This window comes from Moritella viscosa (assembly GCF_900120065.1).
Lineage (GTDB): Bacteria > Pseudomonadota > Gammaproteobacteria > Enterobacterales > Moritellaceae > Moritella > Moritella viscosa.
On sequence record NZ_FPLG01000005.1, the window covers coordinates 1 to 115,343 of the forward strand.

Genomic DNA, 115,343 nt, shown 5'->3' on the forward strand with positions numbered 1-115,343 from the left:
AAATCTACAAATCTACAAATCGATCAATTTATCGCTGCTAATTTTTATTCTATGTCATTTAGACCAATTGTACTTATGGATTAAATGTTATAGTTACCGGTCACTTAGTGCAGGAATTTAACTAAGTATTCGTTCTGGAACCAATGATAACGTCGAGGATTGACATGAAAGCCGATAATAAACTCAGTAAAATTGTTAAAAAAGTAACTCTACTTCCAAAAGGTTGCCACGCGTCCGCGCTGTCGTTGGTCTTTGGAAAAGTGATTAAATTTGCTGGTACATCAAAAATACGTGTCGAAAAGTTAGACTTTTCTGGTTCTAAACTTAGTTTGAAGAACCGTAAGCGCGTGCAGAATCATATTGGTGGTGTTCATGCTGCAGCAATGGCTTTACTTGGTGAGTCTGCGACGGGTTTTTTAATTGGTATGCATGTATCTGACAACCGTATTCCATTATTAAAAAATATGAACATTGATTACGTTCGTCGTGCTGCGGGCGATCTTACTGCTGTGGCCACATTAAGCGATGAGCAAATAAATTATATTCGTGAAACAGAAAAAGGTGATATCTCGGTACCTGTTGTTATTACGGATAGTGAAGGTAATGAGCCGATCAATGCTGAATTTATTTGGGCTTGGGTTCCAAAAAGACGTTAACTTTTAGTTATTTTATGCCCAAGCTACTTCGAGATAAACTTTGATCAAATTCGATCTTAATTACCTCATCAGAAGTGGTTTTGGTATGTACCTGTCATCATTCTTCTTTAATTACCGTTTTCTATCTCTATTTTCCTATTATTTTGTATATAAAATGATTTATGGTTTAATTTAACTATATAATTTTAGGTATAATTATTGATTGGAAGCTCTATTCTCTGCTGTCGCTAATCATATTACTGAAAGAACTTGATTTTTATCCCTAACAAGAACATTGTGTAGCTCGGAAAAATAATCTTCAGTTAATCTAATCAAATTTACTTCCATTAGAGGTGTAGCATGTCGGTGTACAGTACCTTATGTTTTCTCGCAGCAATTGCCATTTTTATTGCATTTATTAATAGCAAAATTGGTAAAATGCAAACAACAATTGCGATAACTGCGGGATCAATAATACTGTCTTTAGGTATTGTGATTGCAGGCCAAAGCGGCTGGTTTCATTTAGAGGCAATCGCAACAGAGCAATTAAATAGTATCAACTTCGAAAGTTTCTTATTAAAAGGTATCCTAGGTTTCTTATTATTTGCTGGCGGTTTAGGCATTAAATTGGCAAACATGAAAGATCAGAAATGGGAAATTACGGTTTTAGCTCTCGTCGCTACCTTATTCTCAACTGGTTTTATTGGAGGGGTGTTATGGGGATTTTGTCAGTTAGTTGGGATTCCATTGGACTTCATTTACTGTCTACTCTTTGGGGCGCTAATTTCTCCTACGGATCCGATTGCTGTACTGGCGATTGTTAAGAACCTGGACGCACCGCAGCGTATTTCAACGCAAATCGAAGGTGAGTCATTATTTAATGATGGTTTTGGTTTAGTGATCTTTATGACGCTATTTACGGTGGCATTTGGCTCTGAAGCGCCAACCGTAAGCAGTGTGACTCAACTGTTCTTGCATGAAGCGATTGGTGGCATCATTTATGGGCTTGCGCTTGGTCTAGTATTCCATTATTTAATTAGTTCAACGAATGACCACTCAATGGAATTATTACTGACCATTGCTATCCCTACGGCGGGTTATGTATTTGCAGATGTGATCGATGTTTCAGGTCCATTAGCTATGGTTGTTGCTGGTATTATGATTGGTAACTGGACGCGTCAAAAAGGCTTTTCGCCAGAAAGTGAATACCATTTGGATCATTTTTGGGAGTTGGTTGATGAATTCTTAAACGGCATTCTATTCTTGTTGATTGGTATGGCCATGTTATTGTTTAGCTTCCACAAAGAAGATTGGATCTTGATGGTTTTTGCTATTCCATTAGTATTGTTAGCGCGTTATTTAAGTGTTAAATTTTCTTATTTATTTTTCAATCGATTCCGTAGTTACAACCCGTTATCCGTTAAGATCTTAACGTGGGGTGGTTTACGTGGTGGTTTGGCATTAGCGATGGCGTTGGCGATTCCTGCAGGTGTGTTTGTTATTCCAGAGAAAAGTATCGATGTGAGAGAAATTATTCTGGTCATGACCTACTCGGTTGTAGTGTTCTCAATTTTGGTGCAAGGCTCTAGTATCACTGGTTTGATCCATAAAGCCAAAACGTGGGAAGCAGAGCAGCTTGCTAAGAAAGAGGATAAATAATCGTTAACGATTATGTAAGCTGTAAATCGAGATGGTGAATAAAAACGTGTAGAGGATTGTCCTCCACACGTTTTTTCTATTTATTAACTAGCTATTCATCATGCATCGCGTGGCAGTGCTTTTTCAACCATGCGGATTAACTTATCCTTGGTTTTATCGATCTGTAATATCGGAATAATGTTGTTTGCTTTGGCTTGCTGTTGTTGCAGTGCCCAAGTGATATGTTCTTGCACCATCTCCGTTGTTTCTACAAACTTAGTTTCTAAAGCCTCGACAATTTCTGGGGAATAAGCTGCATTACCCAGTGCGACTGAAATATTACGTAACCAACGTTCATGACCAATACGACGAATCGGTGAGCCTTCCGTTTGTTTAAGGAAATAGGCTTCATTCCAGGCATACAGCGTCAATAGCTCTGGCGAGTGCAGGTTTGATCTTGGGTGAAAGTCTTGTTCACCGGTAATTGCGGCAAATCGATTCCACGGACAGATCAATTGGCAATCGTCACAACCGTAAATGCGATTACCAATCAAGGTTCTATACTGCTCTGGTATCGCCCCAAACAGTTCAATAGTGAGATAAGAAATGCAACGATTCGCATCAACAGTGTAAGGCTCGACAATCGCTTGTGTTGGACAAATTTGTAAACACGCAGTACATTTACCACATTGGTTTTCAATGGGCTTATCAATGGGTAATGGTAGGTTTATTAGTATTTCGCCAAGAAAAAACCACGAGCCTGCTTCCTTGTTTAAAATCAGCGAATGTTTACCTGTCCAGCCTAATCCGGCTTTTTCGGCCAAAGGTCGTTCGAGTAAAGGGCCGGTATCAACGAAGGGACGAGCATCGAGTGTTTCACAATGTTCGCTGATTTTTTGGCCTAAATGTTTAAGGCGTTTTCGGATGATTTTATGGTAATCACGACCCAACGCGTAGCGACTAATATAACCTTTATCTTTTTGTTTTAAGGTTGTAGCCATTAGTGCGTCGGGTGGTAGATAATCCATGCGCACGGAGATCACGCGAATGGTGCCTGGGTAGAGTTCTTCAGGGTGAGTTCGCATGGTACCGTAACGCGACATATAATCCATGTCGGCGTGATAGCCATTATCTAACCAGGTTTGGAAATGTGGCTCGTAGGTTGATAAATCAGTATCGGCAATACCGACTTGTTGGAAACCAAGTTCTGCGCCCCAGACTTTAATTTGCTGTGTAAGTTGTTGATAGTCTATCGGAGGCATGGTTTATTATCTGTCTATGAGTAAATTGAGGTAAAGTTTATCATATTGTGGTTTTCTTTGGGCTCGACAGTTTGTAGAATCTACATACCTGTAGAATTTTATAAGAAGCTGTCTTACGAAAGACAGATCTTGTTGTACAGATATGGGATAGTGTAGTAGCACTGCTCAATATAGCATTCTATTTTAATGTTTAAGGTACTCAAATTAGATGACAAATACAGTAAAAGTTTTATTAGCTGATGAATCAGAAACCGTTGCTTTTGGTGCTAGTCTTGCGCGTTTATGCGATAGCGCAACGACCATTTTTTTACATGGTGATTTAGGTGCTGGTAAAACGACATTAACCCGTGGTTTTGTGCAGGCATTGGGTCATCAAGGGAATGTTAAAAGTCCTACTTATACATTAGTTGAACCGTATGAATTAGCTGATTGGAATGTGTATCATTTTGATCTCTATCGTTTAGCTGATCCTGAAGAATTAGAATTCATGGGTATCCGTGATTATTTTGATGATAATTGCCTGTGTTTAATTGAGTGGCCGCAGCGCGGTGAAGGTTTCTTACCTGCTGAAGATTTACAAATTACGCTTACTTATGTCGGAGAGCAACGTGAAGTTGTGGTTGAAGCCCTGAGTGAGTTAGGCGCAACACTCGTTAATAAATTAGCTAACATAAATATAGGATAAGAATGTTTAAACGGATTTTACTATTAAGCATAATTTATTTGTGCTTTATGCCATTAAGTTATGCTGCTAATGCGGTGTATGCTATCCGGATTGTTGAGCATGCAGATAAAACAAGAATTGTTTTTGACCTAGCGAAAAAACCGTTATTCAACCTTTATGACCGTCACAAAAAGACACAGATCGTGGTAGATTTTGCTGGTACACAAAATAAGGTTAATGTGAGTAAACTAGCAAAGTTAAGCAGTAATATTATCCGTGTCGAGCAAACCAAGTCGGCTAAATCTAGTGATTTACGTATTATTTTTCATCTTGCTCAACCAATTCAGTATCGATTTTTTGAATTAGCGGGTAATAAAACCGCCAGAAATCGACTGGTTATTGATTTACCTGTAAAACCGACGAAGTCTGCAAAGGCTGTTATCAAGAAAAAAAATCCGGTTGCAGTCAAAAAAATAACGAAAAAACCAGTTGTTAGGCACCCGAAAAGAGATGTCGTGATCGCGATTGATGCTGGACATGGTGGTAAAGACCCTGGATCTATCGGTTTCAAAAAGTTTGTTGAAAAAGACATTACCTTAGCCATTGCGAAAAAAACAGTGGCAATTTTAAACCAGAAGAAAGGCATTAAAGCCGTTTTGATTCGCAAAGACGATCGTTATATTTCGTTAAACGAACGTTCTGCGATTGCACGTAAATATAAAGCTGAGTTATTAGTGTCTGTGCATGCTGACGGTTTTACTTCATCAAATCCATCGGGGGCATCAACGTTAATTTTATCGCAAGGTCGTGCGAATTATGAATTCAAGAAAAAGCTACGTGACGATAATGTCAACGGACTGTTAGGTGGCGTAGGTGATGCGATTAAAAACAGTAACGGTGCTGATGATTTACAATATACGTTCCTCGATCTTGGTCGGCAATATTCACAAGGTGCAGGTTATAACATTGCATCATTAATTCATCACGAGTTAGCGAAAGTAACTAATATGCATAAATCTAAGCCGTATGAGCAAAGCTTGGCTGTATTGAAGTCATTGGATATTCCGTCGTTATTAGTGGAAACTGGCTTTGTTACCAACTATCGAGAAGGTAAAAAATTAACGACAAGTAGCCACCAGTATAAAATTGCGAACGCTATTGCACAAGGTAGTTACTTGTATTTCCGTAATGCACCACCTAAAGATACTTATTTGGCGTATATGCGAAATGGTATTCACGTGGTTAAAAAAGGTGACTCACTTTCTGTTATTGCCAGCAGTTATGGCACTACAGAATGGCGTATTAAGCAATTAAATAACTTAACTAAAAGTACTATATTTATTGGTCAAAAATTAAAAATCCCAACGAGTTAGGTGTGTCATGACAATTCAAATATTACCACCTCGATTAGCTAACCAAATTGCTGCGGGTGAGGTGGTTGAACGCCCTTCATCGGTCGTAAAAGAGCTTATTGAGAACAGTATAGATGCAGGCGCGACGCGTATTGATATTGATATTGAGAAGGGTGGTGCCAAACTGATCCGACTTCGTGATAATGGGAGCGGGGTGGAGAAAGACCAACTTGGTCTGGCATTAAGCCGCCATGCTACGAGTAAGCTTGCTACGTTAGATGATCTAGAATCGATTGATAGTCTTGGCTTTCGTGGTGAAGCATTAGCAAGTATCAGTTCGGTTTCTCGACTTACATTTACCTCTCGAACCAAGGCGCAAACGGAAGCATGGCAAGCCTACGCAGAAGGCCGGGATATGCAGGTTCAGATTAAACCTGCGGCACATCCGATCGGTACCACGGTTGAAGTGATCGATTTATTTTTTAATACGCCTGCTCGTCGTAAATTTTTACGTACGGATAAAACAGAATTTAATCATATTGATGAGTTGGTGAAACGTATTGCGTTAAGTCGCTTTGATTTACAGATCACACTGAAGCATAACGGTAAAGTGATCCGCAGTTATCGTCCCGCGAGTAGCATCGAACAACAAGAACGTCGTGTTGCCAGTATTACTAGTACCAATTTTATGGCGAATTGCATGGCATTGAACTGCGAACACAGTGATATAAAACTGTGGGGCTGGGTGGGTTTACCACATGATAATGCGCCAATGGATGTGCAATACAGTTATGTTAATGGCCGTATGATGCGAGATAAGCTGATCAACCATGCATTACGTCAAGCTTATGAAGAAGCGACTGGTATTGCTGCGCCGCCAGCGTACGTATTGTTTATTGAAGTGTCTGTACGTGAAGTCGATGTGAATGTACATCCGGCTAAACATGAAGTACGTTTTCATCAAGCGCGTTTAGTGCATGATTTTATCTTTCAAGGTGTTTTTAAAGCTATTACTGAAGGTGTCAGCCCATCGATATCAACGACTGAGTTACCTGTTCAGGAAGCGATTAGTTATCCTGGACAAGCATCTATCAACAGCAGTAGCAATACCAGTGTTAACGAACAGAATACTGGTCATGGTGTAGCGCATGGGGGAATTGTTGATAGCGCGGTTACCCTTGCACATGATGATGTTATGCCGATGCAAAAACAGCATGGTTATGGCGTTACCGATACGCGTCAGGCGAGTACAAGTGCAACGTCGTCGAATTATGCTCAGCAGCGTCAATATATGCCAGATAAGCCTTCAGCAGGCGCTATTAAGCAGTACAATCACTTATTACAGCCCAGTAAGGCTGAAATAACGGAGCTGCAGCTAGCTGCACGAAATACCGCGACTACAAGTGTTAACCAAGGGCGTCAAGTTGGGTCGAATACTCAGCCGAACGAGCAACATATTACGCGAGTGAAGTTACTCAGCTTAGTTGTAGATAATTATTTATTATTGCAAGATGATGATGTTATTTTTCTCGCAGATGTACTGGCAATGTGGCAGGTTAATTGTAAAATGCAATTGCTGGCAGCATGGGAGCAAGGGGTTATATCACAACCTTTGTTATTGCCAATATCGATTAAGTTAGATAAAAACTTTGTCGAAACAGCAAAAAATCAGCAAAATTTGCTTAATCGTTTGGGTTTAGAGTTGAATTATAGTAATGCCGCCACCATTATCGTTAGAAAGGTGCCAGCACAATTACGCCAAGCAAATTTATCAGCTGTGTTACCAGAGTTATTGCAACAGATAGTCCATTTATCGGAAAAGGCTAGCGCCTCAGATGTTGCCCCCTTGTGTCATTGGCTTGCAATACAAGGTAGTCATGGATTGACCAAATTTACTTGGGAACAAGCGACTCAAATATATAGCCAATTTATCGAACAAGATAGCTGTGTACAACAGCAATATAGTTCTAAACTATTTGAGAAACTTGACTATATGTCTGTAATAGAGAGATTTAACTGTGACTCAACAGCAAACTAAACCATTACCAAAAGCTATCTTTTTAATGGGGCCAACGGCGTCAGGTAAAACTGATCTTGCTATTGAGTTAACAAAACAACTACCGTGTGAAATTATCAGTGTTGATTCAGCATTGATTTATAAAGACATGAATATCGGTAGTGCAAAACCAACGGCGGCAGAATTAGCACAAGCGCCACACCGTTTAATTGATATTATTGATCCTGCTATGAGTTATTCAGCCGCTGATTTTCGTGCTGATGCCTTAAAACATATGCAAGCGATCACAGAAGCAGGAAAAATACCGCTACTTGTTGGCGGCACTATGCTTTATTTTAAAGTATTACTTGAAGGTTTATCGCCGGTACCGACATCGGTGCCTGAAATTAGGCTGGCCATTGAAGCGGACGCAAAACTGCGTGGCTGGGAAGCATTACATCAAGAACTGTCTTTATATGATCCCGAGTCTGCAGCGCGTTTACATAAAAATGATGCACAGCGTGTTTGCCGGGCGGTTGAAGTTTATCGGCTAACGGGTAAATCATTAACTGAATTAACCCAACAAAAAGGTGAAGCATTACCTTATGACGTAGCACAATTTGCTATTGCGCCAACCGATAAAACCGTATTACATGAGCGTATCGAACGTCGTTTTAAGTTGATGATAGAAGCAGGTTTTGAAGCAGAAGTGCAAGCCTTGTATCAACGTGATGACCTGCACCTTGATTTACCCTCGATGCGCTGTGTCGGTTATCGCCAGATGTGGGAATACCTTGATGGTAAAATGGATCATGATGAGATGGTATTTCGTGGTGTGGTAGCAACAAGACAATTAGCAAAGCGTCAAATGACGTGGTTAAAAAGTTGGAACGATCTAACGTGGTTAGACTCCAAAGCAGATAACAATTTAGAAAAAGTTTTATTATCAGTTGGCTAGTGCCTATTTTTAAGTAGTATACTGATAATTATCGGTTATATTTTCATTATAATAAAAATCTAATTTTAAAAGGAAACTATTAATGGCTAAGGGACAATCATTGCAGGACCCGTTTTTGAATGCATTACGTCGCGAACGGATTCCTGTCGCAATTTATTTAGTTAACGGTATTAAGTTACAAGGACAAATCGAGTCATTTGACCAATTTGTTATCTTATTAAAAAATACCGTGAGCCAAATGGTATATAAACATGCTATTTCAACTGTTGTACCGGCACGTCCGTTACAACATGGCATCCAACCTGAAAGTGAAAGTGATAAATAATTCTTTGAAATTTAAATTAAAAAATCTTGTGGGTCATATACTCATAGGGAGTCGTGAAGTTGTTTGATCGCCATGAAGCAGGTGAACGTGCCATATTAGTGCACGTTAACTTTAATGATGAGGGCAACCGAGAAGATCTGCATGAATTAGAAATGCTGGTTTCCTCTGCTGGTGTGAATGCGTTATCTGTAGTAACAGGTTCGCGTTCAAGACCACACCCTAAATATTTTGTTGGTTCAGGTAAAGCAGAAGAAATTGCTGAAGCTGTAAAGCTTCATCAAGCAGATATTGTTATCTTTAATCATGCTTTAGCACCACGCCAAGAACGTAACTTAGAAGCGTTACTGGAATGTCGTGTTGTTGACCGTACAGGTTTGATTTTAGATATTTTTTCTCAACGAGCTCGTACTCATGAAGGTAAATTACAAGTCGAATTAGCGCAGCTGCGCCACATGTCGACCCGATTAATTCGAGGTTGGACGCATTTAGAACGCCAAAAAGGCGGTATCGGTATGCGTGGTCCAGGTGAAACTCAGCTTGAAACGGATCGTCGTTTATTACGCGTGCGTATGGACAGTATTTTACGTCGTTTAGATAAAGTGGTAACCAAACGTGATCAAGGTCGTCGCTCACGTAAGCGTCGTGAAATACCGACAATTTCGTTAGTAGGTTATACGAATGCAGGTAAATCGACCCTGTTTAATCGTCTCACTGATTCTAAAGTGTATGCTGCGGATCAATTGTTTGCGACGTTAGATCCAACATTACGCCGTATTGCGGTTGCCGATGTTGGTGAAGTGGTTTTAGCGGATACGGTTGGCTTTATTCGTCACTTGCCACATGATTTAGTTGCTGCTTTTAAAGCCACATTAACGGAAACGCGAGAAGCGGATCTACTTTTACATGTAATTGATTGTGCAGATGAAAACATGCGCGGTAATATTACAGAAGTGAATTCGGTATTAACAGAGATTGATGCGGGTGAAGTACCTGTTTTAATGGTATATAACAAAGTCGATAAGCTTGATGATGGTCGTTGTCGTATTGATTATGATGACGAAGGTAAGCCAGTTAGTGTATGGCTATCTGCAATGTCAGGCGAAGGTACAGCGTTTTTATATCAAGCATTGACGGAGTTACTGGCAAGTACCATGAAAGTGGTGAGGTTACAGTTACCCGCAATGCAAGGTAATGTCGTCAGCCATCTATATAATCTCGATTGTATTGAACATGAAGCGTTTTCTGAAAATGGTGACTGGCTACTCGACATTAGAATGACTATGATTGATTGGCAACGTTTGAAAAAACACAAATGTAATAACATTGAAGATTTTATCCTTCAGCACTAGGCTGATATCATTAATATTTTCCCGAAACTATCTGGTAATGGAGATGCAAATGGCTTGGAATGAGCCCGGAAATGGCGGTAATAAAGATCGCGACCCTTGGGGACAAAAAGGGAAAGAGCAGGGACCCCCTGATCTTGACGAAGTATTTAAAAAGCTAACCAGTAAGTTCGGTGGCGGTAAAGGCGGTAAGTTTTCAGGCGGTGCTAACTTTAATAAAGTTGGTGTCTCTCTGGTACTTGGTGTACTTGCCGTGATCTGGGTGGTCAGTGGTTTCTATACGATCAAAGAAGCTGAACGTGGCGTGGTATTACGTTTAGGTCAGTATTCACAAACGGTTGAACCGGGTTTATCTTGGTTACCGACGTTTGTTGATCGTGTGATTCCTGTTGACGTTAAGAGCATTCGCTCTATGCCTGCTGCTGGTTCAATGTTAACTAAAGATGAAAACGTTGTTGACGTAAAAATGGATATTCAATATCGTGTTATTAACTCGCGTGAATATCTATTTAGCGTGACAAATCCGGATGATAGCTTACATCAAGCAATTGACAGTGCATTACGTTTCGTTATCGGTCATACGACAATGGATGATGTGATCACAACGGGTCGTGAAGTTGTACGTCAAAGTACCCGTGAAAACATTGAATCTATCATTGGTGAGTATCACATGGGTATTGAACTTGTTGATGTCAACTTCTTGTCTGCACGCCCACCGGAAGCAGTTAAAGATGCATTCGATGATGCGATTTCTGCACAAGAAGATGAACAGCGTTATATCCGTGAAGCCGAAGCTTATGCACGTGCAATTGAACCAACAGCACGTGGTCAAGTGAAGCGTATTGAACAAGAAGCACAAGCCTACCAACAGCAAATTGTGTTAAAAGCACAAGGTGAAGTAGCACGTTTCGAAAGTCTATTGCCACAGTATCAGCTTGCACCGGAAGTAACGCGTCAACGTTTATATCTAGAAACAATGGAAGCGGTTTATTCAAATACAACGAAAGTTGTGGTTGATACTAAAGGTACTGGCAACATGTTATATCTACCATTAGATAAGATCATGAGCGCTAATGCGGACAGTAAACCGGCTCGTGCGGCAAACACAGTAGCAGCACCGCAACAACCAGCGAAATCAAATAACCGTTATCAGTATCCAGATACGAATAGTAGTAATGTTCGTCCTGATCGTTTTAACACAGGGAGAAACTAAGCTATGAATCAATTAAAAGCAGTTATTTTAGTACTTGTGCTATTACTTGGTTTTTCGTCTTTCTTTGTAGTAAACGAAGGTGAACGTGCGCTAGTAGTTCGTTTTGGTAAAGTACTTAAAACAGGTGATGAAGCGAAGGTTTACCTTCCGGGCCTGAACTTTAAAGTACCCTTTATCGATTCAATTCGCGTGTTAAGCTCTCGTTTACAAACGCTTGATGGTAACGCTGACCGTTTTGTTACTTCTGAGAAGAAAGATTTAATTATCGATTCTTACGTGAAATGGCGTATTGAAGACTTTGAGAAATTTTACCTAGCAACTAATGGCGGTAACTTCTTACAAGCAGAGTCTTTATTACAACGTAAAATTACCAATGGTCTACGTAATGAAATTGGTAACCGTACTATTAAAGATATCGTTTCTGGCCAACGTGGCGAAGTAATGGAAACGGCATTGAAACGTATGGCACGTTCATCTGAGCTAGGTATTCTGGTTGAAGATGTACGAATTAAGCAGATCAATCTACCAGAGGAAGTCAGTAACAGTATCTTCCAACGTATGAGTGCAGAGCGTCATGCTGTAGCGAAAGAACATCGTTCGCAAGGTTATGAACAAGCTGAGATCTTAAAAGCAGCAGTGGATGCGAAAGTAACCGTAATGCTTGCTGACGCAAACCGTCAAGCACGTGAACTACGTGGTAAAGGTGATGCAGATGCAGCGAAGATTTATGCTGATACGTACAATAAAGATGCCGAATTTTATGGTTTCTTGCGTAGCTTACAAGCTTATTCTAAGAGCTTTAGCAATAAGTCTGATGTATTAGTTATTTCTCCAGAGAGTGACTTCTTCAATTACATGAAGGGTTCTGCTGTAAAATAATCATTGCTTGTCAATGAATAACAAAAAGGCCGTTGCTATCTTGGATAGCAGCGGCCTTTTTTATGGTGTTAACTCATTATTAATTAAGAAAAATATGCTTCAATTTCTTCGAGTATCTGTAAGGTCCAATTGGCAATGCGCTCATCAGTTTGATCGTACTGGCTGTCTTCATCGAGGGCAAGACCGAAAAACTGGCTTTCATCTTCGGTTAGTGCTTTTGAAGCCACAAACTCATAACCTTGATTTGGCCACTGGCCGATAAAGTGGATGTCTTTACCTTGCAACTCGTCAAACAGCATGCCCATCGCGTCCAGATACCATTCACTGTAGTTAACTTGATCACCAAGACCAAATAACGCTACCGTTTTCCCTGCTAGGTTAATACCTGCAATATCAGACCACAGATCACCCCAGTCTTCCTGAAGCTCACCATAATCCCAAGTCGAAATACCAAATAGAACGATGTCATAGGTTTCTATATCAGTAAAACCCGAGTCTTTTATGTCATGTAAGTCGACAAGTTCTGCACCAATTTCAGTTTGGATCTTTTCCGCAGCTATGGTGGTATAAAAAGTAGTGGAGCCGTAATATAAACCGATTTTCATTATTTACATCCAAAGACAGTGTTGCTAATCATACTATTGTTATAAATACTATGTGTTAATCCTGCACTGAGCGATCACTTGCTCATCGTTACGCATAGTAACATGAGATAATTGTACTATAATTCATGTTTATTTATACAGTGTTGTTATACTGATAAAATAGTGATGGCAATTGTAATCGTACTTGTACTTTTAATCGTAATAGCAGCATAGGGCATTCGCTTGGAAAAGATTGAAATAATAGAACAGTTTTTAGATATTATGTGGCATGAGCGTGGATTGTCAGATAATACCCTGGCCTCTTACCGTAATGATTTAAGCCAATATCATCACTGGTTAGCGCAACATAAGCAGCAATTATTAACCGTTGATCGTCTTGAAATACAAGCATTTATGGCAAGTCGTTTTGATTTAGGTTACAAAGCCAGTAGTACCTCGCGACAGTTGAGTGCAATTCGTCGTTTTTATCAATATCTTTATCGCGAACAGATGCGAGATGATGATCCGACGGCATTACTCACCAGCCCAAAACTACCGCAGCGTTTACCGGATGATTTATCTGAAGCGGAAGTGGATGCATTATTGGCTGCACCAGAGTTAGACGATCCGATCCAATTACGTGATAAAGCCATGATGGAATTGTTATATGCCACAGGGTTACGCGTATCGGAATTAGTTGGCTTGAGCATGGAATCAGTGAGTTTACGCCAAGGGTTAGTGCGTGTAACAGGTAAGGGCGGTAAGGAACGCTTGGTACCTATGGGTGAAGAAGCTGTGTATTGGACTGAGCGCTTTATTGCCGAAGGTCGCGCAACGTTATTAAAAGGGTTAACGTCCGATGTGGTGTTTCCCTCAAAACGTGGCAACTTTATGACTCGGCAAACTTTCTGGCATCGTCTTAAGCATTACTCACAAGTCGCAGGTATTACTACGCATTTATCACCGCACACTTTACGCCATGCGTTTGCGACCCATTTATTGAACTATGGTGCTGATCTGCGTGTCGTGCAAATGTTACTTGGCCATAGCGATTTATCTACAACGCAAATTTATACGCATGTGGCAACAGCACGATTAGAGCAACTGCATAGTGAGCACCATCCTCGTGCTTAATAGTGTTGATGACGTGACATTAGCAAGGATTAAGGCTAGTGATAAATAATAAATTCTGTTAATTTATCTTGTATAGATAGCCATTAAGGATAAGAGCGGAGAACATATGTTAAAGAAAGTAATGATTACAGCCATTGCTGTAGGTTTAGTGGGGAGCTTTTTACTTGGGATCAATGGTAGTCCTGAGCAGACGTTAATGACCACTCCGGCGGTTCATACTGAACAACCTACCAATGTCGCATTATCAGCAGATCACCAAGATATTTCACGCTTATTAGCTGAGAAACTTAACTTTAAAGTATCAAGTGTAAGTGACAGTGTTATCCCTGGCTTGTTTGAAGTCGCTACCGATCAAGGTATCTTTTATGTGAATGCTGATGCGTCTAATCTTATCCAAGGTTCACTTTACCAAGTTAATGAAAACGGGGTTACGGATCTCACAGAACAAGCAATGAGTAAAGTACGCCAGCAAGCAATACAAGAATTCGCAGGTGATACGATTAATTACCCTGCCGAAAACGAAAAGTACAGCATAACGGTATTTACCGATATTAACTGTGGTTACTGTCGTAAGCTACATAACGAAGTCGCGCAACTGAACCAGCTTGGTATTAGTGTTAAATATTTAGCATTTCCACGAGGTGGTCTCAACTCTAAGACTTATCAAGATATGGCGTCAATTTGGTGTGCCGAAGACAGTGCGCAAGCGATGAACAACGCAAAACGTGGTGGCAAAGTCATTCCTGAAATGTGTACAAATACAGTTGCACAGCAATATGAGCTTGGTCGACGTTTAGGCGTGACGGGTACGCCTGCAATTGTTTTGGAAAACGGACAAATGCAACCGGGTTACGTGCCTGCTGAACAGCTTCTTAGTATGCTCAAAAACATGGATAAATCTTGAAAAAACAAATTAAACGTCGCGATAATGTAGATTGTGACGGTATATCAGCAGCGGTGCCTGCATTATTACGCCAAATTTATGCCAGTCGTGGTGTGAAGTCAGATCAAGAATTAGAGAAAGGCGCTAAAAACTTATTACGTCCGAATCAGCTTAAAGGTATGACTGCCGCGTGTGATTTATTAGTTAGCGCATTAGTACAAAATCAACGTATTATCATTGTTGGTGATTTTGATGCCGATGGCGCAACAAGTACGGCATTGTCGATGCTTGGTTTTAAAATGCTAGGCTATCGTAATGTTGATTTTTTAGTACCCAATCGCTTTGAATTTGGTTATGGCTTAAGTCCTGAAATTGTTGATCTTGCTGCAGCCAATGGTGCGCAATTGATCATGACTGTGGATAACGGTATTTCTAGCATTGCGGGTGTTGCTGCAGCGAAAACGTTAGACATTAAAGTGCTAGTGACCGACCACCATTTGCCGGGTAACGAAATACCGGATGCCGATGCAATTGTTAATCCCAATCAACACGGCTGTACATTCCCAAGCAAAAATCTTGCAGGCGTAGGTGTTGCCTTTTATGTCATGTTGGCATTACGAAGTGCACTGCGTGAACAAGATTGGTTTACTAAGCAAGGTTTAACAGAACCTAATTTAGCCTGTCTGCTGGACATTGTTGCGTTGGGTACGGTTGCCGACGTTGTCCCATTAGATGCTAATAATCGTATTTTAGTGCATCAAGGTTTACAGCGTATTCGCGTCGATAAATGTCGACCCGGCATTAAAGCTTTGATCGAAATTGCCAATCGTAATCAAGCTCAGCTTTGCGCAAGCGATCTTGGTTTTGCATTAGGACCAAGGTTAAATGCTGCTGGACGCTTAGATGACATGTCCGTTGGCGTAGCAACGCTGCTATGTGAAGACCTCAATAACGCGCGTCGTTTTGCTGGTGAACTTGATAGTCTGAATGAAGAACGTAAAGAAATTGAGAACTCGATGCAGCAAGAAGCGTTAGCTATCCTAAAAAGTGTCGATTTTGATGCAGGGCAAGTACCTTATGGTATTTGTTTATTTCAAGATGATTGGCATCAAGGTGTGGTTGGCTTAGTTGCATCTCGGATTAAAGAGCGTTTCCACCGCCCTGTTATCGCTTTTGCTGATGCAGGTGAAGGGGAAATAAAAGGGTCAGCACGTTCAATACCTGGCTTGCACTTACGTGATGTTTTAGAGTTACTTGATATCCGTAATCCGGGCATGATCTTGAAATTCGGCGGGCATGCGATGGCGGCTGGTTTGTCTTTACATCTTGATTGTTATGATGAGTTTTCGAGACAGTTTAACGCTTTAGTGCAGGAACTATTAACTGAAGAGCAGTTAACTGGTGTGGTATTAAGTGATGGTGAACTACCGAGCGAGCAACTGTCATTGCCAACAGCTGAACTAATCAAAGAAGCAGCACCCTGGGGGCAGATGTTCCCTGAGCCGATCTTTGATGGTACGTTTAAATTACGTGAGCAACGCCTTGTGGGTAAAAAACATTTAAAAATGATGTTGGAACCTGAAAGTGGTGGACCTCTGGTGGATGCGATTGCTTTTAATGTTGATTTAGAAGTATGGCCTGATGCTTCGGTACAGAAGATCGAGTTAGCCTATAAATTGGATGTTAATGAGTTCCGTGGTAAGCGCAGTTTGCAGTTTATGGTTGAGCATTTACAGCCATTACGCTAATCGTATTTATTTATAAAGCTAGTTTGATAGTTTTTGGCGATTGAAATGTCAGGTTTAATCGCCTTTAGCTATTTGTCATTTGCAGTTATAGTTATTTCTTCTTCTACAGCAATCCTGCTTTAAGATAAGGATATAGGCTATGACTATGCAACGCGTAATAAATGAAATGAAAATTAAAGCTCCGAGTATTCCATGCGGCACGTCACTGGTCGCCGTGGTTGATTTGTTTACTAAACATCAGATTAATGCCGTGCCTGTGGTGAATTCGAAAAATGAAGTGATTGGTTTTGTCTCTGAATCAGATTGCCTACAAGCACTTATTAGTGGAAGTTATCACTGCGATAAACCTGCTATTGTGAACGATGTGATGACCAAAATTGTCGTTAGCGTATCGCCACAAGACAGTATCATTGATATCGCAATTCGTATGACAAAAGATAACTTGAGTGTCTACCCTGTTGTTGAAAATCGCCAATTGGTTGGTATCATTCGTCGTGGAGATATTCTGCAAGTGTTGGCAGAAAATAATAATCAGTGTAGCCAAGTCAGCTAATTTCGTTGGTTGTCATTATTTCTAAGCCATGCTCCAGTAGCCTGGCTTTTTGCTATTTTATTCTTTTACTGCCGTCATATTTTCCCTCGTTTTTATTTATTCCTATTTATTTTCTTATATTATCGATTAATTTGCTGTTTTCTTAATCTTCCTCTGTATATCCGTGAGTGAATTCGGTAAAATTTGCTGTTGTATAAAATCCCATAGTTAGAGCTATATACTTAGCGGAATGCTGATAAACATATCGATATTTGCATTCATCATGCTAAGTACAACTAAAGTAGAGCTGAATCATGTTTGAAGTAAATCCAGTACTGAATAAATTAAAGGAGCTAGGCGAACGCGCCGAGCTGCTTCGGGGGTACCTTTGACTACGATGCAAGCAAAGAGCGTCTAGAAGAGGTATCTGCTGAATTAGAGTCATCGGAAGTATGGAGTGACCCTAAACGAGCGCAAGAATTAGGTAAAGAACGCGCGTCATTAGAATTGATTGTAAAGACGATTGATGATCTAGGCACGGGTTGTGATGACGTTGAAGGCTTAGTTGAACTGGCAGTTGAAGCTGAAGACGAAGAAACATTTGCTGAAGCACAACATGAAATTGTAGGTTTAGAAGCACAACTGGCTAAACTTGAGTTTCGTCGTATGTTTTCTGGCAAACATGATGCAAATGATTGTTATCTTGATATCCAATCTGGCTCGGGTGGTACTGAAGCCCAAGATTGGGCAAACATGCTATTACGTATGTTCTTACGATGGGGTGAGGCACACAAATTTAAAGTTGAGCTGATCGAAGTCTCAGCTGGCGATGTAGCTGGAATCAAAGGTGCCACTATCCGTTTAGGTGGTGAATATGCTTATGGTTGGTTACGTACTGAAACAGGTGTACACCGTTTAGTGCGTAAATCACCATTTGATTCAAGCGGCCGTCGTCATACTTCGTTTGCATCGATATTTGTATATCCAGAAATAGATGACAGCATCGAGATTGATTTGAATCCATCTGATTTACGTATTGACGTTTACCGCGCTTCTGGCGCAGGTGGTCAGCATGTAAATACAACAGAATCTGCGGTACGTATTACTCACTTACCCACTAATCTTGTTGTACAATGCCAAAACGATCGTTCTCAACATAAGAACAAAGATGCTGCGATGAAACAAATGCGTGCAAAATTGTTTGAGTACGAAATGCAAAAACAAAACGCGGAAAAGCAAATCGCAGAAGATGCTAAGTCAGATATCGGTTGGGGCAGTCAGATCCGTTCATACGTACTGGATGACTCACGCGTAAAAGATTTACGTACTGGTGTTGAAACACGCAATACACAAGCCGTTTTAGACGGTGATTTAGACAAATTTATTGAAGCCAGCCTGAAATCAGGCCTGTAAAAAATAGGGTTAAACAATGACTGAACAGTTACAAGATGAAAACAAACTGATTGCAGAACGTCGCGCGAAATTAGATCATATCCGCACGAACTGTAAAGCAAATGGCCACCCTAACGACTTTCGCGTAAAAGATAAGTCAGCAGATTTACAGGCAGAATTTGGCGAAAAGTCGAAAGAAGAATTAGTTGAAATGCAGCATGTGGTAAGCATTGCTGGTCGTATCATGGCGAAACGTGGTCCTTTCCTTGCTATCCAAGATACATCTGGTCGTATTCAAGCATATGCATCGAAAGACGTACAAAAAGCACAAAAAGCTGATCTTGGTGGTTTAGATATTGGTGATATCGTAGGTATTACTGGCGCACTAAACAAGTCTGGTAAAGGCGACCTTTACGTTGAAATGACAGAGTACGTGCTATTAACTAAAGCGCTACGTCCATTACCTGAAAAATTCCACGGTCTAACTGATCAAGAAATGCGTTACCGCCAGCGTTATGTTGATCTGATCGTAAACGCTGAATCACGTAATGCATTCATCGTACGTTCTAAGCTTGTATCAGCTATCCGTAACTTCATGGTATCAAAAGATTACATGGAAGTTGAAACGCCAATGATGCATGTGATCCCAGGTGGCGCAACAGCGCGTCCATTTATCACGCACCATAATGCACTTGATCAAGAAATGTATTTACGTGTAGCACCAGAGCTATACCTTAAGCGTTTAGTGGTTGGTGGTTTTGATCGTGTATTCGAAATCAACCGTAACTTCCGTAACGAAGGTCTATCTCCGCGTCATAATCCAGAGTTCACTATGATGGAATTCTACCAAGCTTACGCTGATTACAATGACCTTATGGATTTCACTGAAGAAATGCTAAGCACTGTTGCGGTTGAAGTTTTAGGCGCGACATCTATGCCTTACGGTGATGAGACTGTTGAGTTTGGTGGCAAATACGCACGTATTAGCATGCTAGATGCGATCAAACAGTACAACCCTGAGCACGAAGTTATCCAAGCATTGACTAATGAAGGTGTTCAAGATCGTGAGTTAATGGTTTCTATTGCGAAATCACTACACATGACCGTTGAAAAATTCTGGACTTGTGGTCAATTACTGGAAGAAATCTTTGGTGAAACAGCTGAACCACAACTGATCCAGCCTACATTTATCACTGGCTACCCAGCTGATATATCGCCACTAGCACGTCGTAGCGATGACAACCCATTCTTCACTGACCGTTTTGAGTTCTTCATCGGTGGCCGTGAAGTTGCAAATGGTTTCTCTGAGCTTAACGATGCGCAAGACCAAGACGAACGTTTCAAAGCACAAGTTAACGCAAAAGATGCGGGTGATGATGAAGCGATGTACTACGATGCAGATTACATTACTGCACTAGAGCACGGTTTACCACCAACAGCAGGTCAAGGTATTGGTATTGACCGTCTAGCTATGTTGTTTACTAATACACATACTATTCGTGACGTGATCTTATTCCCTGCAATGCGTCCACAAGCAAATAGCTAATTAGTTATTTTAAAAAGCCAGTCACGTTATGTGACTGGCTTTTTTATGTCTTGTACTGTGGTTTACAGCATCAAGTATGAGTTAGTCTGTTTCAACCAGCGAATACGGTAATGGTAAGAACGCTAAGTTTGATTCGTTATCGGTAATTTTAAATACACTATCTGTTTCAAGATTATTTGGCATAACACTCGAGATAAGCTGTACGCCATCGCTATAACGGTAGCTTAAGTTGACCTTGCCTGTACTACGCCAATTTTCACCCAGTTGTAATTCAATGTTATCACCACTGTTTACGTTCGCTTCCGTTGGGCCTGTTAAGATCGCCATTGCACGCTTGTTCGTGCCACGGTATTTAGCGCGTGCGACCGTTTCCTGTCCTGTGTAACACCCTTTAGTGAAACTAATGCCATCATAGGCTTGTAGATTGAATGCTTGTGGGATTTGTACGCTGCTCATTGCTGCTCCTACAATGGGGGCTGCTGCTAGAATATCCAGTGCATCCCAGAATGAACCATCATCAGTAGCGGCTTCTGCCAAGTGTTGGTTGATCTGTTGTAATGAAGCATCACTTTTTTGTAATAATACTAAGAAGCGTGGTGTATCACCAATAAGTCGCATGATAAAGCCATTCGGTAAATGGGTTACTGCCTCTTTGCCTAACGTAATCGTGAAGGTCTTGTTCAACCACTGCTCTGCTTGTTCGCCAGCGATACCGTAAAGATTACAGAATGCAGAGGCATCGGTCAGTTCTACTTTTGAGAATACCGCGTATTTCTTTAATTCAGGCAGGGTGATCGCTAATGCGTCTTTGCGCATGATGAAATAAAACGAATTGCCTTTTTTAGCTACTTGGAATGTTGACCACAGTTTTCCTTTTGGATCGCAATGACCACCCCAAGTTGTTTGTTGGTCTTCTAAGCCCACCAGATCACAAGTCAATTGTCCTTGTAAATAACTTAAACGCTGCTCACCTGTTGCCGTCATTAATCCCCAGTGCGATAGCTCGCTTACGATCACATTTGGTAATACGTCTGTTGATGCTAGGATCAGTTTATTAAATTGCGTCATTGTTTACTCTTCTCTGGCTGGTTTTCTCTATGGTAGAGTGAACGCAAGCATTTGTCTTTAGAAGATCTTGTTTATTTTTATGATAGAATTAGACCATGGACAATACGATAAGGGAAAAAAATGACTAAGTTAGATTCAAAGGCGCGTTTACGCTGGGCTTGTCGCCGTGGCATGCTGGAATTAGATGTATTATTTCGTCCGTTTGTGGATGAAGCTTATGATGATTTATCAGATGAAGATAAATTGATTTTCCAACGCTTGTTAGAAGGCGAAGATCCGCAGTTATTTGCTTGGGCAATGGGTCATGAAAAGTGTGAAGATCCAGAGTTAGCTTATATGATGAATAAAATTGTCTCAAGAGTTAAAGTGTAGCGTCACGTTACGCCCATCTAAATACTGGTTGTTGCTGTGTATTGTTATACATAGCTTGGTACTTGGTTTGCTATTAAATTGGCAGATCCTTATATCATTACAATTGCTTTATACCGTAGTCATTATTGTTTTGTGTGGTTATCAATGCAGGCAACACTGGCTACGCCGTCCCAGTTTTACCTATTTCACCAGTGGTTATATCCAGTTTGACGCTGGTGGTGAGTTATTTGTGTTCAGCAAAGATTCTCGAAGTGCCGATCTCTTTATTCAGTTAAGTTATATCAGCTTAAATAAGGGGCACGTTCAGTCATTATGTATAATGCGTGATGCTATCGACGATACTGATTATCGCCGTCTAGTTCGGACTATTAAAATATTAAAATAGTAATTAAATCTATTTATTAGCCAAAATAATCAATTATTTATCCTCTGTTAGTAATTGTGTTGCTTTGATACCATGTTCTTGAAGGAAGGCCAATAGCTTAACGAGATGTTGAATATCCGCTGTTTTTTCGGCTCCAATTACAATCGGCTTTTTATGATCCGATGTCGTTTCTTCAAGTAAATCCAATGTAAAATTTTTCCAATTAATATATTTTTTACCGTTAATGGCCCAAAAAGGTGATTCATTGAGGATATTAATGGTTAAAGATTCTTTATCTACCTCAGAAACGACTTGAGAGTCAGAACTAGGAAGTTCAACATCTAATGACTCCAAGCGAACTGAAGCCGTTAATAATAAAAATACCATTACAATAAAAATGATATCAAGTAGTGGTGTTAGATCTGGGATTAACTCTGTACTCGATGTGTTTTGAGATACTTTGATCATAGAGTATCCATTTTTATTTGTTGTTCATGCTCTATAATTAATTTTTTTTGTGGAACATGAATCATTGAAATACCTTCTAACCATAAGTTTACAAAATTAAGTGTATGCTCCAACTTTGCCACAAGGCGGTCTGCCCAGAGCCCTAGAAGTTGTGCACCTGCAATGGCAGGTAAAGCAACTATAAGTCCGGCTGCAGTCGTTCGCATTGCAAGTCCTAATCCATCAGCTAAGTCGTTAGGTGTAATGCTAGCAGTCGAAGCTGCGACGCCTCTGAACATATCTATTAAGCCTAAAACAGTTCCTAATAATCCAATAAGCGGACTAATCGCACCAATTAAAGTCAATAACCTAAGCCCTGAATGCAACTGGTGACGTTTTTCCTGTAACCACATATTTGCAGCATCTTCACGCAACATTTTTGAAAATGAGTGATGAGACAATAACATTGCCACGGCTTTATATAATAGGGGGCGGCGAGAGACTAAATTTTCAGCTAAAGATTCAATTGCAGAAGCATTTGTAGGTGAAATTAGAGAAAGTCGTTGTCTAATATCTCTTTTACCAACGCCTAAGCTAATCATTACTTGAATAAGTCTTTCTATGATAATGATAGTTGTAAGTAATGAGCAAATTACTAATGGCCACGTCATTAGGCCTAGCTGTTCTTGAAGATTATTTAGTTGTTCCATCATTGATCCAATTTAAAACGAACGGGGATTTTTATGCGATGGGCGATTGCTCTACCATTAATAATATAAGGAGAAAATCGCCATTTTTTAATAGCACGGAGTGCTGCTTTATCTAATGATAATTCACCTGATGATGAGATTAGAATTTGTTTGATTTGACTACCATTATCATCAAGCCAAACTTCATATATTGTTACCCCTTCAATACCACGCCGACTCGCCATTCTCGGATATCGAGGTTGAGTAGGGCGGGAAAGAAATGAAGGCTTATTAATCAAAATAGGTTTGTTACTGATTCCTTTCTTAGGGGCTTGTGGTTTAATTTCTGGTTCTTGTCCTGCAGGTTTAGCCACAGATTTTTTTGGTTTTTCTTCTACTAGAGTATCCTTAAGTAGTTCATTTGTTGCTTTTTCCTTTTTTTCATTCTCCATTTTTGATGTATCTTTTTTAGGTTGCTTTTTAATTTTTTTAGGTGCGTTATCTACTACTTTTTTATTTGTTTTTGGCGGTGTAACTTTTGGTTTCGTTTTTTCTACGGGTTTAGGAGGCTCTATTACAGCCTCAGTTGTAACTGTTTCCTCTGGTAGTGATTTTGATTGTGCAACTGAAGGCGTAAAAAAATTAATAGATACAGATGTCGTATTTGCTCCAGACGGTATTATTATCGCTTTATTTTCTGGTACGACAAATAGCAGCGCAGCATGGGAAGCCAAAGCCACTCCGCCTGCAATAATGTATCTCGGCATATTCATGTCGATTCCCTAGAAGTATGTTACAAAAATCATTGATATCATAGAGTAAAATTAACTATTAAAATTCATCTCTTTTTATAATCTAAAATATAACACCCCCCCTTTAATTGAAAAGGGTGTTATTATCATCTATTCATCATATTTAGAAGTTTATTTCTAAGCCTAATTTATAATTAATACCTGGAGCCGTAAATCTATTCAGCCCTTTTTCTGCAAGGTCAACCATATTCGTTGTACCAAATTTTGGAATGCTTCTTACTGAATCCCAAGTTTTATACTTTTTATCTAATATGTTAAATAGGCCGCCACTGATTTTTATATTATCTGTTATAGCGTAGTTCATCACTAAATCAACTAAGAAAACACTATCACTTGTATATTTCCATTCTTTTCCATCTCGAACGGTGTCTTTAGGATTTTTTTGAGTTATGTAATTAGTGTATAAGCCAAGTCTATATGTATCTGTGTTGTAAATAATATTATTAATAAACTCTAATGGATTAACGCCCATTAAATAATCACCATCACTTCCCTTTCCTTTACTATAACTTAACTTAGATTCATATTTAATATCATTATAAACATTTAACAACGTTGATAAGTTAAACTCAAAATTAATATCTAAACCATAAATGTAAGCTTTATTTACATTTGTATACTGCATGTAATTTTGAATCCAATACTTTTGAGTCCCTTTATGTGTACTACCTGGAATATAATATTTGTTTAGCATTTTTTTGTCTTTGGGCTTTAAGTCAATAAATCCGCGATAGTAAGTATAATAAGGATTTAAAGATAATTTCCAATCGTCCGCAGTATATTCAAAATTAAATTCGTTCGTCAAACCTGTTTCTTGTTTCAAGCTTTGATTAGGTTCGATTCTATTCGCCGACTCCTTACCTCCGTATGAAAAATATAACTCGGTTGCAGTAGGTGCTCTAAAACCACTGTTTATTTTATATTTTATATTTATTTCATCGGTTAATTGATTATCATAAATAGCAGATAAACTAAGACCAGAGAAACGTGTATCCTTCGGAACCGTTAACTCTTTTCCATAAAGATGATTAAATGTGTTCTTCCCGCTCAGGCTTACATCATTGTTAAATTGATCATATCTAGCTCCAAATGATATTAATTCAGAATCAGAAATAAGCATCTCATGAGTCGCAGCCATATAAAATGAATCAGTGGTAACGGGTTCAATAATGTTATTTTTACTGACGGATTTACCGCTCCAACTACTAATAAGAATGTCAATATTGTCATTTTGAAGCTTCTTGCGTTGGTAACCAAGCATGAAATTATTTTTCATCGGAAGTGAAAATAAATTATAACTTTTACTTGTTACTTTTTGTTCAATACCGAATGAATCTTGCTTTATACTTCGCTTATAATTTTTAGTTAATTTCTCACCTTTAAAATCATAAACGTAACTATCATCAGTCTGGTCTATTTTTTGATTATATATTTTTGTAGATAACTTATCGAAATAAACATTATTACTTAAATGTTCCCATTCGATAGAATAACGACGTCTATCAACTGAGCTATTAATTAAACGATGATCATTGCCATATATTGCCCAAGATTTTTCATTAATATCTTTATTTGATTTGAATTGTTCATAAGTCATAATTATATTATTATTTTTATTTGGTTTTAATTGTGACTTTACGAGTAAATTAAATGATTTATTGTCTACAGGATCTGGGCGAGATCTGGCTGGACCATAAATATCTACACCTCGATCTCTTGTTTCTAATTCATGTCCATTGACATCAGTATATAAAACCAACAAATCACCATATTCTTTTTTAAATGCAATTCCCGTGGTGTTTTTTGTTTCATTATTTTTACTTCCATATACGGTTTTATTATAAAATCCGTACTGGTTACTTGGTAATATTATATCTTCCGCATCTTTTGTTTTAAATGAAACTGAACCACCTAAACTGCCAGAACCGGTGAATAGTGAATCAGAACCTTTTTTTATTGCTACAGATTTCACAGAATCTAATTCAATGTCATTAATAGAACCATTAAAATAACCATACCCCTTATAAATTTCATTATCAAAAGATTCACCCTGATGAATACCATCAACTAGAATGGCGACCCTATCTTCACTCACTCCTCGAATATTGAAACCACTCGTTCCGGCCCTTCCCTTTTGTACAACAGAGACTCCTAATTCGCCTTTAACTAAGTCATTTATATCTCCAGCCATTTCATTGTCTATTTCTTTGTTACTAATTTCTATATTGGCTTTATTTAATATTGGCTCTTTTTTAGCTTTAACTAAAACTTCTTCAAAAGTAGTTATGTCAGACGAGTATGCATTAAAAGTTAATATTGTGAGTGGTAGTAATATCAGTTTGTTCATATTAATAAACCGTTTCATCCATCTTGATGTTAATGTAAGTATTAATGCGAATAATTATCATATGGGTAATTATTGTGCTAAATACCTCTGAGTGGGTGTGATTAAATAGTTCAATATTCTTTAAAATATATTTTTATTATTGTGATGAGCTAGATACTGACTGATTAGCTGGTTAATAGTGATGATTAATTTTTAAGTTCAGTTTTAATTCACAATTGGATCGTGGACAGGGATACGACGAAACCAACTAATCAAAACGATAAAAACCACAAATAAAAATAACTTTACAAATAGAATAGGTACAAGTGTTATAGATAAGGTAAAACTCAGCGAAATAAGCCAATATGCTCTTTTCTTTACGGTGCTAGATACAGCGCCATAATGATGCCAATTTGTTAAGATTGGACCAAAAGAGGGGTGACTATGTAACCAATGGTGAAAGCTTGGACTGCCGCGCATAAAGCAAGCACTTGCAAGTAGTACAAATGGGGTCGTTGGTAAAATAGGCAGTAAAATACCAATTAGACCAAGTATTAATGCTAAGCAACCACTCAAATTATAAAGTGCACGTTTAATAGTAATGATTTACTCCTTAATTTATCAAATCTAATATTTATTGAAAATAGAGTTAGATTATAAATATTTGTAAATGATAATGCAATTGATAATTACTTCCATTTGCTTTTTTAACGTGTTTATATGCTGTATACTTGTTATAAGTGTTCATCAACATGGTTGAAAGTTAGTTATTTTTAGTTATTTATGCTGTTATCAAAAAGCGAGAGGGGAATGTGGGAGCGAAGAGTGCAGCTGCTTGAGATATAAAAAGCAGCGAGGGCGCTGCTTTTTATATCTTGTTGTAATCCAATTTTCTGACGAAGTAATTGATTACTTATTTAATGTTATGGGTATAAATTATAACTTAGGCTGTAAAATTGTTGGTTTAGGTTCGTCGAATTGCTCTGGATAGTCGAGGGTGTAGTGTAAGCCACGACTTTCTTTGCGATCTAACGCACAACGAATGATCAAGTCTGCAACCGTCACTAGATTTCTTAGTTCCAACAAGTTGTTACTGACACGGAAGTTACTGTAGTACTCGTCAATTTCTTGTTGCAATAGGTTCACACGGCGCAGGGCGCGCTCTAGACGTTTTGTCGTTCTTACAATCCCCACGTAATCCCACATAAATAGACGTAGTTCGTGCCAGTTATGTTGAATAATGACTTCTTCATCTGAGTTCGTCACTTTACTCTCATCCCAGGCTGGAATACGGTAATCTTTACGGGTTTTATGCAGTTTTGATAAAATATCGTCTGCCGCTGCGTGGGCAAACACAATACATTCTAATAATGAGTTACTGGCTAAACGGTTAGCGCCGTGTAACCCCGTATAAGCGACCTCACCAATGGCGTATAAGCCACGCATATCGGTTTGACCTGTTAAGTCAGTCATTACACCACCACAGGTATAATGCGCCGCGGGTACTGCAGGGATTGGATCCGTGGTGATATCAATACCTAGCTTCAAGCAACGCTCATAAATAGTCGGGAAATGACCAATAACAAACTCAGCGGGTTTATGGCTGATATCTAAATACACACAATCACTGCCTAGGCGTTTCATTTCAAAGTCGATTGCACGGGCAACAATATCACGCGGTGCTAACTCTGCTCGTTCATCGAAACTTGGCATAAATCGGGTGCCATCGGCATGACGTAAATATGCACCTTCACCACGTAACGCTTCAGTTAATAAGAAATTTTTTGCATCTGGGTGAAATAAACAGGTAGGGTGGAATTGATTGAATTCCATATTGGCGACACGGCAACCTGCGCGCCATGCCATGGCAATACCGTCACCACTAGAGACATCAGGATTACTGGTATATTGGTAAACCTTACTTGCACCGCCCGTTGCTAAGATAACAAAGCGTGCTTTAATCACTTCTACTTTCTCGGCTTCTCGGTTCCACACATAAGCACCGACAATACGGTTGGTCGCTTGGTTAAGCTGTTTAGTCGAAATAAGATCAACCGCGTTAAAACGTTCCATTAAGGTAATGTTAGGATGTTGACTGACATTTTCGATTAACGTAGTTTGTACCGCTTTACCAGTGGCATCTGCGGCATGCAAGATACGGCGATGGCTATGACCACCTTCTTTGGTGAGATGATAATGTTGTTCGCCATTATCATCGGCTACTTGATCAAATGGTGCGCCTTTATCTATTAACCAGTTTAAGCTGGCGGCGGCGCTGCTTGCTGTAAAGCTAACGGTATCTTCATCACATAAACCAGCACCAGCCACAAGGGTATCAGACACATGACCTTCTACACTATCCGCTTCATCAAAAACGGCGGCGATACCACCTTGTGCGTAGAGAGTTGAGCCTTCGGTTAAGCTACTCTTACTTAATACTGTCACTTTAGCGTGATCAGCAAGTTTTAAAGCAAGTGAGAGTCCTGCGGCACCACTGCCGATAATCAGTACATCGCTTTGGTATTCCGCATTTGTTCTCATAGTTTCCGCTCGATTTGTAGTATGCTGTTATGACTAACTCTAAGTAGGGCATTATAAGCTTTAAATCTCGGGCAATAAAAAGGTATTTTGATTTATTTGTTCTTATTTTGATTTAATTAGCACAATGGCGAACTTTATTTGGTGTTAAAACGAACTTTATTTATATAACGCAGTCTGAAAAATACACATTAGTAATACTAGTGTCATCAGAATAATAAGAGGTTATGAGTTACTAATGAGTGCAAAAGAGACGGACTTGCAATTAGTTGAGCGAGTTCAAGGCGGTGACAAGGCCGCATTTAATCTATTGGTGACTAAATACCAACAGAAAGTTGCGAACCTGATTTCACGTTACGTTTCAGCCAGTGGTGATGTTGCAGATGTGACTCAGGAAGTGTTTATTAAAGCGTATCGTGCGTTGCCTAATTTTAGAGGTGATAGCGCGTTTTATACTTGGCTATATCGGATTGCCAGTAATACCGCTAAGAATTATTTAATTGCGCAAAGTCGACGACCGCCTGCGAATGATATTGATGCGGCAGATGCGGAATTTTACGAAGGTAATGATGGCATGCGCGAGTCATCAACACCAGAACGGGTTATTTTGGCGGAAGAGATGAAAGCGGTTATTTTTTCTGCTATTGACGCGTTACCTGATGAATTACGTACCGCGATAACATTACGTGAAATGGAAGGCATGAGTTATGACGATATTAGTATTGTTATGAGTTGCCCAGTGGGTACTGTTCGCTCACGTATTTTTCGAGCGCGTGAAGCGATTGAAGTAAAATTAAAACCCTTACTTCAACAGTAAGTTAAACACAGATTACGGACGAGTAAATTTAGGTAATTAATTATGATAGAAAAAGAACGTTTATCCTCCTTAGTAGACAATGAATATATTGATGCTGCACTACTTGATGAGTTAGGCAAGGATGAAGCATTGTCTTCAAGTTGGCAGCATTACCACATGATCGGTGATGTGATGCGCGGTGAAACACCTACAACGGTTAATTTAGATCTTACCCGTGCAATTACAGCGGCTATCGCCGAAGAACCTGAACTGAGAATGCCAAAAGAAAGTGCAAACGACAGCTCTTTCTATCAGAAAGTAATTCAGCCTTGGCTAAAAACGGGTGGTCAATTTGCTATTGCCGCATCGGTTGCGTTAATGGTAATTACGGGCGTGCAATATAGTAATACCGAAGCACCTGTAACAGGACTTGAGCCAGCACTGAATGTGATGCCGTTTGCCGGTGTTGCATCACCAGTAAGTTTTAGTGTTGAATCACCTGATTCACGTCAAGTACAGCCAGAATTTACGGATGAAGAAAAGGTAGAACAAGTGCGTCGTATTAATGCATTTGTACTTGATCATCAATTACAAAAACGCATCCAGCAATAATAGTGAGCCAGTAATGTTCAAGAAAAGTGTTGGTTTGTGGATAGTGTTGTTTTCATTTTTTACGCCACAGGCATGGAGTGAAGCAACGTCAAGCAGTAAACAACTCGATAATAGTGTTGCTAATAAGAGTGTTTCAGGACAACCAAAATTATCCGCTGATGCATTGCTAGATAACATGAAAACGGCGTTTAAGCAGTTAAATTATGATCTGTCTTATGTCGAAATTGAACGTGGTAGAATTACCCCAATGCGTTATAGTCATGGGGTAATTGATGGTGTGTCTGTTGGACATTTACTGTCATTAAATGGTAATCCACGTGAATATTTACGTCGCGGTAATATCACCAGTTTCTTTGAAGCTGAGCAGCCTGGTTATTCGTTATCATCAACCGCTATTCCAGGGTTATTATTTGATTTAATGGCAACTGAATTGACGCTTGATGATAGCTTATACCAAGCGATTTATGTGGGTGGGAAATCACGCGTGACAGGGCGTTTAAGTCAAATTGTACGTGTTGTGCCGAATGATAAATATCGTTTTGGTTATTTAATCTGGATAGACTTAACCACCAATTTACCGCTGCGTATTGACATGATTAAAGACAGTGGTGAAGTGGTGTTCCAAGTGATGGCTATTTCACTGTATCAATTCCCAGATGTGACGCCTTGGTTAGAGCAGCTTAATGCGGTAAAATTGCCACCGGTATTATCAGCAATGCAAACTCAAGCATTAATGCCTAAAGCAACGAAATCGGAGTGGAAAGCCACTTGGATACCTGATGGTTTCAAACAAATTATGAGTAACAAACACCAGATCGCAGGTATAGGTCAAACAATTGATTATATGCAGTTTTCTGATGGGTTGGTCGATATATCTATCTATGTTAATACCAATGTGAAAGCGGGTAGTTTAAGTCAAGGGTTAGGTGTATCGGGGCAAATTAGTTTACAATCTAAAATTACAGACGATATTGAGATTGTCGTGGTGGGTGAAGTGCCTAGCTTTACCGCTAAGAAAATTGCTGAATCAGTCGTCCGTAATATTGATAACTAATTTTTCTAGCGCGCGTAGCCGTACTTAACAATAAAAGATGACTTGTTAAGTCGGTTACGATTGTTTTATATAAGGCATTTACCGTATGATTATTGAAACAGCTATCGTTCAAAGTGTTACTGGTGATCAGGTTTCGGTACAGTGCGAAAGTCAATCTGCTTGTAACCATTGTCATGCGAGTGATAACTGCGGAACAGGGACAGTAGCCAAAGCATTCCCACATCGGATTCACCGTTTTATGGTCACTAAAACAGCAGATGTTGTTGCGGGTGACAAAATCGAAATTGGTTTACGTGAAAAAAATTTAGTCACCAGTGCAATGTTGGTTTACTTGTTACCATTAGCGGTAATTTTACTCTCACTTGGTCTTGGCCAGTATTTATCACAAGTTTCCCAATTTGAAGGTGAAGGCTTGGTTATTCTCGCGGCTTTTGTTGGTGGCTACATTGGTTTTAGTTGCACGCGAAAATTAAGCGCTATATTTGATCAACGCTTTGATTTTAAACCTAAAATGCTAGGTGTTGTGGTTCAATCGGAAGTGATAGGGCAATGGCGCGCTGATTAAAAGCAATGAAAGATAGCAGTCATCCCTTAAATCCGTTAAAATCCGCCTCATTAAGTGTCATATCTACTAAGTATTGGATATTATCTAACTCATGAAACACATTCGTAATTTTTCAATTATTGCCCATATCGATCACGGTAAATCTACTTTATCAGATCGTTTGATCTCATTTTGTGGTGGTTTATCTGACCGTGAAATGGCTGCACAGGTTCTTGACTCAATGGATATTGAGCGTGAGCGTGGCATTACAATTAAAGCACAAAGCGTAACGCTGGATTATAAAGCGAAGGATGGTGAAACTTACCAACTTAACTTTATTGATACTCCAGGGCACGTGGACTTCAGCTATGAGGTTTCTCGCTCATTAGCAGCCTGTGAGGGTGCTTTACTTGTTGTCGACGCTGGTCAAGGCGTAGAAGCACAAACTCTCGCAAACTGTTATACCGCGATGGAGATGGATCTGGAAGTTGTGCCAATCCTTAATAAAATCGATTTACCTGCCGCCGATCCTGATCGCGTAGCAGAAGAAATCGAAGATATCATCGGTATCGATGCAATGGAAGCGACGCGTTGCTCTGCAAAAACTGGTTTAGGTATCGAAGACGTACTTGAAACAATTGTCAGAGAAATTCCATGTCCATCAGAAGGTTCTGAAGACGCACCGCTACAAGCGTTGATCATCGATTCATGGTTTGATAACTACCAAGGTGTTGTATCTTTGGTACGTATTACTAACGGTGTATTACGTAAAGGTGACAAGATTACTGTTATGTCTACGGGTGAATCTCATCTTGTTGATAAAGCCGGTATCTTCACACCAAAACAAACAGATACAGATATATTACACTGTGGTGAAGTTGGTTTTGTTATCTGCGGTATTAAAGATATTTTAGGCGCACCAGTAGGTGATACGCTCACAAATACACGTAACCCTGCTGATGCACCCGTACCTGGTTTCAGTAAAGTTAAGCCTCAGGTTTATGCGGGCATGTTCCCAATTAGCTCTGACGACTATGAAGCGTTCCGTGATGCACTGGGTAAACTCAGTCTTAACGATGCGTCTTTATTCTATGAACCAGAAAGTTCTTCAGCACTTGGTTTTGGTTTCCGTTGTGGTTTCTTAGGTCTATTACACATGGAAATCATTCAAGAACGTTTAGAACGTGAATACGATCTTGAATTGATTACGACTGCACCAACGGTTGTTTACGAAGTAGAAACCAAAAAAGGTGAAGTTATTTACGTTGATAGCCCGGCTAAATTACCAGCAATCAATGATATTGAAGAAATCCGCGAACCAATTGCAGAATGTAACATCCTCGTACCACAAGAGTACCTAGGTAATGTAATTACGCTTTGTATTGCTAAGCGTGGTGTACAAACGAAGATGGATTATCACGGTAAGCAAGTTGCATTAACTTACGAGATCCCGATGGGTGAAGTAGTGATGGACTTCTTTGACCGTTTGAAATCAACAAGCCGTGGTTATGCGTCTCTAGATTATTCTTTCATTCACTTTAGTGTTGCTGACATGGTACGTGTTGATGTATTAATCAATACTGACCGTGTTGATGCATTAGCGATGATCACTCACCGTGACAATGCGATGAATCGTGGTCGTTTACTGGTTGAAAAGATGAAGGAACTTATTCCTCGTCAAATGTTTAACATTGCAATCCAGGCCGTTATTGGTTCACAAGTGATTGCTCGTAGTACCGTTAAACAAATGCGTAAAAACGTAATTGCAAAATGTTATGGTGGTGATATTAGCCGTAAGAAAAAACTGCTACAGAAGCAAAAAGACGGTAAGAAACGCATGAAGCAAGTAGGTAATGTTGAAGTACCTCAAGAAGCCTTCTTGGCTGTGTTACATATCGGAAAGGATTAGATAAATGGCAACCTATTTTTCACTGATATTGGTATTGGTTACTTTCGTTAGCGGTATTATTTGGGCGTTAGATAAACTGATTTGGGAGAAGGCTCGCGCTGAAAAAGTCGCATTTGCCCAAACTCAAGCGGAATTACCAGCAGAAGCTATTGCAAAATTAGGGCAAGAATCTTTTATTGTTGAAAATGCAAAATCGATCTTCCCTGTGATTGCAGCAGTGATGGTATTACGTTCATTTTTATACGAACCATTTCAAATTCCATCCGGATCTATGATGCCAACTTTATTAGTTGGTGATTTTATTCTGGTTGAAAAATTTAGTTATGGCGTTAAAGATCCGGTATTACGTTCTACACTTATCGAAACAGGTAAACCAGAACGTGGCGATGTCGCGGTATTTAAATACCCGCCACAGCCAACAATTGATTACATTAAACGTGTGGTCGGTTTGCCGGGTGATCGTATAGCCTATCGTGGAAAGCAGGTTTTCATTCAACAAGCATGCAGCGGAACAAACTGCGCAGGGTTTAAAAAACTCGATCTGAGTTTAGTCGAAATTGGCAAATTTAAAGATCAAATGGTTGAATTACAGCAATATACAGAACAGCTTGGGGATGTTAAACACAATATTTTAATTAATCCTAGCCGTCCTGATCTAGCGCGTGATTTTTATCAGCAAGATAATCCGCCAACCCGTCAATACGAATGGGTTGTACCGGACGGTCATTATTTCATGATGGGTGATAACCGAGATAATAGTGCTGATAGCCGTTTTTGGGGTTTTGTTCCGGAAGCAAATTTAGTCGGAAAGGCTGTGTTCATTTGGACGAGTTTCGAATTTGAACGCGACCCTGATTCTTTATTACCTGGTTGGATCCCAACGGGTATACGCTTTAGTCGTATTGGCAAGTTAAAATAATTATGACCATTATATTAGAAAGATTACAAACTGTATTAGGTTACCAGTATCAAGACGCTAGCCTACTGCAACAAGCTCTGACGCACCGTAGTGCTTATTTCAAGCATAACGAACGCCTTGAATTTTTAGGTGATTCAGTACTTGGTTTTATTATCTCGGATGCATTATTTTGCAAATTCCCTGAAGTACCAGAAGGTGATTTAAGCCGAATGCGTGCAACCTTAGTGAAAGGGCTAACGCTCGCTGAGATTGCTCGTGAATTTGAACTAAGTGAATGTTTAATCTTAGGTCCAGGTGAATTAAAAAGTGGTGGATTCCGTCGAGAATCTATCCTTGCAGATACAGTTGAAGCCTTAATCGGTGCTATGTATCTGGATAGCGATATCGAGAAAACACGTGAACGTGTACTGGCTTGGTATGCATCACGTCTAGCAACGATCAAACCTGGTATTGGTCAGAAAGATGCTAAAACACAACTACAAGAATGGCTGCAAGGACGTAAGCAAGCTCTTCCATTGTATCAAGTAGTGGAAGTTAAAGGTGAAGCTCATAATCAAGAGTTTACTATTCATTGCGTTATTGAAGGCCTAGAGCAACCTGTTGAAGGTAAAGGTACTAGTCGTCGTAAAGCAGAACAAGAAGCAGCTCAAAAAGCATTGGAGCAATTACAATGAGTGATATGACTTATAGCGGCTTTGTTGCTATCGTTGGTCGTCCTAACGTAGGTAAATCAACGTTACTAAACCGCATTTTGGGACAAAAGGTAAGTATTACCTCGCGTAAACCACAAACGACTCGTCACCGTATTCTAGGTATTGATACTGAAGAAAATCGTCAAACTGTGTATGTTGATACTCCAGGTCTTCACATTGATGAAAAACGTGCAATTAACCGTTTAATGAACCGCGCAGCTAGCAGCTCATTAAAAGATATTGATGTTGATGCTGTGATTTTTGTTGTTGATGGTACCCGTTGGACTGAAGACGATGACATGGTATTAAACAAGCTACGTGATATTAAATGTCCAATTTATTTGGCGATTAATAAAACCGATGCGATTAAAGATAAAGCTGAAGAGCTGATGCCACATTTGCAGGTATTGGCAGCGAAATTTAACTTTACGGAAATTATCCCTATCTCTGCAACGAAAGGGACTAACGTAGAAATGCTACGTGGCATTTGTTCGCAGCAGTTACAAGAAGGTGATTTTTACTTCCCTGAAGATTATGTAACGGATCGTTCTTCACGTTTCATGGCATCTGAAATCATTCGTGAAAAATTGATGCGTTTCACCGGCCAAGAATTACCTTACTCAACCACGGTTGAGATCGAGCAGTTTAAAGTCAGTGAAAACGGCACATTCCATATCAATGCGTTAATTTTAGTTGAGCGTGATACTCAAAAACGTATGGTTATTGGTAATAAAGGCTCGAAACTAAAAACCATTGGTACCGAAGCTAGACGTGATATGGAAACTTTGTTTGATAATAAAGTATTCCTAGAATGTTGGGTGAAAGTGAAATCTGGTTGGGCTGATGATGAACGTGCACTTCGTAGCTTAGGTTACGGAGATGAAGTGTAAATAGCTTTATTGCATGGACTTACAAAACGCTTTTGTACTGCACCGTCGACCTTTTAAGGAGTCGAGTTTACTCATCGACTTCTTTACCATTAATGATGGTAAAATTTCGTTAGTGGGACGAGCAGGCCGAGGGCGTAAGAACAGTCAAAGTGCAATTTTACAGCCGTTTACCTTACTTAATATCGCCTATGCCGGCAAAGGTGGGTTAAAATCCATGCGTCAGGTAGAGGCGGTATCTAATTCATTACCGCTCTCAGGTCGGCATCTCTATGCTAGCTTTTATCTCAATGAATTACTCTATCGTTTACTCGCCAGTGAACAAGCGAACCCCGAACTATTCTCCCATTACCAAAATGCATTATTAGCGTTAGCCAAACAACAACCTCTTGAACCCTTATTGCGTGAATTTGAACTTAATTTAATGCAATGTTTAGGTAACATTGGTGCGTTAAGCTATTGTGCTGATACCATGGATGCTGTGTACCCCGACCGTATGTATAAATACGTACCACATGTTGGGATTGTGCCATCTATTTATAAAGTTGCAGTGGATAGCTCATTTTTAGGTAAAGATTTACTCGCCTTTGAGCAAAGACTATTTAACCAAGATAATTTAGCGGCTGCAAAACGCTTTTGCCGACAAATGTTGTTACCCTATTTGGGCAATAAGCCGCTGAAAAGCAGAGAACTATTTATTAATAAGGGAATTAAACGTGAATAAGATCTTTTTAGGTGTCAACATTGACCATATCGCAACCCTACGCCAAGCTCGAGGCACTACTTACCCAGATCCTGTGCATGCAGCATCTGTCGCTGAATTAAATGGCGCAGACGGTATTACGGTGCATTTACGTGAAGACCGTCGTCACATTGTTGATCGCGATGTTCGCGTATTAAAAGAAACCATTCAGACCCGCATGAATCTAGAAATGGCAGTGACTGCTGAAATGCTGGATATTGCGTGTGAGATCAAACCTGAGTTTGTTTGTTTAGTTCCTGAAAAACGCGAAGAGCTGACAACAGAAGGTGGTTTGGATGTACTCGGCCAACAAGATAAGATAACCCAAGCGGTTAAACGTTTAAGTGAAGCAGGTATTCTTGTATCGTTATTTATCGATGCTGACAAAGAGCAAATTGATGCAGCGGTTGCCACTGGCGCGCCGTACATTGAAGTACACACTGGTGCTTATGCGGACGCAGAGTCAGAATCATCGCAACAAGCTGAGTTGAAGAAGATCGCCGCTGGTGTGAGTTATGCGCATAATGCTGGCTTGAAAGTAAACGCAGGCCATGGTTTACATTACCATAACGTACAACCTATCGCGGCTATTCCTGAAATTTATGAATTGAATATCGGCCATGCAATCATTGCACGTGCGGCATTTGATGGTTTAGGTAAAGCGGTTAAAGACATGCAAATCATCATGCAAGAAGCGCGTAATAACAGCTAAGTTATTACCTCGTATACGTATGTAAAAAAGGAGCCGTGGGCTCCTTTTTATTATGTGGTTGTTAATTGATTTAGATTAGCGGTTAATTGGGCTAATTGGGTTAATTGGGTTAATTGGGTAAATAGGGCTGTGCTTCCTTAATCACTGTTTCAATAGCTTCTTGTAACTCAAATATCTCGGGTTCAACATCTTCGATGTCTGCGCCCTTACGTAAACCGCGCTCAATCTGATCGGCTAAATTCTGAATAGGTAATACACCGCAACATGCTGCGCCACCGTGGAATTTATGAATGATTTTTTGAAATTCTGAACGTGACAAACTCCGTGCTAAGACTTGTTCAAGGTGCTCACTGATTTCAGGTAAGCTATTGATAAACATTTCCAGCATATCTACTGCAAGGTCTTCTTTACCCATTGAACGTTGTAAAGTCAGTGGCCAATCTAAAATATGGTTTTGGACAATATTGTGATCATGTGACGAATTGCTCCATTGTTGCAAGGTACGCTTTAGAATGGACTCATCAATTGGTTTTGTTAAATAATCATCCATGCCTTTACTCAGTAGACGGTCACGTTCACCACTCATTGCATGTGCGGTTACTGCAATAATTGGTGTTGATTGATTACGACTACCGGAACGAATTGCTCTACAGGCGCTGATACCATCCATAATTGGCATTTGAATATCCATAAAGACAATATCAAAATCCATTTTATTGGCTTTGGCAACGGCTTCGGCACCATTGCTGCACATTTCAATGTGAGTGACTGAATCTGCCAACATTGCACTAATGAGTTTTAGATTCGCTGGATTATCATCGACCGCTAAAATTGACAGGTCAATTTTAGGTTTTGGTTTTTCAATTTTCAGTTGTGGTATTGGCTGCTCAGCTGGTTTATCTAAATAGGCTAATGCATTTACAAGCTTACGGTGATTACACGGCTTTGTGAGACAATGTCTTGCGCCTGCGCTAATTATCTCTTCTTGTAAGCAAGGATCTGAAGAGTTAATTAATACCACTACTGCTGCATCAAGATCATGACTTTGACTCATCTTGTTATACATAGGCGTTAGATTGCTTTCATCGTTCTGGGCGATAATTACGCAGTGATATGGTTGCTTGATATAATTCTGCCACTCGGTTTCGTTAGCACAATGCAAGACATCCAGATCCCAACTATTCAGTAAGGATATTAACGAGCGTGCGGAGTAATTATCTACTTCATAGAGTAAGACTTGTTTACCTTTAAAATCGTTTACAGGTAAGGGCTCTGATAACGATGCCGAGGTAACATTGAACTTAAGTGAGAATTTAAAGTTAGAGCCTTGACCTAAATCCGAATCTAGCGATATTTCACCACCCATAAATTCAACTAAGCGCTGGGTAATAACCAGACCTAATCCGGTACCGCCATAGCGACGCGAGATACTAGTGTCTGCTTGGTTAAAGGCTTCAAAGAGTTGCGCTTGTTGTTGTTCTGAAATACCAATGCCGGTATCACGGATATTCGTTTGAATGGTGACGCTATTATGTGTGGATTCAAGTAATTCAATATGGATATCAATGTTACCGTTTTCGGTGAACTTGATGGCATTGCCCAGTAAGTTAGTGATCACTTGTTGGAATCGGAATGGGTCACCAATAATGTCATCAGGGACATTCTTATCAACATGTAGAGATAGCTCAAGGCCTTTATCATGCACTGTCGGTGCGAGTAATATGGCGGCTTCTTCAATTGTGTCCCGTAGGTTGAATGGGATCTGCTCTAGGGTTAACTTACCCGCCTCAAGCTTAGAAAAGTCGAGAATGTCATTGATGATGCTAAGTAAGTTCTTGGCTGACTTTTCAATGGTCTGCAAGTAATCTGTTTGATTCGGGCTTAGTGATGTTTTTAATAGCTGGCGAGAGAAGCCAATCACCCCATTTAGCGGCGTTCTTAATTCATGACTCATATTAGCCAAGAATTCAGACTTCACGCGTGCAGCTGCTTGCGCACGTTTTTTTGCCATATCCAGTTCAATATTTTGGATTTCAATTTGCTCTAAGGTTTCACGTAGATCTGAAGTCGCTTGGTCAATATTTTGCTGCATTTCTTCATGGTAGGCTGATAACGATTTGGCCATCGAGTTAATACCATTTTTTAGCAGGGCTAACTCACCCGTATGTTCGCCTATTACTCTGGCATCGAGCCGACCTTCTCTGATCCGATCGACAACAGTGACCATGTCGGTAATGGGCTGGGTTACGTTTTTCACTAGTCGCCAAGAGAAGATAAGCGCGGTAAAAAAGCCCAGTAATACAATAAATACCGACACGGTTGTATCGCGGTATTGCAGTAATATCGCTTTATCACGAATGAGCTGTATAGATAAATAACCGAGGATCTGTTCCGGGTTTTCTAAACTTAACGGGAAATTGGTATTGTCAATTTCAGCAATAATGGGAGAACGTAAAATGATGTAATCATCAAGTACTTCAACTTGGGTGGTTTCCGGCAGTTTACTTTTGTCGGGGTTCTTAAGAACGGAAAAGTTACGGTGATAATTGCTGGTTACAAACAGCTTATTATTGTTATCAAAAATGGCGATGCTTTTAATCGTCGGCGCAAACTTGCGGTGAGTTAAACCGAGCAGTTTTTTAAGCGATTCACGGCTGTTTTGTAACATGCCGTACTCACTCGCGATGGCCAGTGGCTCAATGATATTGATACCCTGTTCAATAAGCACGGTCTCTAGCTGCTGATAGCGGTTAAAGGTGAAATAGCTGGCTAATAATGTACCGATCAAAACTGTTGGTAAAATCGTCAGTGCCATTACTTTGGCACGAAGTCCGTATTTAGTCATAAAGTCATCTTATTGGTATCTGGTTTAATGCCATCTACAGAAGTTATTTAAAGTATAAAGCGGGAAAGCAGGTTAGAATAATACCCTAATGATGACATAGGCAATAGTTGTATATCAATATGGCGCAAATTTTTAAAGCAAAAAAAGTACAAAAAACTCCGAGTAAAGCGGTCGAGATCACTATTGAAAAGTTAGATCATCAAGGCTTAGGCTTGGGGCGTCTTGATGGCAAAGCGGTATTTGTTGCTGGTGGATTACCTGGTGAACGCGTATCAGTGAATATTATTGAACAAAAAAAACAATACGCAAAAGCGATCTTAAGAAAAGTAATAACGCCATCAGAGCAAAGAATAGAGCCTGCCTGTCTGCATTATGCAATGTGTGGCGGCTGTAGTTTACAAACACTAGATAGCCATGTTCAGGCTAATTATAAGCAAACTGCATTGTTTAGTTTATTACAGAACTTCAGTAAAAATGATGATATTGAATTTGCTGAGCCTATATTATCCAAGCCTTGGCAATATCGTCGTACCGCACGTTTAAGTGTGATGTTCGATCGTAAAGCCAAGCAATTGGTATTTGGCTTTCGTGAACGTAACAGTAAATCCCTAGTAGCAATTAATCAGTGTCCAGTATTAGTACCAGCCTTGTCAGCCTTGATTCAACCTTTACGCGAATTACTTGCTACGCTTAGTGTACGCCGTGATTTGGGCCATATTGAGTTATTTGCGGTAGATTCTGGCATTATTTGTTTGTTCCGTATCTTGAAACCTTTGAAGGATAAAGACCAAGCTTTACTGCAAGCCTTTGCTGGTGAACATCAGTTAAGTATTTACTTACAACCTGAGCCTGAATCGATACTTAAATTAACACCTGATACGCCAGCTGCTTGGTATCAACTCGCCGATGGTGAATTTGAATTAAGTTTTACACCGGGTAACTTTATTCAAGTTAACCCTGTGGTTAATAACCAAATGGTGGCGCAAGCACTCGATTGGCTCGATTTAAGTCCTGAAGACAGAGTATTAGATCTGTTTTGTGGTGGTGGCAACTTTAGTTTACCAGTTGCGCGTTTATGCCATTCAGTCGTGGGTGTGGAAGGTGTTGATGAAATGGTGCGTCAGGCACAAGTCAATGCAATCGCGAATAATGTCGATAATACGCAATTCTACCAAGCGGACTTATCGACTGACTTCTCTAAGCTATCTTGGGCAAAAAGTAGGTTCGATAAAGTATTATTAGATCCTGCTCGAGCGGGAGCTGCAGAAACAGTGCAATATTTACATAAACTAAAAGTGAATAAAATTGTCTATGTATCTTGCAATCCCGCAACATTAGCGCGAGACTCGAAGTTGTTGATGGAAAAGCATTATAAATTAACACGCCTTGGTATGATTGATATGTTCCCACAAACGGGGCATGTTGAGTCAATGGCGTTATTTGAACGCGTTTAGCGCGTGTATTTTTTGGTTTAATCTTGTTAGGAATTAAGACATGGTTGCGGTACGTGATTCTCATTTGACCAACCCGGAAGACTTTGATGCGAAAACCTGGACGTCTTCGTTAGCACTCACCTCGACAGAGCAAGATGAATTATTTGAGTTGTATTCTCAATTAGCATTAAAAGAAACTGCTGACCCCCTAATGGATGAAGCCGTTCCTGATTTCCCGTTACTTGCTTACGGGGTGGAAATGGTCGAAATATTGATGACCATGGATATGGACATGGATACCTTAAAGGTCGCTTTACTGTATCCGTTTTTTCATGCAAAGTTATATGATAACGAACAAATTGAAACCTTGTTTGGCAGTAAACTCTTACCCTTATTAATTGCCGTTGTAGAGATGGATGCGATCCGTACACTACAAGCAAAATCACAGAAACCATCAGAAAGCCAGGTGGATAATCTACGCCGTATGTTAATGGCGATTGTGGATGATGTACGCGCAATCGTGATCAAATTAGCTGAGCGTATTTGTCATCTTCGTCAGGTCAAAAATGAATCTGAAGAAGAACGCGTATTGGCTGCGAAAGAAATTTCAGATATTTACGCGCCTTTAGCCAACCGATTAGGTATTGGCCAACTAAAGTGGGAATTGGAAGATCTCTCATTTCGTTATTCTCACCCTGATACTTACAAGCAAATAGCTAAATTATTACTTGAGCGTCGTATTGATCGTGAAGAGTTTATCGACAGCTTTGTAGCGCAAGTTAAAACGGGCGTTGAAGCTGCTGGGGGGAAAGTTGAAGTTTACGGTCGTCCCAAGCATATCTACAGCATTTGGAAAAAAATGCAGAAGAAAAACTTGGATTTCACCGGTCTCTATGATGTGCGCGCAGTACGTGTGATAGCCGCTGAATTACAAGATTGTTATGCTGCTCTGGGTGTTATTCATAATTTATTCCGTCCTATTCCCAGTGAATTTGATGACTATGTGGCAAATCCAAAAGCCAATGGTTATCAATCGATTCATACTGTTGTCGCGGTTGGTGACGAGAATAAAGCGGTTGAGGTGCAGATCCGTACTAAACAAATGCACGATGATGCTGAGTTAGGTGTTGCTGCGCATTGGCGTTACAAAGAAGGTGCTGATACCACCAAAAAAGGCAGCTACGAAGAAAAAATTGCTTGGTTACGTAAGTTATTAGCGTGGCAAGATGACATGACTGAAAGCGGTAGCTTAGTAGATGAGTTACGTAGTCAGGTATTTGATGATCGCGTGTACGTGTTTACGCCAAAAGGTGATGTGGTTGATATGCCACAAGGGTCAACGCCGTTAGATTTTGCTTATTACGTGCATAGTATGGTGGGTCATCGCTGTATCGGTGCCAAGATCAGTGGTCGTATTGTCCCGTTCACGTATGAACTACAGACTGGCGACCAGATTGAAATTATCACTCAGAAAAATCCAAATCCAAGTCGTGATTGGTTATTACCGAATCTCGGTTATGTGAAATCTGCGCGCGCAAGAGCTAAGATTAATACATACTTTAAGCGTCTTGATCGCGATAAGAATGTCGCTGCTGGTAAAGACATGCTAGAAGGTGAATTGCATAAACTTAAGCTTCAGCTGTCTGATGCAAGCTGTGCTTTCGAGCGTTTTAACTCTAATACGCTAGAAGATTTATTGGCCCAGGTTGGTAGTGGTGATGCACGTCTTAATCAAGTGATTAACCATATTAAAGTACTGCTATTACAGCCAAGTGCGGAAGAAGAAGATAAGCTTGCGCTAGAGTTAGTTGACCAGCAAGTACAAAAATCACAAAACCAGCCGAAGAAAAAACGTAATAAAGATCATATTGTAGTGGAAGGTATGGGGAATTTGATGACCCATATTGCGAATTGTTGTCAGCCGATACCTGGTGATGACATTGTCGGTTATATTACGCAAGGACGTGGTATCTCGATCCACCGTAATGGTTGTTTACAGTATGCGGATTTAAGTAATCGCCAACCAGAACGTATTATTGATGCGGTTTGGGGCGACGATTTTAGTGGAGGTTATCGTGTCACACTGGTGGTACACGCGACGGATCGTAGAGGTTTATTACGTGACTTAACGACTATCTTTGCTAATGATCGTATCCATGTGGTTGGTATGAATACTCGGACGGATACTAAGTTACAAACAGCGACGTTAGAAATTAATATCGAGCTTTATAATATTGATACTCTGAGCCATTTGACCAACCGTATGAGTCAGGTTAAAGGTGTAATTTACGCTAAGCGTTTAAGATAACTGATTACGTAAAATATGTATCTGTAATTTAGTTATTTATAAAGCCGGCATTGTTATTTCAATACCGGCTTTTACCTTAGAAATAATAAATAGTGATTATTCCAACCGATCGCTGCTTCAAGTATCGCTCTACTCACAAAGTTATTTCCTTTTACTAAATAAAAATAGCACCAAAAACATACTTTAATCCACATATTAGAAATTCTGATCACTTCATTCCTTGATGTATATCTCATTCCCTTTATTTTTCTCGAATACTTTTTCTAATTAGACAGAGTGTTCTGTTTATTTGCGGTAGCGTATGAAAAACATGCTTTAAAGTTGTATAAAGTAATTGAATTTAGGGATGAATTTTGATGAAACTAAGGAAGTTTTCACTGCGCTTTACTGTCGGCACCATGTTTGTGCTTGCTACACTTATCACTGGATTTGTTGCGGTATCTTTGCAATATCATTTCAGCAAAAAAATGGCGATGGAACACACACTGCAAAGTTTATCTAAGGCATCTTTCGATTTATCCGCATATATACAAAATTTAGAACGTGATGCCTCTAATACAGCACGCTTATTGGTTGCGATGAACCAGATGTTTGATATCCAATCTAATGAGATAGAGCTTAGTAACATTCTTGCCGAAATAATGATTGAAAATTCATTATTTTACAGTATCTATGTTGGCTCAGAGAATGATGATTTTTATCAATTGATTAATCTCGACTCTTCACCGATTGTACGAGAAAAGCTTGCTGCAAACCGGGATGATCGCTGGGTTGTTATCAAGATAACGGGTGATAGACAGAATCGAGTACGTGGTACTTATTATTACGATAGTCATTTTGTATTACGAGACGTAAGTATTAGTGAGAGTAATTATTTTCCAACCGAAAGACCTTGGTATGTAGCTGCGAATACAGATTCGGTATTTAAAACCAAGCCCTACTTATTTCAACATTTAAAAATTACGGGTCAAACTTATTCACTTAAATTTAAAGACAAAAATAACCAAGATAAAAGTAGCATTCTAGGTATTGATATTGTGTTGTCTTCTATCGCAGAAAAGTTGTCGAATAATTCATTTGATTTAAGTGATATTAGCGAAATTGAGTCTTATCTATACATAAAATCTGGCGAAGTTATTTCTTCAAGCCGTCAAGCTGCTAAGCATATTACTATCCCAGAATCTGATATGTTGGCGTTAACATCGCAGCAGCGTAGCGTTATTAGCACAGCTGCGACAATAAAGATATCAAACCAAAATGACTGGGTACCGCTTGATTTTTCTTTAGCCGGAAAACCTCAAGGATATGCTATCGATTTATTGCTGTTGATTGAAGAAATGACGGGGATTGACTTTGAGTTTATTAATGGTTTTTCTTGGTCCGAATTAATCGACAAGTATAACAACGATTCTTTAGATGGATTACATTCATTACTGCAGAATCAAAACAATAGATATTCAGGTGTATATAGTGATCCTATTTATGAGTTTAATTTTGCTTTGGTGACGCGTACGAGTAGTGCGGATGTTCATAATTATGCCGAATTGGCAGGACTGAAAGTTGCGATTTTATCGGGTAGGCCTATGACAGCTAAATTACGCCGAGATTTCCCTCATATTGAGTTGATTGAATTTGTGGATCGAAATGCTGCATTTAAATCTGTTTCGGAGGGGGACACTGACGCATTATTAGATGTTAAACCGGTACTCATTTCTGGATTATCGCAATATTTCTATAAAAATCTTAAGTTGCATGATGATATTATTGATTTAGCAGAACAATTTTCTTCAGCGTTTTACATCTTGCTTAAATCTGAGCATGAGGACCTAATTCCCATTATTAATGCTGCTATAGCTAATATTAGTGCTAACCAGCGAGCGGTACTTGCGAGTAAGTGGCTTGGGAATAAAGTCATATACGACAATATTATGGTGCCTTATCAAGACTTAGTATCGTTAGCTGGATCGCAAGGTCACCATGATCAAATTATTGATCGTGTCATCGAAGGTGAGGAAAAATTAGTTTATATCAGTCCTGTTAAAGTTGGCGCCAGTTCGGAAGAGTTCTTCGCTGTAGTCATCCCGAAAAAAGTGATTTATCAGAAGGTGAATGAGCAGGTAAAAATAGCTATTTTTGTGACCGTTATTTTCATGTTATTGATGTTGCCTTTAGCTTGGTTGTTTGGTGCTCCGATTGTCAGACCAATTCGACAATTACGAATTGAAACGAGAAAAGTACAAGAGCGGCGCTATGATGAAGTGCAATTAGTGGATACGGCGATAAAAGAAGTCTGGGAATTATCTGAAGCAATGATGGATATGTCAAAAGACTTACAGCAATATGAAGCGGCACAAAAAGAATTCTTAGAAGCGTTTATTAAGCTTATTGCACAAGCCATTGATGATAAATCGAAATACACGGCTGGTCATTGTAACCGTGTACCAGAGCTTGGCATAATGTTAGCAGAGGTTACTGAGCAATGTGATTCTGCGTTATTTAAAGATTTTAAATTTGCCAACGCGGATGAGAAACGTGAATTTAGAATTGCGGCTTGGCTGCATGATTGTGGCAAGATCACTACACCTGAATATATTGTCGATAAGGGCACTAAATTAGAGGCAAATTACAACCGTATTCATGAAGTTAGAACGCGGTTTGAAGTGCTGTGGCGTGATGCTGAAATTACCGCGCTCAAACAAAAAATAGCATTACCAGAGCATAAGAGTTCGATTGATGCAGCGCTTAAAGAAAAGCATAAAAAACTGATTGATGATTTTGCGTTTATTGCGGCATCTAATGTTGGCGGTGAGTTTATGAGTGATGATAAAGTTGCCCGTGTGAAGGCTCTATCTGAACAGACATGGCTACGCCATTTTGATGATACTTTAGGGCTCTCTTCGGTTGAAGAATTGGTGAAAAAAGAAGCGTTAAACCCCCATTTTCCCGTTATTGAAAAATTGCTTTCAGATAAAGCTGAACATATTGTTGAGCGAGATCGTAAAGTAGAATTTGACCCTAAATTTGGTATTAAAATGGATGTTCCAGAGCATCAGTATAACTTAGGTGAAGTCTATAATTTAACGATTAGTCGCGGCACGTTAACTGCGGAAGACAGGTATAAGATCAACGAACATATGATCAGTACGATTAAGATGTTAGACAACCTCCCCTTTCCGCCTGAACTAAGTCGTGTCCCGCGTTATGCTTCAACCCACCATGAAACATTAAAAGGCACGGGTTATCCGCGTAAACTGACTGCCGATGATCTTTCTATTCCAGAACGTATCTTAGTGATCGCTGATATCTTTGAAGCCCTGACAGCGTCTGACCGTCCTTATAAGAAAGCTAAACCAGTCAGTGTTGCAGTTGATATCATGTATAAGATGGCCTTGGATCAGCATTTAGATATTGAGTTGTTTAGATTATTTTTACAAAGCGGTACGCATATTAAATATGCGCAAAAATATTTGAAGTCTGAACAAATTGATGAGATTGATTTAAGTAAATATCTGCAACCAGAACAGTTAGGTGAGGTTGATTTAAGTAAAAAATTGACTGCTTAATGGCTATCATAATGTACTGTGGATAATCATGAGATGATCCACAGTACTTTTAAACCCTTCCTCGTTCATTTGTCATGCCTCTCCAAACGTAATGAATATCATTATATACTCACTAACAAATCATTTAATCTCAGTTTATGGTTCTATTTAACGTAATGAGTCAAGATCTCGAGATTTCGCAGAAAAATTGAATTAATAGGATTTATCTTGAAAGAAAAGTACACGATCAATGATTTACAGCATATGGTTGAACAGTTACGTAATCCAGATACAGGCTGTCCTTGGAACCTGCAGCAAGACTTTGCGTCGATAGCTAAATTTACGTTAGAAGAAGCCTATGAAGTGGTTGATGCTATTGAAAATAATGATGTAAAAGGTCTCGAGGGTGAAGTTGGTGATTTGCTTTACCACGTACTCTACTATACCCAATTAGGGCATGAACAGGCGTTATTCAGCTTTGATAGCGTTATTCAACAGCTTGCAGAGAAATTAACTCAACGTCACCCATATGTTTTTGGTGAAATAAAACTACAACACGAATCTGAAGTTATTGCTGCATGGCAAAAACAAAAGTCGAAAGAGCGTGTTGAAAATCATGAAGAATCGGATCAACACAGTGCATTAGACAACATTCCTAATGCATTCCCAGCACTAGTTAGAGCGACTAAAATACAACAGCGTGCCGCTGATGTTAAATTTGATTTTGAATCCTATAAGCAAGCATTATCAAAGGTTTATGAGGAAATTGGTGAGGTTGTTGAGGAGGCGGATGCTAGGGTGGTTGATCAGGCTAAACTTGAAGAGGAGTTAGGGGATCTATTGTTCTCTGTTGTGAATGTAACACGCCATCTAAAACACGACCCAGAGCAAGCACTTCGCAAGGCAAATGAAAAGTTTGAAAAAAGATTTAGGCAGGTTGAAGTACTTGCATTACAGAACGGTAAGTCACTAAGTGATTGTTCTATAGGTGAAATGGAGTCGCTTTGGTTGAAAGTGAAATAAAATTACAACACATGATCTACCGCACAGTTATCAAAAAACGGTAATGCTATACTTGTCAACATTGTGGGATGAGGGGGATTTGTTTATAATGTCGTCCCTTCTGGTATATATTCAATAATACACATTTAATCCCTAACAACTTCAGGTTATGTATGACAACTAAGTACGTTTTTGTTACTGGTGGGGTAGTATCCTCATTAGGTAAAGGTATTGCGGCAGCATCATTAGCAGCTATTTTAGAAGCGCGTGGCTTAAAAGTCACAATGATGAAACTAGACCCTTACATTAACATTGATCCGGGCACAATGAGCCCGATTCAACATGGTGAAGTATTCGTAACGGACGATGGTGCTGAGACCGATCTAGATCTAGGTCACTATGAGCGCTTTATTCGTACTCACATGACTAAACGTAATAACTTTACAACGGGTAAAGTATATTCATCTGTGCTTGCTAAAGAGCGTCGTGGTGATTACTTAGGTGCAACCATTCAGGTTATTCCACATATTACTAATGAGATCAAAGAGCGTGTTATTGCTGGTAGTGAAGGCTTTGATGTTGCAGTAGTAGAAGTGGGCGGTACGGTAGGTGATATCGAATCACAACCTTTCCTAGAAGCATTACGCCAAATGGGCGTGCAACTGGGCCGTGATAACACCATGTTTATGCATTTAACATTAGTACCTTATTTAGGTGCTGCTGGTGAAGTTAAAACAAAACCAACACAACATTCAGTAAAAGAGTTACGTTCAATTGGTATTCAGCCTGACATTCTAATTTGTCGTTCTGATCGTAATGTACCAGCGAACGAACGCGCTAAAATTTCGTTATTCTGTAACGTAGAAGAAAAAGCCGTTATTTCACTGAAAGATGTGGACAGTATTTACAAAATTCCTGCGCTATTAAAATCACAAGGTTTAGACGAGCTAATTGTTAATCGTTTCGGTTTAACAGCACCAGAAGCCGATCTAGCTGAGTGGGAACAGGTAATTTTTGAAGAAGCTAACCCAACTGAAGAAATCGTTATTGGTATGGTTGGTAAATATATCGAACTGCCAGACGCATACAAATCAGTAAATGAAGCACTTAAGCACGGTGGTTTGAAAAATCGTCTAAGCGTGAAAATTAAATATATTGATTCACAAGATCTTGAAGCGAAAGGCACTGATATTCTTAAAACTGTTGACGGTATCTTGGTACCAGGTGGTTTCGGTGAACGTGGTGTTGAAGGTAAAATTCTTGCAGCCCAATTTGCGCGTGAGAACAAGGTTCCTTATTTCGGTATCTGTTTAGGTATGCAAGTAGCGTTAATCGAATTCGCACGTAATGTTGCAGGTCTAGAAGGCGCACATTCAACAGAGTTTAACCCTCAGACTAAGTTCCCTGTAGTTGGTTTAATTACAGAATGGATTGATGAATCAGGTAACGTTGAAGAACGTACTGGTGCATCAGACCTGGGTGGTACTATGCGTTTAGGTGCACAACTGTGTCACCTGAAAGCGGGTAGTAAAGTAAGAGAAATGTACGGTAGTGCGACGATTAAAGAACGTCATCGTCACCGTTATGAAGTTAACAACAACCTTCTGCCTAAAATCGAAAAAGCAGGCCTTAAAGTAACAGGCTTATCTGCTGATAAGAAATTAGTAGAGATTGTTGAGAATCCGAATCATCCTTGGTTTGTTGCTGCGCAATTCCACCCGGAATTCACGTCAACACCACGAGATGGTCACGCATTATTTGAAGGATTCATTAATGCTGCTGGTGAAAATAAAAAATCATCAACTAGCTAATCAGAGATTTTAATATTAGTGCCGCGGTAACGCGGCATACTTAAATTTTTAATAGTTAAGGAAGTAAAAATGTCTAAGATCGTTAAAATTATTGGTCGCGAAATCATTGATTCACGTGGTAATCCTACTGTTGAAGCTGAAGTTCACCTAGAAGGTGGTTTCATTGGTATGGCACCAGCTCCATCTGGTGCATCAACAGGTTCTCGTGAAGCACTTGAATTACGTGACGGCGACAAAACTCGCTTTTTAGGTAAAGGTGTTCTTAAAGCTGTTGCAGCAATCAATGGTCCAATTGCTGAAGCTCTAATTGGTAAAGATGCAACTGATCAAGCTGCAATCGACCAAGTGATGATCGATCTAGACGGTACTGAAAACAAAGCTAACTTCGGTGCTAATGCTATCCTTGCTGTTTCTCTAGCTAACGCTAAAGCGGCTGCATCTGCAAAAGGTTTACCACTTTACGCTCACATTGCTGAGTTAAACGGTACTCCTGGTCAATACTCTATGCCTCTACCTATGATGAACATCATCAACGGTGGCGAGCACGCTGATAACAACGTAGACATTCAAGAGTTCATGATCCAACCTGTTGGCGCTAAAACTCTTAAAGAAGCACTACGTATCGGTGCTGAAGTATTCCACAACCTAGCTAAAGTTCTTAAGTCTAAAGGCCTAAGCACTGCCGTTGGTGATGAAGGTGGTTTTGCTCCTGACTTAGAATCAAATGCTGCTGCACTAGCTGCAATTGAAGAAGCTGTTAAAGCTGCTGGTTATGAAATGGGTAAAGACGTTACACTAGCTATGGATTGTGCTGCTTCTGAGTTCTATAACAAAGAAGAAGGTATCTACGATCTTAAAGGCGAAGGTAAGAAATTTACTGCTGAAGAGTTCAACCACTATCTTGCTGGTCTTGTTGACCAATACCCAATCGTATCGATTGAAGATGGTCTAGATGAATCTGATTGGGCTGGTTTCAAACATCAGACTGAACTACTAGGTGACAAGATCCAATTAGTTGGTGATGATTTATTTGTGACTAACACTAAGATTTTGACACGTGGTATTGAAGAAGGTATCACTAACTCAATCTTAATCAAATTCAACCAAATTGGTTCACTAACTGAAACGTTAGCTGCAATCAAAATGGCGAAAGACGCAGGCTTTACAGCTGTAATCTCTCACCGTTCTGGTGAAACTGAAGATGCAACAATTGCTGACCTTGCTGTTGGTACATGTGCTGGCCAAATCAAAACTGGTTCTATGAGCCGTTCGGATCGTGTTGCTAAGTACAACCAATTAATTCGTATCGAAGAAGCGCTAGGTGATGCTGCACCTTTCCACGGTCTTAAAGAGGTTAAAGGTCAAGCTTAATTTGCTTAACTGTTAATTCTGAATAGATTAAAAAACCCGCTTTTTAGCGGGTTTTTTTTATGTATACGCTAACCAAACTCCGCATTATATGTGACAATAACTGATTAATTTACAGGATGATTGTCATGCGCCTTCTTTATTTTGTATTAATCTCCATACTCAGCTTGCTGATCTATCATTTTATTGCCGGTAATAACGGGGTGATGGATTACACACGTATCGAACGTGAAGTAATTGTCCAGCAAATGAATAATCAAGTTTTAATCGATCGTAATACTGCGTTAAAAAATGAAATATTAGATTTACGTAATGGGTATGATGCGATAGAAGAGCGAACCCGGAATGAACTTGGTATGATTAAAGAGGGTGAAACCTTTTACCGTATTATTAATGATGACAATTAGGTTACCGAGATGACAGAACAATTCATTGCGGTTGTCCCAGCCGCTGGCGTCGGCGCCAGAATGGGCGCGAGTATACCCAAACAATATTTAATGCTGCAAGGTAAAACAGTGATTGAACACACGTTAACTGTGTTATTAAGTCACCCTCGTATTGCGAAAGTTGTTGTGGCTCTCGGTCCGGAAGATGGCTGGTTTAGTGATATTGCTATCGCCAAAGATCCGGCTATTATCCGTGTTAATGGCGGTAAAGAGCGTGCTGATTCGGTACTCGCAGGATTACAGGCTTGTCAATCGTATAATTGGGTTCTGGTACATGATGCAGCACGGCCTTGTCTTACTCATACTGATGTAGACTGTCTGATTACAGGCGCACTTGCATCTGAATATGGTGCTATTTTAGGGTGTCAGGTTCGCGATACAATGAAACGTACTGATGCTAATGGTAATATTATTGCGACGGTCGAGCGTGATTTATTATGGCATGCGTTAACACCACAAATGTTTCCCGTTAAATTGTTAACCGATGCGTTAACAGCGGGATTAGCGGATAATGCGAATATTACCGATGAGGCTTCAGCCATTGAACGATTAGGTTTAATGCCTAAAATTGTCGTAGGTCGCGCGGATAATATTAAAATTACACGTCCAGAAGACATGCCGTTAGCAACACTGTATCTACAACAGTCTGTGAAAAATAAATAGGGAAAATATTTAATGTTTAGAATTGGTCATGGTTTTGATGTGCACAAATTTGGTAATGCTGGCCCTGTTATGATTAATGGTGTAGCAATCCCTTATAAGCAAGGTTTTCTGGCTCACTCAGATGGTGATGTGGCGTTACATGCGATTTGCGATGCGCTACTTGGTGCTTTAGCGCTTGGTGATATCGGCCATCATTTTCCAGATACGTCGGCGGAATTCGAAAATATTGATAGCCGTATTTTATTACGCGATGTGTTTAGCAAAGTAAAAGAGCTAGGTTATCGCATTGGTAATTTAGACGTCACTATTATTGCACAAGCACCTAAGATTGCCCCGCATATTCAAGCAATGCGTGCAGTATTAAGCACGGATCTTGAAACTGAATTGTCAGCGGTGAATGTGAAAGCTACGACGACTGAAAAACTAGGCTTCACTGGTCGTAAAGAAGGCGTGGCATGCGAAGCTGTCGTACTGTTAATGAAAAATACATAATAAGTGAACATAAATTAATGCAAACTAATCCTAATGCGGAGACATCAATGCTTCCTGAATTTGAATACTTATGTGGCAAACCTAACGTAACTGGTTTTATTAAGCAGGAAGCTGCCGATTTTGTGGTTATTGAAGACCTTGGTTTTGAATTAACCGGTGAAGGTGAACACATCTTTATTTCCATCCGTAAAATAGGTGAAAATACGCAATATGTTGCCCGTGCATTAGCCAAAGCTGCAGGTGTTTCAGGCAAGGATGTGAGTTATGCAGGGCTTAAAGATCGCCATGCTATTACTGAGCAATGGTTTGGTATTCACATGGCGGGGAAAGAAACCCCCGATTTTTCTGTTATTGAAACAGCGCAAATTAAAATATTAAAAATTGTTCGTCATAACAAAAAATTACGTACTGGTGCATTAAAAGGTAATCAATTCACATTAAAATTAACGGACCTAAGCAGTATTGATGGATTAGTCGAGCGTTTAGACAAAATTAAAACCATAGGCGTGCCAAACTATTTCGGTGAACAGCGATTTGGTCAAAACGGTAATAACATTGTGCGTGCACAAGCGATGTTTGCGGGTGAAAAAGTAAAAGATCGTAATAAGCGTAGTTTTTATATTTCAGCTGCACGGAGTTTGATATTTAATCACGTTGTTAGTGAACGTATTAAACAAGGTAAATGGCAAACTGCGATGCCAGGCGATTGCTTCATTTTACAGGGGTCTAATTCTTTTTTTGTGGAAGAAACCTTAACTGACGACATTATTGAACGAGTTGCCCAAGGCGCACTACAATTATCGGCTCCGTTAGTTGGTAAAGGTAACTGCAGTGCGACGAACGAAGCGCTAGCATTTGAAAGCAGCATCATCGCGCAATATCCAGAATTGCTTGAAGGCTTAATTGCAGCGGGTCTTCGCCAGGAACGTAAAGCGTTAATATTACGTCCTCAAAACTTTAGTTACCAGTTAACTGAAGATAGCTTAACAGTGAGTTTCTATCTGCCATCGGGCTGTTTTGCGACAAGTGTTGTGCGTGAATTGATTGAAGAAAAAGTCGTTATTCGTCATTTTGACCAAGCGCCAACATCAGGAACTGTATGATTGAATTGGGTAATACAGGAGTAGCAGGGCAGCGTATAAAAGCGCTGCTTGAAGAACAAGGAATTCGAGAACCGAGTGTGTTAGCTGCAATGCAAAATACACCTCGAAACTATTTTGTTGAAGAAGCGCTGGCGTTACAGGCATGGGGGAACCAGGCCTTACCAATTGGGGCTGGACAAACTATCTCTCAGCCTTATATCGTCGCCCGAATGACAGAACTGTTATTGCAAACTAAGCCAAACAAAGTATTGGAAATAGGTACGGGTTCTGGTTATCAAACGGCTATTTTAGCACAGGTATTTCCACATATTTATTCGGTGGAACGGATCCAAGCGTTGCAATGGCAAGCGAAGCGTCGGTTAAAGAATCTCGATCTGCATAATGTGATGATGAAATATGGTGATGGTTGGCAAGGTTGGCAGAGCAAAGGACCTTTCGATGCAATTATTGTGACAGCTGCCCCCGCTTCCGTTCCGCAAGCATTACTGACGCAATTAGTTGATGGCGGGCAACTAATTTTACCATTAGGTGTCGAATCTCAGGTATTACAAGTGATCACGCGTAATGGTGAAACTTATACCAGTCAAAATATTGAAAATGTAAGATTTGTGCCATTAATTATCGGCGATTTAGCGTGATTTTTTCCAAGCTTGTGGAGTACGGTACTTTTAACTGTTTGTTATTGGCCGTGGCGTTGCGGTTCTTGCTGTGTTACTGAGTATTTAAATGAGATTAGGGAGAATTAAGCGGTGACCATCAGTAACTGGCATTTACGTAATATACGCCGATACCATTTATGGCCTTGTATTGCTCTTGTCTTTTTTTTAGTTCAGTTAGCTGGTTGTTCTACTGCTAATCGTAGTCCCGCGCCTGTCACGAGTGTTCAGGGCTATAAAACAGAGTTAAAATCAACTATCAGTACATCCACGTACCGGGTTAAAAAAGGGGATACATTATATGCAATTGCGTGGCGTAGTAATCAAGATTTCAAGTATCTCGCAGCATTAAATAAGATCCCTAAATCGTTTCAAATTTACCCTGGACAACTACTTAAGCTGAAAGGAAAAATCCCGCCTTCATCTTATAGAAAGCCAAAACTAGTGACAGTGGTTAAAACAAGCAGGACTAAAACCAGTATTAAAGCACCCACTAGGCCATTAGCTAAACCGGTGCCGATAAAAACTGTTACGGCTAAAGTAACTCCTCCGGTAAAAGTTAAAGCACCAGTGAAAGCAAAACCAGTTGTTGCCAAAGTCTCGAAAGCAAAACCAGTTGTTGCCAAAGTCTCGAAATCAAAACCAAAACCAAAACCAAAACCAAAACAGGTTGTTCGTAATAATAAATTGTCATGGGCATGGCCTACGTCGGGTAAATTAATTAGCACTTATTCCAGCAGTAAGTCGGGACAACAAGGGATTAACATCGGTGGTTCATTAGGGCGTAACGTACTGGCTTCTGAATCCGGTCGAGTGGTTTATTCTGGTAATGGTCTGCGTGGTTATGGCAACCTTATTATCATTAAACACAACGATGATTATCTAAGTGCTTATGCCTATAATAAAAAGTTATTAGTTAAAGAACAGCAATGGGTTAAGGCTGGGCAGAAGATTGCAAGTATGGGGAACACGGGACCTAATTCGGGTGCTGAGCTGTACTTCGAAATTCGTTATCGTGGTAAACCCGTTAATCCGATGCGTTACTTGCCCAAACGTTAAGCCCGACCGAAAGTTGTTTATTAGGCTAATCTTAATAGGCTATTTACTTCAGTCAGGGGCCTATACCTAATGAGCAAGATAACTGATGCAGATAAGTTAGACGTTAAAGATCATGATGTATCTGAAAACGATAAAAAAGCAAAGCCAGGGATGGATATATTTAACGATGAACACCTTATCCCTAACGATGCGAAAAGCTTAGATGCAACACAGCTTTATCTTGGGGAAATCGGGTTTTCACCGTTATTGACCGCAGAAGAAGAAGTTTTTTATGCTCGTCGAGCGCTACGCGGTGATGCCAGCTCACGAAAGCGTATGATTGAGAGTAATCTGCGTTTAGTTGTTAAGATCGCTAGACGTTATAATAACCGTGGTTTAGCCTTGCTTGATTTAATTGAGGAAGGTAATCTCGGGTTGATCCGCGCGGTCGAAAAATTCGATCCAGAGCGGGGGTTTCGTTTTTCCACTTATGCAACATGGTGGATTAGACAAACAATTGAACGCGCCATCATGAACCAAACCCGCACCATTCGCTTACCGATCCATGTCGTTAAAGAACTTAATGTTTATCTTCGTGCTGCACGTGAACTCGCGCATGAGTTAGATCATGAGCCGACAGCTGAGGACATAGCAGACAAATTAGATAAACCAGTTGCAGACGTCAGTAAAATGCTGCGTTTAAATGAGCGTATCAGCTCTGTCGATACGCCCATAGGCGGCGATTCAGAAAAAGCGTTATTGGATATTATTTCGGATGATAAAGGCGATGGTCCTGAGCGCTGCACACAGAACGACGATATTAAATTTAGTATTGTGCGTTGGCTTGAAGAGCTAAACCCGAAGCAACGTGAAGTACTCGCAAGGCGTTTTGGCTTGTTAGGCTATGATGCCTCGACACTCGAGGATGTTGGTCGTGAAATTGGCTTAACCCGTGAACGCGTTCGTCAAATTCAGGTGGAAGCATTACGACGTTTACGGGAATTATTAGCACAGCAAGGACTCTCTGTTGAAGCCTTGTTTAGGTTATAAAGTACTGCTAAATAACCTTATTGAGTTGTTAATCATTAAGCTATTCCCTAGTCTTAGTTATTAACACTTTAATCAACCTTTAGTCTGATTTTATTAAAATCAGTCATACTATTTATTCCTTTCTAGTATCTTGTTAACCCTCTATAAACAAGGATTGTTTAAGGACGGTTATGCTATCTATTCATTATTTCATTAAATTATTTTTGACAGTTAGTTTTGTTTTATTTGTCACATCTTGCTCAATACAGCGATTATTTGTTAATAGTGATTTTCCTGCCATCGCGAGTGATGCTAAATTGATTGTATTGCCAACAGACATACACGGTTTATCGGGCTTAAGATCAGATAAAGAAATGATTTTTTATGAGTCGTTTAAAACTGCATTTGGTGAGCAAGCAATAGATACCCCCCAGCTTACTGCACGCTTAAAAGAGAAGGGGTATGCAGATATATCCTGGAAAATGAGTCATGCTATGCATCGTCTTGTAACCAAGAGTGAGGGTTTTAGTTATACAGATGCGTATCACTCAGCGCTTAATAATGGTGAGACGGGAAGTAAATTCAGAACACTCGATAATGAACTATATCATTTAAGCCAATGGTTACTGCAAGCCTATCAACTATCTGCTGTGCCAGAATATATTGCTGTCGCACATATCGATAGTATGGGTGTGTCACAAGCAAGGAATTTGATTAAATATCGGGTGATTGCGGGGATGTATTCTACCCAGCGACAGGCGTTAGAGCGGGTGGTGACTTACGTAGCTGAAAGCCCAAATAATCATACCGCTATTTTGCATGATTTAGATAATCTGGGCTTTTTGATTTATCGTGAACTATTTAATATTTGAATATAGCAATTAAAGTTGTTCTTTTAAACGGTATAACACATCCAGTGCTTCCCGTGGTGTCATATTATCGATATTTAACGCACTGAGATCGTCGATTACTGGGTGAGAAACGGGCGTCGCTACAACTTTTGGGCGTTCACCTGCTACAACAGGTTGGTGTGAGTTTAGTTCTAATTCATTTAGCTTAATTTTAGCCGCATGAATAACCGTTTTTGGGACGCCTGCTAATGCCGCAACTTGCAAGCCATAGCTGCGATCTGCTGCACCGTCCTGCACTGCGTGCATAAATACGATTGAGTCACCATGTTCAACGGCATCGAGATGCACATTGACTAAACTCGGGTGTTGTTCTGTTAACGTAGTTAGCTCAAAGTAGTGCGTTGCAAAGAGGGTATAAGCCTGGATCTTATTCGTTAGGTATTCGGCACATGCCCAAGCTAATGATAAGCCATCGTAGGTACTGGTACCACGACCAATTTCATCCATCAATACCAAACTATTCGCCGTTGCATTGTGCAAGATATTAGCTGTCTCGGTCATTTCAACCATAAACGTCGAGCGACCCGATGCGAGATCGTCTGATGCACCAATACGCGTAAAGATACGGTCTATTAATGACGTTGTTACTTGCTCTGCGGGCACGAAACTACCAATGTGAGCCATCAGGGTAATCAAGGCTGTTTGACGCATGTAGGTCGATTTACCACCCATATTAGGTCCGGTGATGATCAGCATACGGCGTTCAGGGTTGAGCTGCACAGGGTTAGCGATGAAAGGTTCCGTCATTACTTGCTCTACCACTGGGTGACGCCCATTCGTAATGTCGATACCTGGTTTGACACTAATTGTTGGTCGACAATAATGTAAAGTTTCTGCGCGTTCAGCAAAGTTACACAATACATCAAGTTCTGATAATGCCGCAGCGCTGTCTTGTAGTGCGGGAATATACGGTAACAATTTATCCAATAATTGCTCATAAAGTTGTTTCTCTAGTGCCAGCGACTTGCCTTGGCTACTGAGTACTTTATCTTCGTGTTCTTTCAGCTCTGGGATGATGTAACGTTCGGTATTTTTCAGCGTTTGACGTCTGATATATGTTGCTGGCACTTGATCTGACTGCAGGCGACTTACTTCGATGAAGTAACCGTGAACTCGGTTATAACCGACTTTTAAGGTCGGGATACCAGTTTGCTGTTTTTCTCGCTCTTCTAAAGCTTCTAGATAATCTGTGGCACCTTTGCTTAGCGTGCGCCATTCATCTAACTCTTGGTTATAACCGGGTGCTATTACACCACCGTCACGGATTAATACTGGTGGGTTGTCGATAACGGCGAAAGTTAGCAGCTGTTCTAGTTCACTGAACTCACCAGCTAACTGCTGTAATGAGTTTAAGTGTTCGGCATTGTGCTCTGCTAACAGTTTTTGTAACTCGGGTAACTGCTGGAAGGCATTACGTAAACGCACAAGATCACGCGGGCGTGCAGAGCGTAATGATAAACGCGCAATAATACGTTCAATATCACCAATTGTACGTAGTACCGGCTGGATATCGTTTAATGCACCCACATCAAGTAAGGATTGGATGCTTGATTGGCGTTGTTGTAATACTAAACTGTCACGAATCGGTTGATGTAACCAACGTTTTAATAAACGGCTACCCATTGGCGTTGAAGTATGATCAAGTACTGCTGCAAGTGTATTATCAAAACCACCAGATAGGTTTTGTGTCAGTTCTAGGTTACGGCGAGTTGCTGCATCCATGACGACCATTTGTTCGGTTTGTTCAAGTTTGATCGCGCGAATATGTGGTAGTGCGGTACGTTGGGTTTCTTTCACATATTGCATTAAACAGCCCGCTGCACATAATGCCACGGGTGAGTTTTCAACCCCAAAACCGATCAGATCTTTGGTGCCAAACTGTTGGCATAAAACGTTGCGACCGGTTTGTAAATCAAACTCCCATTCAGGACGGCGACGTAAGCCTTTAAGTTGGTTGATATGTTGCATTGATTCAAATGATTCGCAATACAACAGCTCTGCAGGGGCGGTACGTTGCAGTTCTGCCTGTAGCGTTTCTTCTGACGTAAATTGATTGATCAGGAAACGGCCACTGCCCATATCTAACGTCGCATAACCAAAAGTAATGCCATCATGGAATAATGCTGCTAATAAATTGTCATTTTTTTCGGTGAGTAAGGCTTCGTCACTGACAGTACCAGGTGTCACAATGCGTACTACTTTACGCTCAACAGGACCTTTGGATGTCGCTGGATCGCCAATTTGTTCACAGATCGCTACCGATTCACCACTACGTACTAGCTTTGCTAAATAACCTTCCAATGAATGGTAAGGGATACCAGCCATTGGGATAGGGTTACCATTTGACTTACCACGCTTGGTCAGAGATATACCTAATAATTGCGACGCTTTTTTGGCATCATCATAAAATAACTCATAAAAATCGCCCATACGATAAAAGAGTAAGATCTCTGGTTGCTCAGCTTTTAACTTAAAGAATTGCTGCATCATAGGGGTGTGATTGGTTAAGTCTTGAGGTGCAAGAAAGTTAGGTTGCATAGCGGCTCGGTTTAAAAATAATAGTTGCACCTATAATAACAATGCTAAAGCACGGTGGCGACTGTATTTTTTGTACGTAAGTATGAGCCACTAATAATAATTAAAAAAAATATTCGTTTATTACTTGATACTGTATGAACGAACAGTATACTTGTGCCTATAAATTAAATACTCGATTATGCCTCAGGGGAATAAAATGGACGCGAATAAAGAAAAAGCCTTAGCAGCAGCACTTGGACAAATTGAAAAACAATTTGGTAAAGGTTCTATCATGAAGCTAGGTGATAACCGTACCATGGACGTAGAAACTGTTTCTACAGGTTCACTTTCTCTTGATATTGCGTTGGGAGCTGGTGGCTTACCGATGGGGCGTATCGTAGAGATCTACGGTCCTGAATCAAGTGGTAAAACGACGCTAACATTAGAAGTTATCGCATCAGCACAACGTGAAGGTAAAATTTGTGCCTTTATTGATGCAGAGCATGCACTTGACCCTATTTATGCGGGTAAACTTGGCGTTGATATTAATGAACTATTAGTCTCTCAACCTGATACGGGTGAGCAAGCATTAGAAATATGTGACATGCTAGCACGCTCTGGCGCTGTTGACATTATCGTAGTCGATTCTGTTGCTGCACTAACTCCGAAAGCGGAAATTGAAGGTAACATGGGCGATAGCCACATGGGTCTGCAAGCACGTATGTTATCGCAAGCAATGCGTAAATTAACGGGTAATTTAAAAACGACTAACACCATGTGTATCTTCATTAACCAAATTCGTATGAAGATTGGTGTGATGTTTGGTTCACCAGAAACTACAACTGGTGGTAACGCTCTTAAATTCTACGCGTCAGTACGTTTAGATATCCGTCGTATTGGTTCGGTTAAAGATGGCGACGAGATCACAGGTAATGAAACGCGTGTTAAAGTTGTGAAAAATAAAATTGCAGCACCGTTTAGACAAGCTGAATTTCAAATTTTATACGGTAAAGGCTTTAACCGTAATGGTGAGTTAGTCGATCTAGGTGTTAAAGAAAAACTTATTGAAAAAGCCGGTGCTTGGTACTCATATAAAGGTGACAAAATTGGTCAAGGTAAAGCGAAAGCATCGCAGTATCTTGCTGACAATCAGAATATTGCCGCTGAAATTGACGGTATGATCCGTGCTAACCTGTTGGGTAATAAAGAGCTAGATGTGGCTGAAGTTGCTACTGAAGAAACGGAAACAGAATTTTAATTCTGAGGTTAATGACACAAATATGAATTGAAACAAAGGCAGGTATGGCTAACATACCTGCCTTTGTTATTTTATAGTTGTCGATGATTTTTTGATCATGACAATACCAGTTAGCGCCATCAGTACCAATAATCCTAAGCCGACGTACCCAAACCACTGATTAAACGTTTTATTCCCTGTCCAGCGTAGATAGTGAATATCATACATAGTGTTAAAAATACGACTGTCCAGACCTTGTTGGCGTAGGCTTAAGTGCGACCAATCAAATATGAGCTTTACGCCGGAATCAGTAAATGCGATACCATCTTTGTAGTTTAAAACTAAACCATAGCGTTGTGGATTATGCTTTACAGCATCTTGTAATAAACTAATTATACTTTGTGCACTTGGTTCTGGCAGTATTTGGTTATTGAGCGGGTTAATATGCTGCCACTTATTCTCTATTTGAACACGGTAATGACTACCTAAGATTGTTTGGTTTATTGCTACTGCTTGCCACTCTGGTTCAGGAGAAAGCTGTAAAATAGAGGACAGCGGATTGCGAGTTATTTGCAATTGTTCGTAGGCATCTTTATAACCAGGCTTAATTAAAAAAAACGCACCAGTGAAGGCCCATAGTGTTACCGGCAGAATTAATAAATAGCCAAGGTAGCGATGTAGCTGATAAGTATTCATTGTTGTCTATCTAAGAACGTGAATATGCTATTTTACGGTTTAATAATGTCAAAAGCACCTTATGGAAGGTGCTTTTGATATACATTAATGTAACGTGTCTAAATATTGGCGCTTAATATGACATTATTATTTATATGATAAATATAAAAAACTTAGAATTTAGCCGATACTTGTAAGATAAAACCGTCGATACCATAGACGGCTTCATCACCTGTTGAACGGGCTGAATTAAGTCCGCTATCGTTAAATTCACCGTTTTGATAAATACCATAAGCGCCATTTTTGCTAACGGTAGCGGCTAGGTCAATATGTACTAGATCCATCGGAGATATACCAAAACCTAAGGTGAATAGGTCCTCACGGACATCATTTAGATCATGGCGAATACCTGCGCGTAATTGTAAGAAATCAAATAGATTAGCTTCAATACCTGCGCGGGCATAACGTGATTCACTGTTGCTTTCAAACCCTATAGCATCATTTAAATCCATTTCTGCTGTCAGTGTTGCGTAATCATGGTGTAATGCAAAACCTGCCGTCACGAGTGGTGCTAACGTGAAAACCATTTTCTCATTTGTTTGGTTGATACCTTTGTATGCCGTTGTTTCTACTTTAAGATTTTTCTTAAGCATGTTACGGCCACTGACTGCAACGCGGAAGGTATCGTAAAAATCAAAGGCAATACCGGCATCGAGATTGAAATGGCTTTGTTTATCTAACCCGTCAAGAAAGCCATCTTCAAACTCACGTAGGCCGTCGTCATTAATTGAAATATCATAACTATACGTGTCGATACGTTGATATTTTGGTGATATACCAATCGATACTTTAGCGATTTTGGCATCCCAGTTCATTGATAGTGCCAAACCAAGATCAGAAACCGATACTCCTGCCAGATTAACTTTGCTATCAAGGTCATCTAAGGTTTGGTTATTTGCTGAATCAATATCATTTTTACTCACTTTTGCTGTCGCGACACTGGTCATATAAGCGTTGCCAAAAAAGGCCACTGATAATGCACTGCTGGGTAATACAATCGCGAAACTGGTACCGACATTAGCGCCCATGCGTTGACCATCAAAATTGCCAAGCGCATAGGCATAAGCTGCAGCCGTTATTGTATTTTTGTTATTGTCATAAGCGTCTTGCGCAGTTTTAACATTCTCTAAGGCACCTAAAAACGCATCCGATGTTTCGGTTTGAACACCAAAAGAGGTGGGGGCATAGCGGGTATTACCATTATCACTGTATGGAATTGCTGGCAGAATGAGACCAATATAATTATCTTTGCCTTGACCTAATAATGCAGGGTTTACAAAAGCTGCAGTAACAAAGTCCGAAGACGCGACACCAGCTCCCCCCATTGCATCATTACGGGCATCAAAATACAGCTGAGAAGCAAAAGTGGTTGGTGCGATAGCGCACGTTAGTGCTGAAATAATAAATATACGTTTCATATCAATCCCTGATTTTTATACGGTGCCATGTTTGTTAGATAAGCGTTTATTAGGTAAATAATTAATGCGAAAATATGTTGATTAATCCTTTAATCAACGAGCTATATCGCTTGATGTATGGTTAATGATATCGGTTGTTCGATAGATCAATATTAGCACTGGATGAGATGAACTTAAGTTTGATGTTAAGTACTAGATTACAAGAATGAATTTGTGATCCTGATCTTTTCAATGTAATTAACGACGATTTAGTTAGATTGGTTTTCTCAGCCTTGTATCTCACTAATATAGCGCGTATAAATAGCTGCACTTATACTGAGATAATCAGTAAAGCAATATAAAAAACTTATCGCGCGGTTTGCTAAAGCGGTAAATGAAGTAGCAAAGCATTAGGTTGTTTTCTCATGCTTTGCTCGGCTAATCGATAGCACCATTGTTTTCATGACTGGAAACGGTAGAAAGATGTAGGTCTTTAGCTAAATATCACCATCAAGTTTGGTTATATTTAGCTATTATAGAAAGAATAAAAACAATAAATAAGAGGCTATTTTTGTGCTTGAAGAAAACTATGAACAGCAATTAACAAAATTATTACCTTGGCAGAAAGTGAGTTTTATTGCGTCACTTGCTGAGCGCTGCTTTCCGAATTACAAATTATTTTCTGAAGCTTGTGAAACCGGTGATGCAAAGCAGTTCCGTTTATCATTAGATCTGTTTTGGGAGTCATTAACGGTTAAGAACAGCAAAATTAATTTTACTATTCAATTTGATCGCTTCGAACCGATTATTCCAAATGTAGACAAATTTGATGTTTATGGTGTTTACCCTGCACTGGATGCATGCGTGACTTTAAACAGTGCTTTTAATAGTTTAGTAGGCCCGGATCCGGATGTGAATGAAGCGATTAATGCGTCGCGAGTATCAATTGGAACTGTTGCAAGTTATTTAGAAGCGTTGGCTGGTGAAGAGCTTGAGGACGAGGTGATTTTCGCTGACGAGTTAATGCAAGAAGAGCTTGAATTTCAGCAAGCGGTGTTGGATTTACTTACGGTACAGAAATCACCAGAGAGCATGAAGACGTTACGTCAGTTTGCTAAAAATGATGGTATTTCTAATATTGGTATTACCTTAGATTAATTGTTTGAAATTTCATTTAATAGGCGTCATCACTGGTGAGACGGCAGTCTAGGGCTGGCTTAAAAGGTATTTTCCCATCTTTTTTATGGTGTTTTTTTGTACATAGAATGAGATTAGTGTGAGCGCTACCCCATTTGTTGATTATTCTCTCAGCAATTGACTTAATTAAGGTGATAAATCCTTTGCGGTCAACGGTTTTTTTGAATACAGTGTTTAACAGTTTAATGTTATTGAATAGTGGAAAGGACATTCTTATGAATAAAACTCAATTAATCGATGCAGTTGCAGCGAAAGCAGATTTAACTAAAGTACAAGCTAAAGCAGCACTAGAAGAGATCCTAAATGCGATCACTGATAGCCTTAAAGAAAAAGAAGCTGTACAGCTAATTGGTTTCGGTACTTTTAAAGTAAGCGAACGTTCAGCACGTATTGGCCGTAACCCACAAACGGGTGAAGAAATTCAAATTTCTGCAGCTACAATTCCTGCATTCGTTGCTGGTAAAGCACTGAAAGATGCGGTTAAAAACGCAAACAAATAAGCATTATCTTTTATTAATTTAAAACGTAATGAAAAAAGCACCTAACTTAGGTGCTTTTTTATTATCTGTGATTTATGTCATTATAAAATATAAGCAGACTAAAAGGTGATTTTAGGCTTCTTTTTATCAGCAGGTTGAACGCGCACACGTTGAATCACATTGTTTTCGATCTCTAGTACTTCCAATGGGTGACCTGCAATTTTTAAGCTGATATTCGATTCTGGGATTTCTTCCAAATACTCCAAAATCAAACCATTCAATGTTTTCGGACCATTGGTTGGAAAGTGCCAGTTCATCTCTTTATTAATATCACGCACGTTTGCCGTACCATCAATAATATAACTGCCGTCAGGTTGCGCCTCAATTTCTTCACTCGCTGAAGGTGCCATGGTCGTGGTAAAGTCACCTACAATTTCTTCTAAGATATCTTCGAGTGTCACCAAGCCTTGGATGTCACCGTATTCATCAACAATTAAGCCGATACGTTCTTTTTTACGTTGGAATTTTAATAACTGTACGTTAAGCGGTGTTGCTTCAGGAATGAAGTACAGCTCTTTTACAGCTCTGAGTAGCGTTGTTTTATCAAACTGTTCTTTCAGTAATAGACGTAATGCATCCCGGGTATGCACAAAACCGACTGCATCATCGATAGTGTCACGGTATAGCAATACCCTTGTATGTGAAATATTACGTAATTGGCGTAACAGGGTTTCCCAATCATCGTTAATATCAATGGCGATGATCTCGTTACGTGGCACCATTATGTCATCTACTGTTACTTTTTCTAGGTCAAGAATACTGATCAGCATATCTTGGTGACGTTGAGGGATCATTGCCCCCGCTTCATGCACAACGGTACGTAACTCTTCTGAGCTCAGGGCTCCATTGTCATTATGATTGACATTAACGCGCAATAGGCTCAACAGGCCATTAGAGATGATGTTTACCAGCCATACCAATGGATAAAATAAGGTTAGCATCGGGCGTAATAATAATGAGCTTGGAAATGCGACTTTTTCTGGGTGCAGTGCCGCTAATGTTTTAGGCGTCACTTCAGCAAAAATAAGGATAACGATCGTTAAGAGGCCTGTTGATACGGCTAAACCAAGCGCTTCATTTTCTGCAAATAAACGCATACCAATAATCGTTGCGATGGAAGAAGCTAAGATGTTAACTAGGTTGTTACCAATAAGAATAAGACCAATTAAGCGATCTGGTCTGTCGAGGAGTTTTTCTACACGTTTCGCACCCGTATGGTTACTTTTAACCAGGTGCTTAAGCCTGTAACGATTGAGGGACATCATGCCAGTTTCTGAGCTAGAGAAATAAGCTGATATAAGAATTAAAATAGTCAGGAGACCAAACAAGGTCCCCGTTGATATGTCGTCCAAGTGTTATCCTTTGATTACGCGAGTGTATAATAATTAATAGATGTCTGTTATCTGTGTCGCTAAGTATTAATGGAGGAGAACCTCTTTTACAAAGCGAGATCCGAAATAGGCCAGTGACAGCAGTACAGAACCAAATAATGTACCAAAAGCAATCTTATTACTACGCCAGCCTTGTTTAAAGTGACCCCAGAGTAAGACTGCATAAAAAAACCAAGCTAAAATAGATAGTATGGTTTTATGTGCTTGAGTGTGGGTAAATGCATCTTCAAAAAAGACAAAACTTGTCACTATTGCAATTGATAGCAGAATTAGGCCAATAGTTAATAACCTGATGAGTTGTTTTTCTATGGTCATTAACGATGGCAGTGCTGGGTGCATTGCGATTGGACGTTTGTGCTTGAGCTGATAATCTAAGTAAGCCATTTGCAGGGCGAGTAAGCTTGCAACAATGAAAGCGGCATATGCAAATAGGATCACGATAATATGGACAACAAGTGGCGTATTATTACTTAAGTTGGATATGTAAATCGTTGGTAACAAATAGCTTATAGCAATGACAATGGTCGAAAAACCATACACGATAGGTAATAAAGGTAATATTTTAAATTTATTGATCGACAGTGTCATGATAATCGAGATTAGCAAACTGATGAGTGCTGCTACATTGACAATGCTCAGGTTAATCCCTGCGGTCGTCACAATATCAAAGCCCATCCAGAATAGATGGCAAAGTGTCGCACCTGCGCCTAAGGTAAAAATAGTACGTATACTTACCTGCTGTTCTATAGTTAAGGCTTTAATGCAATGATAAATTGCAGCTATATAGAAAATAATAGCGCCAAGAGCAAACAGTTCCATAGGGCTCACTTTAATGTTGATTTATATGTAATTATGCAGTCCAGTATACGCTTGCTGTACCTATAGAGCTATATTCAAATGCATTATTTGGAAAGGAAAATATTATTTTTTTATAAAACAATACCTAGCCACACCTTGAGAGTGTGATTTTTGCCCTCAAATAGGGTTATAATCATTAGCAATAATTGAATTTAATCTAATTTAAAACGGATAACGTCATGTTTGAGAATTTAACCGATCGCTTATCGGCCACGCTGAAAAACGTCAGCGGCCGTGGTCGTTTGACTGAAGATAACGTCAAAGACACACTACGTGAAGTACGCATGGCGTTACTCGAAGCGGATGTTGCTTTACCTGTCGTACGCGCATTTATTAAAAATGTGAAAGAAAATGCCTTAGGGCAAGATGTATCTAAGAGTCTGAATCCAGGCCAAGCCTTCATTAAAATTGTTCAAGCAGAGCTTGAGTCGGCTATGGGTGACGCCAACGAAATATTAAATCTTGCTGCGCAACCGCCAGCAGTACTAATGATGGCAGGTTTACAAGGTGCGGGTAAAACCACGTCTGTAGCCAAATTATCACGCTTCTTAAAAGAACGTGAGAAAAAGTCAGTATTGGTTGTAAGTGCTGACGTTTATCGTCCAGCGGCAATCAAACAACTAGAAACATTAGCAGCAGAAGTTGATGTTGAATTCTTCCCAAGTAATATCGACCAAAAACCGGTTGATATTGCGAATGCAGCAATCGAATACGCACGTAAGTCATTTATTGATGTTGTGATTGTCGATACTGCGGGTCGTTTACATGTCGATTCTGACATGATGAAAGAGATCCAAGACTTACACGCTGCGATTAACCCCGTTGAAACACTGTTTGTTGTGGATGCGATGACAGGTCAAGATGCGGCAAACACAGCTGCGGCATTTAATGAGACTTTACCATTAACGGGTATTATCTTAACAAAAGCAGATGGTGATGCGCGTGGTGGTGCTGCATTATCTATTCGTCATATTACGGGTAAACCTATTAAGTTTATCGGTATGGGCGAAAAAATTGATGCATTAGAACCTTTCCATCCAGAACGTATTGCGTCTCGTATTTTGGGCATGGGTGATGTGCTATCACTTATCGAAGAAGTTGAGCGTAAAGTAGATAAAGACAAAGCGGAAAAACTGGCGAAAAAAGTTCAAAAAGGTAAAGGCTTTGACTTAGAAGATTTCCGTGATCAGCTTGTGCAAATGAAAAGCATGGGTGGCATGATGGGCATGATGGATAAGTTACCGGGTATGAACCAGGTTCCAGATGCTGTCAAAGACCAAATGGATGATAAGTTAACTAATCGTATGGAAGCTATTATTAACTCTATGACTCCCGCAGAGCGCAAACGTCCAGAGATTATTAAAGGTTCACGTAAGCGTCGTATCGCGGTGGGCTCTGGTACACAGATCCAAGATGTGAATAAGCTGCTTAAACAGTTTACGCAAATGCAAAAGATGATGAAAAAAATGTCGGGTAAAGGCGGCATGAAAAAAATGATGGGTAAAATGAAAGGTATGATGCCACCAGGAATGGGCGGCGGCATGGGCGGTATGGGCGGTGGTAAAGGACCGTTTGGTTAACAACACCGTGGTTTAATCCCTTCCTTATATATGTATTTTTATTCGAGGCCTTGCTCATTAATAGCAGGGCTTTTTTATTTCCGCAGATTCTTGCTAACCTGCTTTGATTGGTGTAATTGCAACATAATGATTGTTTATAGTATAAATAGCGCTAACTAAAGTGATCATGGCACACAATAAGGTTGCATTTAGTTAAAATAAGAGTAAAATTGCGCGACTTCGAATCGTCTCATTCGTGAGTACTATTTGAACTATGGGACCTTGTCAGTGCAAGGTCGGAATACACATTTAATTTATAAAGAGGACGATATGGTAACTATTCGTTTATCTCGTGGTGGTTCTAAGAAATCACCTTTCTACACAGTTGTTGTTACAGACAGCCGTAATGCTCGTGATGGTAAATTCATCGAGAAGCTAGGTTTCTTTAACCCAATGGCTGCTGGTCAAGAAGAACGTGTTCGTCTTGACAACGTGAAAATTGAAGCTTGGGTTGCTAAAGGCGCTACAGTTTCAAACACAGTTGCTAAGTTAATCAAAGACGCTGCTAAAGCTGCTTAATTATCTTAAGGTAAGGAGATCTTGTGAGTTCAACTGACAAACCTATGGTAGTTGGTCGTCTTGGTGCTGTTTACGGCATTAAAGGCTGGATGAAAATCAACTCCTTTACCGATATTCCTGAAGGAATCTTTAACTATTCACCTTGGCTCATTGAGCAAAAAGGCGAATGGGTTGAAGTGGCGATTGAAGATTGCAAACGCCATGGCAAAGGTTTAATTGCTAAGTTAGTCGGCATTGATGTTCGTGAAGAAGCGCAGTCCCTTACGGGTGCTGAAATCGCTATTCATGCGGATCAACTTCCAGATTTAGAAGATGAATATTACTGGCGTGACATTATTGGCTGCTCTGTTGAGACAGACAAGGGTTACACGTTAGGTAAAGTCACTGATATGATGGAAACCGGTTCTAACGACGTATTAGTAATTAAAGCGAATGCAACAGATGCCTTCGGAAAAAAAGAACGGTTAATCCCGTATCTTGAAGGGCAGGTAATTATCAATGTTGATATTACAGCTCAAAAAATTATTGTTAATTGGGATCCGAGTTTTTAAGACTCGTTGTCAGCGGAGGCTAGTATGTGGTTAGGGGTTATAAGCCTTTTTCCAGAGATGTTTGATGCCATCACTGAGCAAGGAGTTATCGGTCGAGCAATAAAACGCGATCTGCTTAAGTTCCAAACATGGAACCCTAGGGATTTTGCCCACGATAAACATAAGACGGTCGATGATCGCCCTTATGGTGGTGGCCCAGGCATGTTGATGATGGTTCAACCATTACGAGATGCTATCCATGCAGCAAAACAGGCAGCAGGTGGTGAGGCGAAAGTTATTTATCTTTCACCGCAAGGACGTAAATTGGATCAAGCTGGCGTACTGGACTTGGCAACAAATGAGAAGATGATTTTTATTTGTGGCCGTTATGAAGGTATTGATGAGCGTATCATCCAATCGGAAGTTGATGAAGAGTGGTCTATCGGTGACTTTGTGTTAACTGGTGGAGAACTTGCCGCAATGACGATTATTGATGCTGTCTCACGCATGATTCCTGGTGTTTTAGGCACTCAGGCATCCGCAGAGCAAGATTCGTTTGCAGATGGTCTTTTAGATTGTCCGCATTATACGCGTCCGGAAGTGTTAGATGGTATGGCTGTTCCTAAGGTTCTCCTTAGTGGCAATCATAGTAAAATTAGCCAATATAGACAGAAACAGTCTTTAGCTCGAACGTTAGAACGACGACCTGATTTATTAAGTAACCTAGCTCTGACTGATCTGCAAGAAAAACTTCTTGTTGAGATCGTTCGCGAAAGTCGCGAGTTAAAGTAGAGTTTTTCAGTTTATTCTAGGGTATAGAAAATGAGCAACATTATTGCACAGCTCGAACAAGAGCAAATGAAAACAGATCTACCAACTTTTGGCCCTGGTGCTACTGTTGTAGTACAAGTAAAAGTTGTTGAAGGTGATAAATCACGTCTACAGGCTTTTGAAGGCGTAGTTATCGCTAAACGTAACCGTGGTCTGCACTCTGCATTCACAGTTCGTAAAATCACTTCAAACGGTGAAGGTGTGGAACGTGTATTCCAAACACATTCTCCAGTGGTAGCAAGCATCACTGTTAAGCGTCACGGCGATGTTCGTCAAGCTAAGCTATACTACCTACGTGGTCTTACTGGTAAAGCTGCACGTATTAAAGAAAAATTGGGTAAGCGTAAAAGCAAATAATCCATTTTTCATGCAGTTTAAGGTCCGTCTTCTGACGGGCCTTTTTTTTGCCTGCGATTTATCATCATCACATTTTGATAGATTAGATATTAAAGTGTTTTTTGAGTAGCTGATGCGTAAAGGCCTTTTTAAGATAGAAGCCACGCGGTCGTACCTGAATGATCTCTCCCTCGCTGCCATACGCCTTTGTACGGACCTTATTATTTGCTGCCTTAGGGCGAAGCTGTAAATATTTACCGTGACGTGCAGTGATCTGTTCTACCTGTCCAAGTGCGATCATATCCATCAGCTCTTCCCAATCTTCTTGTAATTGCATATTTTCAAGTGCATCGGGCTGCCATAGTAGAGGTGAGCCTACGATACGTTCTGCGATCGGAATATCGCGTTCACCGAGTACTGGTATCCATAGCACTTGTTTTAGCTTATTAGCCACATTACAGGTTGACCAAGTAACGCCGTGATTACCGGTTAAAGGGGCTACGCAGACGAAGGTTGTTTCAAGTGGTTTACCTTGTGTGTTAATTGGAATAGTTTTCAATTCTACCCCTAATTCAGGGAAATCTTGAATTGGTTTACTGCCCGCGGTTGCCCCAAGGTGCAGTTCTAAGAGTTGTCCAATCCAGCCTTTTTCTTTACGCAGATCACGGGGCACACTGAGTTGGTGTAATGTGGCTATTTGTTGCAAGTTGAATCCGGCAATGGCTTGTGCGCGATCCATAAGCTCATTGATATCACGGGGTTCGTTAATTAGTGCAGGCATATCAAGTTATTCTTATATCTCAAGGTTTCTACTAGCAGAATAACACTTTTAAATCTAGCTGTTAACGGTCGTTTTTCATACAAAGTGAGATAAGGATCTTGTTTTTATGTTACGTAGATGTTTCAAGTGAACGGTTTGTTTTAAGTTGTTGTTTTAAAGGGTTTTTTATTATCGTTATGATGAGTGTGGATAATTTCACCCTTTTTTTATTATGTTAAATGGTAATAATGTAAACACCTCACAAGGTTATCCACAGAAAAGGTGGATAACTTGCTATTTTGCCCCCTGCATTTGTTAATAAATATCGAAAGTAGCGATTAATAAGACTACTTATCTCGGTTTTTATTACTTTTCCACACATGTAATGTGTATAACTATGCATATTGTGGATGAGGAGGGATATTATTGGCATACTGGTGTTTTATTAGTCAACTGAGCGTAAGGTAAATGCCAATACATTGGAATTAAAAGTAGAATTTTACTTTTCATCTCATGTTTCTTTTAAGCTATTTATCATACATGGTTCCATGTAAAGAAAGGGGAGTTGTTTTAACAAAGCCGCTTAGAAGTTCTAAATTAGAGTGAAATAGGCGGTATTTTGTCTTTGTAAATAGATCTTTGGTAAAACTGCAGGTGTAAATTTGCTGCTCATTGATTTATATGAAACAATCAAGTTAACTAAGTTCTACCCTTAAGGTGCTAATGTGATTGATAGCGATGGCTATCGTCTTAATGTAGGCATCCTAATTTGTAATCGTGAAGGTCAAGTTTTATGGGCTAAACGTTGTGGGCAACATTCTTGGCAATTTCCGCAAGGTGGTGTAGATAATGGAGAGTCTGCAGAGCAAGCAATGTATCGAGAACTATATGAAGAAGTTGGACTCAAAGCGAAACATGTTTCGATTCTAGCCACTTCTAAAACATGGTTGAAATATAAATTACCAAAGCGATTAGTCAGATGGGATAGCAAACCAGTCTGCATTGGGCAAAAGCAAAAATGGTTTTTACTGCGTCTGGAAGCGGATGACAGTCAAATCGACTTCAAATGCACAGGACACCCTGAATTTGATGATTGGCGTTGGGTCAGTTATTGGTATCCTGTACGTCAGGTTGTATCGTTTAAAAAAGACGTTTATCGTCGTGTTATGAAAGAGTTTGCACCTGTGGCATTACCTTTTTTACGCAAAGACATTAAACGTAAACGACGTTAATGTTAAATAATGCCTGCGTATTGAATTGTGATACGATTCAATGCAAAGGCATTACTTATTCACTGAACTTTTCTCCATTCCAGTACTCCTAATTTCTCTCTCTCATGCTTTGGTTTAATTTATCTTACTTTACCGATTCTGTTGCGGCTAATTCTATGTTGTGGCAAAAATTTGGTGTAAGGTGTCTTTTATAAATAATAACGAATGTATTAATATATAAATGCATGACTTACGTTATTTTGTAACTTCATTGCCTTAGCATAGGTGATCACTTTCTTTTACTCAGGAACTCAATAATGTCGCAGACATATCTACAATATCCAGAAATTGATCCTATTGCGATCAGTCTTGGCCCGATTAATGTTTACTGGTACGGGTTAATGTATTTACTTGGCTTTTTATTTGCTAATTGGATGGGTAATCGACAAGCAGCTAAACCAGGTAGTAGTTGGGATAAAGAAGAAGTGGGTGACTTATTATTTTACGGTTTCCTTGGGGTGATTCTTGGTGGTCGTATTGGTTACGTGCTGTTTTATAACTTTGGTTTATTCCTTGATGATCCAATGTATTTATTCCGTATTACGGATGGTGGCATGTCATTCCATGGCGGCCTGATTGGTGTATTGTTAGCGTTTGCTTATTTTGGTCGTAAGACCCAGCGTTCATTCTTTGTTATTGCCGATTTTATTGCCCCTATGGTACCGTTTGGCTTAGCGGCTGGACGTATTGGTAACTTTATCAATGGCGAGTTATGGGGACGAGTGACAGATGTGCCTTGGGCTATGATCTTCCCAACTGGTGGTGATTTACCGCGTCATCCGAGTCAGTTATATCAGTTCGCAATGGAAGGTGTATTACTGCTTATTATCTTGCAAGTGTTTGCACGTAAACCACGTCCAGTTGGTGCTATCTCTGGTCTGTTCTTATTCGGTTACGGTATTTTCCGCTTTGTTGCCGAGTACTTCCGTCAACCAGACTCACAACTAGGGTTGTATTTTGATTTGATTAGTATGGGACAGATTCTATCGACACCGATGATCTTCCTTGGTGCGCTTATTATGTTTATTGCTTACAAAAAGCCAACCTTGTTTACAGGTAAACAAAGCAAATAATTGGTTTACACAGATAAAGAATGAAAAAGGTGTTAACTAAATTTAGTTAACACCTTTTTATTTTAACTATCTATCAGTGTTTACACTGAAAATGGATATTTGATCACATCATGATGCTGATAATCAGTCACCTCGAAATCGTCCAACGTCACCCATGTCTCTAGATCTTCTAGTGTTTTAATTTTTGGATTAATGTGTAATTTTGGCAGTGGTAACGGCTCGCGTTTTAATTGTACGTCACGCATCAGTTCTAACTGATCTTCATAAATATGCGCGTTAACAATCTTATGGTATGCCTGACCGGCTTTATGACCAGTGATTTGTGCCACTAACGCTAATAATACATGTACTTGTACCATATTAAAGTTTAGGCCTAGGGGCACGTCACACGAACGTTGAGTACTGTTTAGGTATAACGTATCACCGAGCAGTGAGAAATGGTGGCTGTACATGCAAGGACGTAAACAACCCAGTTCAAATGCACCCGGATTAAAGAAGGTTAAAATCTCGCCGCGGTTATCAATGCCGTTTGATAGGTCATCGATGATTTGGCGTAGTAAGTCGACTGTACCGCCTTGTGGTTTTACCCAGTTACGTGCACACGCACCGTACACATAGCCCATGTCGTCTTCACCTTTACGGTGTGGGCTTGCCAACCAAACTGGATTTTCATTGGCATTTGCATCCCAGGTTTTGGTACCTAATGCACGAAAGTCTGCGGCATTATCATAACCACGGATGTAACCAATTATCTCGGCAATGGCTGATTTCCAAAAGCTTTTTCGCGTGGTGACTAATGGAAATACATTATTCGCCACGTCATAAGTGAGATCAGCATTGATTACAGTTAAACAGCGTTTTCCGGTACGTTCATTTTCAACCCACACACCCTGTTCCACGATTCGTGTACATAAATCAAGATACTGTTTCATCGACTACTACCCTATTCTTATTGTTATACATTAATTATTGTGCATTAATTTGCGTGGACGGGATCTTTACATAGATTAGCAGGGGTTACAAATCGGATTTATCAAAGACAAGCAATTATCGCTGACTTAATATCAGCGATAACGAAGATGTTGTAGATAAGCGGTATTAGCGGTGTTCGAGTTGCAGCGCTTGTGCATTAAAACGTTTTTTGTTTTTATCAGTGAATTGAGCGAGGTCTAATACGATCAAACCATCAATACAATGATTAAAACTGGGATCAATATTGAAATCAAAGATCTGTACACCACCAGGTTTACACAATTTGATATATTGCTTAAAGAGTGTCGGTACACTAAACCCCATGTGGTTGAGCTGGGCCTTTAGGATGGTCATACCTTCTTCGGCATCGACATCAGCAAATAAATCCGTTAAACGTGTATTTGCTTCTTCCGACAATCGGAATGGCATAGTGGCACTCGCGACATTGGTATTGTTACCGTAGAAATGTTGATAATAATAGACCAGAAGTTCTTTCGCGGGCTGTGAGTAACTGTTACTGATACTCACAGTACCAAACAAGTAGCGACAACCGCTGTGTTGAATGATGTATTCCATGATCCCTTGCCATAGGTATTCAAGGCTGCGGGTTCCCCAGTATTTGGGTTGAATAAAGCTACGGCCCAGCTCAATTCCGGTTGCCAAATAAGGTGTCATTGCTGCATGGTAATCAAATAATGTAGCACTATAGAGTTGCTGCTTTACGTTGATGCTCTCAATCTTATTTGTTTCTAATAAGCGATAGGCGCCGATTAACTCCAGTTCCTTATCATCCCACAATAGAATGTGGACATAAGAATTATCGTAGATATCCACATCACGACGCTCGCCAGTGCCTTCTCCCACTAATCGAAATGACTCTTCTCTTAATCTGCCAATTTCGCGCATTATGGTGGAGTTTGCTTGATGGCGGTAGCAGTATATTTGTTTCCCATCGCGGCTTTCACTGATCTGCTGGCAGGCGTGTATTTCACTGCGTAATAATGCTTTATTTTCTGGATGAGCAATGGCTGATTGCGTATTGAAAATTGAAGGTTTGTCTTTGGTTAAGCGGTATAAATGTTTACGAAACAATGCTGTTTTGGTATTAATGGGCAAATCTAGCGACTGGTAAGTTTGATAATTAATCTGCTCGCCAATACGGATTGAGACGCAGTTATGAGCATGTTTAAACATTTCACGAATCAACCACAAGGTCGAAATAGGTTTTGATAACATGGACAAGCTATAAAAAAATAATGAATTTTTAGCATTGATATAAATAGGGATGATAGGCGCTTGGACACTGCCCGCAATACGCAAAAAACCATTACGCCATTTACCGTCTTTCACACCCTGTGGGCTAATGCGTGAGACTTCGCCCGCCGGGAACATAATTATCACACCTTCATCCTTGAGATGCGTTTTTATCGCTTGTAAACGGTCGCTAGCGGTCCCCCCATTCATGTTATCAACTGGTAATAAATAATCTCTTACTGGCTTGATGATCATGAGCATATCATTGGCAACGACCTTGACGTCTGGACGGACTTTACTGACCATTTTGAGTAGTGCCATGCCATCTAGTGTGCCGATTGGGTGGTTGGCTATGATTACTGCTTTACCTGTCGCCGGAATTCGTTCTATTTCGTTAGGGCGAACTGAGTAGCTAAAGCTGAAGTGATCAAATACTTGCTCGATAAATTCGATACCTGTGAGGTGTGCATAGGTTTCACCAAATTGGCGTAATTCACGTTCATGAAAGAGCAGTCTAAGTGTTGCCAGCATAGGTTTGGCAATGAGACGGGTACTTTTTTTATGAAAAAAATCCGGATAACGTTGGTTTATTTCCGCTTCTATGTTGAGCATAATCTTCATCCTTTAGATTATTGTTTGTTGTTATCATAGAAGCTTGCTGTGACATTTTTAGTGGTTTTATATGGCAGTTGAGTGACTGCTCAGAATTGGATGTGTGATCCAGCGCAATATTTTATCGCAGATCCACTTACTGTCATCTAAGGGTAAGTCGTGACCTGCTGTGGGGTGATAGTAGATTGGACAATGCCATTGTGCGGCGATGGCACTACTACAATGAACATCAACTAACTGATCATGCTGGCTCGCGAGTAATAAAACATTGTCAATGGGAGGCTGTGGAGGGGGGCTAAAACGGCTGGCTGCATACAGTTGGCGCAAGGCGTTTTGGCGGCTGACGGGTTGCAGCTCTGCATAATTAGCCCAACGTTGAGACAATGTGTGATTATTGTGTTGGGTATGGCTGGTCATATTTAAAATAAGTTGTTCTTGCTGTAAAGGAGAACTGGATAGTATTCGGATCAGGGTGGTGAGTTTGCTGAATTTTAAACGCTGATAAATAGGACTGAATTGTTTAAAACTGGTATTAATAAAAACCATATGTTCAATTTCGTTAGGAAAGCGATTTGCCCATTCAGTGCAAATCATACCGCCCATCGAAATACCTAACAACCGGATAGGGTAGGATACATCCGGGTTTTGCTGCCTAAATTGTTGTCTAAGTTGCAGGGTGATGTCGGTGATGGATGCGGGTGTTACTCGCTGCCATTCAGTACCTGTGCCTGGTATGTCACAACATAACACTTGACTGTTAAGTTGCTGCGCTAATTTGATCGGAAAGTCTTCCCAGTGTAGCTGCTGTCGACATAGGCCTCGTACTAATAGCCAAGTTGGTGCGCTGCTATGTTGTCTTGATGAAGTCCTATTCTGTATACCAGAGTGATGTTGCATCGGCATGGCTACGTTCCTTGTTTAGTTGCGGTAACCAGTGTGTATAAGACCCAGTTACTTTGATCAAAAATTCCATTAGGACATGATGCTGTCGTAATACGCGTTTAATACGGTGAGGCTGGATTGGATGGAAAATACCACTAGATTTGAACACTTGCAGTGGGTTTTTTTTGATCCAGATCCAGGAGCCCATTTCTAGTGTTAGCGGGAGAAAAGTGGTATTGAGTTCCAGTGATTGGTCATATAAGTAATCCCATAAATCACCATGGGTCATATAATTACGCGCTTGTGGTTCGAATATATAGTCTTGGTGTGGATAGGTTTCGATAAGCATTTTACGCAGCTTAAATATTTCGGCTAGATGGGGAATAGGCTGTTTTGATTTAGCATAAGGAAACCATATCTGATTATCAAAACCAAAACCAGAATGACAATCTAGCGCAATACTAAAAGGGGCCGTTAATAATTGTTGGCGAATATGCTCTACCAATACCCGGGATTCAGGTTGCATTGCCTTGCCTTTTTTACCGCGATACCAAGGCAGTATATTACTAATGCGTTGCCCTCCCACGAGCCAGGGCACGTTACCAACAGCATCGACTGGCGCGTTACGCATTAAATCCACACCATTACCATTGGCGCGACTATTGTTTAGCATACCGATAGGGTTCATGAGTGGCAGAAATAGCAGTTTTACATGACTGAGTTCTTGATGCAGTGATTGATCCCATTTTAATCGCCTAATGAGGCTCTCAAACAACGCTAAGATAACTTGTGTGCCAATACGCTCTACACCATGGATACCACCAATAAAGGCAATGACAGGTACATTAGGTTCTTGTGAGCCCATACTGATTGAATACAAGGGGTAGCTGGATTTTTTATAAGACACATGCGTCAAAATTTGACTGTGTAAGTGTTTACCGCCTAATTCGATCAATGTCTCCAGTTGCATTAATTCGGGTAATGATTGCTGTAGTTGGAATTTTAAGGGCATTAATAATTACCTAAATAAGTTAAATATAAAGATTAATGTCTACCAATATAGCGAAATTAATAAATTTAAAGGTTAAATCTTTGTGAACTTTCTATACTAGATCTATGTGGTTGATTATTCATTGGATATAAATTCCCGATAATAAGCAAGGAGACTCATTTGTATAAATCCTTAACGCAATTTCTTCGTACTGAATCCTCAGGCGGTGTATTACTTATCATTGCGGCTATATTGGCGATGATTATTGCTAATTCTCCCTTTTCCGATGTGTATCTGGGATTTTTACATACCGAAATTCAAGTTCGCGTTGCTGATATTGATATAAATAAATCATTCAGTCATTGGATCAACGATGGTCTCATGGCGATATTCTTTTTACTTATTGGTTTAGAAGTAAAGCAAGAGCTTGTTGAAGGTTCGTTGGCGAGTCGTAAAAAATCCCTATTTCCAATTATCGCTGCGGCTGGTGGTATGCTAGCGCCTGCATTAGTCTATTTAAGTTTGAATGCCGCTAATCCAGACGCAATCAAGGGGTGGGCTATCCCTGCCGCGACTGATATCGCCTTTGCATTAGGGGTATTGTCGTTATTGGGTAAACGCGTCCCTGTTAATTTAAAAGTTTTCTTATTGGCGTTGGCTATCATGGATGATCTCGGCGTGATCATCATTATTGCCTTGTTTTATACTGCCGATATGTCGGTATTATCATTGAGCTTAGCGTGCGCGTGTATCAGTATATTGTGGCTAATGCACCGTTACAACATCATGAGTTTAACGCCTTACCTCATTGTTGGCGGGTTATTGTGGGTGGCAGTACTTAAATCGGGCGTACATGCAACTTTGGCTGGTGTAGTGATTGGTTTTGCCATTCCTATGTACCGTAAAGATAATAAAAATGATGTTGAAAACCCGCACTCACCAGCGAAAACGCTAGCTCGTTGGCTACATCCTTGGACTAAGTATTATATTTTACCCTTGTTTGCATTTGCGAATGCGGGGGTGTCGTTAACTAACATCCAATTATCGGATATGACTTCAGCTTTACCGATAGGTGTCGCGTTGGGGCTATTGATTGGCAAACCTTTGGGTATTTTCAGTATTAGTTGGTTAGCGGTGAAGCTGAAAATTGCGACATTACCCGATGGGATTAACTTTAAACAAATTTTTGCTGTGTCAGTGCTGTGCGGAATTGGCTTTACGATGTCGATGTTTATTACGTCATTAGCATTTACGGATTCGGTGATGGCGGATCTAGCACGTTTGGGGATATTAATGGGTTCTACATTGGCTGCAGTGCTGGGCTATTATTTACTCGCCTGTGCGACAACAATAAAAGATAAGGTAGAAGTTGAGGGGGAATTAGTGGATAAAGGTTGACTAAGTTGAAATAGTACTGAAACCATATTTTTTAGATATAAAAAAACCAGCCGAAGCTGGTTTTTCATTATCGTATTAAAGCAATAATTAAAGTGCTTTGATCTTAGCAGAAAGACGGCTCTTAATACGAGCAGCTTTGTTTGCGTGGATCAGACCTTTACAAGCCATACGATCAAGAATCGGTTGTGCAGCAACAAATGCAGCAGTCGCTTCTTCTTTATTACCAGCAGCGATAGCTACGATAATTTTCTTAGTTAGTGTACGCATCATTGAACGACGTGAAGTGTTGTGCTTACGGCGTTTTTCAGATTGGATTGCGCGTTTTTTAGCAGACTTGATATTAGCCAAGGTCCTACTCCTAAATGTCTAAAGACGTTAATTTTATAAAGGCGAGGAATATGCCTTGCCTAACGAAATTTGTCAATATTTTTTGTGTAAATAACAGGCAAAATATTGGCAACTAACTGCAATGACAGTTAAGATGTGGGACATATTTTAGCAGCAAATGCGCCCCACGAACAGGGTTTGATTGACATAAAAGGTATTTCTTGAGTAATAAATTAATAAAATCTGGCCTTATCGTCAGTTCAATGACCATGATCTCGCGTATTTTAGGTTTAGTTCGAGATGTTATTGTTGCAAATCTAATGGGCGCGGGGGCGGCAGCCGATGTTTTCTTCTTTGCCAATAAAATCCCTAATTTTTTACGTCGACTCTTCGCTGAAGGTGCATTTGCACAGGCTTTTGTACCTGTTCTTACTGAATATCAACAAACTGGTGATAAACAAAAAGTACGACAGTTGATCGCTTCAGTATCCGGTACCTTAGGGGTATTAGTGACCATTGTTACCTTGTTTGGGGTAATCGGTTCGCCATTAATCACGATTCTCTTTGGTGCGGGTTGGTTTGTGGATTGGCTCAACAATGGACCTGATGCACACAAGTTTGAACTTGCTTCATTTATGCTAAAAATTACTTTTCCTTATTTGTGGTTTATTACTTTTACGGCATTATCTGGTGCAATTTTGAACACTTTGGGTAAATTTGCTGTTGCGGCCTTTACGCCAGTGTTTTTAAATATTGCTATTATTGGTGCGGCGTTGTTCATTGCACCTAATTTAGCACAGCCAGAAATAGGACTCGCTATCGGGGTCTTTATCGGCGGTGCAATTCAGTTTTTATTCCAAATTCCGTTTTTAGCAAAACAGAATATGTTGGTGAAACCACGTTGGGGTTGGCGAGATCCTGGTGTGACAAAAATTAGAAAACTAATGATACCGGCAATGTTTGGTGTATCAGTGAGCCAGATTAACTTATTGTTTGATACGTTTATTGCCAGCTTCTTAATGACAGGGTCAATTAGTTGGTTGTATTACTCAGACCGTTTATTAGAATTTCCACTTGGTTTGTTCGGTATTGCGATCGCGACCGTTATTTTACCAGCCCTTTCTCGAACTCATTCAGCCCGCTCTGATAACCAATTTAAACAAACTATGGATTGGGGAGTAAGAGTAGTTCTATTACTGGGAACGCCAGCGATGATGGGTATGATAGTGCTTGCCAGCCCAATGCTTAAGGTATTGTTTATGCGTGGTGAATTTGGCGCTGATGATGTTTCTATGGCTTCGATGAGCTTGATGGCTTATGGCTCCGGTTTACTCAGCTTTATGCTAATTAAGGTATTGGCGCCAGGTTATTATGCGCGCCAAGATACTCGTACGCCAGTTAAGTTTGGCATCATCGCTATGATCAGTAATATGGGATTTAACATTATTTTAGCTATTCCGTTTGGTTATGTTGGTTTAGCACTAGCCACAGCGGGTTCTGCGACATTAAATGCTAGCTTGCTCTATTGGGGGTTACACAAGGAAGGTGTATACAAGATTAATAGGGATACTGGCATTGTCGTAGTTAAATTGTTCGCTTCTGCAGGTTTGATGGCAGCCTTAGTGCAATACGCCAAACCAGACATGCAGCAATGGTATGAATGGGGTTTATTAGACAGTAGTTTATGCCTGTTAGGCTTAATTGGACTCGCGGTAATAAGCTATTTTATGGCTTTATTGGTGTTTGGTTTACGTCTGCAACATTTTAAAATTACTGACTGAGTACAAATTGTTGCTGACCCTGTGCGTTGACTAAGTTATAATTTGTCGTTTTAGTGGAATAGTTGGCAAAGACATGGAGCTTATTCGAGGCATTCACAATTTGAAGCCACACCATCAAGGGTGTGTTTTAACTATCGGTAACTTTGATGGCGTTCATCTTGGGCACCAATCGGTATTACGACAGTTAATCGAAAAAGCGAACCAATTGAATTTGCCTGCAACGGTAATGACATTTGAGCCGCAGCCACTAGAGATGATTATTGGCGATAAAGCGCCTGCGCGATTAACACGCTTACGTGATAAGTATGCAGCGTTAAAAGATCAAAATATTGACCAGTTATTATGTGTTAATTTTAATCGCAAGTTTGCAGCACTATCAGCGGATGAATTTATTACCCAGTTGTTAGTGAATAAATTAGGCGTTAAATATTTAGTTGTTGGTGATGATTTCCGCTTTGGGCATAAGCGCACTGGTGACTTTGCAATGTTGCAAGCGGCGGGTGCAAAATATGGCTTTGATGTGGTGAGCATGGATACGTTTAGCGTTGCACAAGCACGTGTTAGTAGTACTATGATCCGCGAAGCGTTAACGCAAGATAAACTTGATTTAGCAGCCGAATTACTTGGCCGACCATTTAGTATTTTTGGTAAAGTGTCTCACGGTGCTAAATTAGGACGAACTATCGGTTTTCCAACCGCGAATATACCCTTGAAACGCTGCGTAGACCCAATTAATGGCGTGTATGTGGTTGAAGTGTTAGGCATCAGTGATGGTGTGATACTGGGCGTTGCAAACATTGGCAAGCGTCCTACAGTTGGTGGTGTACGTACCCAGCTGGAAGTGAATTTATTTAATTTTGATGGTGACCTTTACGGCAAACAGCTAGAGGTTGTCTTGAAGAAAAAATTACGCGGTGAACAGAAATTTGCATCTTTTGATGTACTTCGCCAGCAAATAGAACGAGATGTCATTGCAGCCAAAACCTATTTTGGCCTGTCAGTTTAATTTTTATGAATACCAATAACGGAAATTAGGATACATGAGCGAATATAAAAAAACGCTGAACCTGCCGAAAACGGGCTTTGCGATGCGCGCTAACTTAGCGAACCGCGAACCAAATATGTTGAAGCAGTGGAATACTGATGATTTATACGGAAAAATCCGTGCCGCTAAGAAAGGTAAAAAAACCTTTATTCTGCACGATGGTCCTCCTTATGCGAATGGTAGCATTCATATTGGTCACTCAGTTAACAAGATCCTGAAAGACGTTATTATTAAAGCCAAAGGCTTGTCTGGATTTGATGCACCTTACATCCCTGGTTGGGATTGCCACGGTCTACCTATCGAATTAATGGTAGAAAAGAAAGTGGGCAAACCAGGCCGTAAAGTAACAGCTGCACAGTTCCGTGAAGAATGTCGTAAATATGCGACAAAACAAGTTAACGGTCAACGTGAAGACTTTATCCGTCTTGGTGTATTGGGTGATTGGCAGAATCCGTACCTAACAATGGATTTCAGCACAGAAGCAAACATCATTCGTGCTTTAGGTAAAATTGTCGAAAATGGTCACTTACAAAAAGGTTCTAAGCCTGTTCATTGGTGTACAGACTGTGGTTCAGCACTTGCTGAAGCTGAAGTAGAATACGAAGATAAGAAATCACCTGCTATCTACGTGCGTTTCACTGCACAAGATCAAGCTGCTGTTAAAGCCGTATTTGGTAGTGATGTTGAAGGTTTAGTATCGACAGTTATCTGGACTACAACACCTTGGACATTACCTGCTAACCGTGCAGTTGCACTTGCTGAGCGCGTTGAATACTCGCTAGTTAACATGGTAACTGAATCTGGTTCACAGCAACTAATTTTAGCAACAGACTTAGTTGAATCTTGCATGGCTGCATTTGCACCTGAAAGCTTCACTACGTTAGGTACTTGTACTGGTGCTGCACTAGAGAATTTACGCTTTAACCACCCGTTTTATGATTTCGACGTACCAGCAATTTTAGCTGATCACGTAACGACTGAAGCGGGTACGGGTGTTGTTCACACTGCACCTGGTCACGGTCAAGAAGACTATGTGGCTGGTCTACGTTATAACCTTGAAGTCGCAAACCCAGTTGGTAACAACGGTGTTTACCTTGAAGATACACCTTTATTTGCTGGTCAACATGTATTTAAAGCAAATGATAATGTGATTGAAGTACTTACAGAAAAAGGTGCGTTACTAAACCACCAAGTAATAAAACACAGCTATCCACATTGCTGGCGCCACAAAACGCCAATTATTTTCCGTGCTACACCACAATGGTTTATCAGCATGGAACAAAATGGCCTGCGTAACGCTGCAATGAAAGAAATTAAAGATGTGCAATGGGTTCCTTCTTGGGGTCGAGAGCGTATCGAAAGTATGGTAACTAACCGTCCTGACTGGTGTATTTCTCGTCAGCGTACGTGGGGCGTGCCAATTTCTTTATTCGTACATAACGAAACACAAGAACCGCATCCTCGTTCAGCTGAACTAATGGAAGATGTTGCTAATTTAGTTGAGCAGAAAGGCATTCAAGCGTGGTGGGATCTTGATCCTGCAGACTTACTTGGTGATGACGCGGTAAATTACACTAAAGCACCGGATACATTAGACGTATGGTTCGATTCGGGCTCAACACACTTTTCTGTTGTTGACGCACGCAAAGAATACGCGGGCGCAGAAATCGATCTTTACCTTGAAGGTTCTGATCAACACCGTGGTTGGTTCCAATCATCATTGATGATCTCGACTGCTATTCACGGTAAAGCACCTTACAAAGACGTGTTAACCCACGGTTTCGTTGTAGATGCGAAAGGCCGTAAGATGTCTAAATCGATCGGTAACGTAATGGCTCCACAAGACGTAATGAACCGTCTTGGTGGTGATATCCTACGCTGGTGGGTTGCAAGTACTGATTACACAGGTGAAATGACAGTATCTGATGAGATCTTAGATCGCAGTGCTGATGCTTACCGTCGTATCCGTAATACTGCGCGTTTCTTATTGTCTAACTTAGAAGGTTTTAACCCAGAAACTGATATTGTAGCGACAGAAGATATGGTCGCTCTAGATCGTTGGGCTGTGGGTCGTGCACACGCACTACAAACTGAAATTCTAGCTGATTATGAAAGCTATCAAATGCAGAATGTGACGCAAAAGCTAATGACATTCTGTTCAATTGAAATGGGTAGCTTCTACTTAGATATCATCAAAGATCGTCAGTACACTGCAAAATCAGATGGTATTGCACGTCGTAGCTGTCAAACTGCGATGTTCCATATCTTAGAAGCTATGGTTCGTTGGACTGCGCCTATCTTAAGCTTTACAGCGTTTGAGATCTGGAATGCAATGCCTGGTGAACGTGCTGAGTATGTATTTACTGAAGAGTGGTACACTGGTCTAACACCACTTGCTGATGATGCTGAGCTAAACAATGCTTACTGGAGCAAGTTACAAGCTGTTCGTAGTGAAGTGAACAAAACTGTTGAACTAGCACGTAACAATGCGGTTGTTGGTGGTTCTTTACAAGCTGACGTTACTTTATATGCGAATGCTGAACTTGCAGCTGACCTTGACAAATTAGGTAACGAATTACGCTTCTTACTACTGACGTCAAACACGAAAGTGGTAGCAGTAATAGAAGCACCTGCAGACGTCGAAGCAAGTGCTATCGACGGTCTATGGGTGAGTGTTGCTAAGAGTGATGCTGAGAAATGTGAGCGTTGCTGGCACCATAACGAAACCGTAGGTCAGTCAGAAACGCACCCTACTATTTGTGTGCGTTGTGAAGATAATATCGATGGTGAAGGCGAACAACGTCAATTTGCTTAATCGTTAGTGTGTTCATCACATTTAGCGAGTAAAGGAAGGTAATAACCATTAAGTTGTTATTATCCTTCACATAGAATGCCTACTGTGAACTGGTTAGCTTAATCAGTATAAACACAGTAGGCATTTTTTTATGGATAAATGCTTAACCCGTGTCATGAAAATGATATGATTGCTAATAATCTATTCAAATATACTGGATTGATACCAATAACAATGCAGTCGTCGCATTATATTTATCGTCATCACATTGACGTATCAGAGGATAATAATGACCGTAGGCACAACAAAGAGAACTGGATTAATTTGGCTGTGGCTAGCCGTTGTCGTATTTTTTATTGATTTGGGTACCAAGACTTTTGTGGTGAACAACTTTCAATTAGGTGAATCGATAAATGTGTTGCCTGTGTTTAATTTTACCTATGCACGTAACTATGGTGCGGCATTTAGTATGCTTGCAGATGCAGACGGCTGGCAGCGTTGGTTTTTTGGCGTAATCGCGGTATCAGTTTCCGGCTTGTTGATTTATTGGTTAAAGAAACAAGCGGCTCAGCAGTATTGGAGCAATATTGCTTACGCACTTATTTTAGGTGGTGCGTTAGGTAATTTATATGATCGTATTATTCATGGCTATGTAATTGATTTTTTACATGTGTACTGGGATACAAGCCATTTCCCTATCTTCAATTTAGCAGATACTTGGATCTGTATTGGTGCCGCGATGTTAATCTTGGAAGCCATTATGGAAAGTAAAAATGACAAGGAATCATCAAATGACAGTTAACGTAGCAACAATTGGTAACGATAGCCAAGTACTAATGCATTTTACTATTACCTTAGCAGATGGCTCTGTTGCTGATAGTACTGAACTACAAGGTAAGCCTGCCAAGTTAGTGATTGGTGATGGTAGCTTAACGCCTAATTTTGAACGCTGTTTATTAGGTTTAACTGTCGGTGATAAAAACAAGTTTGAGCTGCAACCTGAAGATGCATTCGGACAGCCTAATCCAGATAATATTTATTATTTAGACCGCGCTAAATTTACCGAAGTAAAAGCGGAAGTCGGTTTGATTGTTGGCTTTACTCAGCCAGACGGTGCTGAATTACCAGGTATGATCCGTGATGTGATTGGTGACTCGGTAACTGTCGATTTTAATCATCCGTTAGCTGGACAAGTTGTAACGTTTAAAGTTGAAATTTTAGAAATCAATGTAGAATAAATAAGGTTTATGATGGAAATTTTACTCGCGAACCCTCGTGGCTTCTGTGCTGGTGTTGACCGTGCTATTAGTATTGTTGAACGTGCGCTTGAGCTGTTTGAAACCCCTGTTTATGTACGTCACGAAGTCGTGCATAACCGCTATGTGGTGGATGGCTTAAAAGAGAACGGTGCTATTTTTGTTGAAGAACTTGATGAAGTACCAGACGGTCGAGTGGTTATTTTTAGTGCGCATGGCGTATCTAAAGCGGTACAAGCCGAAGCTAAACGTCGTGACCTAAAAGTATTTGATGCAACTTGTCCGCTTGTGACAAAAGTACATATGGAAGTGACTCGTGCGAGTCGCCGTGGTATTGAATGTGTATTGATTGGTCATAAGGGTCACCCTGAAGTCGAAGGTACTATGGGTCAGTATGACAATGCTGATGGTGGTATGTATCTGGTTGAGTCGATTGCGGATGTTGCCGTTTTAGATGTTAAAGATGTGACAAACCTAACTTATAGCTCACAGACTACGTTATCGGTAGATGATTGCTCAGCTATTATTGACGCACTGCGTGAACGTTTCCCAGAAATTAGGGGACCACGTAAAGATGATATTTGTTACGCAACACAGAATCGTCAGGATGCGGTATCTAAACTAGCAGGCATGGTTGATATTATGTTTGTGGTTGGTTCTAAAAATTCATCAAACTCGAACCGTCTACGTGAAAAATCTGAAAACCTTGGTGTCCCGTCTTACCTTATTGATAATGCAGGTGATATTGACCCTGTATTATTGGAAGGTAAAGCTAAGATTGGTGTTACAGCAGGCGCGTCTGCACCTAAAGTGTTGATCGATCAGGTTGTTGAAAAGCTCCAAGAATACGGAGGTAAACTGGTGACTGAAGTCGAAGGGCGTCCAGAAAATACGATATTTGAAGTGCCAGCCGAATTACGTGTTAAGCAAGTAAATTAACTCGCGCTATTGATAGGCTCGTTTAGTCATCGACTCGACGAGCTTTATCCACTCATAAACTCTTTTTAACTAATATCTAATATCTCGCCTCTATACCCTATAATTTTATTTGAATACCTACTTGGTTTGCTACCGCATTGAATCATTGATTTAATTAATGCTGAGTCTCACAGAATAAAACGCGTCGTGTTTACATAAAATAAACATATGTGTAACATGGTGGTGTCTAAATTATTTAAGTGAGTTAGTTATGCAATCTAGAAAGGAATCTGGATTCAGTCTCATTGAAGTGATGATCACATCATTCATCCTTGCCGTTGGCCTGTTGGGCATCGTGGCATTGCAAGGGATTGCGAAGAAATCATTAGCAGATACAGACAAGCAAATTGAAGCTTCATATCTTGCGCGTACGGCGTTGCAAGAGTTACGGGCGAATACTGCTTGGATTAACCCCTCTTCAAGTTCATCAGAGACTCAAAATGAAATACTCACCAGCATTCTTACCAATGTGGCAAGCTCTGCTAAGCGTAGTAATATGGACTTATGTCGTAATATCGGAGCTACCGTTACGGTTGCTGTTAGCTGGCAAGTTCAAGGAGTAGACGCTGCAGAAGCGAGTAAAAACTGTGGGACCCCAGTAACGAATCGTCGACAAGTAATGCTAACTAGCTTCATCAAGGGGGCTATATGAGAGCGAAGCAAGCGGGCTTTAATTTAGTTGAACTGATGATTGCGCTGGTTATTGGTTTGGTGCTTATGGTGTCTATCACAACGATGTTTGTGGATACCAAAGTCTCGGCTAATCGATCTTCAACCGTTTCCAATTTACAGCAACAGGCACAATTGGCCTTGCAAGTATTAGTGGAAGACGTACGAGCTATCGGTAGTTTTGCTGAATTTTCTGGCGGTGGACTTGCTGATATCCAAGTGCCTAAGAATATTGCCGCTGGTGATTGTAGTGTGGTGCCAGTCGGTGGTCCCGCGGCTGATGATAATTTACATTTTCCAGATAAAGCCAATTGGATCGTGAGGACGCCGATTGATGGAGTCATTAATGTTACTGTCGCTAATTGTTTTGAGAATGAAAACGATGAGAATGATGATGGTTATGCTCTTGCAGCAAACAGTGACGTATTGTCGATAGCACGTATTCGGGGAGTGATTACCCCTAATCCTCAAGCTAATCGTTATTATGTTGCGATTTCACCTATGCAAGCGCAGTTATTTACAGGTACAGCCCCTAGTATAGCTAACGCCGAAATATATCCTTACTTACATCACACCTATTTTGTCCAAGCGCATGATACAAATAGCCCCCGATTAAGCCGTTTTAGTCTTATTAACGGTGTATTTATTAATGATTTGGTTGTTAGCAATATAGAACAAATCCGAATTGATTTTGGTGTCGACACTAACGGTGATGGCCGACCTGAAAGTTACCTTGCAAGCAGTAATATTACCGACTTGATGTGGCGTACTAATCAGCTTATATCTGCGCGTATTTATGTATTAGCACGTGCTAAGAATAGAGATTTAACATTAAACAATGATGCCACGTTTAACGACAGGTTTAGTCCGTTTAATCCGCCTGATGATGATAATTATCGTCGTTTTTTATTATCAACAACGGTCGTGATAAAAAATAACATGATGGCGGTGACACAATGAAAAACCAGCGAGGCGTTACCTTATTTATTGTGATTATTATATTGGTTGTCATTACTTCATTGGCTGCTGCCGTGATAACCCAAACACGATTAGGACAACATTCGATAGGTTTGACGCAAGACAAATTAGCGAATGAGCAAGCGTTATTAGGCAGCGTTAGTGAAGTGATGAGTAACCCTAATTTAATTAACGATATTATGGCGTGGGGGGAGGGTGCTAGTTCCGCTTTAAGTACGAGCGGTACTTCGCATGTGACTCTAGAGCAGCGCGGAGAAGGTCATTGTAAGCGAAGTGAAAATGCTTCGAGTGTCAATTTAATTAACTGTCGATTTGTGAAAATGGATTTTACACAAAACGATGGCCCGCGAGTTAAAGGTCTAGCAATGACCGCTGGCGTAGAACAGCAATTTTTGGCAGTGAAAAATAAATAGGAATAGGCAATGAAAAGGATTTTCAAACCAGTCAGTATCGTCTTGTTAGCCATATTAAGTCTCAGCGTTATTGCTGATGAAAGTGAGATTTATCAAGCTGAATTAAAAAATAGAGAACCACAAGTTCTTATTATTCTCGATATATCTTCACACATGAAAGATAAGGTTGATTATCCTTACCCTCGCCGTTATGACCCACATATTGCTTACCCCCCGGTATCAGACACCTTGGGTGAAAAGTTGACAGATAACTTATTTGGTGATGAATTTTATTATTATTCTCAAACCTCAGATGCTGTTGGTTTAGATCATAGCTCCCTTATTGCTATTGCAAAAGAGGGGCTAGAAAATCCAGAAACGCCTTTAAATCCTGCATATATTAATTTTGTAAAAACGATCCCTCGTCTTGGTTCTAATGATAAATTTGAATCGTTAGAGATGAATTGCTTTATGGCACTCAAAGATTTAGAAGGTGAGTTAGGGGCTTTTCAGGACTTCTATCAACGTTGGCAGAAAAAGGGGGTTGAATGGGGTTGGTGGGGATTATTCTATATCCCTCAAACAAAATATAGCTGGCAAAAAATTGGTGAGAAAACTAATTTTATTGAAGAGTTAAAAAATATATTTAGAGCATTTGGCCCTCTGGGCAGAGCGGCGGCTAATCTGGTCCCGAATTTTGTATATAACTATGTTGATTGCAAGACTGATATCGAAACAACAGGTAAAGACGGTAAAAAAAATCCAGGTTATGAACATAATCAAATAATGCCACGACCTGAAGGTGGCTACATAGGTAAAGATACTGATGGGAATGATAAATATTCAGGTGATGGTGTAAATGATAACTATGCAGAAGACTTAAATAGACAAGGCTACCCAGTTGCAGGCTCAGAATCTATTTTGGATTTAAGTAATCTTGATAATGGAACCTGGGATTCAATTTGGCATGCTGGTTATGGTAGCACGCCTCATTCGATCACGGAGTCTGAAAATAAAGCGTATGTCTACTCTGAAAATTTAGTTAAATGGGCAGAACTGGCTAAAAATGGCAGTGTGGTTGATGGTAATTTTAAGCTGTCCAACTTACAAATAGCAAAGAAAGTCATTCTTGATTTGATGTTGGATACAAGGGATATAAAAACAGGCCTGGAAGTTTTTAATTCAAATGAAGGTTATAAACTTTGGTCTAAAATCGCGAATAATCATGGTGGACGGATTTTATCTGGTATTAAAACCTATGACACTAATTCTGCTCGTGTGCTTAAAAATAAAGTCGGCGATATTATTACGACAAGGAGAAATCGGGCTGGTCTCTGCGAAAGTTTATACGAAGGGTATTTATATCTTTATGGTAAACAGATCAAATATGGAGATAAATTCTCTCTGTTGTCTAAACCTAATCGAGATCGAAGCGTTGAAGAGGATGACAATGACAGCAGTAACAACTCCGAGGATAATGATGATAATGATGACCGTAAATATATCAACCCATTAATGGAATGGAGTCAAACTTGTCAAACAGAGGCATATATCATTATTGTTTCGCCTGGTTACCATGATGTTACAGATAGTCCCTTTAACTTTTTAAAATGTAAAAGTATTATTAATGCACATGATCACGATGATGACGCAAATTCAGAAATTAAAAGCTTACCGAATGCCGACGTAAGCAAAGCTGTCGATATGGCTGATACTGATTGTAAGAAAAACTATATGCCAGTTTTGTCGCACTGGCTCGCGACGAATGATATGAACCCTAGTACGCCCGATGTAACCGAACGTATTATTACTTATACTGTGGGTATTGGTACTGTGGATGAGAATGATAATACTAGGATTCCGGCAGCGAATGAAAACTTACTCGATAAGACTGCTGAAAATGGAGGGGGGAAATACTATCGTGCATCCGATGCTAACGCACTAAGAACTCAGTTATTAAATGCTTTTAATGATATAAGAGCAAGACAAAATAGTACTGCAAGTAATGTAGGCACTTCTATAGATTCAAGTTACGCGACTCAAAATAGCGGTAATGTTTATTATTCTATGTTTGAAGCCAATGTCACAAGTCGTTGGATGGGTAATCTGAAGAAGTTTAAGATTACGGATGCTGGTATTTTAAGTGCTTGGAGCAAATCTGCAACATCTACAGCGGATCCAGTCTTCAAGGCTGCATTAGCCTCTACGGCTTCAGGTGCGAGTTCGACTACGTATTTTAAGGATTCTGTTTATAGTGGCTGGAGTACAAGCGATAAAACTAACTCGATTAAGGCGGGTGGTGTGGTTGAAGCTTATTCATTACGTTCACCGGTGTCGGGCGCCAGTGCTACATTTAACCCTCGTGAAATCTACTTTAACAATGATGATTTGGCCGAGCCTCTAGTCGATTTAAATGTAGCTAATTTAAAAACCGCTTATGGTTTTTCAGCTGGTCAGGATAGAGAGCTCGCAATTGAATTAGGTATTGAAGTTGATGCTAATGATTCGGATGAGGAAATTAGTCAGCATGTTGTTGAAAATATTAATTGGTTGTTAGGGATTGATGCGACAGGGCAAGAGTATCGAAAGGATATTTTTGGAGACCCGATGCATTCTTCTCCCCTGGTTATCCAGTTTGGGGATTCCACTCATCCGATGAACCCACAAATATTTATCGGTACTAATGCTGGGTTCTTCCATGCATTTGAAGACAAAGGACGAGCAGTAGAAGAGAAGTGGGCTTTTATTCCTAAGAATAAATTAAAGTACGCACTTTCATTACGCGGTAGTGGTGTATTGGCCGCAGGTGTTCAACGTGAATATGGAATTGATGGTTCTGCTGTTGATATTAAATATTCTGACTCGACACAAGTAAAGCATCTCGTTACATTTGGGATGCGTAGAGGTGGCAGTGCTTATTACACGATAGATCTTGGTGTTGGTACCGAAGCACCATCATTGAAATGGAGTGTGGATAGTACAACGAATAAATCCAATCAAAATTATACGGAATTAGGACAGACGTGGTCTAAACCGGTCGTGACAAAAGTATTTCAAAGCAGCAGTGAAAGTGATAACAGTAAACCGGTACTGATATTTTCTGGAGGTTATGATCCGAGAAAAGATACATGTGCGACTGATTGCTCTGGTCAAGATACAAAAGGACGGGCGATTTATGTGGTTGATGCGTTAACTGGGGATATCATTAAAGCTTTTGAAAATGGCACCAGTAGCCATAGCTTTGAAGATGGCATTGCTAGTCAAGTCGCTGTACTTGATAGTGATGGTGATGGTTATACTGATCGAATTTATGCCGGAGATACTGGTGGCAATATTTACAGGGTCGATATGCCCGCTGTATTGACTTTATCTGGTTCATCTGTTGATACAGGTAAATGGAAAGTCAGAAAGCTCGCGAGTTTAGGTGGTAATAGTGAAGGTAATGATCGTCGTTTCTTTAATGCACCTTCAATTGTGAGAGCAAAGGATGGTAGCAAATTATACGATGGTATATTAATTGGGAGTGGCGATATTACGCGACCGAATTCGGATACAGAGGTTAGAAATTATTTTTATAATATTAAAGATGACTCTCTTTATCCTACGGTTTGGGGAAATGGTACGGGCGATTCACCTTTGATTGCCAGCGATTTAGCCACAATATTATATTCACCAGTGCTTGATCCAAACAATGAAGATGTGACACCTGCATCTATACCAACTGATATTGAAAATAATATTAACGGGTGGCAATTTGAGCTGAATGAAGACGATGCCGCTGATGGCACGTATGGCGGTGAAAAATCACTCGGTAATGCTGTTGTTATCAATGGCGTGGTACATTTTAATACCTACACCCCTTTTACTAACGATTATATTGTTACAGCTCAGCAATGCGTCTTTAATCAATCAGGAAATAGTCACTATTATCAGGCTAATATGAATACGGGTAAAATCAAGTTTTATCGCCGTTTAGCCAATGTAGTAGCGAAAGATCTTTCTGTTCATGCTCGCATTTATAATGGTAAGTCCATATTGCGTATACTCGGTGCAGGTAAGGGCGATAGTACGACTGTAGATGGTGCACCAACGTTAACAGGGCTGATCGACACCGCTGTCACGCTAACTCCTAAATGGACCTACCGTTACTTCAATGAGGCGGTGCAGTAATGATAACTATAATGACAACGAAACAAACAGGTTTTACCCTGGTTGAATTGATGATCGTCATCGCTATTATCGGCATTTTAGCGGGTATTGGTTACCCTTCTTACAGTGCTTATATTATGAATAACAATCGTAATGATGCAAAAACGGCATTGTATAAAGCGCAGTTATTACAAGAGCAGTTTTATTTAGATAATAGACAGTATGCAACCTCATTAGCCAGTGGCGCGGCGAATACTTTATCGGACTCTGGCTGGAATGATGACAGTGACTATTACACCTTTGCACTTGGCGTGAGTAGTACTGTAAACAACTATACGATAATTGCGACTGTCGAAGCTGGCAGTACGCAGGCTAATGATACAAATTGCGCCTCTTTTACCATTGATAACCTTGGTTCAACGGCGTCGATGAATAGTGAAAATGAAGCAACAGCAGATTGCTGGTGATTTTTATAAAAAAGAAATTTAGCGATTTCATCGATTTAATTACTCGTCTGATTGGCAATTCGAGTTTGCTTCGGTATGCTAATAGTTATATTTAGGGGCTAACAGGGACTGAACATGAAAAAAATTGAAGCGATTATTAAACCGTTTAAACTTGATGATGTACGTGAAGCGCTTGCAGAAATTGGCATTACAGGTATGACTGTATCTGAAGTGAAAGGTTTTGGCCGTCAAAAAGGTCATACCGAGCTTTATCGTGGTGCTGAATACATGGTTGATTTTCTACCTAAAGTAAAACTCGATCTTATTGTGCAAGACGATGATGTTGATGCATGCATCGACTCTATCGTTGAAACTGCGCATACAGGTAAAATCGGTGACGGTAAGATTTTTGTTACCGCAGTAGAACGTGTGATCCGTATTCGTACTGGTGAAGAAAACGAAGAAGCAATTTGATAACTATCAGTGAGATGAGTCGCTGATAATTGAATGATTTTACAAAAACACTGAGCATTTATGTTCGGTGTTTTTTTTTAGCTCCTAAATCTAAGCTGATTCGAACGATTAACACACACAAAATCACGGCTCAAGGGCTTCTCTGAGTTAGCATTTTGACGCGGTTTGCGTATAATCACCTCATTAACAGATCCGTTTTCATTATTTAATTTAAACAATCGCTCATAATTAAAGCACCCAGGACGATTCCATGACAATGTCTACAGCTGAGATCCGCAACGCGTTTCTTGATTATTTTGCCAGTAAAGGGCACAACAAAGGTACAAGTAGCTCACTTGTACCTGCTAATGATCCAACTTTGTTATTTACAAATGCGGGCATGAACCAATTTAAAGACGTATTCCTAGGTGCAGAACAACGTTCATATACACGTGCCACAACGTCTCAACGCTGTGTACGTGCTGGTGGTAAACACAACGACTTAGATAACGTAGGTTATACTGCGCGTCACCATACATTCTTTGAAATGCTAGGTAATTTCAGCTTTGGTGATTACTTCAAAGAAGATGCGATCTTATTTGCATGGGAATTCTTAACCGTTGTTTTGAAACTACCAAAAGAAAAACTGTTGGTTACCGTTTATGAAAGTGATGATGAAGCATTTTCATTCTGGGCGAACAAAATAGGCGTGCCTGAAGATAAAATCATTCGTATCGGTGACAAATCACCAGAGAAGAAATTTGAATCAGATAATTTCTGGTCGATGGGTGACACCGGTCCCTGTGGACCATGTTCTGAAATCTTCTACGACCATGGCGAAGATATTTGGGGTGGCGTTCCGGGCTCACCAGAAGAAGACGGTGACCGTTTTATTGAGATCTGGAACCTGGTATTCATGCAGTTTAACCGTCAAGCTGACGGCACAATGGAAGAATTACCAAAGCCATCTGTTGATACAGGTATGGGGCTTGAACGTATTTCTGCAATTATGCAAAATGTACATTCAAACTACGAAATCGATATCTTCCAAAGCTTAATCAAGCATGTTGCTGAGCTTATTGGTACAACAGATTTAGAAAACAAATCATTACGTGTAATTGCCGATCACATTCGTGCATGTAGTTTCCTGATCTCTGACGGTGTGATGCCATCAAATGAAGGTCGTGGTTATGTACTACGTCGAATCATTCGTCGTGCCGTTCGTCACGGTAATAAACTTGGCGCTAAAGGTCCATTCTTCAACAAACTTGTTGCGAAAATGGTCGAACTCATGGGTGATATTTCTGAAGATTTAGTAAAACAACAAGCCATTGTTGAGAAAATCTTACTTATCGAAGAAGAGCAGTTTGGTAAAACTCTTGAACGTGGTCTGAACATTTTAGACAATGAACTGTCGCAATTAGACGGTAAAGTTGTTCCTGGTGATGTGGTATTCAAACTTTACGATACCTATGGTTTCCCATCTGATTTAACGGCTGATATTGCGCGTGAACGTGAGCTGACGATTGATGAAGATGGCTTTAAAGTAGCAATGGAAGAGCAGCGTAATCGTGCTCGTCAAGGTTCTAACTTCGGCACTGATTACAACGAAATGCTAAAAGTTGATGTTACAACTGAATTTTTGGGTTATCAAACGTTGACATCTGATGCGCAAATTGTTGCACTAATTAAAGATAATACTGAAGTTGAGCTCTTAAATGACGGCCAAGAAGGTGCGATTGTTTTAGACAAAACACCATTCTACGCAGAAGCGGGTGGCCAATCTGGTGACCAAGGTGTGATCAAAATTGGTGATACTGTATTTACGGTAACAGATACCAAGAAAGCGGGTAATGCAACGGTTCATTTCGGTTCAGTTTCAGGTGTTATCGAAGTAAATACCCAAGTTATTGCCGACGTTGATGTTAACCGTCGTAAAGCTATTGGCCTTAATCACTCAGTGACTCACTTAGCACACGCTGCATTGCGTAAAGTTGTTGGTGAAAATGTACAGCAGAAAGGTTCATTAGTATTACCTGAACGTTTACGTTTCGATTTTTCACACTTTGAAGGTGTAACTTCTGCGCAACTACTTGAAGTTGAACGTTTAGTTAACGCACAAATTCGTGCCAACCACGAAGTTGTAACGGAAGTTATGGACATTGATGCTGCGCGCGAAGCGGGTGCAATGGCATTATTTGGTGAGAAGTATGATGATGAAGTGCGCGTAGTGCGCATGGGTGACTTCTCTATTGAACTGTGTGGTGGTACGCATGTTAAACGTACTGGTGATATTGGTTTCTTCAAAATCTTATCTGAGAGCGGTATCGCTGCAGGTGTTCGTCGTGTCGAGGCGGTAACTGGTGATTCTGCATTAGCATATGTTCACGATCTTGTGGCTAAAATGCAAGAAACAGCAGGTTTAGTGAAAGCGGACCAAAATACAGTTGTGGCAAAAGTGAGTCAAGTACTCGACCGTAATCGTAGCCTAGAAAAAGAAGTTGAGAAGTTAAACGTACAAGTAGCAAGTGCTGCGAATGCTAACTTGATCGACCAGGTACAAGTGATTAACGGTGTTAAAGTACTTGTTGCTAATCTAAAAGGCGCAGATCCTAAGTCGCTGCGTAGCTCGATGGATGAACTGAAGAATAAATTGCAAAGCGGTATTATTGTTCTTGGTATTCCTGGCGAAGGTAAAGTTAACCTGATCACGGGTGTAACTAAAGATCTAATTGGTAAAGTGAAAGCGGGTGAGCTAGTAAGCTACCTAGCAGTTCAAGTTGGCGGTAAAGGCGGCGGTCGCCCAGACATGGCGCAAGCGGGTGGTTCAAACCCAGAAGCGTTACCTGCTGCACTTGAATCAGTGACACCTTGGTTAACTGAAAAACTATAAGTTAGTATTATTAGTTAGCAACATATCGTTGCTAACTAAGTTCAAATAAACAGTGTAATCACAACGAACAGGCAGTCCTGCTCGCTGTTTGAGCACAGGCGGTGATAAATTTAAAGGTTATTAAAGGAAGTTGTTGTGGCGTTGTATGTACAAAAATATGGGGGTACTTCAGTCGGTTCTATTGAACGAATTGAAGCTGTTGCCCAGCGAGTGAAAAAATCTCGTGAACAGGGAAATCAAATAGTTGTGGTCGTGTCGGCTATGTCTGGTGAAACTAATCGTTTACTGGGTATGGCGAAAGCGCTCGATGAGAACGCCGATCGCAGAGAAATGGATGTATTAGTTTCAACGGGTGAACAGGTTACGATTGCATTGTTAACCATCGCGCTGCAAAAAGCTGGTGTCGATGCGATATCAATGACAGGTGATCAGGTTCAAATGAAAACCGATAACAGCCATGGTAAGGCTCGCATCAAAACTGTTGAAACAGACAACTTACAACGTCATCTAGATGAAGGTAAAGTGGTCGTAGTTGCTGGTTTCCAAGGTCGTGATGAAGATAATAATATCACGACGCTGGGGCGCGGCGGTTCGGACACTACCGCAGTTGCAATTGCCGCTGTACTGAAAGCTGATGAATGTCAGATTTATACTGACGTTAATGGCGTCTATACCACCGACCCTCGGGTTGAGCCGCGCGCACGGAAATTAGATTGCATCACTTTCGAAGAGATGCTTGAAATGGCGAGCCTAGGTGCCAAAGTATTACAAATTCGCTCGGTCGAGTTTGCAGGGAAATACAATGTACCTTTACGTGTACTATCTTCATTTGAAGACGGTGAAGGGACATTGATTACTTACGAGGACGTAAAAAAAATGGAATCAGCAATCATATCTGGCATTGCGTTTAACCGCGATGAAGCAAGTTTAACAATATCAGGTATCCCTGATGAACCTTTAGTTGCAGCTAATATCTTAACGCCAATTGGTGATGCAGGTATTGATGTTGACGTTATCGTCCAAAATGCACATGGTAAAGATGGCCTTGTTGATTTTACCTTCACTGTTCACCGTGATGATTACCAAGCCGCAAAAGTCCTCTTGGAAAAGACTTGTGAAGAATTATCTGGAAAAGATGTGCAAGGTAACGATCGTATTGCTAAAATTTCAATAGTAGGTGTCGGTATGTGGAATCATCCAGGTGTCGCTAAAACAATGTTTGAAGTTTTAGGTCGTGAAGGAATCAACATGCAGTTGATTTCAACCTCTGAAATTAAGATTTCAGTAATCGTTGACGAAAAATATTTAGAACTCGGTGTTCGTGCATTGCACGCTGCATTCAACTTAGATGTTGCTTGAACTGAGTGAATTAACAGCAAATTAAGTCTTATTTATTCTTTTCTTGTTTTACATTGAAGCTTTTAATAGAATAATAAGCGGCTTAACAAAAATATAATGAATTAGTTGAGGAATAAATTAATGCTAATATTGACGCGCCGTGTTGGCGAAACACTTATGATCGGTGATGAAGTTACAGTTACTGTTTTAGGTGTTAAAGGTAATCAAGTTCGTATCGGTGTTAATGCGCCTAAAGAAGTATCTGTTCACCGTGAAGAGATCTACATGCGAATTCAAGCAGAAAAAGGCGAAAGCCCTGAAGGCAACTTCTAAATTAGAATAATAAAATTATTACAGACTGGGTTTAGCGATGCTAAGCCCTTTTTTTTATCTGTTTTTTGAATGTTTTGGGACTTTCATCCCGTTTTTGCTGCAATAGTAGTTTTGTTGTTTGAAACTTAAACAGTTACTTGAGTGCTGTTAATTAATATTTGACTTATTTTCCAGTACCCGTATTATGAGCGCCAACAACACGGAGAGGTGGCCGAGTGGCCGAAGGCGCTCCCCTGCTAAGGGAGTATGGGCTTTAAATCCCATCGAGGGTTCGAATCCCTCCCTCTCCGCCATTGTTGTCCTGCTCCTATCTCATATTGAAAAATATGTTATAGTGTTTTGGTCAACTTTTTGGACGTTGTAAGAAATAATTGTTATGCGGATGTAGCTCAGCTGGATAGAGTACCTGGCTACGAACCAGGCGGTCGGAGGTTCGAATCCTCCCATCCGCACCATTATTTCGATTAGAATTAATTCTAAGTAATTAGTAGAAGTTGAAAGCACTTAATCTAATTATGACAATTATAGGTTAGACCAAATATGTGCGGATGTAGCTCAGCTGGATAGAGTACCTGGCTACGAACCAGGCGGTCGGAGGTTCGAATCCTCCCATCCGCACCATTGGTTTTAACTCACGAATAAATACAACAGAATAGATTATGTGCGGATGTAGCTCAGCTGGATAGAGTACCTGGCTACGAACCAGGCGGTCGGAGGTTCGAATCCTCCCATCCGCACCATTTATTCAAATCAACTAGAGATTTCAAACTAGACGTTGTAGAACGTAAACCTAACAGAACAAATTATGTGCGGATGTAGCTCAGCTGGATAGAGTACCTGGCTACGAACCAGGCGGTCGGAGGTTCGAATCCTCCCATCCGCACCATTTGTTCAAACCACAATTTATTTTTTATGGTTTAATTCGTTAAACGGTAAAATAAAACAAGTTCTTAAAATAGAATATGTGCGGATGTAGCTCAGCTGGATAGAGTACCTGGCTACGAACCAGGCGGTCGGAGGTTCGAATCCTCCCATCCGCACCATCTATTTTAAATATAATTTTTTGTGCGGATGTAGCTCAGCTGGATAGAGTACCTGGCTACGAACCAGGCGGTCGGAGGTTCGAATCCTCCCATCCGCACCATTTATTATATTATTATGAATTGTTCCGATGTAAGTCTTTACATTGTCGATGTTTTTCATAATAATAGGGTTTGTGTGGAGAGGTGGCCGAGTGGCCGAAGGCGCTCCCCTGCTAAGGGAGTATGGGCTTTAAATCCCATCGAGGGTTCGAATCCCTCCCTCTCCGCCATTAAATAAAGAAACCGCTTAATTGCGGTTTTTTTATGCCTAAAATTTACTCACCCTCTCAATTCATACCTATTCTATTTTCTGAGACTCTAACCATTCTATCAGCAACTGATTGAATACTTCTGGTTGCTCTGTCATTACCCAGTGACGAGTATTAAGCGCGACGACTCTGTTACCTGGAATGGCCGCCATTTTTTGTTCCCAATTTTTAGAATGGAACATACCCGGTTTATTTTTTCCATAAACAAAAAGCAGTGGACAGGTGATGTCGATGGGTAAGTTTCCTAAAGGACGCCCTGTAAGTGTGTGACTCCATTTCCAGTAGTAGGAATAGGTCATCGCTGAGGTGATGGTCGTAGGATCTCCTGGTGCATTTAATGCCTTTGCCATCTTACGGGTCATCTTATCACCGATGGTGCCACCTATTTTCCAAGCTGCTGCGAGCCATATTTGATAGGCAAACATAAAGGCTTTAGCTTTGCTGGTGAGTACGTGCTCGGAAGAACCTGCATCGCCAATATCAATGCTAATAATTTTACTTACTTTGGACTTATTACGCATATAATATTGGTAACCGAAAAAGCTACCCCAGTCATGTATTAGTAAGGTAACAGGTTTTCCAGCCCCTACTTTATTAACAACGGCATCAATCGTCTCAATTATGTCTGCAAGATCATAATACTTACGTGGTTTATCGATAGCGTAACCAGGCAGTGTAAAACGCACACAGCGGTAAGAATCTTTTAATGTAGCAACCTGATCATCCCATATCCGGTAAGTATCCGGCCAACCATGGATCATCACAATAGTATCTTTTCCTGTACCTTCGATAAGCACGTCAATATCACCAATACTGAGTTTTTCTGTCATAGTCATTCCTTTAATAGCCGCAAAGTTATTCGTTGCAGTATTTTATCGGGTAAATAAAGTAGAGCTATTACTCTATTACCATTTTAACCTTTGATCTATGCTTCTTTATTTAGATTGCGAACTGGTTCCAATTTTATTATTTTTTTAAACGTTAAGATCATGCTTATTTGATGTAATAAGCATTTTTTAGCAGACTATCGACTTTGTGTATTAAATTGATTTGGTGATGAGGTTATCACTGTAAGCCGTTAAAGTTGGTTGCTATTGAGTTAAAAATATCATCAAACTAAGAAATGCGATGGTAGCCGTTGTACCACCAATAATATAGATAAAGCCTTTTTTACCTTGTTGTATGGTCCAGTTATTATATTGTAAGAATCCGAACCACAAGATGCTTAGTATTAAAGGTAATAGAAAAAATTTAAACATAAACTCCCCTACGTAGCGATTTATCACTGTTTATTGAATTATATAGTGGCTAAACTGTCCTACCACTTTTAATTATGCACTTAATATTTATAGAACGGTTAAATACTGCCAGTCGTATACCTATAAGTGCGTTAAGCATAACACTAGCATGCTTAGCTTTGATTATACGTCTAACTTCAATATATAGTGTGACTTAATTCTCTTAGTGATAACACTGTGGGTAAATGAAATTTAGAGGATTAGATGGGTCTTTGGTTATTATTTTTAAGTAGTTTTACATCTGCGACCATTTTACCTGGTAGTTCAGAAATATTATTAACCGCGATGTTAGTTGAAGGTTCGTGGTCACATTGGCAGCTTTTTATTATGGCGACCAGTGGCAATGTATTAGGGTCTATTCTTACCTTTTACATGGGGTATTTTATTTATGCGAAAAAGCCAATCGACTTTTCAGAAAATAAGCACTACCGCCGTGTACATGGCGTGATCCAACGATGGGGTTGGAGTAGTTTGCTATTTAGTTGGTTGCCTGTTTTCGGTGATGTTTTTTGTTTATTAGCAGGTTGGTTACGTTTAAATCCTGTTCTTTCTTTTATCGCTATTATGCTAGGTAAAGCAATTCGCTATGCAATTATTATCTGGTTTATGAGTTCTATTAGCTAATTATTTTATATTTAATTTTAAACTGACGAGGAATTTTTGATGCGTTTGAATTCTTTTTATGGTGCCGTTGTACTGAGTTCTTCAATGTTGTTACTTAGTGGGTGCTCATTACTGGATAAAGACCGTAATACCGCAGCACTGCCTAGTGGAATGACACTAGTTGAACAGCAAGAAAAAGTGCCTAGCAGCTTGCTAATACCCTATGAAAAATACCAGTTAAGCAATGGGCTGACTGTTATCTTGCACGAAGACGATTCCGATCCGTTAACGTATATTGATATGACTTACCATGTTGGTTCTGCACGTGAAGAGCTCGGTAAATCAGGGTTTGCGCATTTCTTCGAGCATATGATGTTCCAAGGCAGTAAAAATGTTGGTGATCAGCAGCATTTTAAAATTGTTAATGAAGCTGGCGGTTCAATGAACGGCAGCACAAATCAAGATAGAACGAATTATTATCAAACAGTACCTGCAAATCAATTAGAAAAAATACTGTGGTTAGAAGCCGACCGTATGGGTTTTTTATTAGATGCAGTTGATCAACGTAAATTCGAGATCCAACGTGCAACCGTTAAAAACGAGCGTTCACAACGTGTAGATAATCGCCCTTACGGTTTACTTGGTGAACGAGTTGGTGAAGCTTTATATCCACGAAATCATCCTTATGCTTGGCAGCCAATTGGTTATATTGAAGATTTGGATCGCGTTGATGTGAACGATTTAAAACAATTCTTCTTACGTTGGTATGGCCCGAACAATGCGACGCTGACGATTGCCGGTAAATTTGATAAAGCAGAGACCTTGGCTTGGGTAAATCAGTATTTTGCGACAATCCCGAAAGGCCCTGAAGTAAAAGATATGCAACCTGTGCCTGTTAGCCTTGATAAAGATCGTTATATTACCTTAGAAGATAACGTGCCACAGCCGATGTTGTATATCAGTTATCCAACAGTATATATGGGGCATAAAGATGAAGCGCCACTCGACCTGTTTGCTTATGCCTTAGGGGGAGGAAAAAACTCACTTTTGTATAAGAATTTAGTGGAAACAGGTTATGCAACAAATGTGGCTGCTTACCACAGCTGCAGTGAACTAAGTTGTACATTTGATATCTATACGCAGCCTAACCCAGCCAAAGGGATGGAGCTAGCCCCGTTATTAGCGAATATTAATGCGTCGATAAAAGAATTAGCAGATAAAGGCATCGCAGCTTCTGAAGTAACCCGATTACGTTCGATCATTGAAAGCTCCGCTATATTTGGTATGCAAAGTGTCGCAGGCAAAGCAAAAGAGCTTGCGTTAGGCGAAACCTTGATGAATGATCCTAATTACTTAACCAAGGGGTTATCCGTTTTCGACACGATCACAGCAGAAGAAGGGATTGCTAGTTATAAAAAATATCTCGAAAATAAGCCAAAAGTAATCATGAGTGTTGTGCCTAAGGGTAAGTTGGAATATATCGCTCATGCGTCGACTTTTACACCCGCACCACGTGATATTAGTAAGCAAAGCACGCAGCTAGATCGAACATTAGCAGTTAGAACGACGGAAGATACTTTTGATCGTTCAGTGATGCCACAAGCGGGCAGTAATCCACAGCAAATATTACCGATGTTATGGCGTCAATCGCTCGCGAATGATATTCAAGTACTTGGTACGGTATACGATGAAACTCCAACCGTTAGCATACAGATTAATTTAAAAGGTGGTCGACGTGTTGAAAACGCTGATAAGCAAGGGATTGCGAAACTAACGGCCGCTATGATGAATCAATCTACAACGCAACATTCATCGGCAGAGCTTAATGATCAATTACAATTACTAGGTAGTAGCATTAATTTTTCTGCTGGTCTTTATGGCACGAGTATCAGTGTTAACAGCTTATCGAAAAATGTACCTGCAACATTAGCAATATTAGAAGAGAAACTCTTTAAACCGGGTTTTGTTGACGCTGATTTCACGCGTGTTAAGGCTCAGTCAAGACAAGCTTCATTACAAAATCAGCAAAGAGTCGGTTGGTTAGGGCAATTAGCTACACAGCGTATTTTGTATGGTGAAGACCGTGTTACTGGCAACCCATCATCTGGTACATTAAAAAATCAAGCTGCATTAACGCGTGATGATGTACTTGCTTACTATCAGCAATATTATAACTTAGCAGAAGCTAAAATAGTGGTGGTTGGTGATGTTAGTGAAGCTGCTGTTACGACGTCGTTAGGCTTTTTACAGCAAGGCGCTCATTTACCTGCAGTGAGTTACCCAGCTCTAGCAAAAGCACCGTTATGGCAACCGAACACACTTTATATTGTTGATAAGCCAGATGCAGTACAGTCTGTAATTAAAGTAATATCACCCGCGGTAGCGTATGATGTGACAGGTGATTTCTTTAAAGCTAATCTAATGAACTTTAATTTAGGTGGTAACTTTAACAGTCGTTTGAATCAGAATTTACGCGAAGATAAAGGGTATACATACGGTGCGATGACCGGATTTTATGCTGACCGTGAATATGGTTTTTTCTCTTCATCTGCGGATGTTCGCGCTGAAGTAACTGGCGATGCAATCAAAGAAACGTTAAAAGAGTTAAAAGCTTATACAGACGGTGGTATCACTGATTCTGAACTGGCTTATATGAAGAGTGCGGTTTCACAGCAGGAAGCCTTGTCTTATGAAACACCTGCTCAGAAGTCTAATTTCTTAATGCAGTTATTATTATTGGATTTATCACCTGATTTTGTAGAGCAGCAAGCAAAGATCATTCAAATGATGAATAAGTCTGAAATTCAGGCATTAGCAAAGACTTACTTATCGAGCGATAAATTTTCTGTTATTGTGGTTGGTGATCGTCAGTTGATTGAAAAACAGGTTCAAGACTTTGGTTTAGATATTCAGATTTTTGATCTGTTAGATAAATAATAGACTTGAAATTAACCTTAAAGATTGCTCTATTGATCGCGCAATTTTTAAGGTGATACTTTTATATAGTTCATTGGTGGATTTAATTTGAACGTTACATTTAAATCTCTGATCTCGAAATTATCAGAGCCAAGTAATATACAGTCGCTAAACGGCATCACGCGCGGCATTGAACGAGAGTGTTTACGCGTAAATGAAGTAGGAGGCTTATCACAGAACAGCCATCCTGCAGCATTTGGCTCAGCATTAAGTCATCAGCACATTACCACAGACTATTCTGAAAGCTTATTGGAATTCATTACACCTGTTAGCGACAGTGCCGCCAAGGCGCAACAGCAATTGAGTGATATTCATCGCAATGTAGTTAAAAACCTTGATGGTGAGCTATTTTGGCCTTCGAGTATGCCATGCCAAGTTTGTGATGAAGAAAATATTCCATTAGCTAAATATGGTACATCTAATACAGGTAAAATGAAGCATACCTACCGCATCGGTTTAAAACACCGTTATGGCAGTAGTATGCAAATTATTTCAGGTCTGCATTATAATGTGTCATTACCCGTTATTTTTTGGAAAACGCTTTATGATCTTAAGGGGGAAACTGGCGAACTCCAAGATTTTATTTCCCATAGCTATATGGGACTTATCCGTAATTTTTATCGTTATGGTTGGTTAGTACCTTATCTATTTGGTGCATCTCCTGCGTTAAACCGTTCATTCTTACCGGCGGAGAAGCAAGCACCGTTCTCAACATTGGGTGAAGATACGTTATATATGCCATATGCCACATCGTTACGCATGAGTGATTTGGGTTATACCAATAATGCGCAAGATGATTTGGTTATTTGCCATAATACGCTAGAGAATTATACCGACAGCTTGAAAAAAGCGATTAAAACAAAAGCACCTGAATTTGCCAATATCGGTATTAAGGTTGATGGTGAGTATCGCCAGCTTAATGACAATGTTTTGCAGATTGAAAATGAACTGTATGCGCCGATTCGACCTAAGCGTGTCGCTAAGCCAAATGAAAAACCTTCAGAAGCATTAGCTGCTCGTGGTATTGAGTATATTGAGATCCGTTCTTTGGATGTGAACCCATTTGTAGCTACGGGTATTACAACTGCGCAGATGTCAGTGTTAGATAGCTTGTTAGTTTGGATGGCTCTGCAGCCTTCTGCACCAATGACGGCTGACGAAATGGCTGTCTGTCGTGATAACAGTACGAAAGTGGTGATGGAAGGACGTAAACCTGGTTTAACATTACAACTTGATGGTCAGGAACAAGTACTTGCTGATGTTGCTGAGCATATTCTTACTGAAGTACAGCTGGTAGCAGGGCTATTGGATGGCGCAGAACTCGCTACTAAGACTGATGCGAGTCATTTTTCTCAAGCGGTTGCTGAACAACAGGTATTGATTAAGCGTCCCGATTCGTTATTGTCTGGGCAAGTGCTTGCGGCAATGAAGGTACAAGGTCTAGAGCATAATGATTTTATTTTAAACTTAGCAAAGAAGTATAAAGCAGAATTATTAGCGGCAGATTATGTGCATTGGGATGATACTTATTTTAATAAAATGCAGCAGCAATCAGTCGTGCAACAACAGCAGATAGAAGCGGAAGATACGCTTGATTTTGATGCGTTCTTAAGTGAATACTTTGCATCAACTAAAAATGGGTAAAAAAAAGAGCCTAAAATTAGGCTCTAAAAAATGAAAAAACAACTCTTGCAATGAATCAGACTACAGGATTTAGTTATGGTTCATAAATAATTGTAGTAGTTGGAAAATAAAAAAAAGGAGCCTTAATAAGGCTCCTAAAAATGAAAAAACAACTCTTGCACTTAATCTGACTACAGCATTAAGCAATGGTTCATAAAATTATTATTTGTTTACTAAATTATTTCAACGGAGTGTTAATAATGCCATTACTGGATAGTTTTACGGTCGACCATACCATCATGAATGCACCTGCAGTACGTATTGCCAAAACAATGGCAACACCAAGCAAAGATACTATTACTGTCTTTGACCTGCGTTTCTGTGCTCCCAATAAAGATATTTTAAGTGAAAAAGGTATTCATACTTTAGAACATCTTTACGCTGGTTTTATGCGTGACCATCTCAATTCAGCAACGGTAGAAATTATTGATCTTTCGCCAATGGGCTGTCGTACTGGTTTTTACATGAGCCTAATTGGCGCTCCAACTGAACAACAAGTTGCAGATGCTTGGTTAGCAGCAATGCAAGATGTACTTATGGTTGAAGATCAGAATGCGATCCCTGAATTAAACGAGTATCAATGTGGTACTTACCTGATGCATTCGTTAGAAGAAGCAAAACAAATTGCACAGGCTATTATTACCGCGGGTATTGGTGTGAACCAGAATGATGATTTGCTGTTAGCAGACGAAATCCTGAATAAATTGTAATGATTAAAGGCGACGATTAAGTTGCCTTTTTTATTACTATTACGGTCAATCTATTCTAGGATGAAACATACAGTTTCCTTTCCACAGGCAGTCATTAATGACTAGGAGGAGTGATGAAAAAAAGGCAGTTGTTTAATAAAAAAGGTTATTTGGTTGCGTTGTTTAGCTTAGCTTTAACCGCGTGTTCAACCGTGAAGGTGAGTACTGATTATGATCAAAGTGCAGATTTTACCGCATTAAAAGGGTTTAATTGGTTACCTGAATCGGCAAAAGCTGAAAAAGAAAATGCTTATCTGAATAATCGGATTATGGATGTGCGCATCACTAAAGCGATTGACAAGCAGCTTGTTGTACAAGGTTTTTCATTTTCGACAGCGCCTGATTTTTATGTGAATTACAGCATTACCTCAGAAAAGAAAACCAATATTCGTACTTATAATAATTATTCCGGCTATGGCCCAAGTTGGGGTTGGGGTATCGGTTATGGACACCGAGGTATGTCACTGAGTGCGCACACAGAAACCCGTGTTGATGAATACCAGCAAGGTAGTCTCGTTATCGATGTGATTGATCCAACAAGCTTAGAGTTAATTTGGCGAGGTATAGGGAGTAAACGTCTACCTGAATCGACAGATGCGGCTGAAATGGATAAGTTAGTTGCAGAGGTGGTGAAAAATATATTAAGTAAATACCCACCTAAAGCAGGAAAGTAATCTAGCTAAGCGGTCATCGCAATACGTTACTTGGTATTGTAGACATAAATAGGCTTGAACAAATAAAAATGAGCAACCAGTGGCTGCTCATTTTTATATAGAATGACTACGATACTATCATCAGTGCAACATTGGATGCAGCAATACCTGCACCAAGCCATTTACTCACGATTAAATGCGAAACTCGTTCACCAACAAACATAATTGCAAGAGCTGAGATTAACATGCCTACACCGAAGCCAGATAAGCTTCCAGTGGCTTCAATACCATGAGCAAATCCGTGGAAAAATACTAAACCAATTGATATCATCAATAGGAGTGTTGTAAAAGATTCGTGACGGTTAAAGCTATTCCAAATCCCCAGAGCCACGACAAAGGTTGAGGCGGCAATTATTAGCTCAATACCGGTTACTGCAACAGTAACGCTACCTACGATTAAGCCAATGACCAAACTGATAAGTGCAGCCATAAATAAGCTGAATTTAATTTTTATTGGTGAACTTTTATTTGTGGCTGGATTGTTAGCCACTAAAGAACTGGTAACTCGGCTAATCAATATACCAAGAGAAAACATCATGATTAAATGATCAAACCCTGTTAGTGGGTGTAATATGCCGTCAACAATTGAGCTGTGCGGCATGTGTCCTGAATGGGCGAAGGCCATAGGAGCGGCAAATAAAGTTGAGAGCGTTAGTAAACGTAAAAATTTCATAGATGATGTCCTTATTATTGTTTAGTTGAATATGTAATTTTAATGCTGATACTCATTTTCGGGCTTGAGTGTTAACAATATTTTGTTACAACCCATGATTTCTTAACGCATATACAGCCGCTGTAATGCTGATATGTGTCCCATTTTTGATTACGGCATAGGGAACCCCGGTTAATCCTACCGAATGAGCATCTGAAATATCTTTATCAATAATTTTGTCAATATATGTACCGTTTTTATTAAGTTGTTCTTTCGTAAGAATAATATCCAATTCTGAAGCCAGATTTATGAGTACTTGGGTATCTCCAATATCAAGGCCTTGGATAAAATAGGCTGAAAAAACTTTGTCATACAGATCTGATGTATTTTTACCTTGATCTTCGGATATCTTGATTGCTCGATGGGCTGCTCGTGTGTTTGGTGTGATTGAAATATTATCAAAATTAATATTTATACCTTCATTGCTTGCTATATCAACTACGATCGAGTCGCGTCGGCGTGATTCTTCGATTGAACCAAATTTGTTTTTTCTGTACGTTGCACGTGGAATACCTGCTATTGGTAAGGATGGGTTTAATTGGAAAGCGCGGTATTGCAGATGTGCGGAAACCGTTGTATTCAATCGGATAGCTTCAGCGATGCGATGATGCGCAATATAAGAGTATGGGCAGGTAAAATCTAAGTAAACATCAATAGTATTCATGCATAAGTCCTTACGACCATTTATTATTTTTAATGATGATGAGTTTTGGCGTAGTGTTGCGCTAGTAAGTCAGTGCTAAAATCACCTTTGGGGTCACGCCAGACACTGTGAATATGGTTAGCGTTACGTTGGGTGTTGTCAAATTCGATAACGAGACCCTCCCCCTGAATTCGGTAATAATTTGGCTCTCCACGATTAGTCTCACCCGCCCAAGCAAAGTGTAATCCATCAAATTTATCACCTGTGACCTTTCTTAATTCCAGCTCTGCAATTTCATCAGGTAAGCGTCCAACATAAAGATTGATGAGTTCAGTAAGAATGTCTCTTTGATGTTTATTCATATCGGCAGCCGCTAATCCTTTGGGCTTTTCAGAAAAACTGACTGCTTTACGATGTTGGTGAGTGAGACCGATCTGTCGTTCGAGTAAATCTTGAACTCGCTCAAAATGATCTCGCTGTGGCCCGTGAAATTGTTGTCGCCAAACATCGGCCAGCCGTCTTGGTTCGATAGGATGATGTCCCACATCAATTGAGCTTCTATTTCCTCCTACTATATCTATCGGTGGGATGGAAGATATCACTACATGGGATTGCTGCTGATCAGTAAAACTAGTTAGGAGGTCAAATGCTGTATCTTGTAATGACCCCAAAGGTCGCAACATATGTGCTCCTAACAATGGTACTGTTGCCGGATCTGCGCCTAAGAAACTAGGTGTTCCTGATGACAATTGTCCATTAACAATAGTATTGTTAATGGAAATATGGTGGCCACCAAAACGCCAACCCCAATTCATACCATTTGGATCACCAAAAATACGGAGGTAATAACGATTAGGATCTCTAAAGCGTCCATGCTTATCGCTAAGACCATGTCCTTCAATTCGATCTAGAATATTTTCAAGTCCAATAATAGCTGTAACTGTGGCATAGCCAGCTTCTGAAAGTCCGGTTGCCAAGAGCTTGAAAGCTAGCGCTTGCTGGCGAACATTCATTTCACCAAGTGTTAAGCCACCATGATTACTGGGTGTATAGAACCACAGTGTGCGTTCAGTATCCGAAGGAAAACTCCATGCTGCAGTGGATAATTGATTCGGGCGAAGAGAAGATATAAATAAATCTGCTGCGCTACTCATTCTTAACGCTATCCTAGCTCTTACTGTTTCTTCACTTGGTACCATAGTTTTACCTTCCATTGTTATAATTTCATATCGACTATATGGATATTTTATTGGATCCGTTTTTAGCTATTTTTATATCTAGCCTCCAATTTCTTATAGACAGGGTTATTATATTCCTTCATCTAGTTTTGATAATTGAGCTAAATGTAAAATTATTATTCGGATAATATGAACAATAGAAGGTAAGAAAGTAAGTAGGTAAGTAAATAGGTAAGTAAATAGGTAAGTAAATAGGTAAGTAAATAGGTAAGTAATAAGTCGGTAGGTTTTTAGATATAGCTTGTAATTCAAGCAGCTTAAAAAAGTGGTAAAAATCGATTCATAGCAGGGGGACTGCTATGAATCGGTTTATAATTAATCATTCAGGTAGCGTAAGCAGAGTCTGCCTGATAATATTTATTTTTGTTTTTCACGCGCGATCGCACGGTAGCCAATATCGGTTCGGTAGAAAGCACCTTCCCACTTGATTTGTGCCGCTAGCTTATATGCATTTTCTTGTGCTTCAGTCACTGTGTTACCCAGTGCCGTTGCACAAAGTACACGACCACCGTTAGTCACAATGCTGTCACCTTGCAGTGCTGTGCCAGCATGGAACACTTTGCTTTCAGTTGAGTCCGTTTTTGGTAGGCCCGTAATGATGTCGCCTTTTGCGTAATCAGCAGGGTAACCGCCAGCTGCAATTACTACACCAACAGCTGCACGTTCGTCATAATCCGCTGTCACTGTGTCTAGTTTTCCTGCAACAGCAGCAAGACAAAGTTCGACTAGATCTGATTTTAAACGCATCATGATAGGTTGCGTTTCTGGATCACCAAAACGACAGTTATATTCTAATACTTTCGCGGTGCCATCTGGTGCAATCATTAGGCCTGCATAGAGGAAACCAGTGTAAGTATTACCTTCCGCTTTCATGCCATCAACCGTCGGGCGAATTACTTCATTCATTGCAAAGTCATGCACAGCTTGTGTTACCACTGGTGCAGGTGAGTAAGCTCCCATACCACCTGTGTTTGGACCTTTATCACCATTGTCACGTGCTTTATGATCTTGGCTTGTTGCTAGCGCCAGAATATTCTCGCCATCAACCATGACAATAAAGCTTGCTTCTTCACCGACTAAAAATTCTTCGATAACAACACGTGCACCGGCATCGCCAAACTTGTTACCTTCAAGCATATCGTCAATTGCGGCAAATGCTTGTACTTCAGTTTCAGCGATAATTACGCCTTTACCTGCCGCTAGGCCATCAGCTTTAATTACAATTGGGCAACCCATTTCACTTACATACGCTTTTGCAGGCGCGATCTCTGTGAAGTTTTGGTATGCCGCTGTTGGAATTTTGTGACGTGCAAAGAAGTCTTTTGAAAATGCTTTTGAGCCTTCTAGCTGTGCAGCCCCTTGTGTTGGACCAAAGATAGCCAAACCTTCAGCTTGGAAGGCATCAACAACACCAAGTACTAATGGTACTTCAGGGCCAACAATCGTTAGCTCAATTTTGTTTTCTTGTGCGAATGCAACCAATGCTGGAATATCTTCCACTTGGATAGGTACATTCTTACATTTGTTTTCTAGCGAAGAACCAATATTACCAGGTGCGATAAATACAGTTTCAACATTTTTAGACTGAGCCGCTTTCCAACCTAGGGCGTGTTCACGACCACCGCCACCAATAATTAATACGTTCATAATGATGTTATTCCTTTTACTTTATGCGCTAATCTTGGGGGTACTCTGCGATACTTAGCAAGATTTATAATTGAATGAGAGCAGTACAGTCAGAGTTGTGTGTGTCATTACTCTGACTGTATTTTTAACTAATGTGCTTTTCCTACAGGCTTAGTGACGGAAGTGACGCATACCTGTGAAGATCATTGTCATACCGTGTTCGTTAGCCGCATCGATAATCTCATTATCGCGGATTGAACCACCTGGTTGGATTACACATGTAATACCCGCAGCCGCTGCAGCATCAATGCCGTCACGGAATGGGAAGAATGCATCTGATGCCATTACTGAACCTTCAACCACAAGACCTTCGTCAGCGGCTTTAATACCAGCAACTTTCGCACTGTAAACGCGGCTCATTTGACCTGCACCTACACCAACTGTTACGCCATCTTTTGCGTAAACAATTGCATTTGATTTAACAAATTTAGCTACTTTCCAGCAGAATAGTAGGTCAGTCAGTTCTTGTTCTGTTGGTTGACGTTCAGATACAACCGTTAAGTCGTCTAGTCTAACCATGCCACGGTCGCGATCTTGTACTAAAATTCCGCCGTTAACACGTTTAATATCGAACTCACCGTTTTTAGTTGTCCATTCACCACATTCAAGTAAACGTACGTTTTTCTTACTTGCAACAATAACGCTTGCTTCAGCACTGACTGATGGAGCAATGATTACTTCCGTAAATTGACGGTCAACGATTGCTTGTGCAGTGACTGCGTC

Annotated in this window: 101 protein-coding genes and 8 tRNA genes (1 of these 109 running past the window's edge); 81 read left to right on the plus strand and 28 right to left on the minus strand. The window is 40.1% G+C overall.

From position 1 onward, the window contains the following. Positions 1–164: 164 nt before the first annotated feature. Both BT797_RS00540 and BT797_RS00545 read left to right on the plus strand, forming a co-directional pair. Entirely contained in the window at positions 165–656 is a 492-nt protein-coding gene (locus BT797_RS00540) for a DUF4442 domain-containing protein (RefSeq protein ID WP_075470852.1), read from the plus strand. Positions 657–995: 339 nt separating this feature from the next. Beyond that, positions 996–2,294 carry a cation:proton antiporter gene (locus tag BT797_RS00545; protein WP_045108856.1) on the plus strand — a complete coding sequence of 433 codons (1,299 nt, stop codon included), beginning with the start codon at positions 996–998 and terminating at the stop codon, positions 2,292–2,294. Between the two features lie 98 nt (positions 2,295–2,392). Here BT797_RS00545 and queG read toward each other — a convergent pair whose 3' ends face one another. Next, entirely contained in the window at positions 2,393–3,535 is a 1,143-nt protein-coding gene (gene queG, locus BT797_RS00550; protein WP_045108857.1) for a tRNA epoxyqueuosine(34) reductase QueG, read from the minus strand. 208 nt (positions 3,536–3,743) lie between these two features. On the opposite strand from queG, the gene tsaE reads away from it, so the two are divergent. The 8 genes from tsaE (at position 3,744) to hflC (ending at position 12,268) form a co-directional block, all read left to right on the plus strand. Beyond that, a complete protein-coding gene (gene tsaE, locus BT797_RS00555) occupies positions 3,744–4,220 on the plus strand; it encodes a tRNA (adenosine(37)-N6)-threonylcarbamoyltransferase complex ATPase subunit type 1 TsaE (RefSeq protein ID WP_045108858.1) in 477 nt (158 codons plus the stop codon). Between the two features lie 2 nt (positions 4,221–4,222). Next, the gene (locus tag BT797_RS00560; RefSeq protein WP_045108859.1) at positions 4,223–5,572 is read left to right on the plus strand and encodes an N-acetylmuramoyl-L-alanine amidase; all 1,350 of its coding nucleotides are present in this window, start codon (positions 4,223–4,225) and stop codon (positions 5,570–5,572) included. Between the two features lie 7 nt (positions 5,573–5,579). Then, positions 5,580–7,589, plus strand: coding sequence for a DNA mismatch repair endonuclease MutL (mutL, locus tag BT797_RS00565; protein ID WP_075470854.1), 2,010 nt, complete (start codon positions 5,580–5,582; stop codon positions 7,587–7,589). Next, complete coding sequence (gene miaA / locus BT797_RS00570; RefSeq protein WP_045108861.1) at positions 7,570–8,505, plus strand: tRNA (adenosine(37)-N6)-dimethylallyltransferase MiaA; 936 nt, start codon at positions 7,570–7,572, stop codon at positions 8,503–8,505. Before mutL ends, miaA begins: the two co-directional genes overlap by 20 nt. Positions 8,506–8,587: 82 nt before the next feature. Further along, positions 8,588–8,830, plus strand: coding sequence for an RNA chaperone Hfq (gene hfq, locus BT797_RS00575; protein WP_045108862.1), 243 nt, complete (start codon positions 8,588–8,590; stop codon positions 8,828–8,830). Between the two features lie 59 nt (positions 8,831–8,889). Then, positions 8,890–10,179 carry a ribosome rescue GTPase HflX gene (gene hflX, locus BT797_RS00580; RefSeq protein ID WP_075470856.1) on the plus strand — a complete coding sequence of 430 codons (1,290 nt, stop codon included), beginning with the start codon at positions 8,890–8,892 and terminating at the stop codon, positions 10,177–10,179. A 49-nt stretch (positions 10,180–10,228) separates the two neighbouring features. Further along, complete coding sequence (gene hflK, locus BT797_RS00585; RefSeq protein ID WP_075470858.1) at positions 10,229–11,389, plus strand: FtsH protease activity modulator HflK; 1,161 nt, start codon at positions 10,229–10,231, stop codon at positions 11,387–11,389. Positions 11,390–11,392: 3 nt separating this feature from the next. Continuing rightward, positions 11,393–12,268: a protease modulator HflC gene (gene hflC / locus BT797_RS00590; protein WP_045108865.1), complete on the plus strand. Its 876-nt coding sequence runs from the start codon at positions 11,393–11,395 to the stop codon at positions 12,266–12,268. A gap of 83 nt (positions 12,269–12,351) precedes the next feature. Here hflC and fldB read toward each other — a convergent pair whose 3' ends face one another. Continuing rightward, complete coding sequence (fldB, locus tag BT797_RS00595) at positions 12,352–12,873, minus strand: flavodoxin FldB (RefSeq protein WP_045108866.1); 522 nt, start codon at positions 12,871–12,873, stop codon at positions 12,352–12,354. Between the two features lie 222 nt (positions 12,874–13,095). On the opposite strand from fldB, the gene xerD reads away from it, so the two are divergent. From xerD to lysS, 6 genes are all read left to right on the plus strand, one after another. Beyond that, positions 13,096–13,986, plus strand: a complete 891-nt coding sequence (gene xerD / locus BT797_RS00600) for a site-specific tyrosine recombinase XerD (protein WP_075470860.1) — start codon at positions 13,096–13,098, stop codon at positions 13,984–13,986. A 106-nt stretch (positions 13,987–14,092) separates the two neighbouring features. Beyond that, positions 14,093–14,890, plus strand: coding sequence for a bifunctional protein-disulfide isomerase/oxidoreductase DsbC (dsbC, locus tag BT797_RS00605; protein ID WP_045108868.1), 798 nt, complete (start codon positions 14,093–14,095; stop codon positions 14,888–14,890). Then, on the plus strand, positions 14,887–16,617 hold the full coding sequence (gene recJ / locus BT797_RS00610; protein WP_075470862.1) for a single-stranded-DNA-specific exonuclease RecJ: 1,731 nt from the start codon (positions 14,887–14,889) through the stop codon (positions 16,615–16,617). Before dsbC ends, recJ begins: the two co-directional genes overlap by 4 nt. Before the next feature lie 139 nt (positions 16,618–16,756). Continuing rightward, entirely contained in the window at positions 16,757–17,170 is a 414-nt protein-coding gene (locus BT797_RS00615; RefSeq protein WP_045108870.1) for a CBS domain-containing protein, read from the plus strand. A gap of 293 nt (positions 17,171–17,463) precedes the next feature. Then, a protein-coding gene (gene prfB / locus BT797_RS00620; RefSeq protein WP_170860698.1) for a peptide chain release factor 2 occupies positions 17,464–18,562 on the plus strand; the annotation gives its coding sequence in 2 pieces (ribosomal slippage) (positions 17,464–17,538 and positions 17,540–18,562; 1,098 coding nt in all). A gap of 16 nt (positions 18,563–18,578) precedes the next feature. Then, complete coding sequence (gene lysS, locus BT797_RS00625) at positions 18,579–20,087, plus strand: lysine--tRNA ligase (protein ID WP_045108872.1); 1,509 nt, start codon at positions 18,579–18,581, stop codon at positions 20,085–20,087. Positions 20,088–20,168: 81 nt separating this feature from the next. Here lysS and ygfZ read toward each other — a convergent pair whose 3' ends face one another. After that, positions 20,169–21,155, minus strand: a complete 987-nt coding sequence (gene ygfZ, locus BT797_RS00630) for a tRNA-modifying protein YgfZ (protein WP_045108873.1) — start codon at positions 21,153–21,155, stop codon at positions 20,169–20,171. Positions 21,156–21,275: 120 nt separating this feature from the next. Between ygfZ and BT797_RS00635 the strand changes: the two genes are divergently transcribed. Both BT797_RS00635 and BT797_RS00640 read left to right on the plus strand, forming a co-directional pair. After that, positions 21,276–21,527 (plus strand): FAD assembly factor SdhE, encoded by a 252-nt coding sequence (locus BT797_RS00635; RefSeq protein WP_045108874.1) that lies wholly within the window; start codon positions 21,276–21,278, stop codon positions 21,525–21,527. Beyond that, positions 21,505–21,912 carry a protein YgfX gene (locus BT797_RS00640; RefSeq protein WP_244534086.1) on the plus strand — a complete coding sequence of 136 codons (408 nt, stop codon included), beginning with the start codon at positions 21,505–21,507 and terminating at the stop codon, positions 21,910–21,912. The genes BT797_RS00635 and BT797_RS00640 overlap by 23 nt, the downstream gene beginning before the upstream one ends. A gap of 33 nt (positions 21,913–21,945) precedes the next feature. Here BT797_RS00640 and BT797_RS00645 read toward each other — a convergent pair whose 3' ends face one another. From BT797_RS00645 to nadB, 6 genes are all read right to left on the minus strand, one after another. Continuing rightward, entirely contained in the window at positions 21,946–22,359 is a 414-nt protein-coding gene (locus BT797_RS00645; protein WP_045108875.1) for an ExbD/TolR family protein, read from the minus strand. Then, positions 22,356–23,051 (minus strand): MotA/TolQ/ExbB proton channel family protein, encoded by a 696-nt coding sequence (locus tag BT797_RS00650; protein ID WP_211705388.1) that lies wholly within the window; start codon positions 23,049–23,051, stop codon positions 22,356–22,358. Before BT797_RS00650 ends, BT797_RS00645 begins: the two co-directional genes overlap by 4 nt. Further along, positions 23,048–23,800 carry an energy transducer TonB gene (locus tag BT797_RS00655; RefSeq protein WP_045108877.1) on the minus strand — a complete coding sequence of 251 codons (753 nt, stop codon included), beginning with the start codon at positions 23,798–23,800 and terminating at the stop codon, positions 23,048–23,050. Before BT797_RS00655 ends, BT797_RS00650 begins: the two co-directional genes overlap by 4 nt. 142 nt (positions 23,801–23,942) lie before the next feature. After that, complete coding sequence (locus BT797_RS00660) at positions 23,943–26,186, minus strand: TonB-dependent hemoglobin/transferrin/lactoferrin family receptor (protein ID WP_045108878.1); 2,244 nt, start codon at positions 26,184–26,186, stop codon at positions 23,943–23,945. Positions 26,187–26,390: 204 nt separating this feature from the next. After that, a complete protein-coding gene (locus BT797_RS00665; protein ID WP_339390317.1) occupies positions 26,391–26,771 on the minus strand; it encodes a YbaN family protein in 381 nt (126 codons plus the stop codon). A gap of 330 nt (positions 26,772–27,101) precedes the next feature. Beyond that, complete coding sequence (gene nadB, locus BT797_RS00670) at positions 27,102–28,706, minus strand: L-aspartate oxidase (RefSeq protein ID WP_045108880.1); 1,605 nt, start codon at positions 28,704–28,706, stop codon at positions 27,102–27,104. Between the two features lie 235 nt (positions 28,707–28,941). On the opposite strand from nadB, the gene rpoE reads away from it, so the two are divergent. The 10 genes from rpoE (at position 28,942) to pdxJ (ending at position 37,570) form a co-directional block, all read left to right on the plus strand. Then, complete coding sequence (gene rpoE, locus BT797_RS00675; RefSeq protein WP_045108881.1) at positions 28,942–29,520, plus strand: RNA polymerase sigma factor RpoE; 579 nt, start codon at positions 28,942–28,944, stop codon at positions 29,518–29,520. A 42-nt stretch (positions 29,521–29,562) separates the two neighbouring features. After that, positions 29,563–30,111: a sigma-E factor negative regulatory protein gene (locus BT797_RS00680; protein WP_045108882.1), complete on the plus strand. Its 549-nt coding sequence runs from the start codon at positions 29,563–29,565 to the stop codon at positions 30,109–30,111. A gap of 13 nt (positions 30,112–30,124) precedes the next feature. Beyond that, complete coding sequence (locus tag BT797_RS00685; protein WP_045108883.1) at positions 30,125–31,165, plus strand: MucB/RseB C-terminal domain-containing protein; 1,041 nt, start codon at positions 30,125–30,127, stop codon at positions 31,163–31,165. Positions 31,166–31,250: 85 nt separating this feature from the next. After that, positions 31,251–31,730, plus strand: coding sequence for a SoxR reducing system RseC family protein (locus BT797_RS00690; protein ID WP_045108884.1), 480 nt, complete (start codon positions 31,251–31,253; stop codon positions 31,728–31,730). Between the two features lie 91 nt (positions 31,731–31,821). Next, positions 31,822–33,618 (plus strand): translation elongation factor 4, encoded by a 1,797-nt coding sequence (lepA, locus tag BT797_RS00695; protein WP_045108885.1) that lies wholly within the window; start codon positions 31,822–31,824, stop codon positions 33,616–33,618. A gap of 4 nt (positions 33,619–33,622) precedes the next feature. Then, positions 33,623–34,537, plus strand: a complete 915-nt coding sequence (lepB, locus tag BT797_RS00700) for a signal peptidase I (protein ID WP_045108886.1) — start codon at positions 33,623–33,625, stop codon at positions 34,535–34,537. Positions 34,538–34,539: 2 nt separating this feature from the next. Next, a complete protein-coding gene (gene rnc, locus BT797_RS00705; RefSeq protein WP_045108887.1) occupies positions 34,540–35,211 on the plus strand; it encodes a ribonuclease III in 672 nt (223 codons plus the stop codon). Further along, on the plus strand, positions 35,208–36,119 hold the full coding sequence (gene era, locus BT797_RS00710; protein ID WP_045108888.1) for a GTPase Era: 912 nt from the start codon (positions 35,208–35,210) through the stop codon (positions 36,117–36,119). The genes rnc and era overlap by 4 nt, the downstream gene beginning before the upstream one ends. A 13-nt stretch (positions 36,120–36,132) precedes the next feature. After that, positions 36,133–36,840, plus strand: a complete 708-nt coding sequence (recO, locus tag BT797_RS00715; RefSeq protein ID WP_045108889.1) for a DNA repair protein RecO — start codon at positions 36,133–36,135, stop codon at positions 36,838–36,840. After that, a complete protein-coding gene (pdxJ, locus tag BT797_RS00720; RefSeq protein WP_045108890.1) occupies positions 36,833–37,570 on the plus strand; it encodes a pyridoxine 5'-phosphate synthase in 738 nt (245 codons plus the stop codon). Before recO ends, pdxJ begins: the two co-directional genes overlap by 8 nt. 109 nt (positions 37,571–37,679) lie before the next feature. Here the strand turns inward: pdxJ and barA are convergent, their stop codons facing one another. Then, entirely contained in the window at positions 37,680–40,415 is a 2,736-nt protein-coding gene (gene barA / locus BT797_RS00725) for a two-component sensor histidine kinase BarA (protein ID WP_075470864.1), read from the minus strand. Positions 40,416–40,534: 119 nt separating this feature from the next. Between barA and rlmD the strand changes: the two genes are divergently transcribed. The 14 genes from rlmD (at position 40,535) to BT797_RS00795 (ending at position 58,178) form a co-directional block, all read left to right on the plus strand. After that, positions 40,535–41,869 carry a 23S rRNA (uracil(1939)-C(5))-methyltransferase RlmD gene (gene rlmD / locus BT797_RS00730; protein ID WP_045108892.1) on the plus strand — a complete coding sequence of 445 codons (1,335 nt, stop codon included), beginning with the start codon at positions 40,535–40,537 and terminating at the stop codon, positions 41,867–41,869. 40 nt (positions 41,870–41,909) lie between these two features. Next, a complete protein-coding gene (gene relA / locus BT797_RS00735) occupies positions 41,910–44,156 on the plus strand; it encodes a GTP diphosphokinase (RefSeq protein WP_075470866.1) in 2,247 nt (748 codons plus the stop codon). Between the two features lie 356 nt (positions 44,157–44,512). Further along, complete coding sequence (locus BT797_RS00740) at positions 44,513–47,719, plus strand: HD domain-containing phosphohydrolase (protein ID WP_075470868.1); 3,207 nt, start codon at positions 44,513–44,515, stop codon at positions 47,717–47,719. 207 nt (positions 47,720–47,926) lie between these two features. Then, on the plus strand, positions 47,927–48,721 hold the full coding sequence (gene mazG / locus BT797_RS00745) for a nucleoside triphosphate pyrophosphohydrolase (protein ID WP_075470869.1): 795 nt from the start codon (positions 47,927–47,929) through the stop codon (positions 48,719–48,721). A 152-nt stretch (positions 48,722–48,873) separates the two neighbouring features. Next, positions 48,874–50,511: a CTP synthase gene (locus tag BT797_RS00750; RefSeq protein WP_045108896.1), complete on the plus strand. Its 1,638-nt coding sequence runs from the start codon at positions 48,874–48,876 to the stop codon at positions 50,509–50,511. A gap of 69 nt (positions 50,512–50,580) precedes the next feature. Continuing rightward, positions 50,581–51,882 (plus strand): phosphopyruvate hydratase, encoded by a 1,302-nt coding sequence (gene eno / locus BT797_RS00755; protein WP_045108897.1) that lies wholly within the window; start codon positions 50,581–50,583, stop codon positions 51,880–51,882. A 125-nt stretch (positions 51,883–52,007) separates the two neighbouring features. Continuing rightward, positions 52,008–52,286 carry a cell division protein FtsB gene (ftsB, locus tag BT797_RS00760; protein ID WP_045108898.1) on the plus strand — a complete coding sequence of 93 codons (279 nt, stop codon included), beginning with the start codon at positions 52,008–52,010 and terminating at the stop codon, positions 52,284–52,286. A 9-nt stretch (positions 52,287–52,295) separates the two neighbouring features. Beyond that, on the plus strand, positions 52,296–52,988 hold the full coding sequence (gene ispD / locus BT797_RS00765; protein WP_045108899.1) for a 2-C-methyl-D-erythritol 4-phosphate cytidylyltransferase: 693 nt from the start codon (positions 52,296–52,298) through the stop codon (positions 52,986–52,988). 12 nt (positions 52,989–53,000) lie between these two features. Continuing rightward, the gene (gene ispF, locus BT797_RS00770) at positions 53,001–53,480 is read left to right on the plus strand and encodes a 2-C-methyl-D-erythritol 2,4-cyclodiphosphate synthase (RefSeq protein ID WP_045108900.1); all 480 of its coding nucleotides are present in this window, start codon (positions 53,001–53,003) and stop codon (positions 53,478–53,480) included. 47 nt (positions 53,481–53,527) lie between these two features. Further along, positions 53,528–54,583 (plus strand): tRNA pseudouridine(13) synthase TruD, encoded by a 1,056-nt coding sequence (gene truD, locus BT797_RS00775; protein WP_045112371.1) that lies wholly within the window; start codon positions 53,528–53,530, stop codon positions 54,581–54,583. Next, a complete protein-coding gene (locus tag BT797_RS00780) occupies positions 54,580–55,221 on the plus strand; it encodes a protein-L-isoaspartate(D-aspartate) O-methyltransferase (RefSeq protein WP_075470871.1) in 642 nt (213 codons plus the stop codon). The genes truD and BT797_RS00780 overlap by 4 nt, the downstream gene beginning before the upstream one ends. Positions 55,222–55,332: 111 nt before the next feature. Then, positions 55,333–56,298: a peptidoglycan DD-metalloendopeptidase family protein gene (locus tag BT797_RS00785; protein ID WP_244534087.1), complete on the plus strand. Its 966-nt coding sequence runs from the start codon at positions 55,333–55,335 to the stop codon at positions 56,296–56,298. A gap of 69 nt (positions 56,299–56,367) precedes the next feature. Then, complete coding sequence (rpoS, locus tag BT797_RS00790; protein WP_045108902.1) at positions 56,368–57,327, plus strand: RNA polymerase sigma factor RpoS; 960 nt, start codon at positions 56,368–56,370, stop codon at positions 57,325–57,327. Positions 57,328–57,497: 170 nt separating this feature from the next. Continuing rightward, a complete protein-coding gene (locus BT797_RS00795) occupies positions 57,498–58,178 on the plus strand; it encodes a hypothetical protein (protein ID WP_045108903.1) in 681 nt (226 codons plus the stop codon). Between the two features lie 9 nt (positions 58,179–58,187). On the opposite strand, the gene mutS is transcribed toward BT797_RS00795, so the two are convergent. Continuing rightward, positions 58,188–60,755 carry a DNA mismatch repair protein MutS gene (mutS, locus tag BT797_RS00800; protein ID WP_045108904.1) on the minus strand — a complete coding sequence of 856 codons (2,568 nt, stop codon included), beginning with the start codon at positions 60,753–60,755 and terminating at the stop codon, positions 58,188–58,190. Positions 60,756–60,933: 178 nt separating this feature from the next. On the opposite strand from mutS, the gene recA reads away from it, so the two are divergent. Continuing rightward, positions 60,934–61,992: a recombinase RecA gene (gene recA / locus BT797_RS00805; protein ID WP_211705390.1), complete on the plus strand. Its 1,059-nt coding sequence runs from the start codon at positions 60,934–60,936 to the stop codon at positions 61,990–61,992. Between the two features lie 66 nt (positions 61,993–62,058). Here the strand turns inward: recA and BT797_RS00810 are convergent, their stop codons facing one another. Together BT797_RS00810 and traF are read right to left on the minus strand one after the other, a co-directional pair. Next, positions 62,059–62,667 (minus strand): PepSY domain-containing protein, encoded by a 609-nt coding sequence (locus BT797_RS00810; protein WP_075470873.1) that lies wholly within the window; start codon positions 62,665–62,667, stop codon positions 62,059–62,061. A 152-nt stretch (positions 62,668–62,819) separates the two neighbouring features. Next, positions 62,820–64,124: a conjugal transfer protein TraF gene (gene traF, locus BT797_RS00815; protein WP_045108907.1), complete on the minus strand. Its 1,305-nt coding sequence runs from the start codon at positions 64,122–64,124 to the stop codon at positions 62,820–62,822. 552 nt (positions 64,125–64,676) lie between these two features. Here traF and BT797_RS00820 point away from each other — a divergent pair. Further along, complete coding sequence (locus BT797_RS00820) at positions 64,677–65,261, plus strand: YjaG family protein (RefSeq protein ID WP_045108908.1); 585 nt, start codon at positions 64,677–64,679, stop codon at positions 65,259–65,261. Between the two features lie 254 nt (positions 65,262–65,515). After that, positions 65,516–65,800 (plus strand): HU family DNA-binding protein, encoded by a 285-nt coding sequence (locus BT797_RS00825; RefSeq protein WP_045108909.1) that lies wholly within the window; start codon positions 65,516–65,518, stop codon positions 65,798–65,800. A 98-nt stretch (positions 65,801–65,898) separates the two neighbouring features. Here BT797_RS00825 and BT797_RS00830 read toward each other — a convergent pair whose 3' ends face one another. Both BT797_RS00830 and BT797_RS00835 read right to left on the minus strand, forming a co-directional pair. Continuing rightward, positions 65,899–67,191, minus strand: coding sequence for an HlyC/CorC family transporter (locus tag BT797_RS00830; protein WP_045108910.1), 1,293 nt, complete (start codon positions 67,189–67,191; stop codon positions 65,899–65,901). Positions 67,192–67,257: 66 nt separating this feature from the next. Further along, positions 67,258–68,049: a cytochrome C assembly family protein gene (locus tag BT797_RS00835; RefSeq protein ID WP_045108911.1), complete on the minus strand. Its 792-nt coding sequence runs from the start codon at positions 68,047–68,049 to the stop codon at positions 67,258–67,260. A 218-nt stretch (positions 68,050–68,267) separates the two neighbouring features. On the opposite strand from BT797_RS00835, the gene ffh reads away from it, so the two are divergent. From ffh to rplS, 5 genes are all read left to right on the plus strand, one after another. Further along, a complete protein-coding gene (gene ffh / locus BT797_RS00840) occupies positions 68,268–69,668 on the plus strand; it encodes a signal recognition particle protein (RefSeq protein WP_045108912.1) in 1,401 nt (466 codons plus the stop codon). A 309-nt stretch (positions 69,669–69,977) separates the two neighbouring features. Next, positions 69,978–70,226 carry a 30S ribosomal protein S16 gene (rpsP, locus tag BT797_RS00845; RefSeq protein WP_006033748.1) on the plus strand — a complete coding sequence of 83 codons (249 nt, stop codon included), beginning with the start codon at positions 69,978–69,980 and terminating at the stop codon, positions 70,224–70,226. Positions 70,227–70,249: 23 nt separating this feature from the next. Further along, complete coding sequence (rimM, locus tag BT797_RS00850; RefSeq protein WP_045108913.1) at positions 70,250–70,777, plus strand: ribosome maturation factor RimM; 528 nt, start codon at positions 70,250–70,252, stop codon at positions 70,775–70,777. A gap of 24 nt (positions 70,778–70,801) precedes the next feature. Next, positions 70,802–71,548 (plus strand): tRNA (guanosine(37)-N1)-methyltransferase TrmD, encoded by a 747-nt coding sequence (trmD, locus tag BT797_RS00855; RefSeq protein ID WP_045108914.1) that lies wholly within the window; start codon positions 70,802–70,804, stop codon positions 71,546–71,548. A 30-nt stretch (positions 71,549–71,578) separates the two neighbouring features. Then, a complete protein-coding gene (gene rplS, locus BT797_RS00860) occupies positions 71,579–71,944 on the plus strand; it encodes a 50S ribosomal protein L19 (protein WP_045108915.1) in 366 nt (121 codons plus the stop codon). Between the two features lie 82 nt (positions 71,945–72,026). Here rplS and mutH read toward each other — a convergent pair whose 3' ends face one another. Next, positions 72,027–72,704 (minus strand): DNA mismatch repair endonuclease MutH, encoded by a 678-nt coding sequence (mutH, locus tag BT797_RS00865; protein ID WP_045108916.1) that lies wholly within the window; start codon positions 72,702–72,704, stop codon positions 72,027–72,029. A gap of 704 nt (positions 72,705–73,408) precedes the next feature. Here mutH and rppH point away from each other — a divergent pair. Next, complete coding sequence (gene rppH / locus BT797_RS00870; RefSeq protein ID WP_045108918.1) at positions 73,409–73,915, plus strand: RNA pyrophosphohydrolase; 507 nt, start codon at positions 73,409–73,411, stop codon at positions 73,913–73,915. 296 nt (positions 73,916–74,211) lie between these two features. After that, the gene (gene lgt / locus BT797_RS00875) at positions 74,212–75,027 is read left to right on the plus strand and encodes a prolipoprotein diacylglyceryl transferase (protein WP_045108919.1); all 816 of its coding nucleotides are present in this window, start codon (positions 74,212–74,214) and stop codon (positions 75,025–75,027) included. 80 nt (positions 75,028–75,107) lie between these two features. On the opposite strand, the gene BT797_RS00880 is transcribed toward lgt, so the two are convergent. The 4 genes from BT797_RS00880 to BT797_RS00895 all read right to left on the minus strand — a co-directional run bounded on the left by BT797_RS00880 (position 75,108) and on the right by BT797_RS00895 (position 79,759). After that, the gene (locus tag BT797_RS00880; RefSeq protein ID WP_045108920.1) at positions 75,108–75,959 is read right to left on the minus strand and encodes a thymidylate synthase; all 852 of its coding nucleotides are present in this window, start codon (positions 75,957–75,959) and stop codon (positions 75,108–75,110) included. Between the two features lie 166 nt (positions 75,960–76,125). Next, positions 76,126–77,865, minus strand: coding sequence for a bifunctional ornithine lipid synthase OlsF (gene olsF / locus BT797_RS00885; RefSeq protein WP_075470875.1), 1,740 nt, complete (start codon positions 77,863–77,865; stop codon positions 76,126–76,128). A 66-nt stretch (positions 77,866–77,931) separates the two neighbouring features. Next, the gene (locus BT797_RS00890; RefSeq protein WP_075470877.1) at positions 77,932–78,768 is read right to left on the minus strand and encodes an alpha/beta fold hydrolase; all 837 of its coding nucleotides are present in this window, start codon (positions 78,766–78,768) and stop codon (positions 77,932–77,934) included. Then, a complete protein-coding gene (locus tag BT797_RS00895) occupies positions 78,734–79,759 on the minus strand; it encodes a M14 family zinc carboxypeptidase (protein WP_075470884.1) in 1,026 nt (341 codons plus the stop codon). Before BT797_RS00895 ends, BT797_RS00890 begins: the two co-directional genes overlap by 35 nt. A 159-nt stretch (positions 79,760–79,918) precedes the next feature. Here BT797_RS00895 and nhaA point away from each other — a divergent pair, with 159 nt between their 5' ends. Then, positions 79,919–81,136 carry a Na+/H+ antiporter NhaA gene (gene nhaA, locus BT797_RS00900; protein WP_075470886.1) on the plus strand — a complete coding sequence of 406 codons (1,218 nt, stop codon included), beginning with the start codon at positions 79,919–79,921 and terminating at the stop codon, positions 81,134–81,136. Positions 81,137–81,223: 87 nt separating this feature from the next. Here the strand turns inward: nhaA and rpsT are convergent, their stop codons facing one another. Beyond that, positions 81,224–81,484, minus strand: coding sequence for a 30S ribosomal protein S20 (rpsT, locus tag BT797_RS00905; protein WP_019442312.1), 261 nt, complete (start codon positions 81,482–81,484; stop codon positions 81,224–81,226). Positions 81,485–81,684: 200 nt separating this feature from the next. On the opposite strand from rpsT, the gene murJ reads away from it, so the two are divergent. From murJ to BT797_RS01020, 23 genes are all read left to right on the plus strand, one after another. Then, positions 81,685–83,244 (plus strand): murein biosynthesis integral membrane protein MurJ, encoded by a 1,560-nt coding sequence (murJ, locus tag BT797_RS00910; RefSeq protein WP_045108924.1) that lies wholly within the window; start codon positions 81,685–81,687, stop codon positions 83,242–83,244. A 73-nt stretch (positions 83,245–83,317) separates the two neighbouring features. Beyond that, on the plus strand, positions 83,318–84,250 hold the full coding sequence (gene ribF, locus BT797_RS00915; RefSeq protein ID WP_045108925.1) for a bifunctional riboflavin kinase/FAD synthetase: 933 nt from the start codon (positions 83,318–83,320) through the stop codon (positions 84,248–84,250). Between the two features lie 34 nt (positions 84,251–84,284). Beyond that, on the plus strand, positions 84,285–87,104 hold the full coding sequence (gene ileS / locus BT797_RS00920; RefSeq protein ID WP_075470888.1) for an isoleucine--tRNA ligase: 2,820 nt from the start codon (positions 84,285–84,287) through the stop codon (positions 87,102–87,104). A 268-nt stretch (positions 87,105–87,372) separates the two neighbouring features. Then, positions 87,373–87,885: a signal peptidase II gene (gene lspA, locus BT797_RS00925; RefSeq protein WP_045108927.1), complete on the plus strand. Its 513-nt coding sequence runs from the start codon at positions 87,373–87,375 to the stop codon at positions 87,883–87,885. Next, positions 87,875–88,321 (plus strand): FKBP-type peptidyl-prolyl cis-trans isomerase, encoded by a 447-nt coding sequence (gene fkpB, locus BT797_RS00930; protein ID WP_045108928.1) that lies wholly within the window; start codon positions 87,875–87,877, stop codon positions 88,319–88,321. The genes lspA and fkpB overlap by 11 nt, the downstream gene beginning before the upstream one ends. A 12-nt stretch (positions 88,322–88,333) precedes the next feature. Further along, a complete protein-coding gene (gene ispH, locus BT797_RS00935) occupies positions 88,334–89,278 on the plus strand; it encodes a 4-hydroxy-3-methylbut-2-enyl diphosphate reductase (protein WP_075470890.1) in 945 nt (314 codons plus the stop codon). Positions 89,279–89,528: 250 nt separating this feature from the next. Continuing rightward, a complete protein-coding gene (locus BT797_RS00940; protein ID WP_075470892.1) occupies positions 89,529–89,969 on the plus strand; it encodes a type IV pilus modification PilV family protein in 441 nt (146 codons plus the stop codon). After that, complete coding sequence (locus tag BT797_RS00945) at positions 89,966–90,946, plus strand: PilW family protein (RefSeq protein WP_045108931.1); 981 nt, start codon at positions 89,966–89,968, stop codon at positions 90,944–90,946. The genes BT797_RS00940 and BT797_RS00945 overlap by 4 nt, the downstream gene beginning before the upstream one ends. Continuing rightward, positions 90,943–91,377: a hypothetical protein gene (locus BT797_RS00950; protein WP_045108932.1), complete on the plus strand. Its 435-nt coding sequence runs from the start codon at positions 90,943–90,945 to the stop codon at positions 91,375–91,377. Before BT797_RS00945 ends, BT797_RS00950 begins: the two co-directional genes overlap by 4 nt. A 9-nt stretch (positions 91,378–91,386) precedes the next feature. After that, positions 91,387–95,526, plus strand: coding sequence for a pilus assembly protein (locus BT797_RS00955; protein WP_075470894.1), 4,140 nt, complete (start codon positions 91,387–91,389; stop codon positions 95,524–95,526). An 11-nt stretch (positions 95,527–95,537) separates the two neighbouring features. Continuing rightward, on the plus strand, positions 95,538–95,972 hold the full coding sequence (locus tag BT797_RS00960) for a type IV pilin protein (RefSeq protein ID WP_045112373.1): 435 nt from the start codon (positions 95,538–95,540) through the stop codon (positions 95,970–95,972). Positions 95,973–96,086: 114 nt separating this feature from the next. Beyond that, positions 96,087–96,425: a nitrogen regulatory protein P-II gene (gene glnB / locus BT797_RS00965; protein ID WP_006033375.1), complete on the plus strand. Its 339-nt coding sequence runs from the start codon at positions 96,087–96,089 to the stop codon at positions 96,423–96,425. Positions 96,426–96,675: 250 nt separating this feature from the next. Next, positions 96,676–99,297, plus strand: coding sequence for an alanine--tRNA ligase (alaS, locus tag BT797_RS00970; protein WP_045108934.1), 2,622 nt, complete (start codon positions 96,676–96,678; stop codon positions 99,295–99,297). Positions 99,298–99,432: 135 nt separating this feature from the next. Further along, positions 99,433–100,656 (plus strand): aspartate kinase, encoded by a 1,224-nt coding sequence (locus BT797_RS00975; RefSeq protein ID WP_045108935.1) that lies wholly within the window; start codon positions 99,433–99,435, stop codon positions 100,654–100,656. Positions 100,657–100,776: 120 nt separating this feature from the next. Next, complete coding sequence (csrA, locus tag BT797_RS00980; RefSeq protein ID WP_006033372.1) at positions 100,777–100,968, plus strand: carbon storage regulator CsrA; 192 nt, start codon at positions 100,777–100,779, stop codon at positions 100,966–100,968. Positions 100,969–101,169: 201 nt separating this feature from the next. Beyond that, a tRNA-Ser gene (locus tag BT797_RS00985) sits at positions 101,170–101,261 on the plus strand. Positions 101,262–101,346: 85 nt separating this feature from the next. Then, a tRNA-Arg gene (locus BT797_RS00990) sits at positions 101,347–101,423 on the plus strand. A gap of 89 nt (positions 101,424–101,512) precedes the next feature. Then, a tRNA-Arg gene (locus BT797_RS00995) sits at positions 101,513–101,589 on the plus strand. Positions 101,590–101,631: 42 nt separating this feature from the next. Next, a tRNA-Arg gene (locus BT797_RS01000) sits at positions 101,632–101,708 on the plus strand. A gap of 69 nt (positions 101,709–101,777) precedes the next feature. After that, positions 101,778–101,854, plus strand: a tRNA-Arg gene (locus BT797_RS01005). 80 nt (positions 101,855–101,934) lie between these two features. Beyond that, positions 101,935–102,011: transfer RNA gene (locus BT797_RS01010), tRNA-Arg, on the plus strand. Between the two features lie 24 nt (positions 102,012–102,035). Then, positions 102,036–102,112 (plus strand) — tRNA-Arg (locus tag BT797_RS01015). 76 nt (positions 102,113–102,188) lie between these two features. Continuing rightward, a tRNA-Ser gene (locus BT797_RS01020) sits at positions 102,189–102,280 on the plus strand. 68 nt (positions 102,281–102,348) lie between these two features. Here BT797_RS01020 and BT797_RS01025 read toward each other — a convergent pair. Further along, positions 102,349–103,149, minus strand: a complete 801-nt coding sequence (locus BT797_RS01025) for an alpha/beta fold hydrolase (protein WP_045108936.1) — start codon at positions 103,147–103,149, stop codon at positions 102,349–102,351. A gap of 261 nt (positions 103,150–103,410) precedes the next feature. Continuing rightward, positions 103,411–103,578: a hypothetical protein gene (locus BT797_RS23745; RefSeq protein WP_045108937.1), complete on the minus strand. Its 168-nt coding sequence runs from the start codon at positions 103,576–103,578 to the stop codon at positions 103,411–103,413. 243 nt (positions 103,579–103,821) lie between these two features. Here BT797_RS23745 and BT797_RS01030 point away from each other — a divergent pair, with 243 nt between their 5' ends. The 5 genes from BT797_RS01030 (at position 103,822) to BT797_RS01050 (ending at position 110,302) form a co-directional block, all read left to right on the plus strand. Further along, on the plus strand, positions 103,822–104,241 hold the full coding sequence (locus BT797_RS01030) for a YqaA family protein (protein ID WP_045108938.1): 420 nt from the start codon (positions 103,822–103,824) through the stop codon (positions 104,239–104,241). Positions 104,242–104,280: 39 nt separating this feature from the next. Beyond that, a complete protein-coding gene (locus BT797_RS01035; RefSeq protein ID WP_075470901.1) occupies positions 104,281–107,157 on the plus strand; it encodes a M16 family metallopeptidase in 2,877 nt (958 codons plus the stop codon). Positions 107,158–107,244: 87 nt separating this feature from the next. Beyond that, positions 107,245–108,840, plus strand: a complete 1,596-nt coding sequence (gene gshA / locus BT797_RS01040) for a glutamate--cysteine ligase (RefSeq protein WP_045108940.1) — start codon at positions 107,245–107,247, stop codon at positions 108,838–108,840. 239 nt (positions 108,841–109,079) lie between these two features. Next, the gene (gene luxS / locus BT797_RS01045; protein WP_045108941.1) at positions 109,080–109,589 is read left to right on the plus strand and encodes an S-ribosylhomocysteine lyase; all 510 of its coding nucleotides are present in this window, start codon (positions 109,080–109,082) and stop codon (positions 109,587–109,589) included. 113 nt (positions 109,590–109,702) lie between these two features. Next, positions 109,703–110,302 (plus strand): DUF4136 domain-containing protein, encoded by a 600-nt coding sequence (locus BT797_RS01050; RefSeq protein ID WP_075470902.1) that lies wholly within the window; start codon positions 109,703–109,705, stop codon positions 110,300–110,302. A gap of 106 nt (positions 110,303–110,408) precedes the next feature. On the opposite strand, the gene BT797_RS01055 is transcribed toward BT797_RS01050, so the two are convergent. The 5 genes from BT797_RS01055 to purH all read right to left on the minus strand — a co-directional run. After that, complete coding sequence (locus BT797_RS01055) at positions 110,409–111,014, minus strand: HupE/UreJ family protein (RefSeq protein ID WP_075470904.1); 606 nt, start codon at positions 111,012–111,014, stop codon at positions 110,409–110,411. A gap of 85 nt (positions 111,015–111,099) precedes the next feature. Continuing rightward, positions 111,100–111,717 (minus strand): DsbA family oxidoreductase, encoded by a 618-nt coding sequence (locus BT797_RS01060; protein WP_052678234.1) that lies wholly within the window; start codon positions 111,715–111,717, stop codon positions 111,100–111,102. 29 nt (positions 111,718–111,746) lie between these two features. Continuing rightward, positions 111,747–112,850 carry a DUF3500 domain-containing protein gene (locus BT797_RS01065; protein ID WP_052678235.1) on the minus strand — a complete coding sequence of 368 codons (1,104 nt, stop codon included), beginning with the start codon at positions 112,848–112,850 and terminating at the stop codon, positions 111,747–111,749. 441 nt (positions 112,851–113,291) lie between these two features. Further along, positions 113,292–114,581, minus strand: coding sequence for a phosphoribosylamine--glycine ligase (purD, locus tag BT797_RS01070; RefSeq protein ID WP_045108945.1), 1,290 nt, complete (start codon positions 114,579–114,581; stop codon positions 113,292–113,294). 150 nt (positions 114,582–114,731) lie between these two features. Then, on the minus strand, positions 114,732–115,343 hold the final stretch of the coding sequence (purH, locus tag BT797_RS01075; protein WP_045108946.1) for a bifunctional phosphoribosylaminoimidazolecarboxamide formyltransferase/IMP cyclohydrolase. 981 nt of this gene lie beyond the right edge of the window; the window shows 612 of its 1,593 coding nt (coding positions 982–1,593); the start codon falls outside the window, past its right edge; it ends in the stop codon at positions 114,732–114,734.

What these genes read in the sequence shown, in the direction of transcription:
- BT797_RS00540 (WP_075470852.1), top strand. Translation starts at nt 165, where the DNA reads ATGAAAGCCGATAATAAACTCAGTAAAATTGTTAAAAAAGTAACTCTA.
- BT797_RS00545 (WP_045108856.1), top strand. Translation starts at nt 996, where the DNA reads ATGTCGGTGTACAGTACCTTATGTTTTCTCGCAGCAATTGCCATTTTT.
- queG (WP_045108857.1), bottom strand. Translation starts at nt 3,535, where the DNA reads ATGCCTCCGATAGACTATCAACAACTTACACAGCAAATTAAAGTCTGG.
- tsaE (WP_045108858.1), top strand. Translation starts at nt 3,744, where the DNA reads ATGACAAATACAGTAAAAGTTTTATTAGCTGATGAATCAGAAACCGTT.
- BT797_RS00560 (WP_045108859.1), top strand. Translation starts at nt 4,223, where the DNA reads ATGTTTAAACGGATTTTACTATTAAGCATAATTTATTTGTGCTTTATG.
- mutL (WP_075470854.1), top strand. Translation starts at nt 5,580, where the DNA reads ATGACAATTCAAATATTACCACCTCGATTAGCTAACCAAATTGCTGCG.
- hfq (WP_045108862.1), top strand. Translation starts at nt 8,588, where the DNA reads ATGGCTAAGGGACAATCATTGCAGGACCCGTTTTTGAATGCATTACGT.
- hflK (WP_075470858.1), top strand. Translation starts at nt 10,229, where the DNA reads ATGGCTTGGAATGAGCCCGGAAATGGCGGTAATAAAGATCGCGACCCT.
- hflC (WP_045108865.1), top strand. Translation starts at nt 11,393, where the DNA reads ATGAATCAATTAAAAGCAGTTATTTTAGTACTTGTGCTATTACTTGGT.
- fldB (WP_045108866.1), bottom strand. Translation starts at nt 12,873, where the DNA reads ATGAAAATCGGTTTATATTACGGCTCCACTACTTTTTATACCACCATA.
- dsbC (WP_045108868.1), top strand. Translation starts at nt 14,093, where the DNA reads ATGTTAAAGAAAGTAATGATTACAGCCATTGCTGTAGGTTTAGTGGGG.
- BT797_RS00615 (WP_045108870.1), top strand. Translation starts at nt 16,757, where the DNA reads ATGACTATGCAACGCGTAATAAATGAAATGAAAATTAAAGCTCCGAGT.
- lysS (WP_045108872.1), top strand. Translation starts at nt 18,579, where the DNA reads ATGACTGAACAGTTACAAGATGAAAACAAACTGATTGCAGAACGTCGC.
- ygfZ (WP_045108873.1), bottom strand. Translation starts at nt 21,155, where the DNA reads ATGACGCAATTTAATAAACTGATCCTAGCATCAACAGACGTATTACCA.
- BT797_RS00635 (WP_045108874.1), top strand. Translation starts at nt 21,276, where the DNA reads ATGACTAAGTTAGATTCAAAGGCGCGTTTACGCTGGGCTTGTCGCCGT.
- BT797_RS00645 (WP_045108875.1), bottom strand. Translation starts at nt 22,359, where the DNA reads ATGATCAAAGTATCTCAAAACACATCGAGTACAGAGTTAATCCCAGAT.
- BT797_RS00650 (WP_211705388.1), bottom strand. Translation starts at nt 23,051, where the DNA reads ATGATGGAACAACTAAATAATCTTCAAGAACAGCTAGGCCTAATGACG.
- BT797_RS00655 (WP_045108877.1), bottom strand. Translation starts at nt 23,800, where the DNA reads ATGAATATGCCGAGATACATTATTGCAGGCGGAGTGGCTTTGGCTTCC.
- BT797_RS00660 (WP_045108878.1), bottom strand. Translation starts at nt 26,186, where the DNA reads ATGAACAAACTGATATTACTACCACTCACAATATTAACTTTTAATGCA.
- nadB (WP_045108880.1), bottom strand. Translation starts at nt 28,706, where the DNA reads ATGAGAACAAATGCGGAATACCAAAGCGATGTACTGATTATCGGCAGT.
- rpoE (WP_045108881.1), top strand. Translation starts at nt 28,942, where the DNA reads ATGAGTGCAAAAGAGACGGACTTGCAATTAGTTGAGCGAGTTCAAGGC.
- BT797_RS00680 (WP_045108882.1), top strand. Translation starts at nt 29,563, where the DNA reads ATGATAGAAAAAGAACGTTTATCCTCCTTAGTAGACAATGAATATATT.
- BT797_RS00685 (WP_045108883.1), top strand. Translation starts at nt 30,125, where the DNA reads ATGTTCAAGAAAAGTGTTGGTTTGTGGATAGTGTTGTTTTCATTTTTT.
- BT797_RS00690 (WP_045108884.1), top strand. Translation starts at nt 31,251, where the DNA reads ATGATTATTGAAACAGCTATCGTTCAAAGTGTTACTGGTGATCAGGTT.
- lepA (WP_045108885.1), top strand. Translation starts at nt 31,822, where the DNA reads ATGAAACACATTCGTAATTTTTCAATTATTGCCCATATCGATCACGGT.
- lepB (WP_045108886.1), top strand. Translation starts at nt 33,623, where the DNA reads ATGGCAACCTATTTTTCACTGATATTGGTATTGGTTACTTTCGTTAGC.
- rnc (WP_045108887.1), top strand. Translation starts at nt 34,540, where the DNA reads ATGACCATTATATTAGAAAGATTACAAACTGTATTAGGTTACCAGTAT.
- era (WP_045108888.1), top strand. Translation starts at nt 35,208, where the DNA reads ATGAGTGATATGACTTATAGCGGCTTTGTTGCTATCGTTGGTCGTCCT.
- recO (WP_045108889.1), top strand. Translation starts at nt 36,133, where the DNA reads ATGGACTTACAAAACGCTTTTGTACTGCACCGTCGACCTTTTAAGGAG.
- barA (WP_075470864.1), bottom strand. Translation starts at nt 40,415, where the DNA reads ATGACTAAATACGGACTTCGTGCCAAAGTAATGGCACTGACGATTTTA.
- rlmD (WP_045108892.1), top strand. Translation starts at nt 40,535, where the DNA reads ATGGCGCAAATTTTTAAAGCAAAAAAAGTACAAAAAACTCCGAGTAAA.
- relA (WP_075470866.1), top strand. Translation starts at nt 41,910, where the DNA reads ATGGTTGCGGTACGTGATTCTCATTTGACCAACCCGGAAGACTTTGAT.
- BT797_RS00740 (WP_075470868.1), top strand. Translation starts at nt 44,513, where the DNA reads ATGAAACTAAGGAAGTTTTCACTGCGCTTTACTGTCGGCACCATGTTT.
- BT797_RS00750 (WP_045108896.1), top strand. Translation starts at nt 48,874, where the DNA reads ATGACAACTAAGTACGTTTTTGTTACTGGTGGGGTAGTATCCTCATTA.
- eno (WP_045108897.1), top strand. Translation starts at nt 50,581, where the DNA reads ATGTCTAAGATCGTTAAAATTATTGGTCGCGAAATCATTGATTCACGT.
- ftsB (WP_045108898.1), top strand. Translation starts at nt 52,008, where the DNA reads ATGCGCCTTCTTTATTTTGTATTAATCTCCATACTCAGCTTGCTGATC.
- ispD (WP_045108899.1), top strand. Translation starts at nt 52,296, where the DNA reads ATGACAGAACAATTCATTGCGGTTGTCCCAGCCGCTGGCGTCGGCGCC.
- ispF (WP_045108900.1), top strand. Translation starts at nt 53,001, where the DNA reads ATGTTTAGAATTGGTCATGGTTTTGATGTGCACAAATTTGGTAATGCT.
- truD (WP_045112371.1), top strand. Translation starts at nt 53,528, where the DNA reads ATGCTTCCTGAATTTGAATACTTATGTGGCAAACCTAACGTAACTGGT.
- BT797_RS00780 (WP_075470871.1), top strand. Translation starts at nt 54,580, where the DNA reads ATGATTGAATTGGGTAATACAGGAGTAGCAGGGCAGCGTATAAAAGCG.
- rpoS (WP_045108902.1), top strand. Translation starts at nt 56,368, where the DNA reads ATGAGCAAGATAACTGATGCAGATAAGTTAGACGTTAAAGATCATGAT.
- BT797_RS00795 (WP_045108903.1), top strand. Translation starts at nt 57,498, where the DNA reads ATGCTATCTATTCATTATTTCATTAAATTATTTTTGACAGTTAGTTTT.
- mutS (WP_045108904.1), bottom strand. Translation starts at nt 60,755, where the DNA reads ATGCAACCTAACTTTCTTGCACCTCAAGACTTAACCAATCACACCCCT.
- recA (WP_211705390.1), top strand. Translation starts at nt 60,934, where the DNA reads ATGCCTCAGGGGAATAAAATGGACGCGAATAAAGAAAAAGCCTTAGCA.
- BT797_RS00810 (WP_075470873.1), bottom strand. Translation starts at nt 62,667, where the DNA reads ATGAATACTTATCAGCTACATCGCTACCTTGGCTATTTATTAATTCTG.
- traF (WP_045108907.1), bottom strand. Translation starts at nt 64,124, where the DNA reads ATGAAACGTATATTTATTATTTCAGCACTAACGTGCGCTATCGCACCA.
- BT797_RS00825 (WP_045108909.1), top strand. Translation starts at nt 65,516, where the DNA reads ATGAATAAAACTCAATTAATCGATGCAGTTGCAGCGAAAGCAGATTTA.
- BT797_RS00835 (WP_045108911.1), bottom strand. Translation starts at nt 68,049, where the DNA reads ATGGAACTGTTTGCTCTTGGCGCTATTATTTTCTATATAGCTGCAATT.
- ffh (WP_045108912.1), top strand. Translation starts at nt 68,268, where the DNA reads ATGTTTGAGAATTTAACCGATCGCTTATCGGCCACGCTGAAAAACGTC.
- rpsP (WP_006033748.1), top strand. Translation starts at nt 69,978, where the DNA reads ATGGTAACTATTCGTTTATCTCGTGGTGGTTCTAAGAAATCACCTTTC.
- trmD (WP_045108914.1), top strand. Translation starts at nt 70,802, where the DNA reads ATGTGGTTAGGGGTTATAAGCCTTTTTCCAGAGATGTTTGATGCCATC.
- rplS (WP_045108915.1), top strand. Translation starts at nt 71,579, where the DNA reads ATGAGCAACATTATTGCACAGCTCGAACAAGAGCAAATGAAAACAGAT.
- mutH (WP_045108916.1), bottom strand. Translation starts at nt 72,704, where the DNA reads ATGCCTGCACTAATTAACGAACCCCGTGATATCAATGAGCTTATGGAT.
- lgt (WP_045108919.1), top strand. Translation starts at nt 74,212, where the DNA reads ATGTCGCAGACATATCTACAATATCCAGAAATTGATCCTATTGCGATC.
- BT797_RS00880 (WP_045108920.1), bottom strand. Translation starts at nt 75,959, where the DNA reads ATGAAACAGTATCTTGATTTATGTACACGAATCGTGGAACAGGGTGTG.
- olsF (WP_075470875.1), bottom strand. Translation starts at nt 77,865, where the DNA reads ATGCTCAACATAGAAGCGGAAATAAACCAACGTTATCCGGATTTTTTT.
- BT797_RS00890 (WP_075470877.1), bottom strand. Translation starts at nt 78,768, where the DNA reads ATGCCGATGCAACATCACTCTGGTATACAGAATAGGACTTCATCAAGA.
- BT797_RS00895 (WP_075470884.1), bottom strand. Translation starts at nt 79,759, where the DNA reads ATGCCCTTAAAATTCCAACTACAGCAATCATTACCCGAATTAATGCAA.
- ribF (WP_045108925.1), top strand. Translation starts at nt 83,318, where the DNA reads ATGGAGCTTATTCGAGGCATTCACAATTTGAAGCCACACCATCAAGGG.
- ileS (WP_075470888.1), top strand. Translation starts at nt 84,285, where the DNA reads ATGAGCGAATATAAAAAAACGCTGAACCTGCCGAAAACGGGCTTTGCG.
- lspA (WP_045108927.1), top strand. Translation starts at nt 87,373, where the DNA reads ATGACCGTAGGCACAACAAAGAGAACTGGATTAATTTGGCTGTGGCTA.
- fkpB (WP_045108928.1), top strand. Translation starts at nt 87,875, where the DNA reads ATGACAGTTAACGTAGCAACAATTGGTAACGATAGCCAAGTACTAATG.
- ispH (WP_075470890.1), top strand. Translation starts at nt 88,334, where the DNA reads ATGGAAATTTTACTCGCGAACCCTCGTGGCTTCTGTGCTGGTGTTGAC.
- BT797_RS00940 (WP_075470892.1), top strand. Translation starts at nt 89,529, where the DNA reads ATGCAATCTAGAAAGGAATCTGGATTCAGTCTCATTGAAGTGATGATC.
- BT797_RS00945 (WP_045108931.1), top strand. Translation starts at nt 89,966, where the DNA reads ATGAGAGCGAAGCAAGCGGGCTTTAATTTAGTTGAACTGATGATTGCG.
- BT797_RS00950 (WP_045108932.1), top strand. Translation starts at nt 90,943, where the DNA reads ATGAAAAACCAGCGAGGCGTTACCTTATTTATTGTGATTATTATATTG.
- BT797_RS00955 (WP_075470894.1), top strand. Translation starts at nt 91,387, where the DNA reads ATGAAAAGGATTTTCAAACCAGTCAGTATCGTCTTGTTAGCCATATTA.
- BT797_RS00960 (WP_045112373.1), top strand. Translation starts at nt 95,538, where the DNA reads ATGACAACGAAACAAACAGGTTTTACCCTGGTTGAATTGATGATCGTC.
- glnB (WP_006033375.1), top strand. Translation starts at nt 96,087, where the DNA reads ATGAAAAAAATTGAAGCGATTATTAAACCGTTTAAACTTGATGATGTA.
- alaS (WP_045108934.1), top strand. Translation starts at nt 96,676, where the DNA reads ATGACAATGTCTACAGCTGAGATCCGCAACGCGTTTCTTGATTATTTT.
- csrA (WP_006033372.1), top strand. Translation starts at nt 100,777, where the DNA reads ATGCTAATATTGACGCGCCGTGTTGGCGAAACACTTATGATCGGTGAT.
- BT797_RS01025 (WP_045108936.1), bottom strand. Translation starts at nt 103,149, where the DNA reads ATGACAGAAAAACTCAGTATTGGTGATATTGACGTGCTTATCGAAGGT.
- BT797_RS23745 (WP_045108937.1), bottom strand. Translation starts at nt 103,578, where the DNA reads ATGTTTAAATTTTTTCTATTACCTTTAATACTAAGCATCTTGTGGTTC.
- BT797_RS01030 (WP_045108938.1), top strand. Translation starts at nt 103,822, where the DNA reads ATGGGTCTTTGGTTATTATTTTTAAGTAGTTTTACATCTGCGACCATT.
- BT797_RS01035 (WP_075470901.1), top strand. Translation starts at nt 104,281, where the DNA reads ATGCGTTTGAATTCTTTTTATGGTGCCGTTGTACTGAGTTCTTCAATG.
- luxS (WP_045108941.1), top strand. Translation starts at nt 109,080, where the DNA reads ATGCCATTACTGGATAGTTTTACGGTCGACCATACCATCATGAATGCA.
- BT797_RS01050 (WP_075470902.1), top strand. Translation starts at nt 109,703, where the DNA reads ATGAAAAAAAGGCAGTTGTTTAATAAAAAAGGTTATTTGGTTGCGTTG.
- BT797_RS01055 (WP_075470904.1), bottom strand. Translation starts at nt 111,014, where the DNA reads ATGAAATTTTTACGTTTACTAACGCTCTCAACTTTATTTGCCGCTCCT.
- BT797_RS01060 (WP_052678234.1), bottom strand. Translation starts at nt 111,717, where the DNA reads ATGAATACTATTGATGTTTACTTAGATTTTACCTGCCCATACTCTTAT.
- BT797_RS01065 (WP_052678235.1), bottom strand. Translation starts at nt 112,850, where the DNA reads ATGAGTAGCGCAGCAGATTTATTTATATCTTCTCTTCGCCCGAATCAA.
- purD (WP_045108945.1), bottom strand. Translation starts at nt 114,581, where the DNA reads ATGAACGTATTAATTATTGGTGGCGGTGGTCGTGAACACGCCCTAGGT.